The sequence below is a fragment of the Vibrio sp. M250220 genome (assembly GCF_036533795.1).
Classification (GTDB): Bacteria; Pseudomonadota; Gammaproteobacteria; order Enterobacterales; family Vibrionaceae; genus Vibrio.
This window is the reverse complement of the sequence record NZ_JATABI010000007.1, coordinates 1-115343: the sequence shown is the minus strand read 5'-3', so window position 1 is coordinate 115343 and position 115343 is coordinate 1. Positions and strand designations below refer to the sequence as shown.

Below are 115343 nucleotides of genomic sequence, written 5' to 3'. Positions count from 1 at the left end.
TTCTACCGTTTCGACTATTGAATTGGCTGAAGCCGTTCATGGAAGTCAAGACACCGATTTTGGTGTTATCTCTGAGCATGCCCTCATTGAAGCGGTTAAAAAGGCTCAAGCATGTGGTGAGAAGGTTGTGATGACCAATGGTTGTTTCGATATTCTTCATGCAGGTCACGTCTCTTACCTTAACCATGCAGCACAATTGGGTGATCGTCTTATTGTTGCGGTCAACACGGATGAGTCAGTAAAACGCCTAAAAGGCCCAGGTCGTCCTGTGAACCCAACGGATCGCCGTATGGCTGTACTTGCAGGTTTAGGTGCAGTGGACTGGGTTGTGCCATTTGGTGAAGATACTCCACAGCGCTTAATTTCAGAAGTGCTTCCAGATCTGCTGGTGAAAGGTGGTGATTACAAACCTGAAGATATTGCTGGTGGTAAGGAAGTAATTGCCAACGGCGGTGAGGTTAAAGTACTTAACTTTGAAGATGGATGTTCAACGACTGAAATCATTGATGCGATTAAAGGTGGTAGGGGCTAACCTTACTATCCATTGCTAACAAAATGCTCACCAGTCCGGTGAGCATTTTTTATAACAAAGAAAAATGGAGCCATTTGGCTCCATTTTACTAATTGATTCAGAGGTGAATTAGTCCTCTAGGTCACCACAGAAGCGGTAGCCTTCACCATGAATGGTTGCGATGATTTCAGGTGTACCTGAAACAGATTCGAAGTGCTTACGGATGCGACGAATGGTTACGTCAACAGTACGGTCGTGTGGCTTAAGCTCACGGCCAGTCATCTTCTTAAGCAGGTCAGCGCGAGTCTGGATCTTACCTGGGTTCTCACAGAAGTGCAGTAGTGCACGGAACTCTGAGCGAGGTAGTTTGTAACCATCACCACTTGGACTAACAAGTGAGCGGCTATTGATATCCAGAACCCAACCGTTGAAAACGTATTTATCTACGCTACGCTTCTCTTCACTAACGACGCTTGAATTCATCGAACGACTTAGTAGGTTACGAGCACGGATAGTCAATTCACGCGGGTTGAATGGCTTAGTGATGTAATCGTCAGCACCAATTTCTAGGCCAAGGATCTTATCAACTTCGTTGTCGCGGCCTGTTAAGAACATTAGCGCAACGTTAGCTTGCTCACGTAGCTCACGAGCTAGCAATAGACCATTTTTGCCTGGTAGGTTAATGTCCATAATGACCAAGTTAACTTGGTTATCAGACAGCACCTGGTGCATCTCTTCACCGTCACTGGCCTCAAAAACAGCGTATCCCTCTGCTTCAAAAATACTCTTAAGAGTGTTACGAGTTACTTGCTCATCTTCGACAATAAGAATGTGCGGGGTTTGCATTGGCGGTACCTAAACTTGTGAAAAATTTGTGCTAATAGAATAAACTCTAGGCAAAAACATAACATACAGGTAATGTGATGTTGATAATAAACCAAAGACTGTAAAAATACACTCTCTTTGATTGCCCGCCATCCGTGGTACTTCTTTTCTACCCTTAGAGGTCCTTTATCCTCTGAATCCTACTAGTCTTTGAGGCGGATTCTATAATGTTAACAGCATGCTAACAACGTAGAAGTGTTAATTCCAATCACTTTGTTGATTTATATCAAGAGTTAGAATGTAACAAATATTAATAGTGTCCAGTAAATGTAAAACTGTTGGTTTTATGATAATTGATGCAAAGCTATGGCAAGCCTATTGTGATCCCTATTTTCGTTTCGAAGGTAAGATCAAGTACGAAAATTTTGCCATCATAACAGCTTGGAATCCGAGTAGCGTTTGGCTCTCACCGGACGAGAATTATCGAAATAATCAGTACTTAGCAGCAGAAATAGGCCATACTTGTTGTATGTCGGTCAATGTTGGCAATGAGGATTTCTCGTTGTGCGAAGAGATAAGCTTTACCTTATCTCGTGCCTAGAACAAAAACAGACAACGGTGTTGCTTGGTGACTGGCGATCCCGTTGCAGATAAAGGATTTACTTTTTAGAAGTTCAAGGAGGAAAAATGAAAGATATTACCCCTGATATTTGTGATAAACATGCGGATAAAGTCACCTTGCTCGAGCTGCCATTGCATAGCTTCGGTCGCAAGGATGCATTCTTTGGCGAAATTGTCACTGTTCGTTGCTATCACGATAATTCCAAGGTTCGTGAAATGCTCAGTCAGGATGGTACAGGCAAAGTGCTGGTGGTCGATGGGCATGGCTCATGTCAAAGAGCTTTGCTTGGTGATCAATTAGCTATTCTTGCGATTGATAATAATTGGGAAGGTGTCATCGTTAATGGTGCTGTACGTGATGTTGCTGCAATGGCCGAAATGGATCTTGGGGTTAAAGCCTTGGGTGCTTGCCCGTTTAAGACAGAAAAACGCGATGTCGGTGAAATCAATGTCACTTTAACAATACACAACCAAATGATTCAGCCAGGTGATTACATCTACGCCGATTGGAATGGTGTTTTAATGTCTACTGAATTGTTAGATTGGACCTAGAAGCGAAATCCAAGACCAACTTCAATCCCTTTCTGCCACTCTTGATAGTCGAGAGTGGCATGAATATCTAGATTCTCAGTCAGCTTCATATGACTTGAAACTTCTGCTGCAATTGTCGATTCTTTACCATCATTCAGAGTGTCATCACTGTAGGAGTGAAGGGTACTTTTTACTGAGAATCTTGGTGTCAATTGGTAACTTACGCCACTCAAAAAACCGGTCTCGTTTGCTCGTTCGCTATTGTTTAAACGAGCACCTACGTACAGGTCGACCTTGCTGAAAATGTTATAAGAATAACCACCGTCTATTTTCCATGAATCAAAGTCATTGTTGTCATTTGTACTGGAAATAAAAAGCTTGTGTGGTGAAACGTTTTGTTGGGAAGGGAGTACGGGCAACTCAGCAGCAAATGACGAGCAGGCGCAAAGTAGCACTGATAGGCTAAATCTTGTTTTCATACGCCACTCCTTTGCTGTCGTCTGCATTCCACTGCAAAATTAATTAAAGCATAAAACTTCCGGACTAGATGCAACTTTTATATAGCAATTAGTTATTATGATATGTGCCTATGGTTTCATTGGTTGTTGGAATTATGAGAAAGTTGGTCACATTGTGTAAAGACTGCAGAGTCGGCGTGTGAACAAAAAATAGTAACTTTTCATTGACGTGAAGATGAAAAATAGGTTAAACGTATGGGTAAGCAAACACACATTGTTATAGAAAACTAATTTTATGCAGCACCAAAGCCTAGTAATGACCACTACCATTATTATTACCGACATCGCTATTGTTGGGGCAGGCTGCTAAGCGAAAGAAAATCATAAATAAGGCCTGTATCCCACAAGATACAGGCCTTTTTTTATGTCAATTTAAGACATTTGGAGGAAGGGATGCGAGTTTTAAAGTTTGGAGGATCATCATTAGCCGATGCTGATCGTTTTTTACGAGCGGCAGATATCATTGCTAATAATGCTCAACAAGAAGAAGTCGCAGTCGTGCTTTCAGCACCAGGCAAGACGACCAATAAATTAGTTTCTGTCATTGAAGGGGCGCTAAAAAATGGCGAAGCAGAATTGCAAATCGCCGAGCTTGAGGATTCTTTCCGCGACCTTTACCAAGACATCAAGCAAGTGCTGCCGAACATCAATGGCAGTGCTTACGACAATCAAGTTAAAACATCGCTATCTCAGCTGCGCCAATTCGTTCATGGCATAAACTTGCTGGGTATGTGCCCTGACAACGTCAACGCACGTATCATTAGTAAAGGTGAACGAGTTTCTATTCAGCTTATGAAAGCGGTATTAGAGGCGAAAGGCCAACCAGCCAGTCTGATCGACCCAGTGCAATACTTATTTGCTCGTGGTGATCATCTTGAAGCGATGGTTGATGTTGAAATCTCTACTCAAAACTTCCGTCAGAATCCTCTTCCACAAGGCCATGTAAACATCATGCCTGGCTTTACTGCTGGTAATGATGAAGGCGAGTTAGTGACGCTAGGACGTAATGGTTCGGACTACTCAGCAGCCGTTTTGGCCGCGTGTCTTCGTGCCGATTGTTGTGAAATCTGGACTGATGTTGATGGCGTTTATAACTGTGACCCTCGCTTAGTAGCGGATGCGCGTTTATTAAAATCTCTCAGCTACCAAGAGGCGATGGAGCTTTCGTATTTTGGTGCGTCTGTACTGCATCCTAAGACCATCGCGCCGATTGCCCAATTCCATATTCCTTGTCTGATCAAAAACAGTTTTAACCCACAAGGTGCGGGGACGCTCATTGGCCAAGACACGGGTGAAGATAACCTAGCGATCAAGGGTATTACCACACTCAGCGACCTGACTATGGTTAACGTGTCTGGCCCTGGTATGAAAGGCATGGTTGGCATGGCTAGCCGCGTATTTGGTGCGATGTCCTCAGCGGGAGTATCGATCGTTTTGATTACTCAGTCTTCTTCAGAGTACAGCATCAGTTTCTGTATAGAAGCTCAAGATCAGGCAATCGCAGAGCAAGCGCTTGGTGATGCTTTTGAGCTTGAACTGAAAGATGGTCTGTTGGAGCCTGTTGAGTTCCTTAATGATGTTGCGATCGTAACGTTAGTGGGTGATGGAATGCGCACTTCTCGTGGTGTTGCGTCTCAATTCTTCTCTTCGTTAGCCGAAGTTAACGTTAATATTGTTGCGATTGCTCAAGGCTCATCTGAGCGTGCTATCTCAGCAGTGATCCCAGAAGATAAGATTTCAGAAGCCATCAAAGCCTGTCATGAAAACCTATTCAATTCAAAACACTTCCTCGATGTGTTTGTGGTTGGTGTTGGTGGTGTGGGTGGCGAACTGGTGGATCAGATTGATCGTCAGCAAGCGAAACTGGCTGAAAAAGGCATCATCTTACGAGTTTGTGGTTTGGCAAACAGTAAAGGACTTCTGTTGGATAGCGAAGGGCTTCCACTTGAACACTGGCGTGATCGTATGAAAGATGCGTCAGAAGAGTTCAGTCTGGCACGCTTAATCTCGCTGGTGCAACGCAACCACATTATCAACCCAGTATTGGTTGACTGTACTTCTAGTGAATTAATCGCGAATCAATATGCTGACTTCTTAGCTGCTGGTTTCCACGTGGTTACGCCGAACAAAAAAGCGAACACCGCGAGTATGTCTTACTACCATCAATTGCGTGATGTTGCGCGTAGCTCACGCCGCAAATTGATGTACGAAACAACCGTTGGTGCGGGTCTACCTGTTATTGAAAACCTACAGAATCTTATCTCAGCGGGTGACGAACTGGAACGTTTCAGTGGCATCTTGTCTGGTTCACTATCATTTATATTCGGTAAGTTGGATGAAGGTATGACACTTAGCCAAGCGACGAATATTGCTAAAGAGAGTGGTTTTACAGAGCCAGATCCACGTGATGACCTGTCGGGTATGGACGTAGCACGTAAACTACTGATTCTTGCTCGTGAAGCCGGTATGAACTTAGAACTGGAAGATGTCATTGTTGATCAAGCTCTGCCACCAGGCTTTGATGACTCAGGCACTATAGAAGAGTTTATGCAGCGATTACCTCAAGCAGACGCTTATTTCCAACAACTTTCTGCGCAAGCAGCCGAAGAAGGAAAAGTGCTACGCTACGTGGGTGAAATCTCGGATGGTGAATGTCGAGTAAGCATTGCGGCGGTCAATGAAAACGACCCAATGTTTAAGATTAAAGATGGTGAAAATGCGTTGGCGTTTTACAGCCGTTACTACCAGCCAATTCCATTAGTATTACGAGGTTACGGTGCGGGTACTGAAGTGACAGCGGCAGGTGTGTTTGCTGATGTGATGCGTACATTAGGTTGGAAATTAGGAGTATAAAGAAATGAGTCGAGGTATGGATGTCGTTGTTTATGCTCCTGCGTCAATCGGTAATGTGAGCGTTGGTTTCGATGTTTTGGGGGCGGCCGTGTCCCCCATTGATGGCACGCTACTGGGTGACCGAGTTATGGTTAAATCAGGCGATGAGCCGTTTAGCCTAAAAACAGCAGGTAGCTTTGTCTCAAAACTACCTGAAAACCCGAAAGAGAATATTGTTTATGACTGCTGGCGTGTATTTACTCGCGAGCTAGACAAGAAAGGTCAAGATCTTTTGCCCCTAGAGATGACTCTAGAAAAGAATATGCCTATTGGCTCAGGATTAGGTTCAAGTGCTTGTTCCATTGTGGCTGCTTTGGATGCGCTCAACCGTTTCCATGGGGAACCTCTCAACGAAACTGAGTTGCTTGCATTAATGGGGGAAATGGAAGGACAGATATCTGGTGGTGTTCACTACGATAATGTCGCACCATGTTACCTTGGCGGCGTACAGTTGATGTTGGAAGAGTTAGGCATTATCAGTCAAGAAGTGCCATGTTTTGACAATTGGTATTGGGTAATGGCTTATCCGGGAATCAAGGTCTCGACTGCCGAAGCGCGTGCAATTCTGCCATCACAATATCGCCGTCAGGACATTATCGCCCACGGTCGTCATCTCGCAGGCTTTATACATGCTTGCCACTCTAATCAGCCTGAACTGGCAGCGAAAATGATCAAAGACGTGATCGCTGAACCGTATCGTGAGAAACTGTTACCTGGTTTTGCTGAAGCGCGTAAATACGCTGTAGCAGCCGGTGCTTTGGCGACGGGTATTTCGGGTAGTGGTCCAACGCTATTTAGTATTTGTAAAGATAAAGATGTCGCTGAGCGTGTGGCACGCTGGCTTGAACAAAACTACGTACAAAATGAAGAAGGATTCGTCCATGTTTGTCGTCTCAACAAGCAAGGTTCGAACGTAACAGGAAGTGAGCTATGAAGCTGTACAACATAAAAGAAAATGACGAACAAGTATCCTTTGGCCAAGCCGTGCGCCAAGGGTTAGGTCGTAACCAAGGCCTTTTTTTTCCATCAGAACTGCCTAAGTTTGACGATGTAGATGCGCTTTTAGCTGAAGACTTTGTTTCACGTAGTACTAAGATTCTCTCAGCACTTATTGGTGATGAGTTAGCAGAAGAAAAAGTAAATTCAATGGTTGATGCAGCGTTCCAATTTCCTGCACCAATCAAGCAAGTAAAAGAGGGTGTTTATGCCCTTGAACTGTTTCACGGTCCAACTCTAGCGTTTAAAGATTTCGGCGGCCGTTTTATGGCTCAGTCGTTAGCTGCTGTTTCTAATGGTGGTAAAATCACGATTCTGACAGCAACGTCTGGCGATACTGGTGCGGCAGTGGCACACGCTTTTTATGGGATGGAAGATATCAACGTTGTTATCCTTTACCCGAAAGGCAAAATCAGCCCTCTGCAAGAAAAGCTATTCTGTACGCTTGGCAACAATATCCACACGGTTGCTATCGATGGTGATTTTGATGCTTGCCAAGCGCTCGTTAAGCAAGCTTTCGATGACGCCGCTCTGCGTGAAGAGATTGGCTTAAATTCCGCTAACTCAATTAACATTAGCCGCCTAATGGCTCAGATCTGCTACTACTTTGAGGCCGCTTCTCAACTAAGCAAAGAGCAGCGTGAAAACCTCGTGGTATCGGTACCAAGTGGTAACTTTGGTAACCTGACAGCCGGTTTGTTAGCAAAAGCTCTAGGTTTGCCGATTAAGCGTTTCATTGCTGCGACTAACGCGAACGATACCGTGCCACGTTACTTAGAAACGGGTAAGTGGGATCCTAAACCAACGGTTGCAACCACTTCAAACGCGATGGATGTGAGTCAGCCAAACAACTGGCCGCGTATCGAAGAGCTATGCCAAGTGAAAGATTGGGGCTTAGAGACGTTAGGTAAAGGTGCGGTGAGTGATGAGCAAAGCGCGGCATCAGTAAAAGAGCTGTACCAACAAGGTTATCTGTGTGAACCGCACGGTGCGATCGCCTATCGAGTGCTGCAAGAGCAGCTTCAAGAAGGTGAGACAGGGTTATTCCTATGTACAGCACATCCAGCGAAGTTCAAGGAAGTGGTTGACGATATTTTAGGTACAGATATTGACCTGCCAGGCCCGCTAGCAAAACATGCAGTGATGGATTTGCTGTCTGAAGACCTCGCCAATGATTTCGATGCATTGAAAGAAGTCCTGCGTCGAGTGCAGAAATAAGTTAGCAAAGGTCGCTCAGGCGGCCTTTGTTTTATAGAGCGCTTCGCTTCGAGGATGGACTTCGTCCTGCGAGAATTTAGAACGGGCTGCGCCCTTCGAGAGGTCTCGCTTCTCGCTTCTCGCTTCTCGCTTCTCGCTTCTCGCTTCTCGCTTCTCGCTTCTCGCTTCTCGCTTCTCGCTTCTCGCTTCTCGTTTCTCTTATTTGTTCAAAGCAAATGTCGGTAACGAAAGGTGCCAGCGAATAGCGCCTAAGCGAATAATCAGTGTAGAAGCTACACCTGCGAGGAAAGCTGTATCGTTATCATAGTCAATCGCTAAGGCTGTGGTATGGAATACCCCACCAATCAAACACGCAGTCGCATAGACTTCACTTCGTAGTACCATTGGGACTTCACGCGCTAATACATCGCGAATGATGCCGCCGCCACAACCCGTTATTACACCCATGATGATAGCGACCAACGCTGAATCTTGATAATGCATCGCTTTGTCTACACCAATACCGACAAAGACGGCTAATCCAATCGCATCACACACTGGTAAAACCCACCACGCTAGGCGTTTAGGTCGTCGAACGATGAGCATAGTGATCAAACAGGTAATTAGGATAGTCCATAAGTAGTTGGTGTCAGTGATCCAGAATACCGGGGTTGCTCCAAGAGCCATATCACGAATCGTACCGCCACCGATAGCAGTGACACTGCCCAAAACGGTGACACCAAATGGATCCATCTTTAAGCGGCCTGCAAGTAGAACGCCTGAAATAGCAAAAATAGCTGTACCGAACAAGTCGATCAAATAAAGCAGCATGGAGTCCATGTTACTAAAATCTCTTACTAAAAAGTTGCGAATAAAAGTGAGACTGGATTGTACGAGATATCACCATTGACCGTTAGTGTTTTCGCCTAACGTTATCAAAATACTCGCAAACTTGTTTGACCGCTAAGAGTGTTCTCGGCGTCGGTCGGTTTAGCCAGTCTGAGTTTAAAGACCAGACATGTTTATTTTGAACAGCATCAAGTTGGTGTGCCCATTTGTGCCACATATTGCCATCGGCAATAGCATGTTCAGAAGAGAAGATGACATCTGGGTTACTGATGATAACTTGTTCCAGCCCAACTTGAGGATAAGGCGCGACACTGTCGGCGAAGACGTTGACGCCCCCGCAGAATGTAAATACTTCACTTGGCCATTTCTCTTGGGCGAGGGTGATGATGGGTTGGGCGCTTAATTGATAGAAGTAGCGAACAGGTGTTTCTGTGTGGTACTCGTTTTTAAGCTTTTCTAATTGTTGTCTAAAGTCGGCTGCGGCTCGTTTGCCTATATTGGGATCGTCTGAGTATTCACTTAACTGTTCGAGATTATTAGCGATATCGCTAAGAGACGAGGTTTGTGAGTAATAAATATTGATGCCAAACTGCTTTAGCTTCTCCAGCTCACCGTTTGGGTTACCTGCGGGCCAAGCGATGACTAGGTCTGGTTGAAGTGCAATGATTCGCTCGATTTTTATGCCCTGATAATTGGACACTTTTTCCAGCGTTTTTGCCTGTTCTGGATAGTCGCTACGCTCACTGACCGCAACAAGCTTGTCACCCAGTCCCGCAGCGAAAGCAATCTCTGTCGCATGTGGCGCTAAACTAATGATTCGCTCTACGGGGGCTGCGAAAAGGCTGGGAATAACCAGTGCAGCCAAACTGGCAACGATAAGGCGCATCTAAATACCTTGATAGAATAGGCCCATAAGCAGGCTTTGAATAATGATCCAAATGAACATGCGCCAAGCCAACATCTTCTGAACTTGAGCCACATGTATGGCAGATGGTGCAATACGACCGCCGAGCTTAGCGCGTACGGATTTTTTACCGTCGTAGATGGCAGGGCCACCCAAAGATAGCTCCAACTTACCGCCCACAGCGACGATCAGCCAAGCCGGTCCAGGAAGAGGCCAAGAACTTGCTTGCTGTTGAATGAGTTGGACAGAGGCTTTTGCTCGGTGACCGACGGCGATCATGAGCGCAAACAGGCGCAAAGGGATAAAATCGAGGACGGCGACAGCACGCACAGCAGTCAATCCAAACGGCGAGAACTTTTGTCTTGAAGGGGACCAAGCACGAGCCAGTTCTACCGACATTCGATAGCCAAAAGCCCCAATACCGCCAGCAATGGCATACCAAAACAGTACTCCAACGACATTACGCCCGTAAGACATAATCAAGGTTTCAGAGCCGGCTTTGCCAAGTCCGAGTAGCGATAAAGGATCGGTGGAGCGATTTATCAGCGGCTTAATTAGCATCTTTGCTTGCTCTTTGTCCTCGCGGGCGAGAGCGGCAACGAATTGAGCGGTAAATTTATCTGTATTGCGCCAATCAATGGCAAGAAGGAGAAAGGCCAGCTCAAAAAGTTGCGGCTGCCAAACCAATGGCTTTAACGCGATTACAACGGCTAGCATAGGCAGAATCATTAGTAGCCAAGCTAAGCTGCCTGAAATGATACTTTGCTGGTAGCTGTTGTTTACGTTGACTTTATCGGCTAATTGCTCGGCGAATTTATGCCACAAAATGGCTGGATGAGCTTCGCGGGGAAAGGGCAATATCAGATGGCATAATAAAGCGCCCCACAACACGAGGAGCGCGCCATTTGAGTAGAGTTGCTGAAACAGATCTTCCATGATGTCTCTTTAAGTTACTTTAGAAGTTCAACCATCTTGATAACCATTTCAGATGAGCTTTGAGCGGCTAGCGGAAGAAACTCATCAAAGCTCATACCTGCTTCTTTGTCAGCCACATCAGAGATTGCGCGCACTACAACGAAAGGAACTTTGAACTGGTGACAAGTTTGAGCGATCGCTGCGGCTTCCATTTCTACCGCGACAACCGATGGGAAGTGTTTGCGGATAAATGCCTGACGTTCCGCACTACATACAAAAGCGTCACCAGTACATATTAGGCCGCGAACTGCGTGCTTATCTTCCATTTGTGACAGCGCTTTCTCTGCTACATCCATCAATTTTTCATCTGCAATGAATGCCGCTGGTTGTTGTGCCATTTGCCCCATTTCGTAGCCAAATGCCGTCACATCGGCATCGTGGTGGCGAACTTCAGTTGAAATCACAACATCACCAACGTTGAGGCTAGAATCAAAACCACCCGCAGAGCCAGTGTTAATGATCACGTCAGGTTGGTACTCGTCCAGTAAAATTGTGGTGCCAACCGCTGCTGACACTTTGCCAATGCCGGATTGAAGTAAAACGACATCTACACCATTGATCTGCCCAGAGAAGTAAGTGCAACCTGCTTTGTTTACTTCTTGGCGGTTTTCAATTGCTTGTTTAAGGATCGAAACTTCTTGTTCCATTGCACCGATGATGCCGATTTTCATAATGAATCCTGTTAATTGACATGGGTCTAATTGAATGGAGCTAAGTGTAACAGAAAAGGGCTAGATGGGAACGGGCTTCGCCCTTCGAGAGTTTAGAGAGGGCGAGAACGCTTCGCTCCGAGAATCGAGACCGGACTTCGTCCTTCGAGAATTTAGGACGGGCTTTGCCCTGTTGGAGGTGGGGGCGGGCAGTAAGTTGATAAAACCTATAGTGTTAAAGGTGTTGACAGAACTACTCCTTAATAAGACATCATGTTCTCGATCAATTACCTATTGCTTAACCCATATACATCTCATATAATCCGCGCTTCGCGTAGCGGCTGAATCAGAGATTGGCTGCTACAAATTTAAACTTACTCTTATTAGGAGAGAATTATGTCTCTGAATGCAGAAACTAAAGCAGCAATCGTTGCAGAATACGCTCAAACTGAAGGCGATACAGGTTCACCAGAAGTTCAAGTAGCTCTACTTACAGCTTCTATCAACCACCTACAAGGTCACTTCAAAGCGCACAAAGGCGATCACCACAGCCGTCGTGGTCTTCTACGTATGGTTTCTCGCCGTCGTAAGCTTCTTGACTACTTGAAAGGCAAAAACCTTTCTCGTTACCAAGATCTAATCAAGCGTCTAGGCCTACGTCGCTAATCAGCGGCTGCATAGAACAGTTTGTCGAAAAAGGGGCTATACGCCCCTTTTTTGTGGCCTAAATTGTGCAAAACCTCTGCTAAGTAGTTTATACTACGTCCGGCTATAACCACCTTAGTGGTTTTATCTCCACAATACTTTTTGCATTACAGTCACCGATGTCGGCCAAAAGGTCGCGACTATTAAAAGGCTATTGCCCCGCAGTATTCTTTTACTAGTCGCGATTCGTAATGCCTTGAGTAATTTAATTAACTCAATCTAAGCACGTGCTTAGAGAAAGGAATAACAATGTTCGAAAAACCAGTTGTTAAAACGTTCCAGTACGGTAACCACACAGTTACTCTAGAAACTGGCGTTATCGCTCGTCAAGCTACAGCTGCCGTTATGGTAACTATGGATGATACAGCAGTATTTGTTTCTGTTGTTGGTAAAAAAGAGGCAGTTGAAGGTCAAGACTTCTTCCCTCTAACAGTTAACTACCAAGAGCGTACTTACGCTGCAGGTAAAATCCCTGGTGGTTTCTTCAAGCGTGAAGGTCGCCCATCTGAAGGTGAAACTCTGACTGCTCGTCTAATCGACCGTCCAATTCGCCCTCTATTCCCAGATGCGTTTAAAAACGAAGTTCAAGTAATCGCTACGGTTATGTCTGTAAACCCAGACGTTCAACCTGATATCGTAACTATGATTGGTACTTCAGCAGCGCTAGCTATCTCTGGTATCCCATTCAACGGTCCTATTGGTGCTGCACGTGTTGGTCACATTGACGGTCAACTAGTACTAAACCCAAGCAACACTGAGCTAGAAACATCTAAGCTTGACCTTGTTGTTGCGGGTACGGAATCTGCAGTTCTAATGGTTGAATCAGAAGCTGACAACCTAACTGAAGAAGAGATGCTTGCAGCAGTTGTTTACGGCCACGATCAACAGCAAGCTGTTATCAACGCAATCAACGAGTTCGCATCAGAAGTTGCTACTCCAGTTTGGGATTGGGTTGCTCCAGAAGAGAACACAACACTTGTAGCTAAGATTGCAGAACTTGCAGAAGCTAAGCTTGTTGAAGCGTACCAAATCACTGAGAAGATGGCTCGTTACGGTCGTATCCACGAGATCGCGGCAGAAGTTAATGAAGTGCTACTTGCTGAAGATCCAGAAGCAAACACCAAAGAAATCCACACTATCTTCCACGATCTAGAGAAGACAGTTGTACGTCGCAGCATCATTGCTGGTAACCCACGTATCGACGGTCGTGAGAAAGACATGGTTCGTGCTTTAGACGTTCGTACTGGCGTTCTTCCACGTACTCACGGTTCTTCACTATTCACTCGTGGTGAGACTCAGGCACTAGTAACTGCGACTCTAGGTACTCAGCGCGATGCTCAAATCATCGATGAGTTAACTGGTGAGCGTAAAGATCACTTCCTACTACACTACAACTTCCCTCCATACTGTGTTGGCGAAACGGGTTTTGTAGGTTCTCCTAAGCGTCGTGAGATTGGTCACGGTAAACTGGCTAAGCGTGGTATTGCAGCTGTAATGCCATCTATCGATGAGTTCCCATACACAGTACGTGTTGTATCGGAAATCACTGAATCTAACGGTTCATCTTCAATGGCTTCTGTATGTGGTACGTCTCTAGCTCTTATGGATGCTGGTGTACCAATCAAAGCCTCTGTTGCGGGTATCGCGATGGGTCTAGTGAAAGAAGGCGATGATTTCGTTGTTCTTTCTGACATCCTTGGTGACGAAGACCACCTAGGTGACATGGACTTTAAAGTAGCAGGTACTAACGAAGGTATCACTGCACTTCAGATGGATATCAAGATCGAAGGTATCACTAAAGAGATCATGCAAATTGCTCTTAACCAAGCGCAAGGTGCACGTAAGCACATCCTATCTGTAATGGATGAAGCGATTTCTGGTGCTCGTGAAGATATCTCTGAGTTCGCTCCGCGTATTCACACAATGAAGATCAGCGCAGAGAAGATCAAAGACGTTATCGGTAAAGGTGGTGCAGTTATCCGTGCTCTAACTGAAGAGACGGGTACAACTATCGAAATCGAAGATGACGGTACAATCAAGATTGCTGCAACTGAAGGCGCAGCAGCAAAAGAAGCGATTCGCCGTATCGAAGAGATCACTGCTGAAGTTGAAGTAGGCCGTATCTATACAGGTAAAGTTGCACGTCTAGCTGACTTTGGTGCGTTCGTTACGATTCTTCCTGGTAAAGATGGTCTTGTACACATTTCTCAAATCGCAGACAAGCGTGTAGAAAAAGTGTCTGACTACCTTGCTGAAGGTCAAGAAGTTCAAGTTAAAGTTCTTGAAATCGACCGTCAGGGCCGCGTTCGTCTAAGCATGAAAGAAGCGGTAGAACAGACTGAGGAAGTCGTTGCTGAAGAAAAACCTGCTACAGACGCATAATGCGAGCTTGATAGGCTAATTAGCTTATTACGCTAAAAGCATGTTATAAAGGGAGCATTACGCTCCCTTTTTTATTGCGGATTACTCTGAGTGCAAACTCAGTAACAGGAGTATCGATCTGTGAAATGGTTTCAAACCGCTACGCTTAGTCTCGCTATAGCTACGGCAGGCTGTGCATCGACCTCAAGCAACAACGCTCAGTGGCTATATCCACCAATGGCGGTTCCTTTGCAAGCCAGTGTGCAGCAAGAAGTTCAGATTGCGCGTTTATCTCAACTCTTACAAAGACCCGATCTTTCGAATGATGTTCGAGCCAAAATGCTTTATGAACGCGGTAACTACTATGGTAGTGTTGGTCTGAGAGATCTCGCTCGTTTAGATTACAATCAGTCACTTGCTTTTAATCCTGCCCAGCCAGATCTGTTTAATTTACTTGGCGTTTATTTTACCCAGGTGGGCGAGTTTGATGCTGCGTACGATGCTTTTGATTCTACCTTAGAGTTAGCTCCGGATAATTCTTATGCCGCACGCAACCGTGCCATTGCGCTTTACTATGGTGATCGGATTGACCTTGCTTTAGAAGATATGCAAAAGCATTATGATGAGGACCCTGGCGATCCATTTCGTGCTTTGTGGCGCTATATCATTAAGCAGGAAAAGCAACCGGATGTAGCTCGTGAAGAGCTACTCAAAGTCTATCAGACTCGTGATGAGCAATGGGGTTGGGTACTGGTTGCCATTACGCTTGGAGAAGTGTCTGAAGACCAGGCCTTTAAAGCCATTTTAGCCGGAACCCGAGACAATACTGTTTTGGCTCAGCGTCTAACAGAGGCTTACTTCTACTTGGGTAAGCGCTATCAAGCTGAAGGTGACTTTGCGAGCGCCATATCGTTATACAAACTGGCGATTTCGTTCAACGTCTTTGAGTATGTAGAACATCGTTATTCGTTCTTGGAACTTAGCCGAATCTACAATCAAGTTAAAGCTGAACATCTTGCCAAGAATAAAGCCAAAGCGCTTGAGATAGAATAAACATTGATGATGTGAGTTCGGATAGCCGCTGCTTTGCAGCGGCTTTTTATTGCCAGATGGAAAAATGAAGACTAAAATAGTTAGCCTTGCTAACTAAATGTGCAGACAATGACTCTAGAAAATAGCTTAATGGAACTGGAACGATTCTGTTCCAAAGCGTGGCGAGTTCATGCCAAAGAAGATGCGTTATCAAACTTGAGTTTTAATGAATACGATTATCTTCGAGTGATACAAGAACACGCTCAGGGGATTCGTATCACCGATTTAGCTCAAGAGATGAAAGTGAGTAAGCCTTCCGCCTCGAATATGGTGGCACGATTGCAGAATAAAGGCTTAGTTTCACGGATCTCATGTAATGAAGATGGACGCGCTAAGCGAGTGATTCTAACGGAGCAGGTCATTAAAGACCTTTCGCTTGAACAAGTGGTTTACCGCAGGATCGCGGAGTCTATTGGCAACAAACTGACTGAGGTTGAAAACAGCCATTTGATCAGCTTGTTAGAAAAAGCACTTAAATAATTAACTCGAAGTCAGAAAAAATTATCTATTTAGTTAGCTATGCTAACTAGTGGTGAGAAAATGCAAACATCCATTTATAAACAGTTTTGGAAATACACGATACCTACCGTGGCAGCAATGCTGGTCAACGGTCTATATCAAGTCGTTGATGGCGTCTTCATTGGTCGCTATGTTGGTGCTGATGGCTTAGCGGGCATTAACGTCGCTTGGCCTATGATTGGTTCGATTCTTGGGCTAGGTATGCTGGTTGGTGTCGGAACCGGAGCACTCGTTTCAATACAACAAGGAAAAAAAGACAACCAAGGTGCAAAACAGATCCTCGCGACGGGATTACTGCTACTTATCGCTTTGGTGCCTTTGGTCTCGGTTGTTCTTTATCTGTTCGCAGATGATTTTCTTCGTTGGCAGGGAGCTGAAGGCCGAGTATTTGAGCTGGGGTTACAATACTTACATATCTTGATTGGGGCCTGTATTTTTACTTTGGGCTCGATTGCGATGCCTTTTTTGCTGCGTAATGATGAAAGCCCAAATATTGCGACCATGCTTATGGTCATTGGTGCATTCGTTAACATCGCCTTAGATTACCTCTTAATTGCTGTGTTGGGCTGGGAGTTAACCGGTGCCGCGATAGCTACCGCTATTGCACAAGGTGTGGTCACCGTATCGGGTTTAGCTTACTTTTTTTCATCTCATGCGAGATTGCGTTTGAAGTGGGCTGATTTGCGTTTAAAGCTGGCTATCATCCCCAACATCTTTGCGATTGGCGCATCCAGTTTCTTTATGTATGCCTATGGTTCTATGATGGTTGCACTGCACAACGCACTATTTGCTCAATATGGCGATCAGTTGATGATTGGCGCTTACGCCATACTAGGTTATATCGTCACCGTCTACTATCTCACAGCAGAAGGTATTGCAAATGGTATGCAGCCTTTGGTCAGCTACAATCATGGGGCGAGAAACCAACAAAACATCCGCAAACTTCTAAAAGTTGCGATGTATTCAGCGGTGATAGTGGGTAGTGTATTTGTGGTATTACTCAATCTATTCCCAACTCAATTTGTCTCTGTCTTTAATAAGGATGACGCACAGTTGATGGAACATACGGTGATGGGAATTCGTCTGCACATGTTTTCTATGGCACTCGACGGCTTCTTAGTGGTTGCTGGTGCTTACTACCAAGCGATCAACAAGGGGAGTAAAGCGCTGTTTGTCACTGTTGGCAATATGTTGGTGCAGTTGCCTTTCTTGTATCTGATGCCTAAGTTGTTTGGTGTGCCGGGTATCTGGATTGCGTACCCATTGTCCAACATTGCACTCAGCTTGGTGGTGATGACGATGCTGTGGAAAGATATCAAGCGCATAACAGTGACATCGACCGAACAGGTCACCGCATAGAGAAAAGGGCTCATTTGAGCCCTTTAACATGTGTCATAAATTTAACTAGACGTTCTTCACTTCGAGACCGGCCAGTTGATGCCAGTAACCGTTGCACTGACGGTTATCGATTTGATCTGGGCTATGACCACTCTCGTTCGCGCGGAATTTTTCAACTTGCGAGAAGGTATCGAGGCCAAGTGGACTCAGGCGTACGACATCGACCAATCCTTGCATACTTGGCAGATCGTTGATCAGGTTATAGCAATAGCCTGATTGAGTCTGGATGCCGTTCAGGTTGAACACTTGCTGGCCTTCTTGGCTGCTTACTTGAATGCCTGTTGGGTATTTAATACAGCAGGTCTCACAATCGTCTTTGGCACGATTCTCTGCTCTTGCGGTAAAGCATCGAGCTGAGTAAGCCAAAGGTAGGTAGCCATGACTGAAGACTTCGACCTCGAACTTATCCTTAATACCAATCTCATCACATTGGGTTAATACTTTGCTCAGCCACTCACGAGACAGCTCGACAGGCATGCACCAACGGATCATGCCCTGTTTAAGAAATAGGTTCAGTGTGTGGGCATTGTAAGTATTGACCGCAGGGCCAACCACAAACGGTACCTTACGCTCAGAGGCTAGCTGGATTGCAGAAACGTCATTGGCTTCAATCGCGAAGTCACCATTATCGATATACTTCTTCATGATGTTGACTTCGCTCGGCGCTTCGAGAAGAGCCATGGTCGAAAGGACAACTTGTTTGCCAGCAGAATTAAGCTCTTTGGCAATATCAAACCAATGACTTGGTTTCATTTCACGTCGTTTAGAGCAAACACTTTCACCCAAATAAATGATATCTGCTGAACTGCTTTTAGCCTGATTATAAAAAGCTTCGACATCCTGCTTTGGCCAGAAATAGAGTAGTGGGCCAAGCGCGTATTTCATGTTTTTTTCCATATTGACCTCTACTGCCACTTGCGGTGGTATGCACCGAGTGTTGTTTGCTTACCTTCTGACACGTTTGCTAGAGTCGCATCCCAAGCCGCTTCGACTTGGTAGCCTTCAGGGTTTGCGAGATAGCGATCAATAGCGGCTCGCCAAGTACGTGTTACCTGCTCCACGTAGGCAGGGCTGCGTTGGCGTCCTTCGATTTTTACCGAGGCTACGTTCGCGGCAAACAGCTCAGGGAGCATAGAGAGGGTGTTCAAACTGGTTGGCTCTTCCAAAGCATGATAAGCCTTGGTTTGCTCTTCTAGAACGGCGGTGAAACGGCCTTTACATAAGGTCGGATAACCTGCATTTTCACCTTCGCTGTAACGGTCAATAAGAATGTTGTTGAGGCGAGACTCAAGCCCTTTCTCGGTTTCTTGCCAACGAACATATTTGGCAGGCGAGCATGCCCCCACTGTGTTTGGTGATTCTCCAGTCATGTATGAGGAGAGATAGCAGCGTCCTTCAGACATGATGCATAGGCTGCCAAACGCAAACACTTCAAGTTCGACATCGCTGGTGATATTACGTGATAGCTGTTTCACCTGATGAATCGAAAGAACACGAGGCAGAACAACGCGCTTGACGTTAAAGTTGTTCTTGTAGAAATCGATAGCCGCGACGTTTGTTGCCGAGGCCTGTACTGATAAGTGAAGTTCTAAGTCAGGATACTTTTGCGATGCGTAATCAAGTACCGCGATATCTGCCACAATCAGAGCATCTACGCCATTATCCGCTGCACGGTCGACCGCATCGGTCCAACGGCTAAATCCGTCTGGATGAGCGAAAGTGTTGAGAGCGACATGAATCTTCTTCTTATGGTCATGAACGTACTGAGCGGCTTTTTCCAGTTTCTTACCTGTAAAGTTTAAACCCGCAAAGTGACGGGCATTGGTATCATCTTTAAAACCGATGTAAACCGCATCAGCGCCACAATCAATTGCAGTTTTTAGTGCAGGCAAGTTACCTGCAGGGCATAGGAGTTCCATTGCTCTTACCAGACTGTCTCATAAAATTGTTGAGCATTTTATGAAGAATTATGAATGGCAAATTTGATATAAGGCAGGTTTGAGTGAGTTTCTAAGTGAAATAATTACTTAGGGTTAGTTTTTGTGGCGACGATTTTGTGCAAATAGCTCTTCAACCTCTTGTCTTGGCTGAGGGCGATGGAAGTGGAAGCCTTGAATTGAGTTACAGTTTAGATTAGACAGCAGAGTCGCTTGTTGCTGTGTCTCTACACCTTCGGCGACGACAGTCAAATTGAGTGATTTGCCTAGATTGATGATATTTTCTATGACTGTGATTTGTTTAGGCAGCGTATCAATATCAGAGATAAATGCTCGGTCAATTTTGAGTTCATCGATTGGAAATCTCGCTAAGTAGGAGAGCGATGAATAGCCCGTTCCGAAGTCATCGATTGATAGAGCAAAACCTAGTCGCTTAATCGCATTCAACATTTGAAGAGTGTGCTCACTATCACTCATCACCGCACTTTCTGTCAGCTCAAAAGTAATACAGCTTGGATCTAATTCTGTTGTGCGCAGCAACTTCTCCATGTAGTCGATTAACTTAGGGTTGCCAAATTGTTCAGGGGAGAGGTTGATCGCCACTCGACCCGGTAAAATACCTTGCAGCTTCCAGCGTTTGACTGTGGCAAAGACCTCGCGCATGACCACTCGGCCTAAATGCTCGATCAAGCCAGCTCGTTCCGCAACAGGAATAAATGCACCAGGGCTAATATAGCCTTCTACGGGATGTTTCCAACGAATCAGTGCTTCTGCGCCATTGATACTGAAGTCTCGCGCATTGACTTTAGGTTGATACCACACCTCAAGTCCATTTTGTTGCAGCGCTTTCTGTAATTCGATTTCCAGCCATAAGCGCATACGAGCTTCTTTGTTCATCTGATCATTAAATTTGATCAGTCGGTTACGACCACGATCCTTGGCCTCATACATTGCTGTGTCAGCGTTTTGTAGCAAGATACGAGCATCGTTGCCATCGCCAGGGTAGGCAACACTACCAATAGAGCACGCAAGTCGCTTGCTGAAGTGGTGTAGATCAAACGGTTGATTCACGAGAGAGATAATGCGTTCTGACAGCATTTCTGCCATGCGATTATTATCAGGTTCAGGCAGTATGATGCCGAACTCATCTCCTCCTAAATGCCCTAAAACCGCATGTGGAGGTAAAAGGCGCTTAAGACGAGAAGAGACTTCCTTGATCACTTTGTCCCCAATGTGGTGGCCAAGTGAGTCGTTGATATTTTTGAAGTTATCGATATCAAGATAGAGCATGATCAACGGTGTATCGTTGTGGATCAGTTGCTCTAAACGTTTGGTGAATCCGAAACGGTTATACAAGCCAGTGAGTGAGTCAACATGCGCATCTTCATGCTGTGTTGGAGAGAGCTTCTTAGGTGTCGAATCTGCATCTTGGATCAAAACCAGTTGAGAATCACTACCGAGAATCATTGTCGCGTCAGCCAACAGCTGGACTTTGCGTTCAAATCCACAGCGAGGACCAGTCAGACACGTTAATGGTGCTTCACCGAGCGAGTTGACTAATGAGCTAGAAAAAACCGTTTTTGTTTTTTCATCGACAAATAGCCGTGAAAGGTTTTCTCCGAGTAGATCTTGTACCGACTCAAAACCAAGTAATCTTAACGCAGCAGGATTTGCTGAAATGATGCAATCGTCTTCCACTAACATGATTCCCTCAGGAACGAGAGAGGTCAAAGTCGAAAACTTACCTTCTGACTCTTCCAAAGAGCGAATGAGGATCTGTTTTTCAGAGGTGTCGAGAGCATGAAAGATGATGTGCTCGATCTTACCATCGGTATTCAGTGGCGAGATATTGAAATGCAGGCTGGTCTCTAAGTCGAGATCACCCATCGTCATTTCAGCTTCGATCGATTCGCCTTTAAAAGCGCGATTATAATAAGGCTTGAGATGATTATAAAACTGTTGCCCCATGATCTGGCTGTCACTCATACCAACCAGTTCAGGAGGAGTAAGACCTGCGATATCACAATAGCGCCCGTTAACCACGGCATAATTATGCTGGTTATCTAAGATAGCGAAAAAAAACGGGCTGTTAGCCGTTATTTCTTTAAACCAGTGCTGTAATTGTTGCGATAGCATCAAGTTTTTCCAACTCTCCAACAGAGCTTGTGATTCACATCGGTTGTGAATATGAATGATGTAATAACTATAACTGTCATTGCCTGTAGTTTAAAGAGTTTCAGGCATCACGCAGATTCTTTGACAAATAACAGGAATCGTTAGTTAAACATACTTTATGATGAGCAATTCCAATCCACAAAGTAACGGATAATTCGCGTGATTAACAAGATTCGCACTCAACTAGTTCAAAACGCTGCATCAATTTTGCGATCTCCAGTACACTTATTGCCTCAATCTGTACAAAAAAAAGCCTTGCTTGAAGGGCTAAAAACGGTGTTTAAAGAGGCTCTTGAAGATGGGGATTTCGAATTCCTTGAAGATAAGTGGTTAAAAGTTGAAGTAAAAGATATGCAGCTGAGTTGGCTGATTAGCTATCAAGACGAACAGCTTGTCGTTGGTGATAAAAGTGTTAAGGAAGATGTGTTGTTTGGAGGGAATCTGAATGACTTAGTTTTGATTGCCGGACGCAAAGAAGATCCTGATACCCTGTTTTTCCAACGTCGCCTAACCATAGAAGGTGATACGGAATTGGGTTTGGAAGTCAAAAACTTGATGGACAGTGTCGATCTTGATTCATTGCCGAAAGCTGTTCAGACCTTGTTAAATCAGCTAGCCGAATTTGTGCGAAAAGGCTTACAATCGCCTTCAGCACACAAAGAGGTTGTAAATGCTTATTCGAACTGAAGCACCAGCAGATATTCTGGCGGTCGATAGACTTCTAAAAGGAGCCTTCGACACTGAAGCAGAAGCGAACTTAGTGATGACACTAAGAGAAAATGGTCGCCGTACATTGTCGCTTGTTGCTTGCAACGATGAAGGTGAAGTCGTGGGTTATGTACTGTTTAGTCCGGTCACATTAAACGGTGAAGACCTAAACTGGCAGGGATTAGCGCCACTAGCTGTTCGTCACGATTACCGAAACAAGGGAATTGCCGCTGATCTCGTTAAAGAAGGATTAGCTTCTTTACTGGAGTTTGACTACCCAGCTTGCGTGGTACTTGGTGATCCTGCTTATTATGCTCAATTTGGCTTTGAAGCAAGCGAAAAGCATAATATGCGTTGTCAGTGGGATGTCCCTCAAGGTGCATTTCAGGTGCTAGGTTTAGTGGAAGGAGAGCTAAATCAGCGCACAGGTTTGATCGAATACAGCAGAGAATTTTCAGAACTTTAGCTTTGTTCGCCGCAGAAAAGGATGAAAAATTATTGTTTTGTCCTTTTTTTGACCGCTTGGCGGCCAGTAGCTAATTTTTTGCAAAAATCTACTTGTCAGCAATAGCGTGTTTCGCTAGTATTGCTCGGCCTTCGATAAGGAGGTCGCTAGCCTTGTTCAAAAACCTATTGAAAAGTAATGTTTTCGAGCGGCGCTGGCTCAACAATTTGGAACATAGGTGGAAATAATGTTTACAGTTCTACTTGTGATTTACCTGTTGGCAGCGGTTGGTGTAATCGGCCTAGTGTTGATTCAACAAGGTAAAGGCGCAGATATGGGAGCCTCATTCGGTGCAGGCGCATCAAACACAGTGTTTGGCGCAAGCGGCTCAGGTAATTTCCTAACCCGAATGACTGCAATTTTTGCAACAGTATTTTTCGTCCTCAGCTTGGTGCTAGGCAATATGTCTACACACAAAACTGAATCTCAGTGGGTTGACCCAACACAAGGTCAAGTTATCCAGCAAGCTGACGATGCGAGTGAAATTCCTGCCCCTCAAGGTAGTGAAATTCCTCAATAAGCTATTTTCTAGCTGAGAAATAGAATTAGCTGCCGAGATGGTGAAATTGGTAGACACGCTAGCATGAGGTGCTAGTGCCTTAGGTGTGAGGGTTCGAGTCCCTCTCTCGGCACCATTGATTTACAAACTTGTAAAACACCTTGGAGAGCGTATAATGCTCGACAAGTCGGACGCGGGGTGGAGCAGCTTGGTAGCTCGTCGGGCTCATAACCCGAAGGTCGTCGGTTCAAATCCGGCCCCCGCAACCAATCCTGTTAGGATTTGGACAAGTTTGCGCAGTAGCGATACTGCGAGTTAAGCGACAATGATTTTGCTTAACGTATCAGGGTCCAGCAACAAAAAACCCCGACTTTTCGGGGTTTTTTGTTATCTAAATTTCTGAAGAGAAATTTAGAGCTTTGCTTGGAATTTAAATTGGGCTGTGAGCCCTTTTTTTGTTTCTGGAGTGGTTAAAATGACTGGTTTAGAAAGACAACTTACTGAAATGCTTGAAGCTCCTGTAGCTGCATCAGGTTATGAGTTAGTTGGATTAGAATTTATTCGCGCAGGTGAGCATTCAACGTTGCGTATTTTTATCGACCACGAAAACGGCATTACTGTCGAAGATTGTGCGGAAGTTAGCCGTCAAGTAAGTGCGGTTATGGACGTTGAAGATCCAATCACAGTGGCTTACAACCTTGAAGTGTCTTCACCAGGTTTAGAAAGACCACTTTTCAAAGCTGCACACTATGAACAATTTATTGGTCACGAGGTAAGCATCGTTTTGAAGATGGCTGTAGGCAACCGTCGCAAGTGGAAAGGTGTAATCCACTCAGTGGATGGTGAAACTATCTCTGTTACTGTTGATGGTAATGAAGAAGAGTTTGCACTAAGCAATATCTCAAAAGCTAACCTGATCCCTAAATTTTAATTAAAGTCTTAGAGGCTATTTAAAATGAGTAAAGAAATTTTAGCGGTAGTAGAAGCGGTATCGAATGAGAAAGCGGTACCTCGTGAGCGTATCTTTGAAGCCCTTGAAATTGCTCTAGCAACTTCTACTAAGAAAAAACACGAAATCGAAATTGACGTTCGTGTTCAAATTGACCGTAAAACGGGCGAGTTCGAAACTTTCCGTCGCTGGTTAGTAGTAGAAAACGTTGAACATCCAACGAAGGAAATCTCTCTAGAAGCTGCTCAGTACGATGATGCAGAAGTTCAACTAGGTGATTACGTTGAAGATGATATTGAGTCTGTAACATTTGACCGTATTACGACTCAAACTGCTAAACAAGTTATCGTACAAAAAGTACGTGAAGCAGAGCGTGCACAAATCGTTGAACAGTTCATCGACAATGAAGGTGAACTTGTTACTGGCGTAGTTAAGAAAGTAAACCGTGAAACGGTTGTTCTTGACTTAGGTAACAACGCGGAAGCGGTAATCCTACGTGATGACCAACTTCCTCGTGAAAACTTACGCCCAGGTGACCGTGTGCGTGGTCTACTATACAAAGTGGCTCCAGAAGCGCGTGGCTTCCAGCTATTTGTTACTCGCTCTAAGCCTGAAATGCTTGCTGAGCTATTCCGTGTTGAAGTTCCTGAAATTGCGGAAGAGATCATTGAGCTTAAAGGTGCAGCTCGCGATCCAGGTTCTCGTGCAAAAATCGCAGTGAAAACAAACGACAAACGTATTGACCCAGTGGGTGCGTGTGTTGGCATGCGTGGTGCACGTGTACAAGCCGTTTCTGGTGAGCTTGGTGGTGAGCGTATCGATATCGTTCTTTGGGACGATAACCCAGCGCAATTTGTAATTAACGCAATGGCGCCTGCAGATGTTGCTTCTATCATCGTAGATGAAGATGCGAATGCTATGGATATCGCAGTTGAAGCGGACAACCTAGCACAAGCTATCGGCCGTAACGGTCAGAACGTACGTCTTGCATCTCAACTGACTGGTTGGGAACTTAACGTAATGACAGTAGAAGATCTTCACAAGAAACATGCTGAAGAGTCTCAAGCTGCTATTGATAGTTTCATGAAGCACCTAGATATCGAAGAAGACTTTGCTCAACTGCTTGTTGAAGAAGGCTTCTCAACTCTAGAAGAAGTTGCTTACGTTCCAGTTAACGAACTACTTGAAGTTGATGGTCTAGATGAAGATCTAGTCGAAGAACTACGTAATCGTGCTAAGAATGCACTAACGACTCTTGCGCTAGCACAAGAAGAGTCTTTCGAAGGCGTTGAGCCAGCAAAAGACCTACTGGGCCTTGAAGGTCTTGAGCGTGAGATGGCATTTAAACTGGCAGCTAAAGGTGTATCAACACTAGAAGACCTAGCTGATCAGGGCATCGATGATCTTGAAGGTATTGAAGGCCTGACCGAAGAGCGTGCGGGTGAGCTAATTATGGCAGCTCGTAACATCTGTTGGTTCGGCGACGAAGCATAATTTTCAGCAAGGAGAAAGCGGCATGACACAAATTACTGTTAAGGCACTGAGTGAAGAAATTGGAACTCCAGTGGACCGCTTAATTGAACAACTTGCTGATGCTGGTATGAACAAAGCGAGTAGTGATCAGGTTTCTGATGAAGAAAAGCAGAAACTTTTGACTCACTTAAAGAAAGAGCACGGTGACACTACGGGTGAATCTGAGCCAACTCGTTTAACTCTACAGCGTAAAACTCGCAGCACACTTAGCGTAAATGCTGGTGGCGGCAAGAGTAAGGATGTTCAAGTAGAAGTACGCAAAAAGCGAACTTATGTTAAGCGCAGCATTATCGAAGACGACGCAAAACGTGAGGCTGAGGAAGCAGCAAAGCGTGAGGCTGAAGAGCTAGCAAAACGTGAAGCTGCAGAGAAAGCACAACGCGAGGCCGATGAGAAAGCGAAGCGAGAAGCGGATGCAAAACGTGACGCAGAAGAAAAGGCAAAGCGCGTACAAGCTGATAAGGCTAAGAAAGACATGAATGCAAAAAATGCGGACGCGAATGCGCAAGCGAAAAAAGAAGCTGACGAACTAAAACGTCGTCAGGAAGAAGAAGCCCAACGTAAAGCTGAACAAGAAGCTGCAAAGCTTGTTGAAGAAGCTCGTAAACTAGCTGAAGAAAATGAAGCTCGTTGGAATGAAGAAGAACAGAAGAAGAAAGAGCTTGAAAACTCTGACTACCACGTGACTACTTCTTCGTATGCACGTGAAGCAGAAGATGCTGCTGACCGCAAAGAAGAAGGCGCTCGTCGCAGGAAGAAAAAGAAATCTTCTCTAGATGAAGAGCCACCTCGTCCTAGCCGCAACCAGCGTGGTGGTAAAGGCCGTAAGCAAGGCAGACTTTCTAAGCCAGCTTCAATGCAGCAAGGCTTCGATAAGACCGCTACTGTTGCTAAAGCAGACGTTGTGATCGGCGAAACAATCGTTGTATCTGAACTTGCTAGCAAGATGTCGGTTAAAGGCACAGAAGTTATCAAGGTGATGATGAAGATGGGCGCTATGGCGACTATCAACCAAGTTATCGACCAAGAGACGGCTCAGCTAGTTGCTGAAGAAATGGGCCACAAAGTTATTCTGCGTAAAGAAAATGAGCTGGAAGAAGCGGTACTGTCAGATCGTGACAACAACGCTGAAGCCGTTCCTCGCGCACCTGTTGTGACTATCATGGGTCACGTTGACCATGGTAAAACGTCTACGCTTGACTACATTCGTCGCACACACGTTGCGTCTGGTGAAGCTGGTGGTATTACACAGCACATCGGTGCATACCACGTAGAAACAGACAACGGCATGATCACCTTCCTTGATACTCCTGGACACGCGGCGTTTACCGCTATGCGTGCTCGTGGTGCTCAAGCGACGGATATCGTTGTTCTTGTTGTTGCAGCGGACGATGGCGTTATGCCACAAACAGTTGAAGCGATTCAGCACGCGAAAGCGGCAGGCGTTCCACTGATTGTTGCGGTTAACAAGATCGATAAAGAAGACGCAAACCCAGACAACGTTAAGAATGAGCTAGCTCAGTACGACGTAATTCCTGAGGAGTGGGGTGGTGAGAACATGTTCGTTCACATCTCTGCGAAACAGGGTACTAACATTGACGGTCTTCTAGAAGCAATCCTTCTTCAGTCTGAAGTTCTTGAACTTAAAGCTGTGAAAGAAGGTATGGCGTCTGGTGTAGTTGTTGAATCTCGACTAGATAAAGGTCGTGGTCCAGTTGCTACAGTACTTGTTCAGTCAGGCACACTAAACAAAGGCGATATCGTTCTTTGTGGTCAAGAGTACGGCCGTGTTCGTGCGATGCGTGATGAGCTTGGTAAAGAAATCACAGAAGCGGGTCCTTCTATCCCTGTAGAGATCTTAGGTCTTTCAGGTGTGCCTTCTTCAGGTGACGAAGCGACTGTAGTACGTGATGAGCGTAAAGCGCGTGAAGTTGCTAACTACCGTGCTGGTAAGTTCCGTGAAGTGAAACTTGCACGTCAGCAGAAATCTAAACTAGAGAACATGTTCTCGAACATGACGGCTGGTGAAGTTGCTGAACTGAACGTAGTACTGAAGGCTGACGTACAAGGTTCTGTTGAAGCGATTGCAGACTCACTACTGAAACTATCGACTGACGAAGTGAAAGTAAACATCGTGGGTTCTGGTGTTGGTGGTATTACAGAAACTGACGCAGTTCTAGCTGAAGCTTCAAACGCAATCATCCTTGGCTTTAACGTTCGTGCTGACGCTTCTGCGCGTCGTGCGGTTGAAGCGGCAAGTGTTGACCTACGTTACTACTCAATCATTTACCAATTAATTGATGAAGTGAAACAAGCAATGGGCGGTATGCTTGCTCCAGAATTCAAGCAAGAGATCATTGGTCTTGCTGAAGTACGTGACGTGTTTAAGTCACCGAAACTGGGTGCAATCGCTGGTTGTATGGTTACTGAAGGTCTAATTAAGCGTAGCAACCCTATCCGTGTATTACGTGATAACGTTGTTATCTACGAAGGTGAGCTAGAATCACTACGTCGCTTTAAAGATGACGTTCAAGAAGTTAAGAATGGCTACGAGTGTGGTATCGGCGTTAAGAACTACAATGATGTTCGGGTTGGTGACCAGATCGAAGTATTCGAAATCGTAGAGATTAAACGTACTCTTGATTAATTGACTAAAATTACGAGCAAGATCTTCTTAAGATAAGCTGTAATTGGTTGTTGAATACGCCATGGGGGGCTGGTTACGACCATCCCCCCATTCTTTCTAATAAGAGAAAAGATATGTCAAAAGAATTTAGCCGCACGCAGCGAGTGTCACAACAGCTGCAAAAAGAGCTCGCTCTGATCCTTCAGCGCGAAGTTCGTGATTCACGCCTAGGCATGGTGACGATTTCTGATGTAGAAGTGTCACGTGATCTAGCGTATGCAAAAGTATTTGTTACCTTCCTTTGTGTTGGTGAGCAAACACCAGAGTCATGCCTTGAAGCATTACGTGAGCATGAAGTTCATATCCGCATGATGCTAGGCAAGCGTATCCGTCTGCGTTTAACGCCAGAAGTTCGTTTCTACTATGACAACACCTTGGTTGAAGGTATGCGTATGTCGAACCTTGTTTCTGAAGTCGTTAGTGAAGATAAGCGTAAGCAAAGAGACTCTGGTCGTGAAGAAGAACAGACTGGGGAAGACAGCTAATGGCTCGTCGTCGTAAAGGTCGTCCAATTAACGGTGTGATTCTGTTGGATAAACCAACGGGAATTTCATCGAACGATGCACTGCAGAAAGTAAAGCGAATCTATTTTGCTGAGAAAGCAGGTCATACGGGTGCACTGGATCCCCTAGCGACAGGTATGCTGCCGATCTGCCTCGGTGAAGCAACCAAGTTCTCGCAATTTTTGCTTGATTCCGACAAGCGCTACCGTGTGATTGCTAAGCTTGGTGAGAGAACCGATACCTCTGATTCTGATGGTGAAGTGGTAGAGACGCGTCCTATCAATGTTGATATGGATAAGTTGCTCGCTTGTATCGATAAGTTTCGCGGTGAATCTGATCAAGTGCCTTCGATGTTCTCTGCGCTCAAGTACCAAGGTAAGCCTTTGTATGAGTATGCGCGTCAAGGTATTGAAGTACCAAGAGAATCACGCAAGATCACGGTTTATGAAATCATCTTGCATCGCTTTGAAGGCGATGAAGTGGAAATGGAAGTACACTGTTCGAAAGGTACTTACATTCGCACAATCGTTGATGACCTAGGTGAAATGCTTGGTTGTGGTGCTCATGTCACTATGTTGCGTCGTACCGCGGTTGCAAATTACCCTTACGAGAAGATGGTGACGTTAGAGCAACTGAATGAGTTGCTTGAGCAAGCTCAACGTGAGGAGATTGCACCGAAAGATCTACTTGATCCACTGCTATTACCAATGGATACCGCAGTAGAAGATCTGCCGGAAGTTAACCTTAACGCAGAGCTTACCGATCTTGTTCAGCACGGTATGCCAGTCCAAGTGTTTGGTGCGCCAGAAGGTACCCCAATTCGCATGACATCTGGAGAAGAGAAACTCTTCATCGGTGTGGCTGAAGTCAACGCAGATGGCAAAGTCGCTCCGAAGCGACTGGTTGTCTTCCGAGATGAGACTCAGCAGTAATACCATTTAGAGAAAAGCCGAAGCACTTGCTTCGGCTTTATATTACACCACATTCTAAATGCTATTGGATGAGCCCTTTCTCACTCAGAAGGGTACGAAGTTGATCCGCGCGTTTACGGTTAACGCCAAAGTCGGAGTAACCCATTCTAGACTCAGAACGTACCAACAGCTGTTCACCTTCAATGCGTAATTCGAGGTCATCAACAAATCGCATGATCTTTGAGGTGCATTCAATACGAAGATAATCCTGCTCCTTCACGGCTGTTTTAGCTCCGGGTAATTGCAGCGCGGCAGCTTCGATGGCATCAATACTGGTGCTGCTCGCCAAAGTAAAGGGTGCAAGCTGATGCTTCTCTCGTGCATCTTGAGTCGAGACACAGTTAGGTTTGTCACCACAAGGGAGAGAAGTGCGATCTGTCATGGTTGTGACTCCTTGGCTACATGCAGTTAAGGTGAGTAGGGTCAGAGAAAGGAGAGCCCCTTTTTTCATCTTGGATTCCTTAGTATTGGAACTGGTCAGATAATTATATGTTTTAAATAAAAAAAGGATCCAAAAATAGGATCCTTTTTCGTGGTTATGAGAGGTTAAACTTCTAGGAAGTCGAGAATACCTTCAGCCGCTTTACGTCCTTCATCGATGGCTGTTACAACCAAGTCAGATCCACGAACCGCGTCACCACCAGCAAAGATTTTCTTATTGCTGGTTTGGAACATAAACTCTTGATCCGACGGCGCTTTAATACGCCCCCACTCATCGAGCTCGACGCCAAAAGGTGTTAGCCATGACATTTGATGAGGCTGGAAGCCAAACGCCATGATGACAGCGTCAGCAGCAAGCACGTGTTCACTGCCTTTTACGGGTTGAGGACGACGTCGTCCAGCATCATCGGGTTCACCCAGCGCGGTTTTAACGACTTTAACACCAGAGACTTTGCCACTGGCATCAACTTCGACACCGAGAGGCTGTAAGTTAAACATGAAGTCGACGCCTTCCTCTTTAGCGTTTTTCACTTCTCGACGCGAGCCAGGCATGTTTTCTTCATCACGACGATACGCACAGATAACGTTGGAGGCGCCTTGACGAATCGAAGTCCGAACACAGTCCATCGCGGTATCACCACCACCTAGGACAACGACCTTTTTTCCAGCCATATCGATAAATGCTTCTTCACTCGGTAACTCCATTACTTTATAAGTATTGGAGATAAGGAAAGGCAAGGCATCGTAGACGCCTTGAGCATCTTCATTCTCAAGTCCGGCACGCATATTCTTGTAGGTTCCTACACCTAGGAAGACGGCATCATATTCATCGACAAGCTGCTGCATCTCAATGTCTTTACCGACTTCTACACCCAAACGGAACTCAACGCCCATTTCAGTGAAGACTCGACGACGGTTTTCCATCACGCCTTTTTCAAGTTTAAACGATGGAATACCAAACGTGAGTAGGCCGCCAATTTCAGGGTAGCGGTCGAAGACAACCGGCTTCACACCGTTTCGGACCAAGATATCCGCAGCGGCAAGGCCAGCAGGACCTGCACCGATAATCGCGACTTTTTTATCTGTCCAAACCACTTTAGACATGTCCGGTTTCCAGCCCATTTCAAAGGCTTTGTCGGTGATGTACTTTTCGATATTACCGATAGTGACCGCACCAAAGTCTTCGTTTAGGGTACAAGAACCTTCACAAAGACGATCTTGCGGACAGACGCGTCCACAAACTTCTGGAAGACTGTTGGTCTGGTGAGAGAGTTCTACCGCTTCCAGAATTCGCCCCTCATTCGCTAACTTTAGCCACTGAGGAATGTAGTTGTGAACCGGACACTTCCATTCACAGTAAGGGTTACCACAGTCTAAACAGCGATCTGCCTGAGCGGTAGCTTGCTGATTAGTAAAGGGTTCATAAATTTCAACGAACTCGATCTTACGAATTTTAATTGGTTTTTTCGCAGGATCGACGCGCTGAACATCGATAAATTGGTATACGTTCTGACTCATGATTCAAACATCCTCCATGATTACTGCGCTTGAACGCGAAGTTCTGCGGCACTGCGACTTTGATGACCAAGCAGAGTACTTAAATCTGCTGCCTGCGGTTTAACCAAGTAGAACTTCGGAATCCATTCATCAAAGTTCGCTAGGATGTTTTCTGCGTGGACTGAGCCTGTTTCTTCTAGGTGCTCAGCGATCAAACCGCGCAGGTGTTCTTGGTGGATATAAAGATCCGATAGCGCAATCGCTTCGACAGATTCTTGGTTTACTCGTCCTTGGAACTCTTCGTTCTCATCAAGCACGTAAGCGAAACCGCCTGTCATACCCGCACCAAAGTTAACTCCGGTCGCACCAAGGATAGCGACAATACCACCCGTCATGTATTCACAAGCGTTGTCACCTGCACCTTCAATCACGGCAATCGTACCTGAGTTACGGACACCAAATCGCTCACCTGCCGTACCTGCTGCGAAAAGTTTTCCGCCAGTCGCGCCATACAAACAGGTATTACCAATAATCGTTGCTTCATTACACTGGAAGGCAGTGCCTTGGTGAGGCTTGATGCTAATTTTGCCTCCAGCCATACCTTTACCCACGTAGTCGTTCGCATCGCCTGTCAGGTAAAGTTCAACACCGCCAGCATTCCAGACACCAAATGACTGACCAGCAGTACCATCTAGGTGAAGCCTGATCGGGCTTGCTGCCATACCTTGATTGCCATAGCGTTTCGCGATTTCACCAGATAAACGAGCGCCAATAGAACGGTCAGTGTTAATTACTTTGTAGAACAAGTCTTTAGACTGACATGCCTCAATAGATTCAAGCGCATCCGAGACAATCTTTTGGTTCAATTCAGCTTTATCAAATGGAGCATTTGATTCCGTCCAGTAAAGAGGGTGGCCTTGTGGCGATATTGGTGATTCAAGAATACCCGAAAGATCTAGCTTGCTCTGTTTCGCTGTTAGCCCCTCAACGGCTTCTAAGAGATCGGTGCGACCGATTAAGTCAGTCAGTTTCTCAACCCCAAGTTGTGAAAGTAACTCACGCACTTCATCGGCGAGGCCGATAAAGTAGTTCATCACCATTTCCGGCAGGCCTTTGAAGTACTCTTTGCGTAAGGTGTCATCTTGAGTCGCAACGCCAGTCGCACAGTTATTTAAGTGGCAGATACGTAAGAACTTACAACCCATAGCAACCATAGGCGCCGTACCGAAACCGAAGCTTTCTGCACCAAGAATCGCAGCTTTAACGACATCAAGTCCAGTTTTCAAGCCACCATCGACTTGAAGACGAATCTTATGGCGTAGACCATTGGCGACTAAAGCTTGCTGAGTTTCTGCAAGACCCAGTTCCCAAGGGCTGCCAGCATATTTGACCGACGTTAATGGGCTAGCCGCAGTACCACCGTCATAACCTGAGATGGTAATTAAATCGGCGTATGCCTTGGCAACACCCGTCGCAATAGTGCCAACGCCCGGCTCAGAAACCAGTTTGACCGAAATCAGTGCTTCTGGGTTGACCTGTTTTAGGTCGAAAATCAGCTGAGCGAGATCCTCGATAGAGTAAATATCGTGGTGTGGTGGCGGAGAAATCAGTGTTACCCCTTGTACTGAGTAACGTAGTTTCGCGATCTCAGCGGTGACTTTATGTCCCGGTAACTGTCCACCTTCACCCGGTTTTGCTCCTTGCGCTACTTTGATTTGCAGTACATCTGCGTTGGTCAGATAGTGTGGTGTCACACCAAAACGACCAGAAGCAATCTGTTTAATGCGTGAGTTTCGCTCTGTACCAAAACGTCTTGGATCTTCACCACCTTCGCCTGAGTTTGAGTAACCGCCTAAACGGTTCATCGCGGTTGCTAGGGCTTCATGAGCTTCTGGGCTCAATGCACCGATAGACATCGCCGCCGAGTCAAAACGTTTGAAGAGTTCTGTACTCGGTTCAATTTTTTCTAATGGTAGCGGCGTTGACGATGTCTTCAGATGCATTAAGTCACGCAGCATAGCAACGGGACGTTCGTTTACCTGCTTAGCAAAGCTTCGGTAATCAGAAGTGTCACCAGATTTTACCGCTTGTTGTAGCGTACCTACGACATCTGGGTTGTAGGCGTGATATTCGCCGCCGTGAACGTATTTCAACAATCCACCATGTTCAATTGGCTTACGTTTCGTCCATGCTTTGCGAGATAGATTGTAAAGATCTTGCTCGAAGTCTTCGAAGTTCGCCCCTTGAATTCGGGTTGTGACTCCCTTGAAGCAGAGATCGACGACATCTTGGCTTAGACCTACTGCTTCAAATAGTTGAGAGCAACGATATGAGGCAACGGTTGATATGCCCATTTTCGACATGATCTTGTATAGACCTTTGTTGATGCCGCTCTGGTAGTTTTGCATCACCTGTCGATAGCTCTTGGCGATAGCGCCATCATCAATGACTTTCGCTAAGGTTTCATAAGCCAGATATGGATAAACCGCTGTTGCACCGAAACCAAGCAGTACTGCAAATTGGTGAGGGTCTCGCACAGTGCCTGTTTCGGCGATGATGTTGGCGTCACAGCGAAGGTTTGCATCGATCAATCGGCTTTGTACTGCCCCTACAGCCATGGCTGCTGGGATCGGCAATCGGCCTTTTTGTATTGCTTTATCTGAGAGAACCACGAGAACGGTTCCTTCGCGAACCGCTTGCTCTGCCTGATCACAAAGATCAAGAATCGCTTGCTCAAGGTCTTTGTCGTCGGGATTGTAGTTGATGTCTAGTACCGTACTACGGTAGTGCTCATCACTTAACTCAAGTAGTTGCTGCATGTCTGAGTAAAGCAGAACCGGTGAATCAAAGGTTACACGATGAGCGTGACCGTCGGTCTCGCAGAATACGTTCATCTCTTGGCCGACACTGGTCGCCAATGACATGACGTGTTTTTCACGAAGTGGATCGATCGGTGGATTGGTTACCTGAGCGAATTTCTGACGGAAATAATCAGTAATCAATCTCTCTTTAGACGACAATACTGCCATTGGCGTATCGTCACCCATTGAGCCGACTGCTTCTTGTCCCATATCGCCAAGAACACGCAATACCTGATCAACCTCTTCGTTGCTCATCGCAAACTGCTTTTGATAGGTCTTTAGTTCATCTTCATCGAAGCTACGTTCGCCCACTTGGTCTTCTGGCAACTTAGAGAATGGTGTCAGTTTATGGACATTATTTTCCATCCATTCACGGTATGGGTGGCGATCTTTGAGGTCATTATCGATCTCACTTGATTGCCAAAGCTTTCCACGGCGAGTATCAATAACTAAAAGCTCGCCTGGACCCACTCGTCCTTTTTCTGCGACTTCATCGGGAGCGTAGTCCCAGATACCAACCTCAGACGCTAACGTAATTAACTTATCTTTTGTTATGACATAACGAGCAGGACGTAAGCCATTACGGTCAAGGTTACATGCGGCGTAACGACCATCTGATAAGACGATACCAGCAGGGCCATCCCACGGTTCCATGTGTTTGGAGTTGAAATCATAGAAGGCACGTAAGTCAGGATCCATATCAGGGTGGTTTTGCCACGCTGGCGGAACGAGCATTCGCATCGCACGGAAGATATCCATACCCCCAGCTAAAAACAGATCGAGCATGTTGTCTAAGCTTGATGAGTCTGAACCTGTCTCGTTAACGAAGGGTGCAGCTGTTTGCAGGTCAGGTAGCAGTGGTGACGCGAATTTGTACGCTCGTGCTCGAGCCCATTGTCGGTTGCCTTGAATCGTATTGATTTCACCATTGTGAGCCAGATATCTGAATGGCTGAGCGAGTGGCCAACGAGGCTGAGTGTTCGTCGAGAAACGCTGGTGGAACAAACAGATAGCAGATTCCATACGCAGGTCTGCCAAGTCGAGATAAAACCTTGGTAGGTCGGCTGGCATGCATAGACCTTTGTACACTATAACTTGTGTCGACAGGCTACAGACGTAGAACTCACTATCATCAACAATGCGTTTTTCAATACGGCGGCGGGCGATATATAGGCGACGTTCAATATCGCGTTCACGCCAGCCAGCAGGCGCTGAAATAAAAACTTGCTGAATGTTTGGTAAAGAATCTGCGGCAATTGGTCCGAGTACTGTTGGGTTGGTTGGCACATCACGCCAGCCAGATACAGTCAGAGTTTCTTGGGCAAGTTCTTGATTGATAATGTCTTTTGCTTGCTGTGCTTTGGCTGGGTCTTGGTTAAAGAAAATCATGCCAACGGCATATTGTTTACCAAGCTTAAAGCCATTTTCTTCGGCAATAAGACGTAGATATGATTCGGGCTTTTGTAGTAATAGACCACATCCGTCACCCGTTTTTCCATCAGCCGCGATGCCGCCACGGTGGGTCATGCGATCAAGTGCTGAAATTGCGGTACGTACCAGTTTATGGCTTGGCTCACCTTCCATATGTGCAATTAAGCCAAATCCACAGTTGTCTTTCTCGAGACTAGGATCGTATAGAGCCATTGCAATTCTCCCTTTGCTTCTCTGTCATCCCGACAGAACTACCAACATTTAAAGGGTTGGTATTTATGACTAACTATTCATTTTAATTGTTATATATCGTATAGATATGCAGTAAATGTTCTTAAAACATTTAACAAAATTTGACGAATTCATTTTCATCGACTTCACAACGTATAGGTTATTATGAAAAAGGTCAAGTTCTTGGTGGAAAATCACGCTAATATACAATTTACCACGGAATACGCTGTAATTATCTATAGAATTCAGTTGGTTAGAATTTTGATTGTTACAACTTTGCAACATTTGAATGTCAGGGAAATAAAAAAGACCAGCACAATGTACTGGTCAAATGGGAAAGTTTGGAAGGAATGATTGGTTATTCTAAACCACCTAGAATCTAATAAAATTCTTCATCTAGGTGGCTCACTTTATGCGGAAAGCATTAGTGAGTCGGCTTTCGCTTCAAGATTTGAGTTACCCATTAGATAACTATCAATAGCGATTGCACACTCACGACCTTCATTGATACAGCGAACAACCAGAGATTGGCCTGTACGCATATCACCGGCAGCAAACACACCTTTTTGGTTCGTTGCAAAACCGTCGGTCGCCACGTTACCACGTTCATCTAGCTTAACATCTAGCTGCGCCAAAACACCGTTTGGCTCTGGATGTAAGAAGCCCATAGCCAAGAATGCCATGTCGCATGGGATGATACGCTCTGAGTTAGCAATTTCTTTAAACTCTGGGCGTTGACCCGGTTGTGCATCTTGCCACACGATGTCAGCAATACGCAGACCCGTCACTTCACCTTTATCGTTGCCAATAAATTCCTTGGTCAAAATGTTCCAATGACGTTGACAGCCCTCTTCGTGCGAAGTGGTTGTTTTCATGATCATTGGGTATTGTGGCCAAGGCATATTGACAGGGCGCTTTTCTGGTGGGATCGGCATGATCTCTACCTGAGTTACGCTCGCGGCTTTGTGACGGTTTGAGGTACCCACGCAGTCAGAACCGGTATCACCACCACCGATGACGACAACATGCTTGTCTTTAGCGTGAATCTCTTCACCTTTCAGATCCATGTCGTTAGCACGGCGGTTATTCTGAGCTAGGAACTCCATCGCGAAGTGAACGCCTTTTAGTTCACGGCCTGGTACTGGCAAATCACGAGGAACCGTTGAACCGCCAGTAAGCAGAACAACATCAAACTCCTGACGTAGTTGCTGAGCATTAACGTCAACACCGATATGTTGATTGACCTTGAACTCAACGCCTGCGTCGGCCATTAGGTTGATCTTGCGATCAATCACATCCATACCCAGCTTGAAGTCTGGGATACCAAAACGCAGTAGTCCACCAACTTTCTCATCACGCTCAAATACAGTAACAGAGTGACCTGCGCTGTTGAGCTGCTCAGCTGCGGCTAGACCTGCAGGGCCTGAACCGATGATGGCGATCGTTTTACCAGTGCGAGAACGAGGCGTTTTAGGTTTTGCGTACCCTTCACGGTACGCAGTTTCGACGATGGTTTTCTCAATGTTACAGATAGTGATTGGATCTTGGTTGATACCTAGTACACAAGCACTTTCACACGGGGCAGGACATACTCGACCTGTGAACTCTGGGAAGTTGTTGGTTGAACTTAGGATGTTCCATGCTTCTTCCCAGCTATCACGGTATACCGCATCGTTGAACTCAGGGATGATGTTACCAATCGGACAACCGTTGTGACAGAAAGGCACACCACAATCCATACAACGAGAAGCCTGAGTATTGATTTTGTCGCCAAACTCTTCGTTTAGAGCGAATTCTTTGTTGTTTTCAATACGAACTGATGGGTCGAGCTTCTTTGGAAGCTCACGACCATGTTCTAAAAATCCAGTAGGCTTACCCATTATACTGCCTCCACTTGTTCCGTTTGTGCTTGTTCAGCGGCTGCCTTACGCTTTTGAAGTACCGCTTTGTAGTCGCGCGGCATAACCTTAACCATGGTTTCTAGGCTTGCTTCAAAGTTGTCGAGGAAAGACTTCGCTACTTCACTTCCTGTGAATTGAACCTGCTTAGTGAGCATCTCTTTTAGTAGTTCACGATCTTCAGCTTCGATTGGATCTAGGTCGACAAGTTCAGGGTTCAGCTTAGTTTCAAAGTCACCAGACTTATCCCAAACATAAGCGACACCGCCACTCATACCCGCTGCAAAGTTACGACCTGTTGAACCTAGGATGACAGCAACACCGCCAGTCATGTATTCACAACCGTGGTCACCGATACCTTCAACAACGACTTTTGCACCTGAGTTACGAACACAGAAACGTTCACCAGCCATACCACGAATGTATGACTCACCTGAAGTTGCACCGTAGAAACATACGTTACCTACTACAATGTTGTCTTCAGCGACGATGGTTGACTTCGAGTCTGGGTAAAGAACCAGCGTACCGCCTGATAGACCTTTGCCCCAGTAGTCGTTCGCATCGCCTTCAACCTCGAATTTCACGCCTTTTGCTAGGAATGCACCAAATGATTGGCCAGCAGAACCGGTGAACTTAACGTTCATTGGTTTTGGTAAACCTTGGTCTTTGTACACTTTCGAAATTTCATTCGATAGCATGGTACCAGCAGAACGGTCAGTGTTAATGATCGGGAACTCAGCGTTAACGGCTTCGCCTTTCTCAAGCGCAGGGATTGCAGCTTGAATCAGTTTGCGGTCAAGAACCTGTTCTAAATTGTGGTTCTGTTCAGTCTGATTAAAGACACCATCGTTTTCACGGGCATGCTCAATGTGCAGTACTGGAGATAGATCAAGGTTCTTGTATTTCCAGTGACCAATATCTTCGCGAACTTTCAATTTCTGCGATTGACCAACCATCTCATCGATGGTGCGGAAACCGAGCTCTGCCATGATTTCACGTAGGCCTTCTGCCATGTATTGGAAGAAGGTTACGACGTCTTCAACACGACCATCAAAACGTTCACGTAGGGTCTTGTTCTGAGTTGCGATACCAACAGGACAGGTGTTTTTATGACACTTACGCATCATGATACAACCTTCAACAACCAGTGCCGCTGTCGCGATACCCCATTCTTCAGCACCAAGCAGTGTTGCTACCGCTAGGTCACGAGGTGTTTTCATCTGACCATCTGACTGAACTACGATACGGTTACGTAGGCCGTTTTTCAGTAGTGTCTGGTGTGTTTCTGCTAGACCCAGTTCCCAAGGCAGACCTGTATGGCGAATCGAAGACATTGGTGATGCACCTGTACCACCATCAAAACCAGCGATAAGAACCACATCCGCCTTCGCTTTCGCTACACCAGAGGCAATCGTACCTACACCGGCTTCTGATACCAGCTTGACGTTAACTCGGCCAGCACGGTTGGCGTTTTTCAAATCAAAGATTAGCTGAGCCAAATCCTCAATTGAGTAGATGTCGTGGTGAGGAGGTGGCGAGATTAGACCAACACCTGGTGTGGAGTGACGAGTCGCACCAATCCAGTCATCAACCTTATCACCTGGTAGCTGACCACCTTCACCCGGCTTAGCACCTTGAGCCATCTTGATTTGTAGCTCATCGGCGTTAGTTAGGTAGTAAGACGTCACACCGAAACGACCTGAAGCAACCTGTTTGATTGCTGAACGCTCCCAATCACCATTCTCTTTACGTTCGAAACGAGAAGGGTCTTCACCACCTTCACCTGAGTTCGATTTAGCACCAATGCGGTTCATCGCGACTGCGAGAGTAGAGTGTGCCTCGTAAGAGATCGAACCAAATGACATTGCTCCGGTAGCAAAACGTTTAAGGATGTTTTCAATCGGCTCCACTTCTTCGAGCGGGATAGAACCTGCTGGATTCTTAACGAAATCGAGCTGGCTACGTAGCGTTGCTGCGTTATCGCCTTGATCATCAACCGCTTTCGCATATTGCTTAAACTGAACATAGTCTTTGTTACGAGTTGATTGTTGAAGCAGTGAAATAGTTTCAGGGTTAAACAGGTGTTTTTCACCACGCTGTTTCCACTGATAAACACCACCAACATCCAGTACTTGAACAGGGATTTCACGTGTTGGGAAGCCAATACGATGACGTACAAGCACTTCTTTGGCGATGTCATCAATAGTAAGACCTTGGATACGCGAAACCGTACCAGTGAAGTACTTGTCGACAACAGACTTGCTGATACCCAGAGCTTCAAAAATTTGTGCACCGTGGTACGACTGCAAGGTTGAAATACCCATTTTCGAGAAGATCTTCAATAGACCGCCGTTGATAGATTTGCGGTAGTTCTCGAACAGTTCTCGAATGTTGGTTTCAGGATCCAGTTTTTTGATGCGTTGCAGTTCAACCATAGTCTCAATAACTAGGTATGGGTTGATTGCGTTTGCACCGTAGCCAATCAGAGTCGCAAAGTGGTGCGTCTCACGAGCATCACCTGTCTCGATAACTATGTCACACTTAGCACGGAGACCTTTACGGATCAGGTGATGGTGTACAGCGCCAACGGCGAGCATTGCTGGAATAGCTGCGTGGTTAGAGTTTACTGCGCGGTCTGTTAACAAGATGATTGAGTAACCATCGATCACGGCATCTTCTGCATATTGACAGATACGCTTCAGTGCACGTTCTAGCTTACCTTCATCTTCACTTGCTTGGAATACGATATCTAACGTCTTAGCCTGTAAGTGCTCGTTATCGATAGCACGCAGTTTTTCAAGCTCAGAGTTTGAAAGTACTGGCGATTCAAGCTCAACTTTTTGACAGTGCAGTGGTGACTCGGCAAGAAGGTTCTGATCCTTACCTAGGTAAGTATTCAGAGACATAACCATACGCTCACGAATCGGGTCGATAGGCGGGTTAGTTACCTGAGCAAATAACTGTTTAAAGTAGTTTGAGAGGTGTTGCGACTGGTGCGAAAGGATCGCAAGTGGCCAGTCGGCACCCATAGCCGAAAGTGGCTCTTTACCATCACGAGCCATAGGAACGATAATCTCGTTCACTTCTTCTGAGCTCACGCCAAATGCTTGCTGCTTGTGCAGAAGCTTTTCCGGTGACGGTTGGCTGAATTCGTTGCTCGCATCCGGCAGTTTCTTCAGGCTGAGCAGATTCTCTGCTACCCATTTCTCGTAAGGCTGTGCTGATGCAATGCCGTCTTTTACTTCTTCATCAGAAATAATACGCCCTTGCTCTAGGTCAGCAACGAAGATACGACCCGGTTGTAGGCGACCACGGAATTCGACGTTTTCTGGTGCAATATCCACAACACCAGACTCAGACGCCATGACTAAGAAATCATCTTTTGTCACTGTGTAGCGAGAAGGGCGAAGGCCGTTACGGTCAAGAGTTGCACCTACCTGAACACCGTCTGTGAAACAGACTGAAGCTGGGCCGTCCCATGGTTCCATGACGTTGGCGTGGTATTGGTAAAACGCACGACGAGTTGGATCCATGTTTTTGTTTTCTTGCCACGCTTCTGGAATCATCATCATCAATGCGTGTGGCAGGCTACGGCCCGAAAGAACCAGAAGTTCTAGCGCCATGTCGAAGTTAGATGAGTCGGAAGCACCTTCCTGACAGATAGGCAATAACATATCGATTTCAGCTTGAGTAAACAGGTCTGATTCGATGATCGCCTCGCGTGCTTTCATCCAGTTCAGGTTACCGCGAACGGTGTTGATTTCACCATTGTGAGCGATGTAACGGAAAGGTTGAGCTAAGCGCCATTTCGGGAAAGTGTTGGTTGAGAAACGAGAGTGAACCAGCGCAAGTGCTGTCACCATCGTTGGATTCTGTAGATCGAGGAAGTACTGTGGTACTTGCTCTGTTGTCAACTGACCTTTGTAGACAAGTGTTTTGTATGACATTGAGTTGATGTAGAAATCATCACCAATGTTAGAGACACTTTCTAGACAGACTCGAACTGTGTAGTTACGCAGTACGTACAACTTACGCTCTAGCTCTTCAGGCGTGATGCCAGGACCACCAGAGATGAATACGTGTTCGAATTGCGGTTCAGTGCTTAAAGGGTCAGCACCGATCATTGAGTTGTCTGTCGGCAAAACACGATAGCCGATAACATCGAGCTCTAGACGTTTAGCATTACGTTCTAGGATATCGCGACATTGCGCGCGTTTGTGTTCGTCTTTTGGGAAAAGCACCACACCAACGCCGTATTTCTCGAAAGAAGGGAGCTTGATACCAAGCTTAACGGCTTCTTCTAACAGAAATTCGTGTGGTTTTTGTAGCAAGATACCAGCGCCATCACCTGAGCAAGGATCACATCCTTGACCACCACGGTGCTCCATCCTTGCAAGCATATCAAGAGCTTGCGTAACTACTTCGTGCGATTTACGGTTTTTTAAGTGAGCAACAAAACCGATACCACAAGCGTCATGCTCCAATTCAGGAGTGTACAGACCTTGTGAAGTTTGCTCTCTATCTACCATGGATACATCCTTCCAGTTCAAATAGGCGCAATTGGGCTAGTCGAAACTAGTTCTACGTCCTGTCCTTTATTTTTATGATTCGAAGTCAGCCTAGCTGGCGACTTTGATTCCATTCCGTCTCTCGCTGAAAAATATGGCGAGAAAAACAATCCTTGGTGAAATCCAGTTTTTTTGTATCACAATCTAGTGATTTATATAGGTAGGAGTAGGAGTTCACCGATGTTTTGCCAAATTTTAATGTAATAAAAAACACAAAATGCAGCAAAATCTGTAAGTATCCTACAATTTACTCAGCACAAAATGCAATCAAAAGTCGTGCTTGTTGCCCAGATTTTTTGCGTTATAAATTGATATTATGTTTAACTTTTGCTTAACAATTGGCTTGAGGCACATTATTTCTGCATGTTTATTGACTTTGCATAACAACAACCCCGTTTGAAAACGTTACATTTATTCCCAAATTTCTTTCAATATTGTAATTAAATTACATAGATCTTAATGATATTTATTTCGTTTTAGACAAGGGTAAAAATGCAACTTCACGAGCTGGTCAACACTATTGGACAAGACTTACAGAGAAGGTACGGGGAAAAAGTTCATAAACTGACACTGCATGGTGGGTTCAGCTGCCCAAATCGAGACGGCACGATTGGCCGTGGTGGATGCACATTTTGCAATGTCGCTTCGTTCGCTGATGAAGCCGCGCAAATAAAAACTATCCATGAGCAGCTAATCGATCGAGCTGGAGAGATTGCTCGAGCCAAGCGCTACCTTGCCTATTTTCAGGCTTATACAAGTACTTATGCCGAAGTACAGGTTCTTAAAAACATGTACGAGCAAGCACTGAAAGCGGCTGACATTGTGGGATTGTGCGTAGGGACTCGTCCTGACTGTGTTCCTGATGCCGTCCTAGAACTGTTGGCAAATTACGTCGAACAAGGGTACGAAATCTGGCTGGAGCTCGGTTTACAAACGGCAAACAATCAGACGCTAAAACGCATCAACCGAGGCCATGATTTCGAATGTTATGCTGAGATTACTCGACGTGCACGCGCACTTGGCATCAAAGTTTGTACGCACCTGATTGTGGGCTTACCCAGAGAAACACGTGAAGACAATATCGCGACAATGAAGCAAGTATTGGCGGTTGGCACGGACGGCATTAAACTTCATGGTCTTCATATTGTCGAAGGCAGCACCATGGCCAAAGCATGGAAAGCGGGAAAGTTGTCAGCTCCAGAGCTCCAAGAATACGTGTCGATTGCCAGTGAGCTAATACGTATGACACCTCCCGAAGTGGTGTATCACCGTGTCTCTTCAGCAGCACGTAGACCTACGTTATTGGCACCTTTATGGTGTGAAAACCGTTGGTTAGCCATGACTCAAATCGGTCGTTCTCTACACCAGTTAGGGGCGCAAGGCTCTTTGATAAATCAACCATTTGAATACACAAGGCCGATATTAAAGGCTGATAATTAAGCAATAAGCTGATATCTTTTGTACCCTTATAAAGATTATTCATTGAGTCAGAGTTATAAATGGAGCAAGTATTAGTTTGGTTGTGGGACTCTACCCGCGGGCACGGTTTTGACTTTGTTATCATCCTACTTGCTATTTTTGTAGCAATCGCTATCTATGCGAAAAATCAGGCGCACTCTTAGTGGCTCAGCGTATTCATGAAGGTGTGGCTGAACTTGCTCTAGAGCATCAGAAATCTGAGGTATCCAATCAGATCACGACCAGTATTGGTCTTGTTTCGATTGTGCCTAAACCGATGACCAGCAGCGAAACGATTATCGCTTTGGCTGACAGTGCTTTGTACCAAGCAAAAGCCAACGGTCGCAATCAGACTTGTGTGCATCACACATCAGAGAATTAGCACTTTTTGTTGTAAGGATTCCTTTAGCTGTCGGTAGTGAAAACAGGTAATATTTAACGACTGTTACCGTGCGGAGTTCTCGATGAAGCCGATTAAAAATCTTGCGCAGTATTATGTCGATTTGTTAGTCAAACTGGGCATCCTGCGTTTTTCTATTCTTCTTGCTTTGGCCTTGGTGGCACTTGCTGTTGTTGTCCAAGTCGGAATTACTCTTGTTTTAAGTGGGCACGTCGATGACATCGACATCGTACGCTCAGTTTTCTTTGGCTTATTAATTACTCCTTGGGCGGTGTATTTTCTATCGGTGGTTGTCGATCAATTGGAAGAATCGCGCCAACGTCTCTCCAAGCTTGTCTCGAAATTGAAAGATATGCGTTCACGAGATCAGGAACTCAACCACAAGCTTCAACAAAACATTGCCAAGCTTAATCAAGAAATTGAAGAACGTATTAAAGCTGAAGAAGCGCGTGAAGAAGCGATGAAAGACCTTGAGAATGAGGTCTATCAGCGTGAGAAAACACAGGTAGAATTGGCGGAGAGAACCGCACTTCTACGTTCGTTTATTGATGCTTCTCCTGACCTTATTTACTACCGCAACGCAGAGGGCGTTTTCTCCGGTTGTAACCGAGCAATGGAAGAGCTGACGGGTAAGAAAGAGAGTCAACTGGTCGGTCTGACACCTTGGGATGTTTACAGCAAGGAAGTCGCTCAACAAATTGTTGATACAGACCAGAAGGTTTTCTCTGATAATCAAGCGCTAACTTATGAGCAGTGGCTTGAGTATCCTGATGGACGTAAAAACTATTTCGAATTACGTAAAGTCCCTTTCTACAGCAAAGAGGGGCGTCACTTAGGTCTGGTGGGTTTTGGCCGTGATATCACAGAGCGTAAGCGCCATGAAGAATCGCTAGAAAAAGCCAGTCGAGATAAAACAACATTTATATCGACGATCAGTCATGAGCTACGCACCCCCCTTAACGGTATCGTTGGTTTGAGTCGAATGCTGCTTGATACTCAGCTTACCGAAGAGCAGCGTAACCATATGCAGACCATTAATGTCAGTGCAATTACCTTGGGTAACATCTTCAACGACATTATTGATATGGACAAGTTCGACCGCCGCAAACTCGAACTTTATCCATCGACACTTAATTTTGAAGAATTTGTCGCAGAGATGGAGAGCATCTCTGCATTGATGGCGTCGCAGAAAGGGCTGCGCTTTGATCTGGAACGTCTGAGCGAACTGCCTAGTGCGATTGAAGTCGATGCGACTCGTCTCCGTCAGGTACTTTGGAACCTCATCAGCAATGCGATGAAGTTTACTAAAGAGGGAGGGGTGGTGATGACGGTCAGCTCTGAGATAGAAGACCAACACGCTCATATTACGATGGAGATAGAGGATAGCGGTATCGGTATCCCAGAAGCTGAGCTCGAAAAAATCTTTGCCATGTACTATCAGGTCAAGTCTGGGAAAGACAACCTCCATGCAGTCGGAACAGGTATCGGTCTTGCTGTGTCAAAGCAGCTAATCAATATGATGAACGGCGATATTACCGTCTCGAGTGAAGAGGGATTTGGCAGTACTTTCACCGTCACTATCAGTGTGCCATTGGCAGAAGTTGAAGAGTCTTTATCATCAGTGGCTGCACCATCGCAAGAACTCAATATCTTTATGGTTGAGGATATTGAGCTCAATATTACGGTTGCTCGCTCACTGCTAGAGAGTATGGGACATGAAGTTTCTGTTGCCATGACAGGTATGGAAGCGATGGAAATGTTTGATCCTGAAATTTACGACTTGGTGTTCCTAGACATCCAGCTACCAGATATGACCGGGTTTGATGTTGCAGAATACTTTAGACGCACATACTCGGATCTGCCGCCATTGGTAGCCTTGACAGCCAATGTCCTCAAGAACAAACAAGAGTACCTTGATAAAGGGATGGATGATGCGATCAGTAAACCTCTTTCAGTGACTGCGGTGCAAGAGGTTCTGGCTAAGTTTACTCAAGGAGAGGTGGAGCAAACCAAGTATCAAACCGTCGAGCCCGAAGTGATCGCCGAAGGTGGGGAGATCTATTCTCGTATACTTGACCTAGATATGCTTGAGTCCTATGTCAGTATTGTTGGGCCAGAGCCTGTACTTAGCAGCATAGAGATGTTTGAAGAGATGATGCCAGAGTACTTGCAAGTGTTGGACTCAAACATGGTCGCCAAGCATCAGGAAGGTATAGTTTCAGAGGCTCACAAAATTAAAGGGGCCGCAGGCTCTATTGGATTAAAGCATATTCAGAGCGTGGCGCAGAAAGCGCAGTCGCCAGATTTTCCAACTTGGTGGGAAAACATCGACGATTGGGTTGAAGAAATAAAGAATGAGTATGACAATGATATTCATATCTTGAAAGAATGGTTACAACACCACTCGGAACGACAAAGGTGAATCAAATGAAAAAGTTAGCAGCTCTCTCACTTGGTGTGGCGTTAATGGTGGGCTGTACTTCACAACCTGTAGGCTGGGAGCAAGGCAACCAGTTGGAATTCGCCGATACCACTGTAGTACTCAAAAGTAATCTTTGGATCAATAAGATGCCCACCATTGGCGAAGTGCAAGACAGTACTCTACATGGTGCGCTCTATTTAGAATCTGACAAACCGTTACCAGCGGAGCTAGATGTTGAAAGCGTGTCTATTCAGCAAGGTGATCAGAGCTGGATTATCGACGGGGACTTACTCGAACTTCGCACCCATAATCAGAACCAGTGGGAAGTTGTGTTTGTATGGCAAATTCCCCTCGATTTGGACCAACCAGTTGACGTGGCATTGCATATCAAACGCGAAGACAAAGTGGATTGGTTAGTCGAGAAAAACGTCAAGATAGATACCGTCTACTAACGCAGACAGATAGAAATAAAAAGGCTTGCTCCAATGGAGCAAGCCTTTTTTATCGAATGATTAGTGCGTTATTTGCTCGCCGTTTTGAGACCAGCATTAACATCGAGGATGTCTTGCTCACTCAGTGTACCAACGGCTTGACGTAGCTGAAGCACACTTAGAATGTAATCGTAACGAGCGTTAGATAGGCTCTTATTGGCATCGTATAGACGACGAGTAGAATCTAGAACGTCAACAATGGTACGTGTACCAACATCAAACCCCGCTTCTGTTGCTTCAAGGGCTGATTGTGCCGAGACAACGGTCTGCTCGTAAGCACGCAGCGCTCCAATTGATGCGCTGATATTGTTGTTGAATGCACGAACATCTTTCACAACACTGCGGTAAGCAGCTTCAAGATCTTGGCTTGCTGCAACATAGCTGTATTCAGCTTGTTTAGTTTGCGAGCTAATGTTGCCACCTGTGTATAGTGGAACATTCAGATTGACGCCAATGTTGAAGTTATTGGTTGTGCCGTTTGAGTTGATGCTGTCTGAAATATCGCCGTAGTTGTATCCACCATCAAGTGTTAGCGATGGTAGGTGTCCTGAACTGGCTAGCGAAATGTTGTCTTTGGCTACGTCTTGCGCGATACGTGCAGATAGCAAGCTTAAGTTTTTCTCTTGGGCTTCGTTTACTAGTGCATCAATTGCCGTAGAAGTCTTACTTGCTGAGAAACGCTTAGTATCAAGAACATCAAGATTCGAGTGCTCTTGACCGGTAATTTCACGCAGACCTTCGTAGCTGTTTACTAGGCTGTTTTGTGCCAATACTTCATCAGCGAGTACTGCGTCGTACTGAGCTTGAGCGTCATGTACGTCAGTGATTGCTGAAAGCCCAACCTCAAAACGTTGCTTCGTTTGCTCTAACTGACGGCCAACCGCTGCTTTCTCTGCCTGAACAAACTCTAGGTTGTCTTGTGCACGCAATACATCAAAGTACGCGGTCGAAACACGCAGAATCAAAGCTTGTTGTGCTGCGGCATAAGACGCATCTGCTTGGCGTGCCGATTTTTCAGACACATCCAGAGCAACCCAGCTAGAACGTTGGTAAAGTTCTTGCGAGAAGTTGATGCCAGCTGTTAGCGCATTCTTATCGTTGTCAATAGTACTACCCGTGTCCAAATCCGTGTCGCCACGTGTTAGGTTGTAACCAGCAGTCAAATTAATTTGTGGTAGAAGTGTTGCACGGCTAGAGGTCACGGCTTCAAAGGCAGCATCACGCTGGGCTGCGGCACTAAGTAGCGTTGGGTCATTCTCTTTTGCTTGATTGTAAATGTCTGCCAGAGTATCAGCGAAAGCATGAGTACTTAGGCTGCCTAGTGCTGCACTGATAACTAGTGGAAGCAGTTTCTTCATAGGTTCAATTCCTGCCAAAAAACGAAAAATATTAGTCATCAAGAGTTTAACTCAATTGATGTCAATTCACTCGAAAACTTTGCAAAGTTTTACACTTAACTATCCAGCTGTGTAATAAGTATAATTCATCAATTTAAATTAAACTGCAAAAATTGTATGAAAAGTTGAGCCACGTCCTTGGAAGTTACGCTTAGGTCTGAGTAAACTATAAGATTCACTCAGAGAGGTGCCAAATGCAACAGTCTGACCAGCAACATAAGCAGTTCACTCGACAAGATGTGGAAATAATCTCAAAAGAAACACTGTTTCAGGGATTTTTTAAAATGATTAAGTACCGCTTCAAACATAAGTTGTTTGAAGGAGGGTGGAGTGAAACTATCGAACGCGAAATGTTCGAGCGTGGACACGCAGCGGCTATGCTACCTTACGATCCGATTAGAGACGAGGTGGTATTGATTGAACAAATCCGCGTTGGCGCTCTTGAACATGACAGCCCTTGGCAGTTGGAAATCGTCGCAGGCATGATAGATCGTGAAGAAGACGCTGAAAGTGTTGTTCGACGTGAAGCGGTAGAAGAAGCCGGTATTGAAGTAGGTCAGTTAGAGAAAGTAACCTCGTATTACCCTTCATCAGGCGGTTGTTCCGAAAAACTTGATGTGTATGTCGGTCAAGTTGATGCGAGTACAGCGAATGGGATTCATGGTTTAGACTATGAAGGTGAGGATATTCGAGTTCATGTGGTATCCCGCCAGCAAGCCTACCAATGGGTTATTGATGGGAAATTTGAAAATGGTGCCTCCATTATTGCATTGCAATGGTTGGAGCTTAACCAGCAACGTTTGAAGAGACAATGGCGCACGTAGCACTAAAGAAACCGTATCATGTTGATTTATCTGACCTGATGCGCACATATGAGACAAATTACGCAAAACTAAACGCTTTGCTGCCTTATCAGCCGAGTGTCAGTGATGTACGCTGCTATCAAGCTGCTTATATGACGTATCAGATTCAAGTGGTCGAAGTCACAAAGTACACAACTTTGGTCGACATTTGTCAAAGTGATGACGTTCCAGTATTTCCATTGCCAACAATGTCTGTCAGGCTCTACCACGATGCTCGCGTAGCAGAAGTTTGTAGCTGTGAACATCTTAAACGTGTGAATGCTCGATACGACTACCCGAATGATAAGATGCTGCAACAAGATGAAAAGGTACAACTCAATCGTTTTCTCGGTGATTGGCTGTCATTTTGTTTGAAACAGGGTATCAGTCGCACTCCATTGAATATTTAGGTTTTAGTTTTGAAAGTAACGTCAAGTTCCTTAGATAGCGGCAGTATAAAGCTACTCCAGATTACTGATACTCATTTATTTGAGCCAGCGGATGGTAGTCTGCTCAGTGTTAAAACTCTCGATAGTTTTAGTGCAGTTATTGCCGCTATTGTGCAGGAGAAGCGATCGTTCGATGCGATTCTCTCAACGGGTGATATCTCTCAGGATCACTCTGCTGGCTCCTATCAAAGATTCGAGCAAGGCATTGCACCACTTGAGAAAACATGTTTCTGGTTACCGGGCAATCATGACTTTAAACCGGCCATGGGTTCGGTCTTACCTTCACCTCAGATTCAACAGGTTGAACATGTCTTGCTCGGTGAAAAGTGGCAAATGATATTGCTTGATTCTCAGGTTGTCGGTGTACCTCATGGTCGCTTGAGCGATCAACAACTGACACTGCTTGATGAAAAGCTCACCGAATATCCAGAGCGTTACACGCTTGTTTTAATGCACCATCATCCCCTGTTGGTTGGTAGCCGTTGGTTAGATCAGCATGCACTGAAAGATGCTGAAGATTTTTGGCAAGTGGTAGACAAACACAGCAGCGTTAAAGCGGTGTTATGTGGGCATGTGCATCAAGATATGAACGTTGTGTATAAAGGTGCGAGAGTGATGGCCACACCATCGACTTGTGTTCAGTTTAAACCTAATAGCGATGACTTTGCGTTGGATACGCTTTCCCCAGGCTGGCGTGAACTAGAGTTACATGCCGATGGCAGTGTGTCGACAGAAGTAAAACGCTTACCAGCTGGCAGTTTCCAGCCTGATTTCACTTCTGCTGGCTATTGAGGAAAGGAAATGAAACCGTCTTTACTACTTTATATTCATGGTTTTAACAGTTCACCATTGTCACTCAAAGCAAATCTAATGCGAGAGTACTGTGAACAGTATCGTCCAGATATTAAGGTAGTGATACCGCGTTTACCTTGTTTTCCTGAGCAAGCTGCACAGCATCTGTTGGATATTGTCAATCAATATAAAGATGATTATCAGATTGGCTTGGTCGGAAGTTCGCTTGGTGGTTATTTTTCGATGTGGCTCAATGCGCAGTTTGCCTTTAAAGCGGTAGTGGTTAACCCTGCGGTCAAGCCTTATGAGCTGCTTGCGGATTTTCTTGGTGAGCAAGAAAACCCGTACACTCAAGAGCGTTATGTTTTAGAGCATCACCATATTGTTGAACTCAAGCAACTCGACACTCCGGTTATTAAAACGCCGTCGGACTTTTGGTTGCTACAGCAAACCGAGGATGAAGTTCTCGATTATCGTCAAGCAGTGCAACATTTTTGTGGAGCTAAGCAGACTGTCGAGCAAGGTGGTGATCATAGCTTCGTCAACTTCGAGCGTTATCCGGCTAAGATCATCGAATTCTTGGCGCTTTAATCTGCCTGGTTAGTGTTGATGAACCTAACGTCTTTCGCTCTCAATGACATATTCATTGAGGGAAGAGTCATAATTTTACTTGTTACTTACTTATCTCTCTTGACATAATTGGGTCTGTTCCAGACTATGTCTCATCAGTACTTGTGTGGATTTGAAGTGTTTGGATTTTCGTCGTTAACCTTGTGGATACCCGACAAGGTTGCCATTTAAGCCGACACATTTAAATCGCCTGCCAAGTAAACCTTTTATTACCTAAGACGAAATTCCGTATTATGACTGAACAATATAATGCTGGGGCCATTGAGGTTCTTAATGGTTTGGAGCCAGTACGTCGCCGACCAGGGATGTATACGGATACAGCGCGCCCAAACCACTTGGGCCAAGAAGTCATCGACAACAGTGTCGATGAAGCGCTAGCCGGACACGCTTCAAAGGTTCAAGTAATTTTACATGCCGACCAATCACTTGAAGTGATCGATGATGGTCGTGGCATGCCTGTAGATATCCACCCTGAAGAAAAAGTTTCAGGGGTTGAACTGATACTATGTAAGCTGCACGCTGGTGGTAAGTTTTCCAATAAAAACTACCAATTTTCAGGTGGCTTACACGGTGTTGGTATCTCGGTAGTAAACGCGCTGTCTAAGCGTGTTGAAGTGACCGTTCGTCGTGATGGGCAAGTGTATGAAATTGCATTTGAACATGGCGAGAAAGTATCTGACTTAACGGTGACTGGCACTTGTGGTCGTCGCAACAAAGGTACCAGCGTTCACTTCTGGCCGGACACGAAGTATTTCGATTCAGCAAATTTTTCTGTTACACGCCTAGTCAATAACCTACGAGCAAAAGCGGTTCTTTGTCCTGGCTTAGAGATTACCTTTAGCGATAAGGTAAATGGCAAAGATTACAGTTGGTTATATGAAGATGGCCTGAAAGACTACCTAGCTGAAGGTGTCAAAGGGTACACGGTTCTACCAGAAGAACCTTATACCGGTGAGTTTTCTGCTGAAACAGAGGCTGCTAACTGGGCCGTGATCTGGCAACCAGAAGGTGGTGAGCTGATCACCGAAAGTTACGTTAACTTGATTCCAACGGCACAAGGCGGTACTCACGTTAACGGCCTACGCCAAGGCTTGCTCGATGCAATGCGTGAATTTTGCGAGTTCCGTAATCTGTTACCGCGTGGCGTGAAACTGACGGGGGATGACGTTTTCGATCGTTGTTCTTACGTGTTGTCGGTGAAAATGCAAGATCCGCAGTTTGCTGGTCAAACTAAAGAACGACTCTCTTCACGTCAGACGGCGGCATTCGTTTCTGGCGTCGTTAAAGACTCATTTAGCCTGTGGTTGAATGAAAAGCCTCAGTTAGCTGAGCAACTGGCGGAAGTCTGTATCGCCAACGCACATCGTCGTATGCGTGCGAGTAAAAAGGTTGTGCGTAAAAAAGTCGCTTCTGGCCCTGCTTTGCCAGGTAAGTTAACCGACTGTTCAGTTCAGGACTTAAACCGCACTGAAATCTTCTTTGTCGAAGGTGACTCGGCTGGTGGTTCTGCTAAACAGGCGCGTGATCGTGAGTTTCAAGCTGTGATGCCGCTACGAGGTAAGATCCTGAATACTTGGGAAGTCTCGCCTGATCAGGTTCTCGCGTCTCAGGAAGTTCATGACATCTCTGTGGCATTAGGTATCGATCCTGATACCGAGAACTTAGACGGTCTTCGCTACGGTAAAGTTTGTATCCTTGCCGATGCGGACTCGGATGGTCTTCATATCGCCACTTTGCTATGTGCATTGTTTACACGCCATTTCCGTTCGCTAGTTGAAGCGGGGCACATCTATGTCGCGATGCCTCCACTGTATCGTATCGACTGTGGAAAAGAGGTTTTCTATGCGCTTGATGATGATGAAAAAGAAGGCATTTTAGAGCGTTTGTCGAAGAAGAAAGCCAAAATCAACGTGCAGCGATTCAAAGGTCTGGGTGAAATGAATCCACTTCAGCTACGTGAAACGACCATGGATCCCAACACTCGTCGTTTGGTTCAGTTAACGATTGACGATAGTGAAGCAACGATGGAAATGATGGATATGCTGCTAGGTAAGAAGCGAGCGGATGACCGTCGCTCTTGGTTGCAAAGCAACGGCGATATGGCAGAGGTTTAACGAATGTCGACAGAAATTACATATGATGGCGTTGAACAGTTGCCAATGCGCAAGTTCACTGAAGACGCTTATCTAAATTACTCAATGTACGTAATCATGGATCGTGCTTTGCCATACATTGGTGATGGTTTAAAGCCGGTTCAGAGACGTATCATTTACGCAATGTCAGAGTTGGGTCTCTCAGCCTCTGCTAAGTACAAAAAGTCAGCTCGTACCGTTGGTGACGTGTTAGGTAAATATCACCCACATGGTGATTTAGCATGTTATGAAGCTATGGTTCTTATGGCTCAGCCATTCTCTTACCGCTACCCATTAGTGGATGGTCAAGGTAACTGGGGTGCGCCAGATGATCCTAAATCGTTCGCTGCGATGCGTTATACCGAAGCTAAACTATCTAAGTTTGCTGAGGTATTGCTAGGAGAACTAGGGCAGGGTACGGTTGAGTGGCAGCCTAACTTTGACGGCACAATGAAAGAGCCGCAAATGTTGCCAGCACGTTTGCCTCATATTCTACTCAATGGCGTAACAGGTATTGCTGTTGGTATGGCAACGGATATTCCACCTCACAACGTACGTGAAGTGGCGGATGCAACGATTCATTTGATCGATAATCCAAAGTCAGAACTTGCCGATATCATGAACTTTGTTAAAGGTCCTGACTATCCGACTGAAGCAGAGATCATTTCTCCAAAGGCAGATCTAGATAAGATTTATCGTACTGGACGAGGCAGCATTAAGATGCGTGCGGTCTGGCACAAAGAGGGCAATGAGATTGTCATTACCTCTCTTCCTCACCAAGTGTCAGGTGCCAAGCTTCTAGAGCAAATCGCTGGCCAGATGCGTGCGAAAAAACTGCCGATGGTTGATGATCTTCGTGATGAATCTGATCATGAAAACCCGACACGAATTGTTGTTGTACCGCGTTCCAACCGAGTGGATAGCGATCAGTTGATGAATCACTTGTTTGCATCGACGGATCTAGAAAAGAACTTCCGTGTTAACCTAAACATGATTGGTCTTGATAACCGTCCTCAGGTTAAAGGATTAGTTCAGATTCTCTCTGAGTGGATCGAGTTCCGCCGTACAACTGTTCGTCGCCGTCTACAGTATCGATTAGATAAAGTTCTTGCTCGACTACACATCTTAGAAGGTTTGTTGATTGCCTATCTAAACCTTGATGAAGTGATTGAGATTATCCGTACTGAAGATGATCCAAAAGCCGTGCTGATGGCACGTTTTGGCATCACTGATATTCAAGCCGATGCGATTCTAGATACCAAACTTCGTCACCTAGCCAAGCTAGAAGAAATGAAGATCCGTGGTGAACAAGAAGAGCTCGAAAAAGAGCGTGACAAGCTAGAGTTACTGCTAGGTTCTGAGCGTCGTCTTAACACGCTACTTAAGAAAGAGATTCAAGCTGACGCTGAAAAATACGGCGATGACCGTCGTTCACCTATGGTTGAACGCGCTGAAGCGAAAGCGTTGACTGAAAGAGATCTTGTGCCTAGTGAACCAATCACGGTTGTTCTTTCTGAAAAAGGCTGGATTCGTCACGCGAAAGGTCACGATGTTGATGCGGGTACACTGAACTACAAGTCTGGTGATAATTACCTTGCCCATGCGCGCGGTAAGAGTAACCAGCAAGCGGTATTCCTAGGCAGTGATGGACGTAGCTACTCACTAGAGTCACACTCGCTACCATCTGCACGAACTCAAGGTGAGCCAATTACAGGACGCTTGAACGTCAACGCAGGGACGAGTATTCGTCACGTTGTGATGGGTGAAGAAGATCAACTGTGGTTAGTTGGTTCGGATGCCGGATATGGCTTTGTGTGTAAAGGCAGTGACCTATTGTCGAAGAACCGCAGTGGTAAAGCATTAGTGAGCTTACCTCAAAACTCAGAGGTACTGTTACCAAAAGCGATTGGAGATCTGGATAGTGATGAGATCTTAGCCATCACGAACCAAGGGCGTATGCTGCTGTTCCCGATCAAAGATCTTCCTCAGCTTGGCAAAGGTAAAGGTAACAAGATCATCAACATACCGGCGGCAAAAGCCAAAGATCGTGAAGAGTTTGTTTCTCACTTGATTGCTCTACCACAACAGAGCACCGTTACGCTCTATGCAGGTAAACGCAAGCTCGGTCTTCGACCATCGGATCTTGAAAACTTCCGTGGTGAAAGAGGACGACGTGGTGGTTTACTACCTCGTGGGTTACAAAGAGTGACGCGGATTGAAATTGAAACCGCTGGCTCTAGCGACATAGAGCCTGATGTTCAAGAGTGATAAAAAAAACCATGCATTGCATGGTTTTTTTTCTTATCCAATTAGAATGACCATCAAGGTTATTCGCGGGTATCTTCTTTTATCGTCACTTTAAGTGTCTTCTCTTGTCCTTTATGCAGGATCAGCACATCAACGACAGTACCAGGACGAAGTTCGGTGACTATGTCCAAGACGCTCTGGCGGCCATTAATTTTTTGTCCGTCAATCTTGAGAATAATGTCTTGTTCTTCAAAACCAGCTTCCGCTGCTGGGCCGTTAGGATCAACCCCAAGAACCACAATTCCACCGAGATGTTCGCTACCTAACAGGCGAGAGGTCACCGAGTTAATATCTTGCCCGTCAATGCCGATATAGCCGCGAATAACGCGACCGTCAGCAATAATTTTCTGCATTATTTTATTGGCGAGTGCAAAAGGAATCGCAAAAGAGATACCGTAGGTTTCCAACTCCGTTGCCTGCTGGAATGAAGCAGTATTGATACCGACTAATTCACCTTGAGTATTGACCAAGGCCCCTCCAGAGTTACCCTCGTTGATCGCAGCATCTGTTTGAATAAAGGCTTGATGTCCGTCTGCACTAATTGAAGAACGACCTGTCGCTGAAATAATGCCGAATGTGGTTGTTTGGCCGAGGTTATATGGATTTCCAATAGCTAAAACAACATCACCGACTTTTGGCGAGTAGTCTGGATTCAAAGGAATGACGGGTAGGTTTTCGCCTTCGACACGAAGTACGGCAATGTCTGTACGTCTGTCTTTACCAACCAGCTGTGCCGCGGCTATCCGACCGTCTTGTAAAGCCACAATGATTTGGTCTGCTTGAGCAACAACATGATAGTTAGTAATGATGTAGCCTTTTTCACTAACAATGACTCCCGATCCAAGTCCCTGTGTGAGTAATTTCGAACGGTCTTCTTCGGTGTACTTACGGCTATAGATATTGACCACGGCAGGAGCCGCTTTACGGACGGCTTGATTGAATGAAATCTGTACCTGAGTGCTATCAATATTGCTGGTTTGTACCGTGGCAGGAACAAGGTTGGAACGCAAGGATGGAACCGCGAGCAATAGCAGGGCAGCGGTAGCGAGCCCCAAACCTACAGATCGCAATACGAATTGCAGCATGCTTTCCTCATCAATAGTCATAAAGTGTTTTAGTCGGTGAAGAATAGCATTAGATGAGAAAATAACAAAAGGACAGCGGGTTGAGCAGCTGTCCTTTCAAAGCGATATCGCGTTTTGAGTGAAATGTTATTTAACGAATAACAAGGTAAATGCTTCGTTCACCACGCTGAATGTTGAGTGCAAGAACACCTGACTGTTTCTCAACTATTTTTCTAAACTCCGCTAAGTTCTTCACTCTTTGACGGTTTACACCGATGATAATGTCATCCTTTTGCAGCTGATAAGCTTCGGCGTTGGAGCCTTTTTCGACGGTTGACACCTTAACACCCTGCACTTTATCACTGGCCATTGTGTTGGTGAGCTCTGCCCCTGCCAAACCTTCATGAAGTTTGTCGGCTGTGGTTTTAACATTGGTTTGCGCACCAAGGGTGACATCAAAAGACTTCTGCTTACCATCTCTGACGACACCTAGCGTTACCTTTTTACCAGCACCCAGTGTGGCGACTTTAGCTCGAAGTTCGCTAAATGAGTTAATTGCCTTATCATTTACCGAAACGATCACATCGCCAGCCTCAATGCCGGCTTTATCGGCTGCACTGTCTGGTACCACTTGGCTAACAAACGCACCTTTACTTGATTCATAGCCTAAGGCTTCTGCAAGTTCAGAGGTAATCTCACCGCCTTGAACACCAAGCATACCGCGCTTTACTTCACCAAATTCTAAGATTTGGTCAGTGAGGTTATTCATCATATTGGAAGGAATCGCAAAACCTATCCCGACGTTACCACCATTTGGTCCAAGAATTGCGGTGTTGATACCAATCAACTCACCCTTCAGGTTGACCAAAGCACCACCAGAGTTACCACTATTGATCGCTGCATCGGTTTGGATAAAGTTTTCGAAGTTCTCAATGTTTAGACCACTGCGACCCAGAGCAGAGACAATACCAGACGTCACGGTTTGACCAAGACCAAATGGATTACCAATCGCAACAGTGAAATCGCCGACTCGCAACTTGTCTGAATCTGCAATCTTGATTTCGGTAAGATTTTTCGCTTTTTCGAGCTTTAACAGGGCAACATCAGACATCTGGTCGCCACCGACCAACTCTGCGTCATATTCTCTGCCATCGTGAAGTTTGACACGAATTTTTTCTGCACCATTAATCACGTGGTAGTTAGTCACAACATGACCTTGCTTGGCATCGATAATCACACCAGAACCTAAACCACGGAATGGCCTTTCTTGCAGTTGTTCAGTTGGAAAATCAGGACCGAAGAAAAAGCGAAACTGTTCAGGAATTTGTTGGCGAGACACTTGAGTGCCTTCAACTGAGATACTGACTACCGCGGGAGTGACTTTCTCAAGCATCGGAGCGAGGCTTGGCAGTTGTTCACCATCAACCGTAAACGGTAAAGCAGCAGTCGCTTGCATTGGCGTGATGATTGAACTTAGGCTTAGAGAGAGAACGGTTAAGGCAAGCAAAGGTTTTTTCATCGGATACTCCTATATAGTTAAGCCCCAAAAATTCAAACGTTTATACGTTGAAGAAGAATTAAAGGGGCACTTATCGGAATTTAAGACTCAAAAAACGATGTAAAGTTCATCACAAAAGAAAGATTGGGTTATGACGCTTTAGCGGAGACCACGTCTTGTGAGTCTAGAATTTCTTTTTTCTGGTCTTGTAGTAATCCAGTTGAACCTGCTGCGTAGTCTTTTGGAGCTTCGCTAAGAGGTTGAACCGTAGAATCAGAATCGAAAACGTGAGAATCGACCTCTGATTGTTGACTAATCTTCTTGATAAACGGATTGTCTTGTTCAGGAAGATTAGGCAGTAACTGCGCAGAGGTTTTAGCCATGTGTTGATAAAGCTTAGTGTACTCTTTACCTAGTGAGTCGAGCATTTCAGCAGACTGTGCAAAATGATCAGCAAGATCTTGTTTTTGCTGCTCTAATTCAAATTTGGCCTTATCCAAATCTTTCTGAACGTTCTTCTGCTTCTTATATCCGGGCGTCGTAAGACGTGAAATGACAGCGCCTAAAAGCATCCCAACAAGCAAGCCTACAAGGGCGTAAATCCAAGGCATAATTGCTCCTTATCATTGTTATTTAACATGTTTTTTACTGGTTAGTTACACATGTTCAAATCACATGGTACTATGAGTGCTTAAGCCAATAAAGAAAAATGCATGTGCTCTACATAGCAGTTTAACAGTCTTCTTCATTAGGTATCGAAGCGATGACGCCACTAGAAATCTATAATAAAGATATAAAAGAACACGGTTTTCAGAAAGATGCTGCTCAGTTACAAGCGGTAACTGCCTTAGATAAGCTCTATCATGAATTCATTGAATACCTAGAAACCCCGATAGAAAAACCATCAGGGTGGAAAACTTGGTTCAGTAATAAACAGCCTAAGCTTCCAGAATCGCCTAAAGGTCTTTATTTCTGGGGTGGGGTTGGGCGTGGTAAAACCTATCTAGTTGATACCTTTTTCGATGCACTTCCAACCGAAAAAAAAATGCGAGTTCACTTTCACCGCTTTATGTACCGCGTACATGATGAGTTGAACGCACTTGGGGATGTCAATGATCCACTTGAGTTGGTTGCTGATAAATTCAAGGCAGAAACCGAGATCATCTGTTTTGATGAGTTTTTTGTTTCAGATATTACCGATGCCATGATTTTGGGGACTCTGTTTCAGGCACTGTTTAAGCGTGGTGTCATTCTGGTTGCGACATCAAACATTCCGCCACAAGACCTTTACCGAAACGGATTACAGAGAGCTCGATTTCTCCCTGCGATTGCACTGATTCAGGCCAATTGCGTAGTACTCAATGTGGATAGTGGTATTGATTATCGCTTGAGAACGCTAGAACAAGCAGAAATCTATCACTCCCCCCTCGATGAGCAAGCCAATAAGAACCTTTGTCACTACTATGAGCAACTGGTTGGCGAAGGTAAAAAGGGGGTTAGTGTCATAGACATAAACCACCGTCAGATTGAGGTGGTGCAAGCGTCGGAAGGTGTGCTTCACGCTACCTTTGCTCAGTTATGTAAATCTGCGCGTAGCCAGAATGACTATATAGAGCTATCGCGTATTTACCACACCGTGCTATTGGCTGATGTTCAGCAGATGAACGCGAGCATTGATGATGCAGCTCGCCGCTTTATCGCCTTAGTCGATGAGTTCTACGAGCGTAACGTTAAGCTTATCATCTCGGCTGAAGTAGAATTGGAGGCTCTTTATGCGGGTGGTTTACTTGAGTTTGAGTTCAAACGTTGTCAGTCGAGATTGATTGAAATGCAAAGCCATGATTATTTGGCGAAAGAGCATTTAGCTTAGCGAGCTTGTGGTTAAAGGGGTGAGCTTGAAAAAAATGAAATTTTTATCCAAAAAAAGGTGATTTTTTCAACTGACTTCTCTATAATCCTGCGACCCACCGTTACTGCAGACCTTGATTATCGAAGGTATTTCGACATAACGGGTCGAGAGTGCCAACCACTCGAAGGGGTGTTGACTGGACTCTTAGTCAGTGGGAGCAAGCTTGCTCCTTAAGTGTAAATTTAAATATTGAACGGGTTATTATTAGCATGAAAACTTTCGTTGCTAAACCAGAAACTGTAAAACGCGACTGGTACGTTGTAGACGCTGAAGGTAAAACTCTTGGTCGTCTAGCAAGTGAAATTGCATCTCGCCTACGTGGCAAACACAAAGCTGAATACACTCCACACGTTGACACTGGTGATTACATCATCGTTGTAAACGCGGAGAAAGTTACTGTAACTGGTAACAAGGCTAAAGGTAAGATTTACTACCGTCACTCTGAATTCCCAGGCGGCCTAAAATCAATCAGCTTCGAGAAGCTAATTGATCGTAAGCCAGAGATGGCTCTTGAGCTAGCGGTTAAAGGTATGCTACCACGTGGTCCTCTTGGCCGTGCTATGTACCGTAAGCTTAAAGTTTACGCTGGCGCTGAGCACAACCATGTTGCTCAACAACCACAAGTACTAGACATCTAATCGGGGATTTCGAAAATGGCAGAGAATCAATACTACGGCACTGGCCGTCGCAAAAGCTCAGCTGCGCGTGTTTTCATCAAACCAGGCAGCGGCAACATCGTAATCAACAAGCGTAGTCTTGATGAGTACTTCGGTCGTCCAACTTCTCGCATGGTTGTTAAACAACCTCTTGAGCTAGTTGAACTAACTGAGAAACTAGACCTATACGTTACTGTTAAAGGTGGCGGTATTTCTGGTCAAGCTGGTGCTATCCGTCACGGTATCACTCGCGCTCTAATGGAATACGATGAGTCTCTACGTCCTACTCTACGTGCAGCTGGTTACGTTACTCGTGACGCTCGTTGCGTTGAACGTAAGAAAGTTGGTCTACGTAAAGCACGTCGTCGTCCACAGTTCTCTAAGCGTTAATCTTTTTTCGAAAAGATTCGCTTCCAATGCTTGCATTGGATGTGGCACCAAAAAGCCTGGCATTATGTCAGGCTTTTTTGTTTTTCCGCTCCAAAAAAATCCTTTGTCACCCGTACTTACTGTTTGATTTGTCGTACTTACGCAGCTTTTGTGACGTCACTGGCGATTCGCCTCACAAATGTTACAAAAAGGTAGCTTTATCTTGTCAAAAAGTAGGGTTTTATTTATCATTTGCCATCAAATAAATACAACTAAATTCGTATTTTGTTAGCCATGCTCTTTAAGCGGAATAACAATAATCCACAAGGAGCAAATGGGAGAATGTTTGGATGAGCAATGCGCCTTTAAATAACGGTCGCAGACGTTTCTTAACTGCTACAACAGCTGTTGTTGGTGGTTTAGGAGCAGCTGCTGTCGCCGTTCCTTTTATTAAATCTTGGAACCCAAGTGAAAAAGCCAAAGCTGCGGGTGCCCCTGTTGAAGTTGATATCGGTAAACTTGAAGAAGGGCAGATGGTACGTGTCGAGTGGCGTGGTAAACCTGTATGGGTTGTACGTCGTGCACAAACCGTAGTCGATGGACTGAAAGCAATTGATGGTCAACTACGTGACCCTGCATCTGGAGAAGAACAGCAGCCAACTTATGCTCAAAACGCTTACCGCTCAATTAAGCCTGAGTATTTTGTCGCTGTTGGTATCTGTACGCACCTTGGTTGTTCTCCAACCTATTTACCTGACAGTTTTGCTGAACAAGTTCAGGGTGTTAAGTCTGGTTTCTTCTGTCCATGTCACGGCTCTAAGTTCGACATGGCTGGTCGTGTATTCCAAGGTGTACCAGCACCACTTAACCTAGTTGTTCCAAAACACATGTACCTAAGTGATACCAGAATCCTTATCGGTGTTGACGAAGAAGGGGAGGCATAATGCAAGCTCTACTTGATTGGGTAGAAAAACGCATACCCGCAATGAATGCGTACAAGAAGCACCTTTCTGAGTACCCGATGCCAAAGAACTTTAACTTTTGGTATCTATTTGGCTCGCTAGCGATGCTTGTATTGGTCAACCAAATCCTAACGGGTATTTGGTTAACAATGAACTACGTACCGTCTGGTGATGGCGCGTTTGCGTCAATCGAATACATCATGCGTGATGTTGAGTACGGTTGGTTGTTACGTTACATGCACTCAACGGGTGCTTCGGCATTCTTCGTTGTTGTTTACCTACACATGTTCCGTGGCTTAATCTACGGTTCTTACCAGAAGCCTCGTGAGCTACTATGGATCTTCGGTATGCTAATCTTCCTCGTGTTGATGGCAGAAGCATTTATGGGCTACCTACTACCATGGGGTCAGATGTCTTACTGGGGTGCACAGGTAATCATTTCTCTGTTTGGTGCCATTCCTGTTATCGGTGATGATCTAACACTTTGGATTCGTGGTGACTACGTAATCTCTGGTGCGACGCTTAACCGTTTCTTCGCTCTACACGTTATCGCACTACCAATCGTACTATTGCTGTTGATCGTTCTACACGTTCTAGCTCTGCACGAAGTGGGTTCAAACAACCCTGATGGTATTGAAACTAAGCTGCCAAAAGGCACGATGGGCGACGATTACCAGACACAGTTTAAGTTCCACGACTACTACACTAAGAAGTACGATATCATCGACTCTATTCCTTTCCACCCATACGGTACGGTTAAGGATATGGTCGGTGTAGCAGGATTCTTGTTCCTATTCTGTTACGTGTTGTTCTTCAACCCAGAAATGGGCGGTTACTTCCTTGAGCCACCTAACTTTGAAGCAGCGAACCCACTGAAAACACCTGAGCACATTGCTCCTGTATGGTACTTCACTCCGTTCTACGCGATTCTGCGTGCGGTTCCAGACAAGCTATTAGGTGTTATTGCAATGGGTGCGTCGATTGCGGTTCTATTTGTACTACCGTGGCTAGACCGTTGTCGCGTGCGTTCTTACCGCTACCGCAGTAAGTTCCATTTATTCAACATCATCCAGTTCACGATCAGCTTTATCGCGTTGGGTATTCTTGGTGCGCTTCCAGCAACACCAACGTACACGCTACTAGCTCAGATCTTCAGCTTAGCTTACTTCATGTTCTTCGTACTGCTGTACTTCTACAGTAAGAACGAAGCGACTAAGCCACTACCAGAAAGGGTGACATTCAAATGAAAAAATGGATTGTAATTTTATTTGCAATGCTGCCTTCATTGGCAATGGCAGCGGGTGCGAACGTACCACTAGATAAAGCAAACAACGATCTGAGTGACCAAGCTTCATTGCAAAACGGTGCAAAGCTGTTTATGAACTACTGTTTTGGCTGTCACTCAGCTCAATACCAACGTTACGAGCGAGTTGGTCGTGACATCGGTATTCCTCTAGATTTGCTAAAAGACAATTTAATCTTCGACTCAGAAGCAAAAGTGGGTGACTTGATGGAGAACGCAATTCCAGATAAGTCAGCGGCGAAATGGTTCGGTGCTCCACCGCCAGATCTAACACTTGTTGCTCGTGTTCGTGGTACAGATTGGCTATACACTTACCTACGTGCTTTCTACGAGGATCCAAGCCGTCCGTTTGGCGTGAACAACATTGTTTTCCCAAGCGTTGGTATGCCTCACGTTCTTGAAGAGCTACAAGGTATTCCTAAGCCAGTGTATGAAACGCACTTAGTTGATGGTAAAGAAGTGACGAAAGTTGTTGGTGTAGAAGCTGATGGCAGCGGTGAGCTTAACCGTGAAGAGTACGACAATGCAGTTCGCGATTTGGTGAACTTCCTTGAGTACTCAGGTGACCCAGTGAAGCTTGAGCGTCACGCTCTTGGCTGGTGGGTTATGGGCTTCTTAATCATCTTTACAATCGTTGTCGTATTGCTGAAGAAAGAGTATTGGCGTGATGTGCACTAATTGTGCTACGATACTGTGCTAATTCCCAAATTTTTAACTTAACAATGGAGGCTTAGCCTCCATTGTTTTTATTTTGTAAGTGTGCTGGAGGGCTCCATGGCTGTAGCTGCCAATAAACGTTCTGTGATGACTCTATTTTCAAGTGCATCTGATATGTATAGCCATCAGGTTCGTATTGTTCTAGCAGAGAAAGGTGTAAGTGTAGAAGTAGAGCTTGTTGATGAAGCAAATCTACCTGCTGAACTTATCGAACTTAATCCATATAAGACAGTACCAACACTTGTTGACCGTGAACTAGCGCTTTACGACTCAAAGATCATCATGGAATACTTAGATGAGCGTTTCCCTCATCCGCCATTGATGCCTGTATACCCAGTCGCTCGTGGTAACAGCCGTCTAATGATCTTCCGTATCGAGAAAAACTGGTACACGCTTGCTGAAAAGATTGTAAAAGGCACTGCTGATGAAGCAGAAGCTGCCCGCAACAAACTGCGCAACGACCTGCTAACTCTAGGCCCTGTTTTCGCTGAGTATGAATACTTCATGAGCGAAGAATTTAGCCTAATCGACTGCTACCTAGCACCATTGCTATGGCGTCTGCCTCAACTTGGTATTGATCTAGTTGGTCCAGGTTCGAAAGAGCTTAAAGTTTACATGAATCGTGTATTTGAGCGTGATTCATTCCTAGCTTCTCTAACGGAAGCTGAACGTGAAATGCGTCTAACTCGTTAATTGGCGAGAAGATGGATATTGTCAATATGACACCACGCCGACCATATATGCTTCGTGCGTTTTATGATTGGTTGGTGGATAACGATTTAACGCCGCATGTCGTAGTGGCAGCAGAACTGCCTGGTGTCCGAGTACCGATGGAGTTTGTTCAAGATGGACAAATCATCCTAAATATTGCTCCTAGAGCGGTGGGTAACTTGGAACTAGGAAACGAAGCGATCACCTTTAATGCTCGTTTTAGTGGTCGTCCTCATTCTGTTATCGTCCCTTTGTATGCTGTTCAAGCTATTTATGCCCGTGAAAATGGTGCAGGTACCATGTTTGAACCTGAAGAAGCTTACATGGGCGAATATGAAGAAGAAGGGATTTATGAGGAACAAGATGAAGAGAACTCTTTGTCTGTTGCTGACGAGAGTGCGGAACGAGAGTCCCTCAACTCTGATGATGAGCCTCCAAGACCGACCAAAGGGCGTCCAAGCCTAAGAGTAGTCAAATAAAAAAGCAGCGCTAATGCGCTGCTTTTTTTATCTCAATTTGTTGTGCTTAGCCCTGTTGGTGAAAGGCACGTACCACCTGTTTTACACCAGATATGTTGCGCGCTAACTCGGTTGCAATGTCAGCATGTTGTTGAGAAACATAACCGAGTAAGAATACTTCTTTGTCTTCGGTGATCACTTTAATTTTTACGCCGTTAAGCTCCGAGTTCGCCAGTAAAGCGGATTTCACTTTCGTCGTTATCCAACTATCGTGGCTAATCTCGCCCACAGACAACGGTGCTTTAACACGCAGTTGATTGTGAATGTTTTTAACGCCTTTGATTTTACGTGCTTGCGATTCAAACTCTTGCTTGAGTTGATCGCTGTTTGCCTGTCCCATCAAAACTACGGTGCCGTTGTATGAACTGGCAGTAATACGGGCATTGCCTCTGAATGGGGGCTTGTTACCAATACCCGCGACTTCAAACTCAATATTATTATCGTTCCAGATCTCTTGCGTTGTTCGAGGGTCAATAACGATTGCTGCTGTCGTTGCTGCGCCAGCAACAAATAGACCAGCGCATCCGGTGAGATTGAGTAGCAATAGAGATAACAGTAGAGGTTTAAACCAATTCATCATTTAGTCTTCGTGTGCAGGAAACAATACTTGGTCGATAAGATCGCATAAGCAGTGTAGCGTCACCATATGAACTTCGTGAATTCTTGCTGTTCTGTGAGATGGGATCCGAATCTCCACATCGTTCTCACCCAATAACCCTGCCATTTCACCGCCATCCTTGCCTGTTAAGGCGATGATAGTCATGTCTCTTGTCACCGCAGCTTCCATCGCCTTGATGATATTTTTGCTATTCCCGCTGGTGGAAATAGCCAGCAGAATGTCACCAGTCTGACCAAAGGCGCGAACTTGCTTAGAGAAAATCTCTTTGTAGTGATAGTCGTTTGCGACCGCGGTAAGAGTCGTGTTATCGGCGGTTAAGGCCATTGCAGGTAGGCTAGGGCGCTCAGTTTCAAAACGGTTTAAAAGACAAGAAACAAACTGTTGTGCGTTCGAGGATGAGCCACCGTTGCCACAACACAGGATCTTGTTGCCATTAAGAAGACTAGCAACCATAGCTTGTGCGGCATGTGTAATGGCATCAGGCAGTGCTTCTGCTGCGGCAATTTGAATTTGAATACTTTCAGTAAAACTGTCTTTAATGCTGTCTAGCATCGATTATCCTTGAGTTATTACGTTTTTGAGCCATTCGATTTGGTGGCCATGGTTATGAATCGCCACCAAGTCAAAGCGAAAATCTGTCGAGTAAACGGATAAGCCGCTCTTCATTAGCCATACATTTGCGGTTTTTATTAGCTTGCGTATTTTGCTAGGCGTGACAGTCTCCGCAGCATGTCCGAACGATTGGCTTTTACGATAGCGTACCTCAACGAAGACGATAGTTGTACCATCGCGCATAATGAGGTCTATCTCGCCAGCTTTGGCTAGGAAGTTTCGCTCAATTAATGAGAGGCCGCAACCAGTAAGATACTTTTGTGCTGCGGCTTCGTAGTGTTGTCCGTGCTCTCTTTTATTGGTTGGCACTATGCTCCGCCCAACTTATCTCGCGCTGTACGACGCAGTTCTCGTCGATACTTAGCAAGCCAGTATTTCCCTCGATAGAGTAGCCTTGAACGACTTTCATTTGAGGTAGATGTTCCATCAAACGGTAAGCATCCATACCTAGGGCTTGCAGGCGCTTCTCTGCGTTAGAATCTTTCGGCCACAATTTATCCATTTGAGCTTTCAAGCTTGCATCTGGTTGAATTAATAGTGGAATATCACTGTACATCACACCGGTTAGATCTTCGTACTGCTGACGGCCACTATTGCTGCGTGAGTTAGAATAGAGCTTCGGTGGGAGCGTATCTGGGTTAATCGCTACTTCAATAAATGGTTTGATTAATGTTAACTCAGCACTGCTTGCAACGATGTAGACCGCATCGACATCGCGGCGACTGCGTGGTTGGCTTTCCAGCGGGATACTAAGTAAAGATTCCATCTGAGCAATGTGTTGCTGGCTATCTTGCAAACCGAATACTTTATTGATGTCACGTTGCAGTTGGCGTTTATCACCAAAGAGGTTTACCGCCACCTTGTTATCACTGTATTTGCTCCACTCTTGCTTAAACGCATCCACGACACGTGAGCCTAAACGTCCATTAGGAGCAAGGATGAGCGGGTATTGGTAGCCTTGTTTAGCTAAATGTTTTGCTGCTTGAGCAACTTCTTGCTCAGGTGAAAGGGCGAGATAGCAAGTGTTGTTTCCCGCTTCAACATTATCAGGGATGTTAAGCGCAAGCATCGGTAAACTTGAAGTAAAGCTTGCTTGAGCTTGTTGCAGTTTCTCAATGTTCTCTTTAAGTAACGGGCCTACAACTGAATCAATTTGCTTTTCAACTAAGGTCGACTCTAATTCAGCTACGCTTGTTGCATTGGTATCGATCACGGTGAGCGTTGCGTTAGGATCTCGTTCCTTGTCATTCATCATCTCTAGGATGAAGCCGTCGCGAATTAGCTTAGCTTGTTGAGCAAACTTGCCACTAAGTGGTAGCAGTAGCGCTGTGTTGACGGGTTTAATGAGTTCAAGAGACAAAATTTCATTAATTGCCTGCGGAGTGTATAGCGATGCAGGGTGAGTTGGATTAGCCGCTAACCACTGTTCTAAGCTGCTTTTCAACTGCGGTAGGTTGCTCGCATAGTTCTTGGTGAAGCCAGTCACTTCAAGCCAGCCAGCGATAACAGGGTCAGTCTCTTGTTGCTTGAAGGTGTCAAGTTGAGTTCCGGTGTATTGGCCTAAATTGTTCCAGATACTTTGTGCCACAAAAGCTTGCTCACTTTCAGGTAAGTAACCGCTGCTTAACGATAGTTCACGAGTGGCATTGAAAAAATCACCTTGTTTTGTGAATAGGGAGGCGCGAAGTTGGTGGTAGCTTAGCCACTGCTCATCGGCAAGTTGCCACGATGGTCTGAAATTAAGTTGTGAGAGCGCTTCTTGGTGCTGATTTTGAGCAACAAGTAGTTCTGCACGAGCGAGTTGCCATTCGGCTTGCTGCATATCGGTTAAGGATTGACGAGCTAAACGCTTCATCAATAGCTCCGCTTGAGTTGCGTCTCCAGCATCGATAGAGGCTTTCAGTGCCATGATTAGCCAATCATTTTGTAGGCTTCCTTGGCTGCTATCAGCACGCATCAGATAGGTCTGGATTGGCTGATTTGGGTCGAGGGTAATATCGACACTTGTTGGCGCCTTTGGAGCAGAAGAACACGCTGCCAATGTGACAGCAAGTGCTACAGGAGTCAGTAAGCGTGTTACACTGAGACGCTTGTGGTTTTTCATGGCCATGAGCTCTTTGTTAATTCCGTATAAAATTGTGTCTATATTAATCGTTGAAGTGATGGTAAACAAATGACAGATAACAAAACCTTACTAACTGAGGTTCCTACCCTTTATATCGTACCTACACCCATTGGCAATCTGGGCGATATTACTCAGCGAGCGATTGAAGTGCTATCTAATGTCGATCTTATTGCCGCAGAAGATACACGTCATACAGGTAAGTTGCTTTCTCACTTCAATATTCAAACTAAAACTTATGCTCTCCATGATCATAATGAACAGCAAAAAGCGCAAGTCTTAGTCGACAAATTGTTAGCTGGGCACTCAATTGCACTCGTTTCTGATGCCGGCACCCCATTAATTAGTGATCCAGGATACCATCTTGTCACGCAATGTCGTCAGGCGGGCGTTAAAGTTGTCCCACTGCCAGGGGCTTGCGCAGTGATTACCGCGCTCAGCGCATCGGGATTACCTTCTGACAGATTCAGCTTTGAAGGGTTCTTACCTGCGAAAAGCAAGGGACGAAAAGATAAGTTCCTAGAAATCGCCAAAGTAGAACGTACATGTGTATTCTACGAATCCCCTCACCGCATCCTAGATTCACTTGCGGATATGCTAGACATTTTGGGGCCTGAGCGAGAAGTTGTTCTTGCCCGTGAACTGACCAAAACCTTTGAGACTATTCAAGGCATGCCACTGGGTGAATTGGTGGAATGGGTTAAAGCTGATGAGAATCAGCAGCGTGGTGAAATGGCGCTGTTGATTCATGGTTACCGTTCGAGTGAAGAAGAGACTTTACCAGAGGAAGCGACTCGCACACTGGCGATTTTGACCAAAGAGTTACCCCTTAAAAAAGCCGCCGCATTGGCCGCAGAAATATACAACCTGAAGAAAAATGCGCTGTATAAGTGGGGGTTGGAGAACTTGAGTTAAGAGTTGAGACATTGGAGTCGAGAATCAAGAAGAAGCCGCTTTAGCTCTAGCTTTCCATTGCTCGACTCTCGAAGGGCAGCGTTCTTGCCTCGCGAAGCAACGTATTCTGTCTGTTCCTTGACCACTTAACGCCTCGTTTGCATCATATTTGTGATCTCGCTAGACACTTAGTGGATTAGTCTATACAATCCGCCCTCGGAGCTGACTGGGTAGTCGCTGCTTTGTTGATGTCCTTCGGGAGACTGACGTTGAGGTCCCTTTGGGAGACTGACGTTGACGTCCTTCGGGAGACTGACAGAGGGGAGGAAAGTCCGGGCTTCATAGAGCAAGGTGCCAGGTAACGCCTGGGGGGCGCAAGCCTACGACAAGTGCAGCAGAGAGAAGACCGCCGATGGCCCTAGGGCACAGGTAAGGGTGAAAGGGTGCGGTAAGAGCGCACCGGACGACTAGTAATAGTTCGTAGCAGGGTAAACTCCACCTGAAGCAAGACCAAATAGGCCTCCACATTGCGTTGCTCGCGTAAGGAGGCGGGTAGGTTGCTCGAGCCAGTGAGCGATTGCTGGCCTAGACGAATGGCTACCGCCGCGCAAGCGGAACAGAACCCGGCTTATGTGTCGGCTCCACCTATTCGAGACCCATCGTAACTTTGTTGTTATGATGGGTTTTTTGCTTTTAATTGACCAAATTTATTTCCGAACCATTAAACTTGGCGCTAAATCACGAGTTCTCATGTGCTAATAGTGGCGATACGCCGCTAAATCAGTACACTGGAGAATCTGAATCCGTCAATGCGACAGCCACATGAGATAACTATGACCGAAGCATTTAAACACATATCCGTACTCCTGCATGAATCGATTGATGGCTTAGCAATAAAGCCTGACGGTATCTATATCGATGGTACATTCGGTCGTGGCGGTCATAGCCGTACGATATTGTCTAAGTTGGGCGAAAATGGTCGCCTTTACAGTATCGACCGTGACCCACAAGCTATCGCTGAAGCAAACAAAATTGACGATCCTCGCTTTACCATTATTCATGGTCCTTTCTCTGGTATGGCGGACTATGCCGAAGAGTATGGATTGGTTGGTAAAGTGGATGGTGTTCTGCTGGATCTGGGTGTTTCTTCTCCTCAACTTGATGACGCTGAGCGTGGTTTCAGCTTTATGAAAGATGGTCCGCTGGATATGCGAATGGATCCAACGTCTGGTATCCCGGTTTCACAATGGCTGCTGGAAGCTGACTTGGATGATATTACTTGGGTTATCCGCGAGTTTGGTGAAGATAAGCATGCGCGTCGCATTGCTAAAGCGATCGTTGCTTACCGTGAGAACGAAGAGAACGAGCCTCTGACGCGTACCAGTCAGCTAGCCAAATTGATTTCAGACGCAGCACCAAAAAGTTTTAAAGAGAAAAAGCATCCAGCCACACGTGCTTTCCAAGCCTTCCGTATTTACATCAACAGTGAGTTAGAAGAAATTGATACGGCGCTAAAAGGTGCAGCGAAGATTCTTGCGCCACAAGGTCGACTATCAGTGATTAGCTTCCACTCTCTGGAAGACCGCATGGTAAAACGCTTTATTCGTAAAGAGAGTAAAGGACCAGAAGTACCTCACGGTATTCCAATGACTGAAGAGCAGATCAAAGCTTTAGGCAGTGCGAACTTAAAAGCGGTTGGTAAGGCAATTAAACCGTCAAAACAAGAAGTTGAACACAATGCACGTTCACGCAGTTCAGTGCTACGTATTGCAGAAAAGCTATAACAAACCATGAGTAAGTCAACGCCCAATCTCGCTAAGCTGATTGCACTCGATCTTTTGAGTGTTGGTCGTGTACCGCTAATCTTCCTCTTGATGATTTTTGCTAGTGCGATGGGGGTGGTATTTACGACTCACCACACACGCCAAGCCATTACCGAAAAAGATCAGGCCTTAGTTGAACGTGAGAGGCTTGATAATGAATGGCGTAATTTGTTACTTGAAGAAACCGCATTAGCCGAGCACAGTCGCGTACAAGCCGTGGCAAAACAAGAGCTGGAAATGAAGCGTCCAGATTCCGATAAAGAAGTCATTATTAACCTCCCATGAGCAAGAAAGAAAAACACGCTGAGCCGAAAGCCGAGCCGCAGCCAACTCATCTTATCCGTTGGCGATTCTATGTAGTGCTATTTTTTGTTTTTTGTGCCTTTGCAGCACTTGCTGGTCGTATCGCTTATATCCAAATTATTGAACCTGATAACTTGATCAAGCAGGGGGATTTACGTTCGGTTCGAGCCAAAACGCTGCATTCAGCTCGCGGCATCATTTCTGATCGCAATGGTGAACCTTTAGCGGTGAGTGTGCCTGTTGAGGCGGTTTGGGCTGACCCGGTGGCCATTTTCAAAGCGGGTGGTCTAGACGATATAAACCGTTGGTATGCACTCGCTGACGTGTTAGGCGTTAAGCGTCAAAGCCTGATCGATAAGATTAATGACAACAAAGACCGTCGCTTTATCTATCTTCAGCGTCAGGTTAGTCCTGCAATGGCGCATTACATTCGCGAATTGAAACTTTCAGGCATCGGACTAAAGGCTGAGTCAAGACGTTACTATCCAGCAGGTGAGGTAAGTGCCCACTTAGTGGGGGTGACTGGGATTGATGGTCATGGTCTTGAAGGTGTTGAGCGCAGCTATGACAAATGGCTGACTGGTGAAGCCGGCAAACGAATTATTCGTAAAGACCGTTATGGACGCGTGGTAGAAAACATCTCTTTGGAAGAACGTGAAGAAGGTAAGCCGTTAGAGCTGACGATTGATCAACGTATTCAAGCGATCGCGTTCCGAGCCATTAAGCAGGCGGTTGCTGACTATCGTGCAACCTCGGGTTCTGCCGTTATCCTTGATGTGAAAACGGGAGCCGTCTTGGCGATGGTGAATGCTCCGTCTTACAACCCAAATAATCGTTCAGACCTTCAGTCTGCCAAAATGCGTAACCGAGTGATTACCGATGCGTTTGAACCTGGTTCAACGGTGAAACCTTTTGTTGTTTTGGCGGCTTTAGAGAACGGCGTTGCCGATGACAAAACGGTGATTGATACCGGTGACGGCATCATGCAAATTGGCGGAAGCCGTGTCCGTGATACCTCAAAAGTCGGTAAGGCTGACTTAACCATCATTCTTAAAAAGTCGAGTAATATCGGGGTGGCTAAACTGGCGTTAGAAATGCCACTCGAAGCCTTGTTAGGTATGTATAGTTCGGTGGGTTTTGGTGAAGTGTCAGGGCTCAACCTAGTTGGTGAAACACAGGGGATTTTCCCTAATCGTCGTCGCTGGTCAAAATTTGAAATCGCGACTTTATCATTCGGTTATGGTCTCACTATCACGCCTCTTCAATTAGCCCATGCTTATGCCACATTGGGTAATTTAGGTCAGTATCAGCCCATTCATATCATCGAGAACAATCAGCAAGATCTGTCAAAACAAGTTATCGATAGAGAAAATGCTCGAAAAGTACTGGCGATGCTAGAAACGGTCACACAGCCTGGCGGTACTGCGACGAAAGCAGCCGTACCTGGTTACCGAGTTGCCGCAAAAACAGGTACTTCACGTAAAGCGATAGCGGGCGGTTATGGTGATGAATATTTTGCCTATACCGCGGGCGTAGCGCCAGCCAGCGATCCAAGAGTCGCTTTGGTTGTGGTGGTCAATGAACCACAAGGTGATAACTACTACGGTGGTTCTGTAGCGAGCCCCGTCTTTGCTGAAATATTAAAAGGGACGTTACAGATATTGAATGTAGCGCCTGACGAAAACAAATTTAAACAAGATTAAGTGAGTTTGATATGTTCAAGGAACTGACCTTAGCCGCCTTACTTTCCCCATGGTTGGATATTTCTGCTGAAGATAGTGCCAGTATGGTCGTGCAACGACTAGAACTCGATAGCCGCAAAGTCACTCAAGGCACGACGTTTGTTGCGATTAAAGGTCATGCCGTTGATGGTCGACGTTTTATCCCTTCAGCAATAGAGCTGGGCGCAAACGCGGTGATTGCTGAGGCGTGTGAGTTGCATCCTCATGGTGAGGTAACGAATGTCTCTGGAGTGAGTGTTGTCTATATCAACCAACTCAATCAGCATCTATCCGCTCTCGCTAGCCAACTTTATCCGCTGGCCAAGAACAAGCTCATTGGCGTAACGGGAACGAATGGTAAAACCACGATTACCCAGATTATGGCGCAGTGGCTTGATCTTGTTGGCCAGAAAGCCGCCGTTATGGGTACTACGGGCAATGGTTTTCTCTCTGACCTGCAACCCGTAGCTAACACGACAGGCAATGCGATAGAAATTCAGCAAACTCTGTATCGATTAGAAGAGCAGGGGGCGCGATACTCCGCGTTGGAAGTTTCTTCACATGGCTTGGTTCAAGGGCGCGTTAAAACTCTACCGTTTGAAGTCGGCGTGTTTTCCAATCTTAGTCGTGATCACCTCGATTATCATGGCACGATGGAAGAGTATGCCGAGGCAAAGTTTTCGCTATTTAGCCAACATCAGTGCAAAGCGGCGGTGATTAACGTTGATGATGAAGTCGGGGCTTGTTGGATTCAACGCCTAGATTCGCCCATTGCGGTTTCTCTTCAGCCAACGGATTACCCAAATGCAGTATGGGCTCAAAGTGTAAGTTATAGCGAAGCAGGAATAACGTTATCCATTGATGGGATGTTTGGGCGTGGAGAATTTACGGTCGCACTTATCGGTGAGTTTAATGCAAGTAATGTCTTAGTGGCATTAACCGCACTACTCGCACTTGGTATCGACAAACAAGCGTTGTTTGATGTGGCTGGTTCCTTAAAACCTGTACTCGGTCGAATGGAGCTATTTACAGCAAATGGCAAAGCGAAAGTCGTGGTCGATTATGCCCACACCCCAGATGCATTAGAAAAAGCATTACAAGCGCTTCGTGTTCATTGCCATGGCAAGCTATGGGCAATCTTTGGTTGTGGTGGTGATCGTGATAAGGGTAAGCGTCCAATGATGGCTGCGATTGGTGAAAGTCTGGCTGACAAAGTGATATTGACCGATGATAACCCACGTAGTGAATCTCCGGCAGCAATCGTAGAGGACATGCTGGAAGGAATGCAGAATCCCCAACAAGCCATTGTTGAGCACAATCGATTTAATGCGCTCAAGCATGCCCTCGCTCATAGCAGTGAGTTGGACATTATCTTACTTGCTGGCAAAGGGCATGAAGATTATCAAGTGATGGCGGACAAAACTATCCAATATTCAGACCGAGAGTCTGCGCTACAACTTTTGGAGGTGTCGTTATGATTACCTTGATGTTAAGCCAAATCGCACAAGCATTAGACGCTGAGCTAATTGGTAATGACACGGCAATAGAATCTGTATCAACGGATACACGAGTGATTGAAACTGGTGCTCTTTTTGTTGCACTGGTTGGCGAACGTTTTGATGCCCATGACTTCGTTGCACAAGCGGTTGAGTCAGGTGCTGGTGCTCTGTTGGTCAGTAGAGTCGTGGACAGTGATGTCCCGCAACTGTTGGTCAAAGATACTAAACTGGCTTTGGGTCAGCTTGGTTCACTGGTTCATCATGCTTGTCAGACCCCTACTGTTGCGATCACGGGCAGTGCCGGTAAAACAACCGTCAAAGAGATGGTTGCGAGCATTATGGCGCAGCAAGGACGAGTTTTGTTTACCGCTGGGAATTTCAATAACGACATCGGTGTTCCACTAACATTGCTGCGTTCAACGCCTGAAGATGACTATGCCGTTATTGAGATGGGCGCGAACCACATCGGAGAAATTGCTTACACGACTAATCTGGTCAAAGCAGACGTTGCGTTAGTCAATAATGTTGCTGCGGCGCACTTAGAAGGTTTTGGCTCTCTTGATGGTGTAAAACAAGCGAAAGGTGAAATCTATCAGGGATTAAAACCTGGCTCGGTCGCGATTATCAATTTAGACAGTCATGGTGGAGATTATTGGCAAGGTGTTCTCGCTGACAAACAGGTAAAAAGTTTTTCAGTTGTTGATTCAGATGCCGACTACTTTGCCAAAGAGATCGGTCTCAATGCGTGTGGTGAAGCCAGCTTTACTCTGGTTTCACCGTTTGGCGAGATTGCAGTCAAACTTGGCATTGTTGGTCAACACAACGTTGCTAACGCATTGGCGGCGACAGCATTGGCGTTAGAACTGGGCGCCAATCTAGAAATGGTACAAACCGGCTTGGCTCATTTAAGCAAGGTTAAAGGTCGAGTTGAGGTGATTGAACTCAACGACAAGATCAAGCTTATTGACGATAGTTATAATGCCAGCGTACCCGCGATGAAAGCCGCGGCGGATCTGTTGGCGAGCTTCAAGGGAATTCGTTGGTTAATTTTGGGTAATATGGCTGAGTTAGGCGATGAAAGTCTTGCACTTCACCGTCAAGTCGGAGAACATGCAGCCCCATTCGAATTCGAACACGTGCTCACATATGGCGCTGATGCAAAAGCGATCAGCAATGAGTGTGATGGTCTTCATTTTGATAGCCATCAGAGCATGATTGATTATATTAAACAGCAGATAGTACAGCATCAAGAACCACAAACACTGCTAGTCAAAGGGGCAAATAGTGCTGGAATGAGTAAAGTCGCTACTGCTGTCAAGGAGATGTATACATGATTATTTGGCTCGCGGAGCTACTACAGCCATATTTTTCATTCTTCCGATTATTTGAGTACCTGTCGTTTCGTGCGATTGTGAGTGTACTTACCGCGTTAGGCATTTCATTGTGGATGGGACCAATCATGATCCGCCGTTTGCAGTTATTGCAGATCGGTCAGGTGGTTCGAAATGAAGGTCCTGAGTCTCACTTCAGTAAACGCGGTACGCCTACAATGGGTGGGATAATGATTCTGACGTCCATTGTAACGACGGTTCTGTTATGGACGGATCTCTCAAACCCTTATGTATGGTCAGTTCTGGCCGTTCTTATTGGTTACGGTGCAGTCGGGTTTGTTGATGACTACCGCAAGGTCGTACGTAAAAACACCGATGGTTTGATTGCTCGCTGGAAGTACTTTTGGCAGTCTGCTATTGCGCTGGTTGTCGCTTTCGCGCTATACGCTCATGGTAAAGACACCGCGGCCACTCAGCTAGTGGTACCGTTTTTCAAAGAGATCATGCCTCAACTTGGCTTGATGTACATTGTACTGACTTACTTCGTTATTGTCGGCACCAGTAATGCGGTGAACTTGACCGATGGCCTGGATGGCCTAGCGATTATGCCAACGGTATTAGTTTCAGCTGGTTTTGCGGCTATTGCTTGGGCGACGGGCAACGTCAACTTTGCTAATTACCTACATATTCCATACATTCCGCAAGCGTCGGAGCTAGTGGTCGTTTGTACCGCAATAGTGGGCGCAGGACTTGGTTTCCTATGGTTCAACACTTACCCAGCACAAGTGTTTATGGGTGATGTGGGCTCACTCGCCTTAGGTGGTGCGCTTGGTACCATTGCCGTGTTGGTTCGTCAGGAATTTGTTTTAGTGATTATGGGGGGGGTTTTTGTAATGGAAACGCTTTCTGTAATCTTACAGGTCGGTTCCTATAAGTTGCGTGGTCAACGTATTTTCCGTATGGCACCAATTCACCATCATTACGAGCTAAAAGGTTGGCCTGAACCACGAGTGATCGTTCGTTTCTGGATCATCTCTATTGTGCTTGTTCTTGTCGGTTTAGCGACGCTTAAAGTTCGATAAGGAAGTTCACACCATGACCACGGATCGTTGGCAAGGTATTGAGAAAGTCGTTGTTGTAGGGCTCGGTATCACCGGGCTCTCTGTCGTTAAGTACTTAACCTCATTACAGAAAACGCTAGATGTTCGCGTTATCGATACGCGTGAAAACCCACCGGGCAGTGAAGCCTTACCACAGGGGATTGCTCTACATAGTGGAAGTTGGAATCTGAACTGGTTACTTGAAGCTGATCTGGTTGTGACTAATCCCGGAATTGCTTTAGCGACGCCCGAAATTCAGCAGGTGCTCGCCAAGAGTATCCCTGTTGTTGGCGATATTGAGCTGTTTGCGTGGCAAGTCGATAAACCAGTGATCGCCATTACTGGCTCAAATGGTAAGAGTACCGTCACAGATTGGACGGGGCAGGTTGCTAAAGCGGCCGGTCTTACAGTCGGTGTTGGCGGCAACATTGGTGTGCCTGCGTTAGATCTTCTTGCGTTGGATGCGGACTTATATGTTCTAGAATTGTCCAGCTTCCAGTTAGAAACGACGCGCTCATTAGCGCCAAAAGCGGCGGCGTTTTTGAATCTATCTGAAGACCATATGGATCGTTACCAAGGTATGGAAGATTATCGCCAAGCGAAGTTGCGCATCTTTGAGCATGCTGAAGCTTGTGTGGTCAATGCTGACGATAAACAAACCTACCCAGACCATGATGGGCATAACCTGATCGAGTTTAGTCTGGTTGAGCCAACCCAGTTTGCCGTTACTGCGCAGCATGGTATCGAGTATATTTCAGTCAATGGCACGCTTATTTGTCCTACATCGGAACTCTCACTTGTTGGTCGTCATAATGTTGCCAACGCATTAGTGGTATTAGCCTTGTTAGCGCAAGTCGGCGTTGATATCGAAAAAGGCTTAGCTGCGTTGAAATCTTACCGCGGTTTGACACATCGCTGCCAAGTGGTTGCCGATAATCGTGGTGTTAAGTGGGTCAATGATTCGAAAGCGACGAATGTCGCCAGCACTATGGCAGCCTTGGCGGGTCTTGAGCTGGAAGGCACCCTGTATCTTTTAGTGGGTGGTATCGGTAAAGGTGCTGATTTCTCCCAGTTAGAACCGATACTCAAGCCTTTGAAGCTGCAATTATGCTGTTTTGGTGAGGACGGTGACCAGTTTATGCCGCTTCACCCAAGCGCTCAGCGTTTTGACGATATGGAAGAGATCATTCAGTGGTTAGCGCCCAATGTGATTGCCGGAGATATGGTATTACTTTCTCCAGCCTGTGCCAGCTTTGACCAGTTCAGTAATTTTATGGCTCGTGGAGATGCATTCACCGAGCTAGCGAAAGCTTACGCATAAATAACGTAGGGAACTATGCAAACTCGAAACGTTTTTGGCAGCATCAAACGTTGGGTGACTACATCGTCACCCGAAGCCCTGTATGACCGACAGTTAGTATGGATCTCTTTGGGGTTGATGCTGACTGGGCTGGTGATGGTGACCTCTGCTTCGTTTCCAATCAGTTCTCGGTTAACTGACCAACCTTTTCACTTTATGTTTCGCCACGCTATTTTTTTGGTGCTGGCCATCTCCACCTCGGCCGTTATCCTTCAAGTCCCGATCAAGCGTTGGTTAGAGTTCAGTACTTGGCTTTTGTTGCTTTCAATCGGACTACTCATCGTCGTGCTCGTTGCGGGTAAATCGGTGAACGGTGCTTCGCGATGGATTCCATTAGGCTTGTTTAACTTACAGCCAGCAGAAGTCGCCAAACTGTCGTTGTTCATCTTCATGTCTGGTTATTTAGTGCGAAAGAGTGAAGAAGTTCGGTCCAGCTTTTTCGGCGGTTTTATCAAGCCGATTATTGTCTTTGCAACGCTGGCGAGTTTACTGTTGCTCCAGCCTGACTTAGGGACCGTCATCGTGATGTTGGTTACTCTGTTTGGTATGTTGTTTATTGCTGGAGCCAAGCTGACTCAGTTTCTCGCTTTAATGGTCGTAGGCTTGGTTGCGGTTGCAACGCTTATCTATATCGAACCTTACCGGATGCGCCGTGTTACCTCTTTCATGGATCCGTGGGATGACCCATTTGGTAGTGGATATCAGTTAACTCAATCTTTGATGGCATTTGGCCGTGGCGAGTGGTTCGGCCAAGGGTTAGGCAACTCAATTCAAAAATTGGAATATCTACCAGAAGCGCATACTGACTTTGTCTTCGCCGTGCTAGCCGAAGAGTTAGGTTATGTGGGGGTTGTACTGGTATTGATGCTGATTTTTAGTTTGGTGTTAAAAGCGATTTATATTGGTCGTAAGGCATTTGAAAACAACCAACTCTTTGGTGGCTATTTAGCATTTGGTATCGGGATTTGGTTTGCTTTCCAAACTCTAGTCAACGTCGGTGCTGCTGCGGGTATGGTACCCACCAAAGGTTTGACGTTACCTCTGATCAGTTATGGTGGTTCGAGTTTGATCGTCATGGCTGTTGCCGTTTCCATTTTACTGCGTATCGATTATGAGTGCCGATTGGGTAGTGCAGAAAACAAGAACAAAAGTTAAATACAGATGAAAACGAATAAAAGATTAATGGTTATGGCTGGCGGGACAGGTGGCCATGTTTTCCCAGGACTTGCCGTTGCGAAAAAGCTTCAGTCGCAAGGTTGGGATATTCGCTGGTTGGGTACTGCTGATCGTATGGAAGCGGATTTGGTGCCGAAACACGGTATCGAGATCGATTTTATCAAAGTAAAAGGTCTACGCGGTCAAGGCATTGGCCGATTAATTGCCGCACCATTGCAGATTATCAATGCTGTGTTTCAGGCGAGAGCTCATATGAAGCGTTGGAAGCCAGATGCAGTTCTTGGTATGGGTGGCTACGTAAGTGGACCGGGCGGAATCGCTGCATGGTCACTTGGTATCCCTATTGTTTTGCATGAACAAAACGCTGTTGCGGGCCTGACAAATCAATGGCTATCTAAGATAGCTCGTCAGGTTTTTCAGGCTTTCCCAGGGGCTTTCCCAGCGGCTCCAGTTGTTGGTAACCCTGTGCGTGAAGATGTGGTGACCATTGAACCGCCAACTAGCCGGATGAGTCAGCGTGATGGTGATATCAGAATTTTGGTTATGGGAGGCAGCCAAGGTGCTCAGATCCTTAACCGAACGTTACCTGAAGTGATGGCTAAGCTTGGCAGTGGCTATCAGATTCGCCACCAGGCTGGTAAAAACAACCAGCAGGAAGTGGCGCAAGCATACGCCGAGCATCAAGTCGAGAGCGCGGAAGTGCTCGAGTTTATCGATGATGTAGCCGCGGCTTATCAATGGGCTGATCTACTTGTGTGTCGCTCAGGTGCGCTGACCGTATCTGAAGTATCCGCTGCGGGTGTCGGGGCTATCTTTATCCCGTTTATGCATAAAGATAGACAGCAGGCCTTGAATGCTGACCATTTGGTAGAGTGTGGTGCAGCAAAAATGATTGAGCAGGGTGAACTCACCGTAGAGAAACTTGCGAACGAAATTCAACAGCTAGATCGCGCGGCTTTGCTTGATATGGCAAAGAAAGCACGAGACGCTGCTAAGTTAGATGCAGATAGTGTGGTCTCTGAAGCCATTATTGCACTGACGAAATAACGAGAAAGAATCATGACAGTTAAACATACTCAAGATTTGGCTCAGATTAGAGCTATGGTGCCAGAGATGCGCCGCGTAAAATGCATTCACTTCATCGGTATTGGTGGTGCAGGTATGAGCGGTATTGCCGAAGTATTACTGAATGAAGGATATCAAATTTCTGGATCAGATATTGCGGCTAATGTGACGATAGAACGTCTGATTAAGAAAGGCGCGACAGTATTTATTGGTCATGCAAAAGAAAATGTTTCAGAGGCGAGTGTTGTCGTTGTTTCAACCGCCATCAATGAAGAAAACCCAGAGATAATAGCGGCGCGCGCAGCACGTATTCCGGTCGTTCGTCGTGCTGAAATGCTTGCTGAGTTAATGCGCTTCCGCCACGGCATTGCGGTTGCTGGTACACATGGTAAAACCACAACCACTGCACTTGTCACACAAATTTACTCAGAAGCTGGCTTAGATCCAACGTTCGTTAATGGCGGTCTTGTTAAGAGTGTCGGAACTAATGCTCGTCTCGGTTCGAGCCGTATCTTAATTGCAGAAGCGGATGAAAGTGATGCTTCATTCCTACACCTTCAGCCAATGGTCAGCATCGTCACCAATATCGAAGCTGATCATATGGATACCTATGGTGGTGATTTTGAGACTCTAAAGCAGACATTTATCGATTTTCTTCACAACCTTCCATTTTACGGTCAAGCGATCGTATGCATTGATGATCCTGTTGTACGAGAATTGGTTCCAATCATTAGCCGTCAGGTGATCACCTATGGTTTCTCTGAGGATGCGGATGTACGCATTACTCATTACCGACAAGAAGGGCAGCAAGGCAAATTCACCGTTGCTCGCCATGGCAAACCGGATTTAGATATTACTCTCAATATTCCTGGTAGGCACAACGCACTGAATGCGTCTGCGGCAATCGCGGTTGCTACTGAGGATGACATTAGTGATGAGGCCGTTCTAAAAGCCATGGCCGGAACTCAAGGTACAGGACGCAGATTTGAACACCTTGGTGAGTTCAATACTGGTAATGGTCAGGCCATGCTGGTCGATGATTATGGACATCATCCAACGGAAGTTGATGTGACCATTCAAGCTGCACGCAATGGTTGGCAGGATAAACGTCTCGTTATGATTTTTCAGCCTCACCGTTATAGCCGAACACGAGATCTTTACGATGATTTCGCCAATGTACTCGAACAAGTTGATGTTCTGATCATGTTGGATGTTTATTCTGCAGGTGAGAAACCTATCTCGGGAGCCGATGGACGCTCTTTATGTAGGACTATTCGTAGTCGCGGTAAGATTGATCCGATTTTTGTTCCAGATAGCAAGGCGTTACCTTCAGTTCTCGCTAATGTTTTACAAGATGGTGACTTAGTACTAACTCAAGGTGCGGGTGATGTTGGTAAGGTAGCGAAACAGCTCGAAGCTCTTGAGTTAAATGTCGACAAGATGTCTCAAGCTTGATTTAAACATTGAATTTTGACTAATTGCGTCACTTATTCCGTTTTAAGTGGCGATTTCTTAATATCAGTGTTTGATACTTTCTATGACGCCAGTATAATCCGAAGGTTAAAGTAAGTGCTTTTGCCTCTATATACGAATTGAGATAGGGAAAATAAGCGAGCTAATTGGCAAGGACTATGGACTTTGATTAAAAGTGCTTTTAATGAAGGCCGTCGTTTAACCTCTAAACCACTAGTTAAAGAACACGCTCTAGGTGGCGCATTCTTGCTGGTGGTATTGTTGTTAATAGGCTCTCTCCTTTACTCTACGATCTCTTGGATGTGGGATGACCAGCGTCTTCCGCTATCTAAGATCGTGCTCCAGGGTGAATTACATTACGTTTCAGCAGCTGATGTACAGCGAGCATTTGCTCAGCTTGATCATGTTGGAACGTTTATGTCGCAGGATATTAACGTGCTACAAAATATGGCCGAGTCTATCCCCTGGGTATCACATGCCTCAATTCGTAAACAATGGCCTGACACGGTTAAAGTCTTTCTTACTGAGTTTCATGCAGAGGCTATCTGGAATGGCAATGCACTACTCAATGAAGATGGGCAAGTTTTCGACGGTGACATAGCCAAATTGGATGAAGAGCGAGTAAAACTTTATGGACCGCAAAACAGTAGCGAAGAAGTGTTGCGAGTGTGGCGTGAGATCAGTCCAAAGTTTCAGTCACTTAACTTAACGATTACTTCCTTGGTGTTGAATGAACGCCGAGCTTGGCAGATTATCCTAGATAACGGAATTCGCCTCGAGCTAGGCAAAGAGTCACTACAGGAACGGATAGAGCGCTTTGTTTCGCTTTATCAGAATTTGGGTAGCGATGCTCAGCGAGTAAGCTACATCGACCTCAGGTATGATACGGGAGCCTCAATTGGATGGTTCCCAGAACAAGAGTTAGAGCAAGAGAATACAGATGACTAAGACCGCTGATGACAGCATTATTGTTGGTCTTGATATAGGCACTGCAACCGTATCGGCTCTCGTGGGTGAAGTATTGCCTGATGGTCAAATCAATATTATTGGCGCAGGCAGCAGTCCTTCCCGCGGGATGGATAAAGGTGGCGTGAATGACCTTGAATCGGTTGTAAAATCGGTTCAGCGAGCGGTCGATCAAGCAGAGCTGATGGCAGAATGCGATATCACGAATGTGTTTATCTCCCTTTCAGGGCGTCACATTGCTAGCCGAATTGAGAAAGGCATGGGAACCATTTCGGATGAAGAGGTCTCTCAAGAAGATATGGATCGTGCGATTCATACTGCCAAATCAATTAAGATTGGTGACGAACAGCGCATTCTGCACGTTATCCCTCAAGAATTTACGATTGACTATCAAGAAGGGATAAAAAATCCGCTAGGTTTATCAGGAGTGCGCATGGAAGTTAGCGTGCACCTGATCTCTTGTCACAATGATATGGCGAGAAATATCATAAAAGCAGTCGAGCGTTGTGGACTCAAAGTTGAGCATCTGGTTTATTCAGGGTTAGCAGCGAGTAATGCTGTGATCACTGAAGATGAACGAGAGCTTGGTGTTTGTGTTGTAGACATCGGTGCTGGTACGATGGATGTATCCATTTGGACTGGCGGCGCATTGCGTCATACCGAAGTGTTTTCATACGCTGGCAATGCAGTGACAAGTGATATCGCTTTTGCCTTCGGTACCCCAGTTAGTGATGCTGAAGAAATTAAAGTGAAATATGGCTGTGCTCTAAGTGAGTTAGTCAGTAAAGATGATACAGTTAACGTTCCAAGTGTAGGCGGACGCCCATCACGCAGTTTACAAAGACAGACTTTGTCTGAAGTGATTGAGCCTCGTTATACTGAGTTGATGGGACTGGTTAACCAAACTATCGATACCGTACAAGAAAAACTGCGCGAAGAAGGGATTAAACATCACCTAGCCGCAGGAGTGGTGCTCACAGGAGGAGCGTCACAGATTGAAGGTTTGGTAGAATGTGCGGAACGTGTATTCCGCAACCAAGTTAGAGTCGGCAAACCCTTAGAGGTGAGTGGCTTAACTGATTACGTTAAAGAGCCGTATCATTCTACGGCAGTTGGTTTACTTCATTACGCAAGAGATGCACGAGTAAATGATGATACTGAGTATAACGAGCCCTCTCGTGCCTCTGTAACGGGTTTATTTGGTCGTTTGCGTAATTGGATACAAAAAGAGTTTTAACCTGAGCAGCAGGAAAAACGGAGATAACACATGTTTGAACCGATGATGGAAATGTCTGACGATGCAGTAATTAAAGTCGTTGGGGTTGGTGGCGGTGGCGGTAACGCCGTTGAACACATGGTACGTGAATCCATCGAAGGTGTTGAGTTTATTAGTATTAATACTGATGCTCAGGCACTTCGTAAAACCAGCGTGAATAGCGTTATTCAGATTGGTGGTGATATCACAAAAGGACTTGGCGCAGGTGCAAACCCACAAGTTGGGCGTGACGCAGCTCTCGAAGATCGTGATCGAATTAAAGAAGAGCTGAGTGGTGCCGATATGGTATTTATCGCAGCTGGTATGGGTGGTGGTACTGGTACAGGTGCAGCCCCAGTAATTGCAGAAGTAGCAAGAGAGCTCAATATCTTGACTGTTGCTGTAGTGACTAAGCCATTTAGCTTTGAAGGCAAGAAACGCCTAGCGTTTGCTGAACAAGGTATTGAAGAGCTTTCTAAACATGTGGATTCATTAATCACGATTCCTAATGAAAAGCTTCTCAAAGTACTTGGTCGTGGTATCACACTACTTGAAGCCTTTGCGAGTGCTAACGATGTATTGAAGAATGCAGTACAGGGTATTGCAGAGCTGATTACTCGTCCTGGCATGATTAACGTCGACTTTGCTGACGTACGTACAGTTATGTCGGAAATGGGTCATGCGATGATGGGTAGCGGTGTTGCAAAAGGTGAAGACCGTGCAGAAGAAGCGGCTGAAATGGCGATTTCAAGCCCGCTGCTTGAAGATATCGATCTTGCTGGCGCACGTGGTGTACTTGTGAACATCACTGCGGGTCTAGATATGCGTCTAGACGAGTTTGAAACTGTAGGTAATACAGTAAAAGCTTTCGCATCAGATAACGCTACGGTTGTTATTGGTACTTCACTTGATCCTGATATGGCAGATGAAATTCGTGTAACAGTTGTTGCTACGGGTATTGGTAACGAGAAGAAACCTGACATCACGCTAGTTGCGGGCGGTAAGGCGAAAGTTGCGCCAGTTGCTCAGCCACAGACTCAACCACAAGCGGTGACATCTCAGCATGCAACCGTCAATAAAGTGGAAGAGAAAACGGCATCAACTTTGCAAGATAAGCCACAGGTAACTCCTCAGCCAACGACATCTGCGTCGTCTGGTTCGAGTGCAAGCCAAAGTGCAGCGCCGAAAGCGGACAAAGAAAGCGGCTACTTAGATATTCCAGCCTTCTTACGTCGTCAAGCTGACTAATACAATCGCAATTTGACACTGTTCAATTTTGTGGTAGCATGCACGGTCAATATCACCATTGACCGTGATTTGTAGCATTTTTACTGAGGCAAAGTAGATGATCAGACAACGTACTCTGAAAGAAATAGTGAAAACAACTGGTGTGGGTCTCCACTCTGGTCGTAAAGTCACACTTACTCTTCGCCCAGCAGCTGCAAATACAGGCATTATTTACCGCCGTACCGATGTAAATCCACCGGTTGATTTTCCTGCGGATCCAGAATCTGTGCGCGATACAATGCTATGTACAGCGCTGGTGAATGATCAAGGTGTACGTATCTCTACAGTAGAGCACTTAAATGCGGCTCTTGCTGGTATGGGCATTGACAACATCGTTGTTGAAGTCGATGCGCCAGAAATTCCAATTATGGATGGCAGTGCGAGCCCGTTCGTATTCTTGTTGCAACAGGCTGGTATTGAAGAGCAAAACGCGGCGAAACGCTTTATTCGCATTAAAAAGCCAGTACGCTTTGAAGATGGCGATAAGTGGGCTGAGTTTGTTCCTTTCAATGGCTTCCGCATGGATTTCGAAATCGAGTTTAATCACCCAGCGATTGATGCAGATGAGCAACACTTGTTGTTTGACTTCTCTTCTCAAGGCTTCGTGAAAGAAATCTCTCGTGCACGTACGTTTGGTTTCATGCGCGATATTGAATACCTTCAATCACAGAACCTAGTTCTAGGTGGTAGCTTCGATAACGCTATCGTGCTTGATGAGTACCGTATCTTGAATGAAGAAGGCCTTCGTTTCGAAAATGAGTTTGTGACGCATAAAGTTCTTGATGCAATTGGTGATCTTTACATGTGTGGTCATCCAATTATTGGTGAGTTCCGTGCGTTCAAATCAGGCCATGGTCTAAACAACCAGCTACTTCGTTCAGTACTTGCTGATCAAGAAGCGTGGGAGTGGGTGACTTTCGAAGAAGAATCAACGTCTCCGGTAGCATTTGCCGAGCCAAATGTAGTATTAGATTGAATTAAAAAAGCCAGACGAGAGTCTGGCTTTTTTATGCCTACAATAAAACTAATCTTTCCAAACGAGCCTTAACTTTAGGTGATGCACCACTGGCAATCATTTCTAAGTACTGAGCGGCTGTTTCAGAAATAGGGTCGCGAGGCTTAGATCTCTCTTTTTTCTCTTCACGGCTTCGATAAAGATCTGGGTTGATCTGCACCGTTACACCAATGAGGCGGGCAAAACCTTTTGTTCGTAATTGGTTAAGGATATGCAAACGCTCATAGTCGATCTTCATTTTGATCCCTGCACTGGCCACTTCGAGGAACAGTTGATTATCGCGAATGTTTGCCACCCGGCAATGATCTTCCGCGCCTCTGGGCAGAATTGCCTTTAATTCTTTGTTGATCGTCATGATCTCTTTTGCGTGCTGTTGGAGCTGCGAAAGTCGTGAATCGGCAATGATCTCGTCACCTAACGTCGGGCGATGGTCTCTCATAATGAGCCTCAAGTTCCATAGTCAGCCCTATTTTAGTCAAAGGATTGGTACGAAGATAGGGCAGATAACGAATAAACTTCCATCATATAACGTCAAAAAATAAAGAATGCTTCAAACAAATCACCTTGTTATTGGTTGTCGGAGGCAAAATTTCATAAACTATGCGCCACTTATAGTGATATAAGCCTTGAAATCTAGAGTTCTCATCTCAATATCTGAGTTACGTGATTTATCTCAGTATTCTTAGTAAAAAACTGTTAGAGACTGAAGGCATTGAAATAGATCGGGCCCGATCTAAATAAAGAGAGATTCATAGCAAATGATAACTAAGCTACTGACAAAGGTAATTGGCAGTCGCAATGACAGAACACTGCGACGCCTGAGAAAAATTGTAAAAGAGATTAATAACTACGAACCAACGTTTGAAGCTCTATCTGACGAAGAGTTAAAAGCTAAAACGGTTGAGTTCCGTCAGCGTTTAGAACAGGGTGAAACGTTAGATAAATTACTACCAGAAGCTTTTGCAACGGTACGTGAAGCATCTAAGCGTGTTTATGGCATGCGCCATTTCGACGTTCAGCTTATCGGTGGTATGGTACTGAACGCAGGCCAAATCGCAGAAATGCGTACAGGTGAAGGTAAAACATTAACAGCAACCTTGCCTGCCTACTTAAATGCCCTTCCTGGTAAAGGTGTCCACGTTGTTACGGTGAATGACTATCTAGCCAAACGTGATGCAGAAACAAACCGTCCTTTATTTGAATTCCTAGGTATGACTGTTGGTGTGAACGTGCCTAACATGGCGCCACCAGAGAAGAAGCAAGCTTATCTAGCCGATATTCTGTACGGCACAAACAACGAATTTGGTTTCGACTACTTACGCGATAATATGGCTTTCCGTGCCGAAGACCGCGTACAGCGTGAACGCTTCTTTGCTGTTGTCGATGAGGTGGACTCGATTCTGATTGATGAAGCGCGTACGCCGCTGATCATTTCAGGCCCTGCTGAAGATAGCTCAGAGCTCTACACTCGCATTAATACCCTGATCCCACATCTACAAAAACAAGATAAAGAAGATTCAGAAGAGTACCGCGGTGACGGTCACTACACTGTAGATGAGAAGTCTAAGCAAGTTCACTTGACTGAAACGGGTCAAGAATTTGTGGAAGAGCTAATGATTAAAAATGGACTGATGGAAGAGGGTGACACACTTTATTCACCAACCAATATCAGTCTACTACATCACGTGAATGCCGCTCTGCGCGCTCACGTATTGTTTGAGAAAAACGTCGATTACATCGTTACCGAAGATGGTGAAGTGGTTATTGTTGACGAACACACTGGCCGTACAATGCCGGGACGTCGTTGGTCAGAAGGGCTACACCAAGCGGTAGAAGCAAAAGAAGGCGTGAAGATCCAGAATGAAAACCAGACTCTGGCATCGATCACTTTCCAGAACTATTTCCGTCTATACGAAAAACTGTCAGGTATGACAGGTACCGCAGATACAGAAGCGTTCGAATTCCAGTCTATCTATGGTCTTGAAACGGTTGTTATTCCAACCAACAAGCCAATGATTCGTAACGATATGCCAGATGTGGTTTATCGTACCGAAGCTGAAAAATTCAACGCGATCATCGAAGACATTAAAGAACGTGTTGAGAAAGGTCAGCCATCTCTAGTGGGTACGGTTTCGATTGAAAAATCTGAGCTTCTTTCTAATGCATTGAAGAAAGCCAAAATCAAGCACAATGTTCTTAACGCCAAGTTCCACGAGCGAGAAGCTGAGATCGTTGCAGAAGCAGGTATTCCTGGCGCGGTCACTATCGCTACTAACATGGCTGGTCGTGGTACCGACATCGTGTTGGGTGGTAGCTGGCAAGCGAAAGTAGAGGCATTGCAAAATCCTTCACAAGAGCAGATTGATGCAATTAAAGCTGAATGGAAAGTGGTTCACGACCAAGTTCTGCAAGCGGGTGGTTTGCATATTATTGGTACAGAGCGTCATGAATCTCGCCGTATCGACAACCAGTTACGTGGTCGTTCTGGTCGTCAAGGTGATGCAGGTTCTTCTCGTTTCTACCTATCGATGGAAGACTCACTGCTGCGTATCTTTACCTCTGATCGTATGGCAAGCCTGATCCAAAGTGGTATGGATGAGGGCGAAGCGATTGAATCTAAGATGTTATCTCGTTCGATCGAGAAAGCTCAGCGTAAAGTAGAAGGTCGCAACTTCGATATTCGTAAGCAGTTGCTCGAATACGATGACGTGGCGAATGACCAGCGTAAGGTTGTTTACGAACTTCGCGATGAACTGATGAATGTTGAAGACATCAGCGAAATGATCGAACAAAACCGCGTTGATGTTCTGTCTGCAACGATTGATGAGTACATCCCACCACAATCTCTGGAAGATATGTGGGATATTGAAGGCCTTCAAGAGCGTCTTAAAAATGACTTTGACCTCAATGCCCCAATCAAACAGTGGCTTGAGGAAGACGACAAGCTATACGAAGAAGCATTGCGCGAGAAGATCCTAGATACCGCGGTAGCCGTTTACAAACAGAAAGAAGAAGTGGTCGGTGCGCAAGTACTCCGTAACTTTGAAAAATCTGTCATGCTACAAACGCTAGATACATTGTGGAAAGAACACCTAGCTGCGATGGATCACCTTCGTCAAGGTATTCACTTACGTGGTTATGCACAGAAGAACCCTAAGCAAGAATACAAACGTGAGTCATTTGAACTGTTTGAAGGTCTTCTTGATTCTCTAAAAGCTGACGTGATCACGATTCTTTCTAAGGTCCGCGTTCAACAGCAGGAAGAAGTAGAACGTATGGAAGCTCAGCGTCTTGCTCAAGCTGAAGAAGCGGCTCGACGTGCGCAAGCTCAACATGCGTCTGCTGATAATCAGTTGTCTGATAGTGATGAATCGCAAGGTGCTCACCAACCGGTCGTTCGTGATGAACGTAAAGTGGGACGTAACGAACCATGCCCATGTGGTAGTGGTAAAAAATACAAGCAGTGCCACGGACAAATAAACTAATGTCTTGGCTGAGGACAGCGTCGGCAGTGCCTATTTACTCACGTAAACTCCGCATTGCCTGGTTGTCCTTAACGCGTGCTGCTATGGAAAATTGATAATATAAAGAGTCGCGTTTGCGGCTCTTTTTGTATCTAATGTTTGTAATTAGAACAGTCTGCCCCGTTGCAGGGTATGGCAACCAAAGTAATTAGGAAGTCAGATGAAAAGAATCCATATTGTCGCAGGTATTATTTTTAACCTCGATAAATCACAGGTATTCATTACAAAACGTCCAGATGACAAGCATAAAGGGGGCTTCTGGGAGTTTCCTGGCGGTAAAGTTGAGCAGGGTGAAACCATTGAACAGGCCATGATTCGAGAGCTTGAAGAAGAAATTGGTATTACGACTACCGAGCAGCAACCTTTTGAACACTTGGAGTTTGATTATCCAGATAAGTCACTCAAATTTGATTTCATGACAGTGACTCAATTTGAAGGTGAACCCTACGGTAAAGAAGGGCAACAGGGTTTGTGGGTTGCGCTAGATGAACTTGTTAATTACACCTTTCCTGAAGCCAATGTGCCGATTCTAGAGCGAGTAGTAAAAGAGTTTTGCTAACTTGCACTCTATAGCCGACTAGCCATCGCCTATTAATACTGTTAGTTTTATCCAATTGGCTATAAGAACAACTATTCGAAGAATGGAGAAAATGCAATGGTACGTATTGCAATTGCAGGAGCAGCGGGTCGTATGGGCCGCAATCTAGTTAAAGCGACTTACTTAAACCAGCAAGCTCAAGTGGCAGCTGGCTCAGAGCGCCCTGAATCATCATTAGTGGGTGTGGATATCGGCGAATTATGCGGTGAAGGGAAGCTCGATGTTTTTCTGACTGATGACCTAGCAAAAGAGGTTGATAACTTTGATGTGATCATTGACTTTACCGCCCCCGCGAGCACGTTGGCGAATATTGAGCTTTGTAAGCAACACGGAAAGTGCATTGTGATCGGGACAACCGGATTTTCAGATCAAGAACGTGAAATGATTGATCAGCATGCTAAAGCGATCCCTGTTGTGATGGCGCCAAATTACTCGGTTGGCGTTAACCTAGTATTTAAACTTCTAGAGAAAGCCGCCAAAGTAATGGGTGATTACTGCGATATCGAAATTGTAGAAGCTCACCACAGACATAAAGTTGATGCTCCTTCAGGGACTGCTATTGGTATGGGCGAAGCGATTGCTGAAGCTATGGGCAATAAGCTCAATGACGTCGCCGTATACGCACGTGAGGGTATTACGGGTGAACGTACAAAAGATGAAATCGGCTTCGCAACCATTCGTGCAGGCGACATCATTGGCGAACATACCGCTATGTTTGCTGATATTGGTGAGCGTGTTGAGATTACACACAAGGCGACCGATAGAATGACGTTTGCCAACGGTGCTGTGAAAGCCGCGGTGTGGCTAAAAGAGAAGCCAGCCGGTTTTTATACAATGACAGATGTACTTGGACTCAATGAACTCTAATTTGAGGTGAATGGGTCAACACGATCAAATCATTAAAGCAATATTAAATAATTATGCGCTGGGTTATCCCGGCGCTTTTTGTATCTGCCTATAGTTATGGGTTGTCATACCCTTTATTAAAGTGCAGTGACTAGTTAAGTTTAGTTGTGTTTTTGGTGGTTATGGTCGCTTATTGGCATTAAATGCTTAAAAGTGAGAGTTAACTTTGGTGGTGCAACGTTTGCGTAAATCATGGCTAAAAAAATGTGATCTTAAATCTGTTATGGTTAGTGAGATTCACCGTATTTTCATGAACACGATTGCTAATCGCGAGTAAACTTGTTTTTTTGGGGGTCTAAAACCATTTTTTGTTTTAACTGCTTTAAATAGTAAATTTATTTTCATGTCTATGTTGACACGAACCGCAAGCGTCTTTAGAATACCGCCAATTTGTCTAAAATACCTATTTGCGCTTTTTTATTGCGCCAAGGAAGGCAAATTTGCAGTTAAATTTATTATTTTTGCATTTTTATTCTGGAGGTTGTCTTGAGTAAATCAGCACTGTTAGTCCTAGAAGATGGGACAGTGTTCCGCGGTGTTTCCATTGGAGCAGATGGTTTATCCGTTGGTGAAGTTGTTTTTAATACCTCGATGACGGGGTACCAAGAAATCCTCACTGATCCTTCCTATTCCCAACAGATCGTCACCCTTACTTATCCTCACATTGGCAATACCGGTACTAATACCGAAGACGAAGAATCTTCTTCAATCCACGCACAAGGCCTTGTGATTCGCGATCTTCCTCTTATCGCTTCTAACTTCCGTAACCAACAATCCCTTTCTGACTACCTTAAATCGCAAAATATCGTCGGCATTGCTGATATCGATACGCGTAAACTTACTCGTATTTTGCGTGAAAAAGGTGCACAGAACGGTTGTATCGTCGCTGGTAACAACTTAGACGAGGCTCTAGCTCTTGCTAAAGCGAAAGAATTCCCTGGCCTAAAAGGTATGGACCTTGCGAAAGAAGTTACAACAAAAGAAGCGTACCAATGGAAACAGGGCTCGTGGACGCTTGAGGGTGGACTTCCTGAAGCGCAAGACGATAGCGAGCTGCCATATCATGTTGTTGCCTACGACTTCGGTGCAAAACGCAACATCCTGCGTATGCTTGTTGACCGAGGCTGCCGCCTAACCGTTGTGCCTGCTGAAACTTCAGCGGAAGAAGTCTTAGCTCTGAATCCAGATGGCGTATTCTTATCGAACGGCCCTGGCGATCCAGAACCATGTACTTACGCAATTGAAGCGACAAAAGTATTCCTAGAAAAAGGTTTGCCAGTCTTTGGTATCTGTCTTGGCCACCAAATCCTAGCACTAGCTTCTGGTGCGAAGACTGTGAAGATGAAGTTCGGTCACCATGGTGCTAACCACCCAGTTAAAGACCTAGACCGCAATGTTGTGATGATTACTTCTCAGAACCACGGTTTTGCGGCGGATGAAGCAACGCTACCTGAGAACTTGCGTGCAACTCACGTGTCACTATTTGATGGCTCTCTTCAAGGTATCCACCGTACGGATAAGCCAGCATTTAGCTTTCAAGGTCACCCTGAAGCAAGCCCAGGTCCACATGACGCGGCTCCGCTATTTGACCACTTTATCGAACTAATCAAACAACACAGCGCTTAATTCGGAGTAGTAGAGAATGCCAAAACGTACTGACATAAAAAGTATTCTAATTCTAGGTGCAGGCCCGATTGTTATCGGTCAGGCATGTGAGTTTGACTACTCTGGTGCTCAAGCATGTAAAGCACTGCGTGAAGAGGGGTACCGAGTAATTCTTGTTAACTCGAACCCAGCAACCATCATGACTGACCCAGACATGGCGGATGCCACTTACATTGAACCAATTCAATGGGAAGTCGTGCGTAAGATCATCGAAAAAGAGCGTCCAGATGCGGTTCTCCCAACGATGGGTGGTCAGACAGCGCTTAACTGTGCACTAGACCTAGAGAAGCACGGCGTCCTTGCCGAATTCGGTGTAGAGATGATTGGTGCAACGGCTGACGCTATCGATAAAGCAGAAGACCGTTCTCGTTTCGATAAAGCGATGAAGTCTATCGGCCTTGAGTGTCCACGTGCTGATACGGCGAAAACAATGGAACAAGCTTACGCTGTTCTGGATATGGTTGGCTTCCCTTGTATTATTCGTCCTTCATTCACTATGGGTGGTACCGGTGGTGGTATCGCGTATAACAAAGAAGAGTTCGAAGAGATCTGTCGTCGTGGTCTTGACCTTTCTCCAACAAACGAACTGCTAATCGATGAATCTCTAATCGGTTGGAAAGAGTACGAGATGGAAGTGGTTCGTGATAAAGCGGACAACTGTATCATCGTATGTTCTATCGAGAACTTCGACCCAATGGGTATTCACACGGGTGACTCAATTACAGTTGCTCCAGCTCAAACGTTGACCGACAAAGAATACCAACTGATGCGTAACGCATCTCTAGCGGTACTGCGCGAAATTGGTGTTGAAACAGGTGGTTCTAACGTACAGTTTGGTATCAACCCGAAAGATGGCCGCATGGTTATCATCGAGATGAACCCTCGTGTATCTCGCTCTTCTGCTCTAGCTTCTAAAGCAACAGGTTTCCCAATCGCGAAGATTGCAGCGAAACTGGCTGTTGGTTTTACGCTTGATGAGCTACAAAATGACATCACGGGTGGTGCAACTCCAGCATCATTCGAACCAACTATCGACTATGTAGTAACAAAGATTCCTCGTTTTAACTTCGAGAAATTCGCAGGTGCTAACGATCGTCTAACAACTCAGATGAAGTCCGTTGGTGAGGTTATGGCGATCGGTCGTAACCAACAAGAATCTCTACAAAAAGCACTTCGTGGTCTAGAAGTTGGTGCAAATGGTTTTGACGAGATGGTTGACCTAGATGCGCCAGACGCACTAACAACTATTCGCCATGAGCTGAAAGAAGCCGGTGCCGAGCGTATTTGGTACATCGCTGATGCATTCCGTGCTGGTATGTCAGTCGATGGCGTATTCAACCTAACGCAAATTGACCGCTGGTTCCTTGTTCAAATTGAAGAACTTGTTAGCCTAGAAAACCAAGTTAAAGCGGGTGGCTTTGCTGGTCTAACTGAAGATGTTCTGCGTAAGATGAAGCGCAAAGGTTTCTCTGATGCTCGTCTATCTTCAATCCTAGGTGTATCGGAAAGCGAAATCCGTCGTCTGCGTGACCAGTATGATATTCATCCGGTATACAAACGTGTTGATACGTGTGCGGCTGAATTTTCATCTGATACGGCTTACATGTACTCATCTTACGATGACGAATGTGAAGCTCAACCGACAGATAGAGATAAGATCATGGTTCTTGGCGGAGGTCCAAACCGTATCGGCCAAGGTATTGAATTTGACTACTGTTGTGTTCACGCATCACTAGCTCTACGTGAAGATGGCTACGAAACTATCATGGTCAACTGTAACCCAGAGACCGTTTCTACCGATTACGATACGTCTGACCGTCTGTACTTCGAACCTGTAACACTGGAAGATGTACTTTCAATCGTGCGTGTTGAGAAGCCAAAAGGCGTTATCGTTCAGTACGGTGGTCAGACTCCACTTAAACTGGCTCGTGCGCTTGAAGCCGCGGGTGTACCAATCATTGGTACTAGCCCAGATGCAATCGACCGTGCCGAAGATCGTGAGCGTTTCCAAGCAGCAGTTGAGCGTTTAGGCCTGTTACAGCCAGAAAACGCGACCGTAACCACTATGGAACAAGCGGTTGAGAAGTCGAAAGAAATTGGCTTCCCACTTGTTGTACGTCCTTCCTATGTACTTGGTGGTCGTGCGATGGAAATCGTATACGATGAGCAAGACCTACGTCGTTACTTCAATGAAGCGGTTAGCGTATCGAACGAGTCGCCAGTTCTTCTTGACCGTTTCCTAGATGATGCAACGGAAGTTGATATCGATGCTATCTGTGACGGTGAGCGTGTGGTTATCGGCGGTATCATGGAGCATATCGAGCAAGCGGGCGTTCACTCAGGTGACTCGGCATGTTCACTTCCTGCTTACACGCTAAGCCAAGAAATCCAAGACAAGATGCGCGAGCAAGTTGAGAAGCTAGCCTTCGAACTTGGTGTACGTGGTCTAATGAACACTCAGTTCGCAGTGAAAGATAACGAAGTTTACCTAATTGAAGTCAACCCACGTGCTGCACGTACGGTTCCATTCGTATCGAAAGCAACAGGTGCACCACTAGCGAAAATTGCTGCACGTGTTATGGCGGGTCAATCTCTAGAGTCTCAGGGCTTCACTAAAGAGATCATCCCACCATACTACTCAGTGAAAGAAGTTGTACTACCATTCAACAAATTCCCAGGTGTTGACCCACTGTTAGGCCCTGAAATGCGCTCTACTGGTGAAGTGATGGGTGTCGGCGCAACGTTTGCTGAAGCTTATGCTAAAGCAGAACTTGGTTGTGGCGCGGTTTACCCAGAAGGTGGTCGTGCGCTACTGTCTGTTCGTGAAGGCGATAAACAGCGTGTAGTGGACCTTGCTTCTAAACTAACTAAGCTTGGTTACCAACTAGATGCAACGCATGGTACAGCGGTAATTCTAGGTGAAGCGGGTATTAACCCTCGTCTAGTGAACAAGGTACACGAAGGTCGTCCACACATTCTTGACCGTATCAAGAACAATGAGTACACCTATATCGTCAACACGGCTTCTGGTCGTCAAGCGATTGAGGATTCTAAAGTACTACGTCGTGGCGCACTGGCAGAGAAAGTAAACTACACAACGACGCTAAACGCAGCTTTTGCTGTGTGTATGGCACACACTGCAGACGCGAAAACGTCGGTAACTTCAGTTCAAGAGCTGCACGCAAGAGTCGCGGCGAACGAAGCGAAATAAAAATCAGTAGGCTCGCAACAGAGCTTATATGACAACCTCATTGCCCGCTCATTTGAGCGGGCTTTTTTATCTCGATATTGTTGAAAATATGGAATTGGTTGTAGTCGAATCTTTCTCTAAGTGAATTGTTAACTTGATGATATTTTGATTAACAGATAGCTGATAACCAATTGATTGAGAATGGAACTAACACTCGAAATACTGACGATTCTTTTCATCGCAGCGACCACTGCTGGCTTTATTGACGCAATGGCTGGAGGCGGTGGTTTAATTACGCTGCCTGCACTTCTTGCTGCTGGTGTTCCGCCTACGCAAGCGCTGGCAACCAACAAACTACAAAGTTCGTTTGGCAGCTTTTCCGCAAGCTGGTATTTCGTGCGTAATGGCTTAGTGAGCATTAAAGAAATGCGTTTGGCGATAGCATGTACGTTTATCGGTTCAGCCATTGGTGCTGAGGCGGTGCAATATATCGACGCAGGCGTCTTAACAAGCCTAATACCGATTTTGCTGGTTGCTATCTCACTCTACTTTCTTCTTACCCCAAAAACCAAGCAGTATTCAGGGCAGGCAAAGATCTCTGAAGCCATGTTCGCCTTTTCCGTTGGCGGAGGCGTGGGATTCTATGATGGATTTTTTGGTCCGGGAACTGGTTCTATCTTTACCGTTTGTTTTGTGGCTTTAGGTCACTTTTCGCTGGTGGATGCGACTGCTCGAACCAAGGTACTTAACTTCACATCTAATATCGCCGCATTACTATTTTTTGTTCTCGCTGGCTTGCCTGTTTGGGAGATCGGTTTAGTCATGGCAGTAGGAGGATTTATCGGAGCACAACTAGGCGCAAAGGTCGTGGTGACTAAAGGGCAAAAGTGGATCCGCCCTCTGGTGATTACCATGTCTATGCTAATGGCATTGAAGCTGCTTTGGGAACAGCATCAGCAATGGTTGTTATCAATGTTCTGATCCTTGGGTTTTGATAAGAAGACGTTCGACAACAAATATGAATCGGGCGGTATAGAGAGCTCAATTGTTCGAAATGAGAACAGTATTTGGGCTCAATTTTCATCGCCTTGATCACCGAGATTGGTACTAAAGCTGGCGCTATTCCTTGCATTGCTAGTTGAGCTGCGGCTGAATAGGAGTCCATCTGGCACGATCAGCTTTTTACCGAGCTTGCTTTCTAAATTGGCAATACGTTTACTGACGGCCGATTGGCTAATGTAGAGCAGACTGCCAGTGCGGCTCATGGTTTTCGCTTTGCTTAAAACGAGTAAGGTTTCGATACCTTCTAATAGCATCTTGTCAATTCTGTAGCGGAAGAATAGGGTTAATGTATCTTACACTCGTGTGGCTAAGATAGAGCAAACATAAAAAAGGCGCTCAATGAGCGCCTTTTCGAGTTGATAAACTGAGATTATAGAGACTCAGTAAAAGTACGTGCGATTACGTCACGTTGCTGTTCAACTGTTAGTGAGTTAAAACGAACTGCGTAGCCAGAAACGCGGATAGTCAATTGTGGGTACTTTTCTGGGTGAGCAACAGCATCTTCAAGAGTTTCACGCTTAAGAACGTTAACGTTTAGGTGTTGACCACCTTCGATGCGTGGTGCTGTTTCGATAGCAACTTCGCGGCTTTCGTACTCGCCAAGTTCGTTGATCGCAACAACTTGATCTGCTTCAAAGCCTGCGTTTGCTGCAACACAGCGTGCTTCGTTTTTCTCGCTGTCTAGTAGCCAGATTGAGTTAAGTAGATCGTCGTTTGCTGCTTTAGTGATTTGAATGCCTTGGATCATTACTATCTCCTAGTCCACTTAGTGGTTAATTGGTGTTAACTTTCGAATTTTGTTGAGCTACGTATTATATAGCCAATATCCACTATGATAGTATTGATTTATGTCAAATAATAACTAAAAACATTAAATAAATGAAGGTTATTTTATTGTTCTAAATCAATAAAATCTTTAAAAACAATGTATTTACAATAAATTTGAATGTATAAAAAATATTTAAATGATTATTTTGTTGTAAATTTACTACAAAATTAGCTGAAAAATTGAACCTAGTGCACTAAATACCTGTTAGTTGGTAGCCATTCTGAAAGTGTAAAGTGATTAAATGACAATGATAAAAATTAGCGACGGAAAGAAATTTATTGGTGCTCATGTCTCAGCCGCGGGTGGTGTTGATCAAGCTCCACTCAGAGCTCGTGAAATCGGGGCCAATGCCTTTGCTCTGTTTACGAAAAATCAGAGGCAGTGGGTGGCCAAGCCATTGGATCAGAAAACCATCTCGGCCTTTAAAGCAAACTGCAAAATGCTGGGTTTTTCTGCGCAGCAGATATTGCCACATGATTCATACCTGATTAATTTGGGCGCGCCTGAAGAGGACAAACTCGCTAAGTCTCGGGCTGCGTTTATTGATGAAATGGAGCGCTGTCATCAGCTTGGTCTAACACTGCTCAACTTCCACCCAGGGAGTCACTTAAAGAAAATTTCAGAAGAAGAGTGTTTATCTCGTATTGCCGAGTCTATTAATCTTGCTCACCAAGCGGTTCCAGACGTCGTTGCCGTTATCGAAAATACGGCGGGTCAAGGAACCAACTTGGGATGGCGATTTGAACATCTCGCAGAGATTATTGAGCAGGTGGAGGATAAATCACGTGTGGGGGTCTGTATTGATACCTGTCATACATTTGCGGCTGGTTATGATTTGAGCAGTTTTGCTGCTTGTGACGCAACGTTTGCTGAGTTCGATTCTATCGTTGGTATGCGCTATTTGAAGGCAATGCACATTAATGACTCAAAAATAGCGTTAGGCGGCAAAGTAGACCGCCATCACTCTTTAGGAGTTGGGGAGATTGGCTGGCACTGTTTTGAATATACAAGATTTGATGGCATACCTTTGATTCTAGAGACCATTGACCCCGATATTTGGTCGCAAGAAATCGCCAAATTAAGAGAGTTTCATCATCAGGCATTAAGTGAAAGTGAATAAAAGAAAATGTTGGCATTAATTTTTCATGGCTTGTTCTGTGTTCAATGCAATGGAGAGGTCATTATGCCTTATTCTTCTTTTTATACTGCTGCGCGTCCTGTTCGTTACCCTATGCCAAATCGTCACATTACGGGACAAGGTCACTACCGTACACCACAGAAGCAGTAATCTTATCTTTGTTCCTTCTACTTATTTTGCGACAATTGAAGCGCAAGTTTTAGGTAGAAGGAATAGAGGATGAAGTCTCAACTCACATGGCACGATGTTATCGGAGCTGAAAAACAGCAAGATTACTTTAAACAGACTTTAGCGTTTGTAGAAAGTGAAAGGGCATTGGGCAAAGTGGTTTATCCTCCAGCAAAAGATGTGTTCAACGCGTTTAAATCGACTGAATTTGGCGATGTGAAAGTGGTGATTTTGGGTCAAGATCCTTACCATGGCCCCAATCAAGCTCACGGATTATGTTTTTCTGTTCTTCCTGGTGTAAAAACACCGCCTTCACTTGTCAATATGTATAAAGAACTCGCACAAGATATCGAAGGGTTTGAAGTGCCAGCCCATGGCTATTTGCAAAGCTGGGCTGAGCAAGGTGTCTTATTATTGAATACTGTATTAACGGTAGAGCAAGGAAAGGCACACTCTCACGCTAAGTCAGGATGGGAAACGTTCACAGACAGAGTGATAGAAGCCGTTAATCAACATCAGAGTGGTGTTGTCTTCCTTCTCTGGGGAGCGCATGCGCAGAAAAAAGGTCGATTTATTGATCGCAATAAGCATTTTGTCTTAGCAGGTCCGCATCCCTCTCCGCTTTCTGCTCATCGAGGCTTTTTTGGCTGTCGCCATTTTTCACAAGCAAACCAGATATTGATTCAGCAAGGATTGACGCCGATTGAATGGCGCTTGCCGTTGCAAGTGGACTGAACGTCTCCTATTGTTCGATGTTTGTCTAAATTTTGGTCATGATCAAAGCGGGAAGAGCGGTCCTCTTATACACTTATTAAATATAGGTGTTAAGGAGAGTCGCTATGATGATTGAAAGGATACGTCGAGAGCATGGCTATATGGTTCGTTTACTTGCTCTGCTACGTCATAAGTTAACGCAGTTGAAAAGTGAGCGCCCGGTGAATTATCGTGTATTAAGAGAGTTAGTTGATTACCTCGCTAACCATTCAGAAAAAGTTCACCACCCTAAAGAAGACATTCTGTATCACTACTACACAGCGCATTATGGTCATCACCACCAAATTGATAATTTGGAGTTAGAGCACGAGACCTTGTCCAAGAAGACCCATGATTTTCTTGGTGTTGTCGATATGGTGTTGCAGGACGCCGTGATTCCACAAGATATGTTTATCGAGCAACTCGAGGGTTTTCTTGATTCACAGAAAGCGCATCTAGAAATAGAAGAGAAGTCGATATTCCCTTATCTGATCGATAAGTTTACGGTACAGGATTGGCAGGCTGTAGAACAGCAATGGAGTGTGTGTGAAGATGATCCTGTCTTTGGCACTACGATTGCTGAGCAGTACAAAGAGTTGGCCGAACGTGTTCATCAAACCGAACACGAATGCATTTAATATAAAAAGGTAAAAAAGAGGCGAAATCGCCTCTTTTTTATAATTCAACTTTCTCTAAATCATCAAAGCCGATATCCATATCCATTAACTCTCTTTGTAGTCGCTGGCGATCTTTTATCGCTTCGATTTCTCGCCATTTACGCTTAACCGGTTTTGAACGGCCAACTCGTCCTTTTGGAAAGTCCTGTTCAAAAATTTCTTCAAAGTTTAAGCCTTCCATAAGCTACCTCGTTATGATTTTTGTCCCTCTAAATGGGGTCATTTTTTAATACCATATCTAAATCAACCGTAACCTTGATTCGTTTCTCATTTGTTACGTTTCAATGAAGTTTTTGCTGATATTGTGCTAGCGAGTCACAAATTGACAGGGTGTGATTGGTTGTTTTTTGTTCGGTTGGGTGGCAAATTGGCGCTAATTTGCCATCGCTAGGTTGTTAACTCAATGCCTTGCGTGGTAAGGAATCTTAATGATGACATGCTCATCAAAATAATATGTTTCGGAATATGCTGGTTGTTGTAATTTTTTAGAGTAATTATTTTGCTTTTGTGGGGTAATTGCATTGTTATGTGTTAATTGTTGGTAACTATATGGTGAAAAATAACAAATAAATGCACCTATTTGCATATTGATTTTTGTTCTTCTTCGCTGCATTATCCGCCCGTCAAAAAATACGCTGATACGTAAAATGGAAGCATGAGGCGAGTTTTACAGGTCTAAACTGCATACAACAACTATATCACGCTAAGCAATATTGACACTTAGTGGGGCAGTTAGATGGATGGCTGGGAAGCGGAGATCAGCGAAATCTCAATATGAGGATGTTATGACAGACTTAATTAATTTAATGAATGACCTGCTTTGGGGTTCAATTCTTGTTTATCTTCTGGTCGGTGTGGGAATTTATTTTACAGTCCGCTTGGGCTTCATCCAGTTTCGCCACTTCGGTCACATGTTCTCGGTACTGAAAAACAGCCGTAAAGCTGATAAAGCAGGTATCTCATCTTTCCAAGCACTTTGTACGAGTTTAGCGGCGCGTGTTGGCACGGGTAACATGGCGGGGGTTGCCGTTGCTCTAACCGCTGGTGGCCCTGGCGCTATCTTCTGGATGTGGCTAATCGCAATGCTGGGTATGGCAACTTCGTTTGCAGAAAGTACCCTAGCTCAGCTATACAAAACCAAAGATGATGACGGTAACTACCGCGGTGGCCCAGCATACTACATGGAAAAAGGCCTAGGTATGCGCTGGATGGGAGTTCTCTTCTCGGTATTCTTGATCATTGCGTTTGGTTTGGTTTTCAACGCGGTACAAGCCAACTCTATTGCCAATGCAATGCATAATGCATTCGGTTGGGATGATACTTACGTTGGTATTGTGGTTGTCCTGCTATCTTCGATTGTTATTTTTGGTGGTATCAAGCGTATCGCTCGTGTCGCAGAACTGATTGTTCCAGTTATGGCATTGGCTTACCTACTTCTTGCTATGTTTGTCATGGTGATTAACATCGAAAAGCTTCCAGCGGTTCTGACGTTGATCTTTAAGAGCGCGTTTGGCTTACAGGAAGCGGCTGCAGGTGGTTTAGGCTATGCTATTGCTCAGGCGATGATTAACGGTGTTAAACGCGGTCTATTTTCAAATGAAGCTGGTATGGGTTCAGCACCTAACGCTGCAGCATCCGCGACACCATATCCGCCACACCCAGCCTCTCAAGGTTATGTACAGATGTTGGGCGTATTTATGGACACGATCGTTATCTGTTCAGCTACGGTTGCCATTATCCTGATGTCTGGTGAGTATGTTCCTCACGGTGAAATTACCGGTATCGAGCTAACTCAAACGGCGTTGAGTTCTCAGGTCGGTGACTGGGGTAGTATCTTTGTTGCGGTAGCGATTTTCTTCTTCGCCTTTACCTCTATTATTGCTAACTACTCTTACGCTGAAACTAACTTGATTTTCTTAGAGCACAACCATAAAGCAGGTCTTGGCATTTTCCGTATTATCGTGCTTGGTATGGTGATGTTTGGTGCAGTCGCCTCTCTACCTGTTGTGTGGTCGCTTGCTGATGTTTCAATGGGCTTGATGGCGATAGTCAACTTGATTGCTATTCTTCTGTTGTCTGGCATCGTGATCAAACTTGCTAAAGATTACAATCGTCAACTTGGTGAAGGCAAAGTTCCTACGTTTGATTCAAACGACTTCCCTGAGCTAAAGTCTCAACTTAAAGATGGTATCTGGGATCAGAGCAACAAAGACTAATTGTAAGCGTTCACCAAGGTAGCTTGACTTGTCATGATTAAAGGGAGCGAGACTTCGTTTAGACTTCTTTGGGGAATATAACTACACAAGCCGTATGTTTTTGTTTTCCAAAGCCTACAATTTGGTCTAAAGCACTTTTACCTATTGGAATATAGGCAGCTGATACCGCATCTTGCGTTTCTTCAATCAAAGGGTCGTGAAAGTAAAAAAAACTGTTCACTCATCCCGCTGAGTACAATCCAATGAGGTTCTTTGCAACCATTAAATCGGTAGGTGCTAATGAGCAATATTTGTCAGCCCCCTAAACGCATAGCTATTCAATTTTCCGCATCTACACTTAATAAGGCCACTTCTAAAGTTAGACTGGAGGTCAATTATGTGGACGAAGAAAGGTCACTTAACTGGGCAGAAAAAGCCCTTTAAGCTCGAAGATATCTGGCGAATACGCACCAGACTGGAAATCGAAGGCAATATCATGGAATTGGCTCTGCTCAATCTCGCTATCGACTGCAAATTGCGTTCATGTGATTTGTTCAGAATGAAAGTGAGGGACATCTCTTCTGGTGGGGTAATTCAAGAACGAGTACTTTACAGTCAGAGTAAAACTGGCAGATAAGTACAATTTGAGATTACTTCTCGTACTGCACAATCATTAGCTCAATGGCTAATGCACCGCCAACTGACGGCATCAGACTATATCTTCCCTAGTCCTAGGAGGCAGGGGAAATCGATGAGTTATAGTAAAGTAACTATGCCACTATCATTCGCCGCTGGGTAACCGAACTCGGCTACGATCCCTACCTTTATGGTACACACTCGATGCGCCGTACCAAGGCGACCTTAATTTATGCGAGAACTAAAAACATTCGCGCTGTGCAGTTATTGCTTGGCCATGTGAAGTTAGATAATACCATTCGCTATTTAGGTGTAGAAATAGAGGATGCTCTAAACATATCTGAGGGGATAGACTCATAGTGAGGTTAGGATGTGACTTATAGATAGGTCGTTTTTTATTTACCGTCATAAAGCTATTATTAATCAGTACTTTATGGTTTTTTTTGTGTTTTTTAACGCCGCATATCTTCTTTTGAATGTGCCGTATTTCTTTCTGTCATTATAAGGTTGCGTTATACTACCGACACGTATGAAAGCTAGGAGGTTCAAATGACAGCTGTTGAACGCGTTTATCAAAAGATAAAGCGCTCAAGACGTTATGTTTTTGAGCGCAAAGACTTTGATGGTTTTGCTAGCTACGACCAAATCGGTCGAGCGTTAAGGCAGTTAGTTAAGCAAGGTGAGTTAATCAAGCTTGGCTACGGTCTATACACAAAAGCAAGAATGAATAGTCTAACCGGCAGACCCATGCCCACAAACCCTGGCGGAAGCGATGCCCTGATGCGTGAAATTTTAAAGATGAAAGGTGTCGATTTTGAAATGGACAAACTGTCTTTACAAAGCCTATCTGGTAAAAGCACCCAAATCCCATCCTCCATTCAATACTCGTGGAACCATAAACAGTTTAATCGCAAGTTAGCTGTCGGTAACCGAGTCTTAAACTCACCGAGTTAATATGGAAAAACTAAAACAACAATTCCTTGAGGTTTCCGATGCGCTTGAGCTCGGAAACCCAGCCATTATTGAAAAAGATTACTGGGTCGTCGCCTTACTTAGCGAATTAGCGAAGGTATCGCCTGTGTATCATCAAATGGTTTTTTCTGGGGGGACTGCACTAGCCAAGTCAAACGTTAAAATCCTGAGAATGTCAGAAGATGTGGATATAAAGCTCATTCCCCATCAAGAATTTGGTGAGCTGAGTCGCGGCCAAAAGAAAGCCGCCCGTAAGACATGCATTCACGAGATTGAAATGGCGATCACTCAAACAGAGCGATTTACCGTTGAGTCGCGTCTCGTTCGTGATGAATATCGCTATGTCGAGTTTGAACTCAGATACCCGCAGCAGTTTAGCCAAGCGCCATGTCTTCGCCCCATCATTAAACTTGAGTTAATAGAGATGATCCCTCTACTGGATGTAGAACCACGGCCGATCCAATCATTGGTAGCGGAACTGTATCGACAGCCACAAGAAGTAAAAGCGTTTGATTGCGTCTCTATTCAAGCGACCTTGGTGGAGAAAGTGATTTCAATGTTGCGCTGTACCATGTCAGTAAAGCGCGATACGCAACGTAAGGACGATGTCACGCTTGTGCGGCACATCTATGATGTTTACTGCATTCTAAAGACCGAAGCACAATTAGAAAACTTCGATCTTACAGCAATGACAGCGTTATTTAACACGGTATTGAAGGAAGATATCGATCGCTTTGGTAATCAACACACTGAGTTTGTTGCTAACCCTAAACAAGAGCTACAGCTCGGGCTAAAAGAACTTGAAGATAACCCAGTTTTTCGCCAGCGCTTTCAGGACTTTGTTACCCCTATGGTGTTTAACACCGAGCCTCATGATTTTGATACCTGCTTTGCCTCGTTTAAACGCATTGCGCAGTCGTTAATTAAAACAATCTAACCGATTTGAGAACCACTCATGCCACACACTAAAATCAATCAAGATCCGCTATACCAAGAACAAGTCAACAAAGCCGTTTGGGCTGCCTGTGACACCTTCCGTGGCACTGTTGATCCATCCATTTACAAAGACTTCATCCTGACCATGCTGTTCTTGAAATACATCTCTGACGTACACCAAGATAAGTTTGATGAGCTTTCCAAGCAGTTTGATGGCAATGAGCAGATGATCGCTGCCATGATGTCAAAACAGTCTTTCAAAATCCCGACTGGTTCAACTTTCTGGGACTTATATGAAGCTCGTCATGAAGCTGGTAACGGCTCTCGTATCGACCAAGCGCTACACGCCATTGAAGAAGCCAACGGCACTAAGCTAAAAAACGTGTTCCAGGACATTAGCTTTAACACCGACAAGCTCGGTGATGAAAAGCAGAAAAACGATATCTTGCGCCACCTACTGGAAGACTTTGGTAAAGACACCCTAAACCTGCGCCCAAGCCGCGTGGGTTCGCTGGACGTAATTGGTAACGCCTACGAGTACCTCATCAAACACTTCGCTGCTGGTAGCGGTAAATCGGCGGGTGAGTTCTATACCCCACCAGAAGTGTCTGATCTACTCTCTATCATCCTAGAGCCACAACAAGGCGATAGCATTTGTGACCCAGCCTGTGGTTCAGGCTCACTTTTGATGAAGTGTGGTAAGCAAGTGCAAAAGAACTTTTCTGGTTCTAAGCAGTATGCCTTGTTTGGTCAAGAAGCGATTGGCTCAACGTGGTCACTGGCAAAGATGAACATGTTCCTGCATGGCGAAGATAACCACCGCATTGAATGGGGTGATACTATCCGTAACCCTAAACTACAAGACAAAGACGGCGGCCTGCTGCACTTTGATGTAGTAACAGCCAACCCTCCGTTCTCGTTAGATAAATGGGGCTTTGAAGATGCTGCTAACGATCACTTTGGTCGTTTCCGTCGTGGCATCCCGCCAAAGACCAAAGGTGACTATGCATTTATCTCGCACATGATTGAGACGCTAAAACCCCAAACGGGCCGTATGGGTGTGGTTGTGCCTCATGGCGTGCTATTCCGCGCCTCATCCGAAGGTCAAATCCGTAAACAATTGATTGATGAAAACCTATTAGATACCGTCATTGGCTTACCTGAAAAGCTATTCTTTGGTACGGGTATCCCTGCTGCGATCCTTATCTTTAAAAAGCACAAAGACGATAACAAGGTGCTGTTTATTGATGCGTCTCGCGAGTTCAAGTCTGGTAAGAACCAAAACCAGCTCACGCCTGAGAACATTCAGAAGATTGTCGATACCTACAAAGCCCGTGAAACTACCGATAAATACTCATACCTAGCGTCGCTAGAAGAAATTGCCGAGAACGACTACAACCTCAACATTCCTCGCTATGTGGATACCTTTGAGGAAGAAGAAGAGATCGACTTGGTTACGGTACGTACTGAACGTTTAGCGCTACAAAATGAGCTAGCTGACCTTGAAGCTGAAATGGTAGGTTACCTAGAGGAGTTGGGTTATGGGAAGTAATTTCTACGCATCCTCACCTGACTCATGGTCTATTGAAAAGTTTGGTAACTTAGCAAAAATAACGTGCGGTGTAGCTGCTACGCCAACATATGTAGATGAATCTATCGGTGTGCCATTTTTTTCCGCGAGCAATGTACAGAAAGGCAAGTTAAAGCTGGATAAAATCAAGCACATACCTGTCGACCTACATAATAAGCTTACAAAAAACACAAAGCCAGAGAAAGGCGATGTACTCATGACTAGAGTTGGTGCTGGTATTGGTGAAGCAGCAGTAGTTACAGTCGATTATGATTTCAGCGTCTATGTGAGTTTGACTCTGATTAAGTGCGGTGAACGACTGGATAGCAACTTTGTTCAGTCGGTACTCAATACTGACTACTACAGATATCTTGCTGTAAGAGAACAGTTTGCAGGTGGGGGCGTTCAAAACCTAAATGTACAAATGGTTAAAGACTATGTATTTCCTGTCCCCCCGCTCCCAGAACAACGCAAAATCGCCAAAATCCTCTCAACATGGGATAAAGCGATTAGCACCACAGAAAAGCTGATTGAAACCAGCAAGCAGCAGAAAAAAGCCCTGATGCAGCAGCTTTTGACGGGTAAGAAGCGTTTGGTCAATCCTGAAACGGGTAAGGCGTTTGAAGGTGAGTGGGAAGAGGTACACCTTCAAGATATATGTGAAGTAAACCCAAAGAAACCAAAAGAGCCTGAAAACGGCTTAGTTAGTTTTGTACCTATGGATTCTGTTTCTGAAGATGCAAAACTATTAAGAACAGACGAAAAACCATATTCGGAAGTATCTAAAGGCTTTACATCATTTAAAGATTTAGACATCTTAATTGCCAAAATAACACCTTGTTTTGAAAACGGTAAAGGTGCACTAGTTAATCATCTAGAAAATGGAATTGGCTTTGGTAGCACTGAGTTTCATGTATTACGTGCTAAACAAGGAAACGCCCCAGATTTTGTATACTACCTAACCACCACATCTGCTTTTAGGGTTAAGGGGGAAATGAACATGCAAGGTTCTGCGGGGCAAAAGCGTGTAACTACCGATTATCTAAAACTCTACAAAGTCGTAGTTCCGAAAGAGCTTAAAGAACAACAAAAAATCGCCTCTGTCCTTACTGCTGCCGATAAGGAAATTGAAGTGCTTGAAACTAAGCTTGCTCACTTTAAGCAAGAGAAAAAGGCGCTGATGCAACAACTTCTTACTGGAAAAAGAAGAGTGAAAGTGAATGAAGAAGTTGCGGCGTAAAGCGTCTCTTAACTCTCAACCAATGTGTGACGCAGTGCGTCACACTTTATTACCGTCATCAAAACTAGGTATTACACAATGTTAGTCTTTAACTGCACCAAAGCCGCTGCGGACTTTTTCACCGTAAAGCGCAATGGCAAAAAAGTCTCTCCTTTAGAAGCGCCGCCGACGGATTCTGTCTGTGGTGCTGAAGCCGTCAATGTATTGAACACCCCCACAGTACCAATCAGTGCTTGGTTGGTGCATGCGGTAAACGTTCAACGCAAAAAAGTGCTGATCGCCATGCATGTCGAAACCCGTTATGCCATGGTGTTTGTCGGCATTCAAAAAGGGGATTGGCTCGAGTTCACTAATCAGCTACTTGAAAGACTGTTTAACAACATGCAGTTTTTTGGTGAAGAGTTCGAGATGTGCGATGAAGAGAGCTTTGAAGAGATGTTTAATGAGTTCATCAAGCTTCATCCTAAGCCTTACTTTTGTCAACGCGGTGACCGCAGCGTGCAGAGTCATATTAATGATGTCGCTTGGCAATTTGAAAATCGAGTTTACCAAGTTGGTTCTCTCCCTGACGGCCACCAAGAGTGCGCCAGCTTTGATGAGTGGATCAACAGTTTGATTCGCTCAACCAAGCAAAAGAAAGACCATTTTCATCCTGACGAAGAGATGTTCCTTGATTGGATGCAGACCTACAGCGAATTGGGCGACAATGAGGACAAGCTGATCCACCAGTTATTTGGTTCTCTACGCCGACAAATGATGCACGCCGAAATGGTTAAGCGTGGGATTCCCGATGACGACTACTTTGATGGGATGAATGCCGAACTCAACCAAGCAATCCATGAGTATTTCCAAGAGATTGCTCCCGACACGCAGAGCGAAGACATTCCCAATAACGTCATCGACTTCAATCAAGCCAAAAAACGCAAACTACATTAAAAGTAAAAGCAACAATAAAAACAAAAACGACTGAATAATAAGGGACGACAATGTCAGGCAACTTACCTAATTTTCGTGAAGAGCAAAGCGCGAAGATCCCCGCGTTAACCTTACTCACCAATCTCGGCTATCAGTTCATTCCACCAAGTGAATGTGTGATTAAGCGTGGCAACCTCTCTACGGTTATTTTGCCTGATGTATTGCGTGATGTGCTTAAACACAAAACCTATGCATTTATGGGCATCGAACGCAAATTATCGGAGTCGGCTATCGACAAAATCGTCCATGAACTTGCCAACCCTGCGATGAATGAAGGGCTAAAAGCGGCGAATGAAAAGCTGTATAACGCCCTCACCTACGGCATTAGCGTGACCGAGTTTGTGGAGGGTAAAAAAGCCAACCCAACCATTGATATCATTGATTGGCAAAACCCAGAAAACAACCAGTTCCACTTTACCGAAGAGCTTGAGGTCGAAAATGCGCATGGCACGGGTAAGCGCATTCCCGATATTGTCTGCTTTGTTAATGGCCTGCCTTGGGTGGTGATTGAAGCCAAGCGTCCTGACTCCTCTCATGAGGGCAAGCCAACGGTTGCCGAGGGTATCTCGCAAAACATCCGCAACCAAAAAGTCGATGAGATCCCACACCTATTTGCCTACAGCCAATTACTCATGTCGGTGAACGGAAATGAAGGCTTATACGGCACCTGCGGCACACCAAGTAAGTTTTGGGCCAAATGGAAAGAAGAACAGATCACCGATGCCACCTTTGCACGCCTGAAAAACACACCACTGACACCAGAGCAGCTAGATAAACTCTTTGCTCACCGCCCAGCCAAAGTACGTGATGAATACCTATCGCTGATTGCTGGCGGTGATTTAATGGTGACAGACCAAGACCGTTTGTTAGTATCACTACTTCGTCATGACCGCCTACTGGAAATGACTCAGCTTTTCACCTTGTTCGATAAAAAAGCGGGCAAAATCGTAGCGCGTTATCAGCAGGTGTTTGGTATTAAAGCCCTGATTGAGCGTGTTACTTCTTTCGATGAGAAAGGCGCACGTAACGGCGGTGTTATTTGGCACACCACGGGCTCAGGTAAATCTTTTACCATGGTGTTCTTATCCAAGGCACTAATTTGGATTAAAGAACTCGCCAAATGCCGTGTGGTGGTGGTGACTGACCGTGTTGATTTGGAAGATCAGCTTGCGCGTACCTTTGCCTCTGGCGGTGCGCTGTCTGAAAAAGATCGTAAAACTGCCATGGCTACCACGGGTAGACGTCTTGCAGAACAAATTGGTAAAGGTAATGAGCGTATTATCTTCTCCATCATCAACAAGTTTGGCACCGCAATTGAACTACCAGAGTGTTATAACGACAGCCCAGATATGATAGTGCTGGTTGATGAAGGACATCGCAGCCAAAACGGTGAAAACAACATTCGTATGCAACAAGCGCTGCCAAAAGCCGCTTACATTGGCTTTACAGGGACACCGCTGCTGCAAGACGATAAGACCGAAAACAAGTTCGGTAAAATCATCCACTCATACACCATGCAACAAGCGGTGGAAGACAAAACGGTAACTCCTTTGCTGTATGAAGAGCGTGTACCCGAGTTAAGCACTAACGACAAAGCGCTCGATGCTTGGTTTGATCGAATCACCGATAAGCTGACCGAAAAACAGCGTACAGATTTGAAGAAGAAGTTTGCTCAAAAAGGTCAAATCTATCAAACCGAAGGTCGTATCGAGCTTATCGCTCATGATATTTCAGACCATTTCCAAAACTTTAAGCGCCAAGGTTTAAAAGGCCAGCTTGCCTGCGACTCAAAAGCCTCTGCTATCCAATATAAAAAGCTTCTCGACCAAATTGGTAAAGTGACCTCGGTAGTTGCCATGTCACCGCCAGATACCCGTGAGGGGCACGATACGGTCGATGGTGAAAGCAAAAACATGGTACAAAATTGGTGGAAGGATAACGTACTGGACTCAGACTTTGGACAAGATGAAAAAGCCTACACTAAGCATATCATTGAAGAGTTCGGTAAAGAGGATGGCCCTGACTTAATGATCGTGGTCGATAAACTTCTAACGGGCTTTGATGAACCAAAGAACACCGTACTTTACATCGATAAGCCGCTCAAGCAGCACAACCTTATACAAGCCATTGCTCGCGTGAATCGTCTACACCAGAAGAAAGAGTTTGGTTACCTCATCGACTACCGAGGCATCTTAAAAGAGTTAGATGCCACCATCGCTGATTACCAAGATTTGGCTGAGCGTACCCAAGGTGGCTTTGATATTGACGACCTTAAAGGCTTATACAGTCGCATGGACACGGAATATAAGAAGCTGCCAGCGCTATACAGTGAACTCTGGGCATTTTTTATTGATGTAAAAAACACCCAAGATCCGCAAGCAATGGCACGGGTATTTGCGCCGAACATAGAATATGTCGATGGTCAGCCTACCGATTTAAACCTAAAGAAACGCCAAGATTTTTATAGCACACTCACTGCGTTTGCTAATTGCTTAAAAGTCGCCCTGCAATCGGCCACCTACTTTGAAGACAAGAGTTTTGATGATAAACGTCAGATTTATAAAGACACGCTAAAAAGCATGACATCGCTGCGTAAAGTTGTCCGTGAGCAAGCAGAAGAGACCATTGATTACGACGAGTACGCTGAGAGTATTCGCACCATGTTAGACAAGCACATCGGCGGCGTTGAGATCCAAGATTCTAAAGGTGCTTATCTAGTTGGCAATATGGGTAAAGATATAAAACCAGAAGAACTCAGTGACGATGAGGCTCGCAACAAGAAAGATGCGATCACTGGTCGTGTCACTAAGATGATTGAGCAAGACCTTGCCGACGACCCCTACGCTCAAGAGTATTTCTCGAAGCTACTTAAGCAAGCGATTCAGCAAGCAAAAGAGATGTTTGATGCGCCTGTTAAGCAATATCTCCTATTTGCTGATTTCGAACAGCAAGTGATCGATCGCAAAGTCGAGGGAATGCCAACCGATCGTTTCGCAGAGCTAGATCCAAAAATTAAGCGTCATGTACAAGCTTACTTTGGACTGTTCTTAAAGCATGGCGCTGAAGGTCAAGGCCTTACTGAAGATCAATGCTTCAACTATGCAGTAGAGATTGACGAGAAAGTGCGTAAAGCGGTTGCAGAGTTTTCAATCAATCCATCAGAGATTGAAAACCAGATCACTCTAGAGGTACTTCCGTTGCTGTTTGCCGATTTAGGCGTCGATAAAGCACAAGTCATTGCCGAAGAAGTCGTACAAATCACTCGCTTAGGTTTAGCAGGTCACCATTAATGGCTTCAACAGTCTCTGACGAACGTCACAAAGAGGAATACAGCTTCATCTATGGAGATGAGGCTGTGAGCTATGAGGTGCTACGTAAGCCTATCAAACAAGGAAAAAAGCGAAGTATTACCATCAAGGTGCAACCCAACTGTGATGTCACGGTTAGTACCCCAGAAGATGCTGAGCTTGAGGACATTCACCAAGCGGTAATGAAGCGTGCCAAGTGGATTTATGATGCCCTGAAAGAGTTTCGAGGTCATTTGGAGTACGTGCAGCCCAAACACTACGTCAGCGGCGAGATGCAGTTCTATCTTGGTCGTCGGTATGTGCTGAAGGTAGTAGAAGATTCAGATGCCTTGCCAACGGTAAAAATGACTCGCGGTAAGCTACTTGTTACCTTGACGAGATTCAACGATGACAAAACTGCCATGGTTAAAGCTTTGGTGCGCAACTGGTACAAGGTTCGTGCTGAACGCATATTCCATGAGCGTCTATCTGAGTTGTTGCCACAAGCTACATGGGTAAAAGGCATTCCTAGTTTTCGTGTTCTACCAATGACAAAGCAATGGGGAAGCTGCTCAGCCAAAGGGAACCTGATGCTCAACCCTCACCTAATTAAAGCGCCTAAAGAGTGTATTGATTACGTGATTCTGCATGAGCTTTGTCACATCGCAGAGCACAACCACAGTGACAAGTTCTGGCGCTTGCTGACCAGCGTGATGCCTAATTGGAAAGAAGTCAAAGCCCGTTTAGATGGAATGACTGAGTTGTATTTGAATGAATAAGGATTGCTGAAATGAGATGTCCAACTTGTGAAAAGCATATTGGCTTGGACTGGCTAGAAGATGAATGCATCGAACCAAATGAAGCCTTTGATTGCCCACATTGCGATGAAACCCTGCGTTATGAAGTGGATGAAGGCACATACCTTGGTGCTCAGCATGTAACTATTAAGGATAGGTATACCAGCGTTGAATAATTGCTCTAAGTGATAAATGTCCAAATACGATTTATTGCCAATTAGGAAAAGCTGTTAATTAAGAAAAGCAGTCTCTCGACCTCCTGAAAAAGTGGCATTGGAAATGGTTCAAGAACGGCTCAAATCTTCTCTCGCTCGCATAGATAGAGAAAAAGTGATCTTACTTCGACATTTTTTGCCTAGTTTTTCTTTTTAAGTCAGAAAATGAGTAATTTTTCATTGTGCCATTGCTTGCTTATTGAGCGGTCGTTATTCTCGGTCTAACACAGAAGATATTATCTACGTCAGACCAGAGTAATACGCAATGAATCCATCATTTGAATTGTCAAAATCAGAGCAACTATTTCTTTTGGTGGAAGGTGCTTGCATTCCTGACCTAGAAAGGCAGCTTTATCAGCTACCTGGGGTAATGGAACAAGAACCGATTTTTTTGTATCCCCCTTATAATCAGCTATTGAGTGTTT

95 protein-coding genes, 2 tRNA genes, 1 other RNA gene, 4 pseudogenes and 1 other annotated feature (1 of these 103 running past the window's edge) are annotated in these 115343 nt (G+C 45.3%); of the genes and pseudogenes, 75 read left to right on the top strand and 27 right to left on the bottom strand.

Annotated features, from left to right (window positions below; translation table 11 throughout):
• On the top strand, window positions 1–532 hold the end of the coding sequence (hldE, locus tag QTN94_RS04970; protein ID WP_138971826.1) for a bifunctional D-glycero-beta-D-manno-heptose-7-phosphate kinase/D-glycero-beta-D-manno-heptose 1-phosphate adenylyltransferase HldE. 899 nt of this gene lie to the left of the window's left edge; only the last 532 of its 1431 coding nucleotides appear in the window; its start codon lies off the left edge, out of view; the stop codon is at window positions 530–532.
• Between the two features lie 108 nt (window positions 533–640).
• On the opposite strand, the gene arcA is transcribed toward hldE, so the two are convergent.
• Window positions 641–1357, bottom strand: coding sequence for a two-component system response regulator ArcA (gene arcA, locus QTN94_RS04965; protein ID WP_138971825.1), 717 nt, complete (start codon window positions 1355–1357; stop codon window positions 641–643).
• A gap of 325 nt (window positions 1358–1682) precedes the next feature.
• Between arcA and QTN94_RS04960 the strand changes: the two genes are divergently transcribed.
• Together QTN94_RS04960 and QTN94_RS04955 are read left to right on the top strand one after the other, a co-directional pair.
• Window positions 1683–1937, top strand: coding sequence for a DUF3293 domain-containing protein (locus QTN94_RS04960; RefSeq protein WP_331416185.1), 255 nt, complete (start codon window positions 1683–1685; stop codon window positions 1935–1937).
• A gap of 86 nt (window positions 1938–2023) precedes the next feature.
• Window positions 2024–2509 carry a putative 4-hydroxy-4-methyl-2-oxoglutarate aldolase gene (locus QTN94_RS04955; protein WP_331427094.1) on the top strand — a complete coding sequence of 162 codons (486 nt, stop codon included), beginning with the start codon at window positions 2024–2026 and terminating at the stop codon, window positions 2507–2509.
• Here QTN94_RS04955 and QTN94_RS04950 read toward each other — a convergent pair.
• A complete protein-coding gene (locus QTN94_RS04950) occupies window positions 2506–2967 on the bottom strand; it encodes a hypothetical protein (protein WP_331427093.1) in 462 nt (153 codons plus the stop codon). The two genes, QTN94_RS04955 and QTN94_RS04950, sit on opposite strands and share 4 nt — an antisense overlap.
• A gap of 284 nt (window positions 2968–3251) precedes the next feature.
• Window positions 3252–3371 (top strand) — a sequence feature (Thr leader region).
• Between the two features lie 28 nt (window positions 3372–3399).
• Between QTN94_RS04950 and thrA the strand changes: the two genes are divergently transcribed.
• Genes thrA through thrC form a run of 3 tightly spaced genes read left to right on the top strand, consistent with a single transcriptional unit; the run spans window position 3400 to window position 8112 of the window.
• On the top strand, window positions 3400–5859 hold the full coding sequence (gene thrA, locus QTN94_RS04945; RefSeq protein WP_331427092.1) for a bifunctional aspartate kinase/homoserine dehydrogenase I: 2460 nt from the start codon (window positions 3400–3402) through the stop codon (window positions 5857–5859).
• A gap of 16 nt (window positions 5860–5875) precedes the next feature.
• A complete protein-coding gene (gene thrB, locus QTN94_RS04940) occupies window positions 5876–6832 on the top strand; it encodes a homoserine kinase (protein ID WP_331427099.1) in 957 nt (318 codons plus the stop codon).
• On the top strand, window positions 6829–8112 hold the full coding sequence (thrC, locus tag QTN94_RS04935; protein ID WP_331416188.1) for a threonine synthase: 1284 nt from the start codon (window positions 6829–6831) through the stop codon (window positions 8110–8112). Before thrB ends, thrC begins: the two co-directional genes overlap by 4 nt.
• 198 nt (window positions 8113–8310) lie before the next feature.
• Here thrC and QTN94_RS04930 read toward each other — a convergent pair whose 3' ends face one another.
• The 4 genes from QTN94_RS04930 to mtnN form a co-directional block, all read right to left on the bottom strand.
• The gene (locus tag QTN94_RS04930; RefSeq protein ID WP_331427091.1) at window positions 8311–8931 is read right to left on the bottom strand and encodes a TRIC cation channel family protein; all 621 of its coding nucleotides are present in this window, start codon (window positions 8929–8931) and stop codon (window positions 8311–8313) included.
• A 73-nt stretch (window positions 8932–9004) separates the two neighbouring features.
• Window positions 9005–9826, bottom strand: coding sequence for a vitamin B12 ABC transporter substrate-binding protein BtuF (btuF, locus tag QTN94_RS04925; RefSeq protein ID WP_331427090.1), 822 nt, complete (start codon window positions 9824–9826; stop codon window positions 9005–9007).
• A complete protein-coding gene (locus QTN94_RS04920; RefSeq protein WP_331427088.1) occupies window positions 9827–10780 on the bottom strand; it encodes a cobalamin biosynthesis family protein in 954 nt (317 codons plus the stop codon).
• Between the two features lie 14 nt (window positions 10781–10794).
• Window positions 10795–11490, bottom strand: a complete 696-nt coding sequence (gene mtnN, locus QTN94_RS04915; RefSeq protein WP_331416190.1) for a 5'-methylthioadenosine/S-adenosylhomocysteine nucleosidase — start codon at window positions 11488–11490, stop codon at window positions 10795–10797.
• 375 nt (window positions 11491–11865) lie between these two features.
• Here mtnN and rpsO point away from each other — a divergent pair, with 375 nt between their 5' ends.
• The 5 genes from rpsO to QTN94_RS04890 all read left to right on the top strand — a co-directional run bounded on the left by rpsO (window position 11866) and on the right by QTN94_RS04890 (window position 17505).
• Complete coding sequence (rpsO, locus tag QTN94_RS04910; RefSeq protein WP_005472830.1) at window positions 11866–12135, top strand: 30S ribosomal protein S15; 270 nt, start codon at window positions 11866–11868, stop codon at window positions 12133–12135.
• Between the two features lie 288 nt (window positions 12136–12423).
• A complete protein-coding gene (gene pnp / locus QTN94_RS04905; RefSeq protein WP_331427087.1) occupies window positions 12424–14556 on the top strand; it encodes a polyribonucleotide nucleotidyltransferase in 2133 nt (710 codons plus the stop codon).
• Between the two features lie 120 nt (window positions 14557–14676).
• On the top strand, window positions 14677–15588 hold the full coding sequence (gene nlpI / locus QTN94_RS04900; RefSeq protein ID WP_331427085.1) for a lipoprotein NlpI: 912 nt from the start codon (window positions 14677–14679) through the stop codon (window positions 15586–15588).
• Window positions 15589–15696: 108 nt separating this feature from the next.
• Window positions 15697–16107: a MarR family winged helix-turn-helix transcriptional regulator gene (locus QTN94_RS04895; RefSeq protein WP_331416193.1), complete on the top strand. Its 411-nt coding sequence runs from the start codon at window positions 15697–15699 to the stop codon at window positions 16105–16107.
• A 60-nt stretch (window positions 16108–16167) separates the two neighbouring features.
• The gene (locus tag QTN94_RS04890; RefSeq protein ID WP_331427084.1) at window positions 16168–17505 is read left to right on the top strand and encodes an MATE family efflux transporter; all 1338 of its coding nucleotides are present in this window, start codon (window positions 16168–16170) and stop codon (window positions 17503–17505) included.
• A 45-nt stretch (window positions 17506–17550) separates the two neighbouring features.
• Here the strand turns inward: QTN94_RS04890 and QTN94_RS04885 are convergent, their stop codons facing one another.
• The 3 genes from QTN94_RS04885 to QTN94_RS04875 all read right to left on the bottom strand — a co-directional run bounded on the left by QTN94_RS04885 (window position 17551) and on the right by QTN94_RS04875 (window position 21617).
• Complete coding sequence (locus tag QTN94_RS04885; RefSeq protein WP_331427083.1) at window positions 17551–18429, bottom strand: U32 family peptidase; 879 nt, start codon at window positions 18427–18429, stop codon at window positions 17551–17553.
• Between the two features lie 20 nt (window positions 18430–18449).
• On the bottom strand, window positions 18450–19463 hold the full coding sequence (ubiU, locus tag QTN94_RS04880) for a ubiquinone anaerobic biosynthesis protein UbiU (RefSeq protein WP_331427081.1): 1014 nt from the start codon (window positions 19461–19463) through the stop codon (window positions 18450–18452).
• 114 nt (window positions 19464–19577) lie between these two features.
• Window positions 19578–21617 (bottom strand): sensor domain-containing protein, encoded by a 2040-nt coding sequence (locus QTN94_RS04875; protein WP_331427080.1) that lies wholly within the window; start codon window positions 21615–21617, stop codon window positions 19578–19580.
• A 198-nt stretch (window positions 21618–21815) separates the two neighbouring features.
• Between QTN94_RS04875 and ubiT the strand changes: the two genes are divergently transcribed.
• The 10 genes from ubiT (at window position 21816) to truB (ending at window position 29971) form a co-directional block, all read left to right on the top strand.
• Complete coding sequence (ubiT, locus tag QTN94_RS04870; protein WP_331427079.1) at window positions 21816–22343, top strand: ubiquinone anaerobic biosynthesis accessory factor UbiT; 528 nt, start codon at window positions 21816–21818, stop codon at window positions 22341–22343.
• Complete coding sequence (locus QTN94_RS04865) at window positions 22327–22830, top strand: GNAT family N-acetyltransferase (RefSeq protein WP_331427078.1); 504 nt, start codon at window positions 22327–22329, stop codon at window positions 22828–22830. Before ubiT ends, QTN94_RS04865 begins: the two co-directional genes overlap by 17 nt.
• Before the next feature lie 226 nt (window positions 22831–23056).
• Window positions 23057–23389 carry a preprotein translocase subunit SecG gene (gene secG / locus QTN94_RS04860; RefSeq protein WP_138972557.1) on the top strand — a complete coding sequence of 111 codons (333 nt, stop codon included), beginning with the start codon at window positions 23057–23059 and terminating at the stop codon, window positions 23387–23389.
• Between the two features lie 31 nt (window positions 23390–23420).
• Window positions 23421–23504, top strand: a tRNA-Leu gene (locus QTN94_RS04855).
• A gap of 56 nt (window positions 23505–23560) precedes the next feature.
• Window positions 23561–23637: transfer RNA gene (locus QTN94_RS04850), tRNA-Met, on the top strand.
• A gap of 206 nt (window positions 23638–23843) precedes the next feature.
• The gene (gene rimP / locus QTN94_RS04845; protein ID WP_269376563.1) at window positions 23844–24299 is read left to right on the top strand and encodes a ribosome maturation factor RimP; all 456 of its coding nucleotides are present in this window, start codon (window positions 23844–23846) and stop codon (window positions 24297–24299) included.
• 24 nt (window positions 24300–24323) lie between these two features.
• Entirely contained in the window at window positions 24324–25811 is a 1488-nt protein-coding gene (gene nusA / locus QTN94_RS04840; RefSeq protein ID WP_331427076.1) for a transcription termination factor NusA, read from the top strand.
• 22 nt (window positions 25812–25833) lie between these two features.
• Entirely contained in the window at window positions 25834–28497 is a 2664-nt protein-coding gene (infB, locus tag QTN94_RS04835) for a translation initiation factor IF-2 (RefSeq protein WP_331427075.1), read from the top strand.
• A 113-nt stretch (window positions 28498–28610) separates the two neighbouring features.
• Complete coding sequence (rbfA, locus tag QTN94_RS04830; protein ID WP_138972553.1) at window positions 28611–29021, top strand: 30S ribosome-binding factor RbfA; 411 nt, start codon at window positions 28611–28613, stop codon at window positions 29019–29021.
• A complete protein-coding gene (truB, locus tag QTN94_RS04825) occupies window positions 29021–29971 on the top strand; it encodes a tRNA pseudouridine(55) synthase TruB (RefSeq protein ID WP_331427073.1) in 951 nt (316 codons plus the stop codon). Before rbfA ends, truB begins: the two co-directional genes overlap by 1 nt.
• Window positions 29972–30032: 61 nt before the next feature.
• On the opposite strand, the gene QTN94_RS04820 is transcribed toward truB, so the two are convergent.
• From QTN94_RS04820 to gltB (QTN94_RS04800), 5 genes are all read right to left on the bottom strand, one after another.
• Complete coding sequence (locus QTN94_RS04820) at window positions 30033–30461, bottom strand: DUF1499 domain-containing protein (protein ID WP_331416202.1); 429 nt, start codon at window positions 30459–30461, stop codon at window positions 30033–30035.
• A 95-nt stretch (window positions 30462–30556) separates the two neighbouring features.
• A complete protein-coding gene (locus QTN94_RS04815) occupies window positions 30557–31969 on the bottom strand; it encodes an FAD-dependent oxidoreductase (protein ID WP_331427072.1) in 1413 nt (470 codons plus the stop codon).
• Between the two features lie 20 nt (window positions 31970–31989).
• Window positions 31990–36453: a glutamate synthase large subunit gene (gltB, locus tag QTN94_RS04810; RefSeq protein WP_331427071.1), complete on the bottom strand. Its 4464-nt coding sequence runs from the start codon at window positions 36451–36453 to the stop codon at window positions 31990–31992.
• A gap of 428 nt (window positions 36454–36881) precedes the next feature.
• Window positions 36882–38351 carry a glutamate synthase subunit beta gene (locus QTN94_RS04805; protein WP_331427069.1) on the bottom strand — a complete coding sequence of 490 codons (1470 nt, stop codon included), beginning with the start codon at window positions 38349–38351 and terminating at the stop codon, window positions 36882–36884.
• Window positions 38351–42898 carry a glutamate synthase large subunit gene (gene gltB / locus QTN94_RS04800; protein ID WP_331427068.1) on the bottom strand — a complete coding sequence of 1516 codons (4548 nt, stop codon included), beginning with the start codon at window positions 42896–42898 and terminating at the stop codon, window positions 38351–38353. The genes QTN94_RS04805 and gltB (QTN94_RS04800) overlap by 1 nt, the downstream gene beginning before the upstream one ends.
• A gap of 531 nt (window positions 42899–43429) precedes the next feature.
• On the opposite strand from gltB (QTN94_RS04800), the gene QTN94_RS04795 reads away from it, so the two are divergent.
• The 5 genes and pseudogenes from QTN94_RS04795 (at window position 43430) to QTN94_RS04775 (ending at window position 47669) form a co-directional block, all read left to right on the top strand.
• Complete coding sequence (locus tag QTN94_RS04795; RefSeq protein WP_331416207.1) at window positions 43430–44377, top strand: TIGR01212 family radical SAM protein; 948 nt, start codon at window positions 43430–43432, stop codon at window positions 44375–44377.
• A 59-nt stretch (window positions 44378–44436) separates the two neighbouring features.
• Window positions 44437–44559: a hypothetical protein gene (locus QTN94_RS04790; RefSeq protein WP_331427067.1), complete on the top strand. Its 123-nt coding sequence runs from the start codon at window positions 44437–44439 to the stop codon at window positions 44557–44559.
• Window positions 44547–44777: pseudogene (locus QTN94_RS04785) on the top strand (diguanylate cyclase); the annotation flags it as partial. The gene QTN94_RS04790 and the pseudogene QTN94_RS04785, both read left to right, overlap by 13 nt.
• Before the next feature lie 82 nt (window positions 44778–44859).
• The gene (gene arcB / locus QTN94_RS04780) at window positions 44860–47217 is read left to right on the top strand and encodes an aerobic respiration two-component sensor histidine kinase ArcB (protein WP_331416209.1); all 2358 of its coding nucleotides are present in this window, start codon (window positions 44860–44862) and stop codon (window positions 47215–47217) included.
• A 5-nt stretch (window positions 47218–47222) separates the two neighbouring features.
• Complete coding sequence (locus tag QTN94_RS04775; RefSeq protein ID WP_269376574.1) at window positions 47223–47669, top strand: hypothetical protein; 447 nt, start codon at window positions 47223–47225, stop codon at window positions 47667–47669.
• Between the two features lie 68 nt (window positions 47670–47737).
• Here QTN94_RS04775 and tolC read toward each other — a convergent pair whose 3' ends face one another.
• Window positions 47738–49066, bottom strand: coding sequence for an outer membrane channel protein TolC (tolC, locus tag QTN94_RS04770; protein ID WP_331416211.1), 1329 nt, complete (start codon window positions 49064–49066; stop codon window positions 47738–47740).
• 233 nt (window positions 49067–49299) lie between these two features.
• On the opposite strand from tolC, the gene nudF reads away from it, so the two are divergent.
• From nudF to parC, 6 genes are all read left to right on the top strand, one after another.
• Complete coding sequence (nudF, locus tag QTN94_RS04765; RefSeq protein WP_138972542.1) at window positions 49300–49929, top strand: ADP-ribose diphosphatase; 630 nt, start codon at window positions 49300–49302, stop codon at window positions 49927–49929.
• Window positions 49917–50357, top strand: coding sequence for a DUF1249 family protein (locus tag QTN94_RS04760; protein WP_331427064.1), 441 nt, complete (start codon window positions 49917–49919; stop codon window positions 50355–50357). Before nudF ends, QTN94_RS04760 begins: the two co-directional genes overlap by 13 nt.
• A gap of 9 nt (window positions 50358–50366) precedes the next feature.
• Entirely contained in the window at window positions 50367–51188 is an 822-nt protein-coding gene (gene cpdA / locus QTN94_RS04755) for a 3',5'-cyclic-AMP phosphodiesterase (RefSeq protein ID WP_331427063.1), read from the top strand.
• 9 nt (window positions 51189–51197) lie between these two features.
• Complete coding sequence (yqiA, locus tag QTN94_RS04750; RefSeq protein ID WP_331427062.1) at window positions 51198–51779, top strand: esterase YqiA; 582 nt, start codon at window positions 51198–51200, stop codon at window positions 51777–51779.
• Window positions 51780–52051: 272 nt separating this feature from the next.
• A complete protein-coding gene (gene parE / locus QTN94_RS04745) occupies window positions 52052–53932 on the top strand; it encodes a DNA topoisomerase IV subunit B (RefSeq protein WP_138972538.1) in 1881 nt (626 codons plus the stop codon).
• 3 nt (window positions 53933–53935) lie between these two features.
• On the top strand, window positions 53936–56218 hold the full coding sequence (gene parC, locus QTN94_RS04740; protein WP_331427061.1) for a DNA topoisomerase IV subunit A: 2283 nt from the start codon (window positions 53936–53938) through the stop codon (window positions 56216–56218).
• 59 nt (window positions 56219–56277) lie between these two features.
• On the opposite strand, the gene degS is transcribed toward parC, so the two are convergent.
• The 3 genes from degS to zapG all read right to left on the bottom strand — a co-directional run bounded on the left by degS (window position 56278) and on the right by zapG (window position 59430).
• Complete coding sequence (gene degS / locus QTN94_RS04735) at window positions 56278–57342, bottom strand: outer membrane-stress sensor serine endopeptidase DegS (RefSeq protein ID WP_331416214.1); 1065 nt, start codon at window positions 57340–57342, stop codon at window positions 56278–56280.
• A 130-nt stretch (window positions 57343–57472) separates the two neighbouring features.
• On the bottom strand, window positions 57473–58840 hold the full coding sequence (locus QTN94_RS04730; RefSeq protein ID WP_331427060.1) for a DegQ family serine endoprotease: 1368 nt from the start codon (window positions 58838–58840) through the stop codon (window positions 57473–57475).
• Window positions 58841–58968: 128 nt separating this feature from the next.
• Entirely contained in the window at window positions 58969–59430 is a 462-nt protein-coding gene (gene zapG / locus QTN94_RS04725) for a Z-ring associated protein ZapG (protein ID WP_331427059.1), read from the bottom strand.
• 152 nt (window positions 59431–59582) lie between these two features.
• On the opposite strand from zapG, the gene zapE reads away from it, so the two are divergent.
• From zapE to sspB, 8 genes are all read left to right on the top strand, one after another.
• Window positions 59583–60689, top strand: a complete 1107-nt coding sequence (gene zapE, locus QTN94_RS04720; RefSeq protein ID WP_331416216.1) for a cell division protein ZapE — start codon at window positions 59583–59585, stop codon at window positions 60687–60689.
• 248 nt (window positions 60690–60937) lie between these two features.
• Entirely contained in the window at window positions 60938–61366 is a 429-nt protein-coding gene (rplM, locus tag QTN94_RS04715) for a 50S ribosomal protein L13 (RefSeq protein WP_138972532.1), read from the top strand.
• Window positions 61367–61381: 15 nt separating this feature from the next.
• Window positions 61382–61774 (top strand): 30S ribosomal protein S9, encoded by a 393-nt coding sequence (gene rpsI / locus QTN94_RS04710; protein WP_005436094.1) that lies wholly within the window; start codon window positions 61382–61384, stop codon window positions 61772–61774.
• Window positions 61775–62103: 329 nt separating this feature from the next.
• Window positions 62104–62697: a ubiquinol-cytochrome c reductase iron-sulfur subunit gene (gene petA / locus QTN94_RS04705; protein ID WP_138972531.1), complete on the top strand. Its 594-nt coding sequence runs from the start codon at window positions 62104–62106 to the stop codon at window positions 62695–62697.
• Window positions 62697–63962, top strand: coding sequence for a cytochrome b (locus QTN94_RS04700; RefSeq protein WP_006877361.1), 1266 nt, complete (start codon window positions 62697–62699; stop codon window positions 63960–63962). The genes petA and QTN94_RS04700 overlap by 1 nt, the downstream gene beginning before the upstream one ends.
• Window positions 63959–64696, top strand: a complete 738-nt coding sequence (locus tag QTN94_RS04695) for a cytochrome c1 (RefSeq protein WP_331427057.1) — start codon at window positions 63959–63961, stop codon at window positions 64694–64696. Before QTN94_RS04700 ends, QTN94_RS04695 begins: the two co-directional genes overlap by 4 nt.
• A gap of 96 nt (window positions 64697–64792) precedes the next feature.
• Window positions 64793–65428 (top strand): stringent starvation protein SspA, encoded by a 636-nt coding sequence (gene sspA / locus QTN94_RS04690; protein WP_331416218.1) that lies wholly within the window; start codon window positions 64793–64795, stop codon window positions 65426–65428.
• A gap of 11 nt (window positions 65429–65439) precedes the next feature.
• Window positions 65440–65925, top strand: coding sequence for a ClpXP protease specificity-enhancing factor (gene sspB / locus QTN94_RS04685; RefSeq protein ID WP_138972528.1), 486 nt, complete (start codon window positions 65440–65442; stop codon window positions 65923–65925).
• A 46-nt stretch (window positions 65926–65971) separates the two neighbouring features.
• On the opposite strand, the gene QTN94_RS04680 is transcribed toward sspB, so the two are convergent.
• Genes QTN94_RS04680 through QTN94_RS04665 form a run of 4 tightly spaced genes read right to left on the bottom strand, consistent with a single transcriptional unit; the run spans window position 65972 to window position 69305 of the window.
• Window positions 65972–66541 (bottom strand): BON domain-containing protein, encoded by a 570-nt coding sequence (locus QTN94_RS04680; RefSeq protein WP_331416246.1) that lies wholly within the window; start codon window positions 66539–66541, stop codon window positions 65972–65974.
• Window positions 66542–66544: 3 nt separating this feature from the next.
• Window positions 66545–67135, bottom strand: coding sequence for a phosphoheptose isomerase (locus QTN94_RS04675; RefSeq protein WP_331416219.1), 591 nt, complete (start codon window positions 67133–67135; stop codon window positions 66545–66547).
• 3 nt (window positions 67136–67138) lie between these two features.
• Complete coding sequence (locus QTN94_RS04670; RefSeq protein ID WP_443088781.1) at window positions 67139–67504, bottom strand: YraN family protein; 366 nt, start codon at window positions 67502–67504, stop codon at window positions 67139–67141.
• Window positions 67491–69305, bottom strand: coding sequence for a penicillin-binding protein activator (locus tag QTN94_RS04665; protein WP_331427056.1), 1815 nt, complete (start codon window positions 69303–69305; stop codon window positions 67491–67493). The genes QTN94_RS04670 and QTN94_RS04665 overlap by 14 nt, the downstream gene beginning before the upstream one ends.
• Before the next feature lie 63 nt (window positions 69306–69368).
• Here QTN94_RS04665 and rsmI point away from each other — a divergent pair, with 63 nt between their 5' ends.
• The 16 genes from rsmI to lpxC all read left to right on the top strand — a co-directional run bounded on the left by rsmI (window position 69369) and on the right by lpxC (window position 87546).
• Window positions 69369–70232 (top strand): 16S rRNA (cytidine(1402)-2'-O)-methyltransferase, encoded by an 864-nt coding sequence (gene rsmI / locus QTN94_RS04660; protein WP_138972524.1) that lies wholly within the window; start codon window positions 69369–69371, stop codon window positions 70230–70232.
• 197 nt (window positions 70233–70429) lie between these two features.
• An RNA gene (rnpB, locus tag QTN94_RS04655) (RNase P RNA component class A) lies at window positions 70430–70858 on the top strand.
• Between the two features lie 186 nt (window positions 70859–71044).
• Window positions 71045–71995: a 16S rRNA (cytosine(1402)-N(4))-methyltransferase RsmH gene (gene rsmH, locus QTN94_RS04650; protein ID WP_138972523.1), complete on the top strand. Its 951-nt coding sequence runs from the start codon at window positions 71045–71047 to the stop codon at window positions 71993–71995.
• A 6-nt stretch (window positions 71996–72001) separates the two neighbouring features.
• Window positions 72002–72319 carry a cell division protein FtsL gene (gene ftsL / locus QTN94_RS04645; RefSeq protein WP_138972522.1) on the top strand — a complete coding sequence of 106 codons (318 nt, stop codon included), beginning with the start codon at window positions 72002–72004 and terminating at the stop codon, window positions 72317–72319.
• Window positions 72316–74040, top strand: a complete 1725-nt coding sequence (locus tag QTN94_RS04640; RefSeq protein ID WP_331427054.1) for a penicillin-binding transpeptidase domain-containing protein — start codon at window positions 72316–72318, stop codon at window positions 74038–74040. Before ftsL ends, QTN94_RS04640 begins: the two co-directional genes overlap by 4 nt.
• A gap of 11 nt (window positions 74041–74051) precedes the next feature.
• The gene (gene murE / locus QTN94_RS04635) at window positions 74052–75536 is read left to right on the top strand and encodes a UDP-N-acetylmuramoyl-L-alanyl-D-glutamate--2,6-diaminopimelate ligase (protein WP_331427053.1); all 1485 of its coding nucleotides are present in this window, start codon (window positions 74052–74054) and stop codon (window positions 75534–75536) included.
• Window positions 75533–76891 (top strand): UDP-N-acetylmuramoyl-tripeptide--D-alanyl-D-alanine ligase, encoded by a 1359-nt coding sequence (locus QTN94_RS04630; protein ID WP_331427051.1) that lies wholly within the window; start codon window positions 75533–75535, stop codon window positions 76889–76891. Before murE ends, QTN94_RS04630 begins: the two co-directional genes overlap by 4 nt.
• The gene (mraY, locus tag QTN94_RS04625; RefSeq protein ID WP_331416226.1) at window positions 76888–77970 is read left to right on the top strand and encodes a phospho-N-acetylmuramoyl-pentapeptide-transferase; all 1083 of its coding nucleotides are present in this window, start codon (window positions 76888–76890) and stop codon (window positions 77968–77970) included. Before QTN94_RS04630 ends, mraY begins: the two co-directional genes overlap by 4 nt.
• Before the next feature lie 13 nt (window positions 77971–77983).
• Entirely contained in the window at window positions 77984–79309 is a 1326-nt protein-coding gene (gene murD, locus QTN94_RS04620) for a UDP-N-acetylmuramoyl-L-alanine--D-glutamate ligase (protein ID WP_331427049.1), read from the top strand.
• A 15-nt stretch (window positions 79310–79324) separates the two neighbouring features.
• Window positions 79325–80503: a cell division protein FtsW gene (gene ftsW, locus QTN94_RS04615; RefSeq protein WP_331427048.1), complete on the top strand. Its 1179-nt coding sequence runs from the start codon at window positions 79325–79327 to the stop codon at window positions 80501–80503.
• Window positions 80504–80509: 6 nt separating this feature from the next.
• A complete protein-coding gene (murG, locus tag QTN94_RS04610; RefSeq protein ID WP_331416229.1) occupies window positions 80510–81571 on the top strand; it encodes an undecaprenyldiphospho-muramoylpentapeptide beta-N-acetylglucosaminyltransferase in 1062 nt (353 codons plus the stop codon).
• Between the two features lie 12 nt (window positions 81572–81583).
• Window positions 81584–83044, top strand: coding sequence for a UDP-N-acetylmuramate--L-alanine ligase (gene murC / locus QTN94_RS04605; protein ID WP_331416230.1), 1461 nt, complete (start codon window positions 81584–81586; stop codon window positions 83042–83044).
• A 183-nt stretch (window positions 83045–83227) separates the two neighbouring features.
• On the top strand, window positions 83228–84010 hold the full coding sequence (locus QTN94_RS04600) for a cell division protein FtsQ/DivIB (RefSeq protein WP_331416231.1): 783 nt from the start codon (window positions 83228–83230) through the stop codon (window positions 84008–84010).
• The gene (gene ftsA, locus QTN94_RS04595; RefSeq protein ID WP_138972512.1) at window positions 84003–85265 is read left to right on the top strand and encodes a cell division protein FtsA; all 1263 of its coding nucleotides are present in this window, start codon (window positions 84003–84005) and stop codon (window positions 85263–85265) included. Before QTN94_RS04600 ends, ftsA begins: the two co-directional genes overlap by 8 nt.
• A 30-nt stretch (window positions 85266–85295) precedes the next feature.
• Complete coding sequence (gene ftsZ / locus QTN94_RS04590) at window positions 85296–86531, top strand: cell division protein FtsZ (RefSeq protein WP_331416232.1); 1236 nt, start codon at window positions 85296–85298, stop codon at window positions 86529–86531.
• A gap of 97 nt (window positions 86532–86628) precedes the next feature.
• Complete coding sequence (gene lpxC / locus QTN94_RS04585; protein WP_331427046.1) at window positions 86629–87546, top strand: UDP-3-O-acyl-N-acetylglucosamine deacetylase; 918 nt, start codon at window positions 86629–86631, stop codon at window positions 87544–87546.
• Window positions 87547–87583: 37 nt separating this feature from the next.
• Here the strand turns inward: lpxC and QTN94_RS04580 are convergent, their stop codons facing one another.
• Window positions 87584–88024 carry a DUF721 domain-containing protein gene (locus tag QTN94_RS04580; RefSeq protein ID WP_331427045.1) on the bottom strand — a complete coding sequence of 147 codons (441 nt, stop codon included), beginning with the start codon at window positions 88022–88024 and terminating at the stop codon, window positions 87584–87586.
• Window positions 88025–88343: 319 nt separating this feature from the next.
• Here QTN94_RS04580 and secA point away from each other — a divergent pair, with 319 nt between their 5' ends.
• The 6 genes from secA (at window position 88344) to QTN94_RS04550 (ending at window position 98449) form a co-directional block, all read left to right on the top strand.
• Window positions 88344–91070 (top strand): preprotein translocase subunit SecA, encoded by a 2727-nt coding sequence (gene secA / locus QTN94_RS04575; protein ID WP_331416235.1) that lies wholly within the window; start codon window positions 88344–88346, stop codon window positions 91068–91070.
• Window positions 91071–91269: 199 nt separating this feature from the next.
• Window positions 91270–91668: an 8-oxo-dGTP diphosphatase MutT gene (mutT, locus tag QTN94_RS04570; protein ID WP_138972507.1), complete on the top strand. Its 399-nt coding sequence runs from the start codon at window positions 91270–91272 to the stop codon at window positions 91666–91668.
• Window positions 91669–91764: 96 nt separating this feature from the next.
• The gene (dapB, locus tag QTN94_RS04565; RefSeq protein WP_138972506.1) at window positions 91765–92574 is read left to right on the top strand and encodes a 4-hydroxy-tetrahydrodipicolinate reductase; all 810 of its coding nucleotides are present in this window, start codon (window positions 91765–91767) and stop codon (window positions 92572–92574) included.
• 525 nt (window positions 92575–93099) lie between these two features.
• Window positions 93100–94239: a glutamine-hydrolyzing carbamoyl-phosphate synthase small subunit gene (gene carA / locus QTN94_RS04560; protein ID WP_138972505.1), complete on the top strand. Its 1140-nt coding sequence runs from the start codon at window positions 93100–93102 to the stop codon at window positions 94237–94239.
• Window positions 94240–94255: 16 nt separating this feature from the next.
• Window positions 94256–97489 carry a carbamoyl-phosphate synthase large subunit gene (gene carB / locus QTN94_RS04555; protein ID WP_138972504.1) on the top strand — a complete coding sequence of 1078 codons (3234 nt, stop codon included), beginning with the start codon at window positions 94256–94258 and terminating at the stop codon, window positions 97487–97489.
• Between the two features lie 180 nt (window positions 97490–97669).
• Window positions 97670–98449, top strand: a complete 780-nt coding sequence (locus QTN94_RS04550; RefSeq protein ID WP_331427044.1) for a TSUP family transporter — start codon at window positions 97670–97672, stop codon at window positions 98447–98449.
• On the opposite strand, the pseudogene QTN94_RS04545 reads toward QTN94_RS04550, so the two are convergent.
• Both QTN94_RS04545 and grcA read right to left on the bottom strand, forming a co-directional pair.
• A pseudogene (locus QTN94_RS04545) lies at window positions 98385–98784 on the bottom strand (helix-turn-helix domain-containing protein). The gene QTN94_RS04550 and the pseudogene QTN94_RS04545 overlap by 65 nt on opposite strands.
• A 116-nt stretch (window positions 98785–98900) precedes the next feature.
• Window positions 98901–99278 carry an autonomous glycyl radical cofactor GrcA gene (gene grcA / locus QTN94_RS04540; RefSeq protein WP_138972501.1) on the bottom strand — a complete coding sequence of 126 codons (378 nt, stop codon included), beginning with the start codon at window positions 99276–99278 and terminating at the stop codon, window positions 98901–98903.
• A 328-nt stretch (window positions 99279–99606) separates the two neighbouring features.
• Here grcA and nfo point away from each other — a divergent pair, with 328 nt between their 5' ends.
• From nfo to QTN94_RS04525, 3 genes are all read left to right on the top strand, one after another.
• Window positions 99607–100479 (top strand): deoxyribonuclease IV, encoded by an 873-nt coding sequence (gene nfo / locus QTN94_RS04535; protein WP_443088782.1) that lies wholly within the window; start codon window positions 99607–99609, stop codon window positions 100477–100479.
• Between the two features lie 237 nt (window positions 100480–100716).
• The gene (gene ung, locus QTN94_RS04530; protein WP_138972499.1) at window positions 100717–101400 is read left to right on the top strand and encodes a uracil-DNA glycosylase; all 684 of its coding nucleotides are present in this window, start codon (window positions 100717–100719) and stop codon (window positions 101398–101400) included.
• A 104-nt stretch (window positions 101401–101504) separates the two neighbouring features.
• Window positions 101505–102056 (top strand): hemerythrin domain-containing protein, encoded by a 552-nt coding sequence (locus QTN94_RS04525; RefSeq protein ID WP_331427042.1) that lies wholly within the window; start codon window positions 101505–101507, stop codon window positions 102054–102056.
• A gap of 37 nt (window positions 102057–102093) precedes the next feature.
• Here QTN94_RS04525 and QTN94_RS04520 read toward each other — a convergent pair whose 3' ends face one another.
• Window positions 102094–102276: a DUF3545 family protein gene (locus QTN94_RS04520; RefSeq protein ID WP_331427040.1), complete on the bottom strand. Its 183-nt coding sequence runs from the start codon at window positions 102274–102276 to the stop codon at window positions 102094–102096.
• Between the two features lie 604 nt (window positions 102277–102880).
• Between QTN94_RS04520 and QTN94_RS04515 the strand changes: the two genes are divergently transcribed.
• Window positions 102881–104311 carry an alanine/glycine:cation symporter family protein gene (locus QTN94_RS04515; protein ID WP_138972496.1) on the top strand — a complete coding sequence of 477 codons (1431 nt, stop codon included), beginning with the start codon at window positions 102881–102883 and terminating at the stop codon, window positions 104309–104311.
• Between the two features lie 58 nt (window positions 104312–104369).
• Here the strand turns inward: QTN94_RS04515 and QTN94_RS04510 are convergent.
• Window positions 104370–104601: pseudogene (locus QTN94_RS04510) on the bottom strand (peptidase C39 family protein); the annotation flags it as partial.
• 86 nt (window positions 104602–104687) lie between these two features.
• Between QTN94_RS04510 and QTN94_RS04505 the strand changes: the two are divergent.
• The 9 genes and pseudogenes from QTN94_RS04505 to QTN94_RS04465 all read left to right on the top strand — a co-directional run bounded on the left by QTN94_RS04505 (window position 104688) and on the right by QTN94_RS04465 (window position 114879).
• A pseudogene (locus tag QTN94_RS04505) lies at window positions 104688–105286 on the top strand (tyrosine-type recombinase/integrase).
• A gap of 189 nt (window positions 105287–105475) precedes the next feature.
• Entirely contained in the window at window positions 105476–105880 is a 405-nt protein-coding gene (locus QTN94_RS04500; RefSeq protein ID WP_008218079.1) for a DUF6088 family protein, read from the top strand.
• A 1-nt stretch (window position 105881) separates the two neighbouring features.
• Complete coding sequence (locus QTN94_RS04495) at window positions 105882–106835, top strand: nucleotidyl transferase AbiEii/AbiGii toxin family protein (RefSeq protein WP_331427037.1); 954 nt, start codon at window positions 105882–105884, stop codon at window positions 106833–106835.
• Window positions 106836–106853: 18 nt separating this feature from the next.
• On the top strand, window positions 106854–108386 hold the full coding sequence (locus QTN94_RS04490; RefSeq protein WP_331427035.1) for a type I restriction-modification system subunit M: 1533 nt from the start codon (window positions 106854–106856) through the stop codon (window positions 108384–108386).
• The gene (locus tag QTN94_RS04485) at window positions 108376–109644 is read left to right on the top strand and encodes a restriction endonuclease subunit S (RefSeq protein ID WP_331427033.1); all 1269 of its coding nucleotides are present in this window, start codon (window positions 108376–108378) and stop codon (window positions 109642–109644) included. Before QTN94_RS04490 ends, QTN94_RS04485 begins: the two co-directional genes overlap by 11 nt.
• A gap of 78 nt (window positions 109645–109722) precedes the next feature.
• On the top strand, window positions 109723–110580 hold the full coding sequence (locus QTN94_RS04480; protein ID WP_331427031.1) for a DUF6933 domain-containing protein: 858 nt from the start codon (window positions 109723–109725) through the stop codon (window positions 110578–110580).
• 50 nt (window positions 110581–110630) lie between these two features.
• On the top strand, window positions 110631–113909 hold the full coding sequence (locus tag QTN94_RS04475; protein ID WP_331427029.1) for a type I restriction endonuclease subunit R: 3279 nt from the start codon (window positions 110631–110633) through the stop codon (window positions 113907–113909).
• Window positions 113909–114685 (top strand): M48 family metallopeptidase, encoded by a 777-nt coding sequence (locus QTN94_RS04470; protein ID WP_331427028.1) that lies wholly within the window; start codon window positions 113909–113911, stop codon window positions 114683–114685. The genes QTN94_RS04475 and QTN94_RS04470 overlap by 1 nt, the downstream gene beginning before the upstream one ends.
• An 11-nt stretch (window positions 114686–114696) precedes the next feature.
• A complete protein-coding gene (locus tag QTN94_RS04465) occupies window positions 114697–114879 on the top strand; it encodes a hypothetical protein (protein ID WP_331427026.1) in 183 nt (60 codons plus the stop codon).
• The last annotated feature ends 464 nt before the right edge of the window (window positions 114880–115343 follow it).

Excerpts from the sequence above, each read along its gene's own strand:
- QTN94_RS04775 (WP_269376574.1), top strand. The coding sequence starts at position 47,223 with ATGAAAAAGTTAGCAGCTCTCTCACTTGGTGTGGCGTTAATGGTGGGC.
- sspB (WP_138972528.1), top strand. The coding sequence starts at position 65,440 with ATGGATATTGTCAATATGACACCACGCCGACCATATATGCTTCGTGCG.
- rpsO (WP_005472830.1), top strand. The coding sequence starts at position 11,866 with ATGTCTCTGAATGCAGAAACTAAAGCAGCAATCGTTGCAGAATACGCT.
- thrA (WP_331427092.1), top strand. The coding sequence starts at position 3,400 with ATGCGAGTTTTAAAGTTTGGAGGATCATCATTAGCCGATGCTGATCGT.
- QTN94_RS04790 (WP_331427067.1), top strand. The coding sequence starts at position 44,437 with ATGGAGCAAGTATTAGTTTGGTTGTGGGACTCTACCCGCGGGCACGGT.
- QTN94_RS04630 (WP_331427051.1), top strand. The coding sequence starts at position 75,533 with ATGATTACCTTGATGTTAAGCCAAATCGCACAAGCATTAGACGCTGAG.
- dapB (WP_138972506.1), top strand. The coding sequence starts at position 91,765 with ATGGTACGTATTGCAATTGCAGGAGCAGCGGGTCGTATGGGCCGCAAT.
- QTN94_RS04675 (WP_331416219.1), bottom strand. The coding sequence starts at position 67,135 with ATGCTAGACAGCATTAAAGACAGTTTTACTGAAAGTATTCAAATTCAA.
- gltB (WP_331427068.1), bottom strand. The coding sequence starts at position 42,898 with ATGGTAGATAGAGAGCAAACTTCACAAGGTCTGTACACTCCTGAATTG.
- ubiU (WP_331427081.1), bottom strand. The coding sequence starts at position 19,463 with ATGGAACTCCTATGCCCTGCAGGTAACTTGCCTGCACTAAAAACTGCA.
- QTN94_RS04695 (WP_331427057.1), top strand. The coding sequence starts at position 63,959 with ATGAAAAAATGGATTGTAATTTTATTTGCAATGCTGCCTTCATTGGCA.
- QTN94_RS04885 (WP_331427083.1), bottom strand. The coding sequence starts at position 18,429 with ATGAAATACGCGCTTGGCCCACTACTCTATTTCTGGCCAAAGCAGGAT.
- ung (WP_138972499.1), top strand. The coding sequence starts at position 100,717 with ATGAAGTCTCAACTCACATGGCACGATGTTATCGGAGCTGAAAAACAG.
- murG (WP_331416229.1), top strand. The coding sequence starts at position 80,510 with ATGAAAACGAATAAAAGATTAATGGTTATGGCTGGCGGGACAGGTGGC.
- QTN94_RS04700 (WP_006877361.1), top strand. The coding sequence starts at position 62,697 with ATGCAAGCTCTACTTGATTGGGTAGAAAAACGCATACCCGCAATGAAT.
- btuF (WP_331427090.1), bottom strand. The coding sequence starts at position 9,826 with ATGCGCCTTATCGTTGCCAGTTTGGCTGCACTGGTTATTCCCAGCCTT.
- QTN94_RS04960 (WP_331416185.1), top strand. The coding sequence starts at position 1,683 with ATGATAATTGATGCAAAGCTATGGCAAGCCTATTGTGATCCCTATTTT.
- thrC (WP_331416188.1), top strand. The coding sequence starts at position 6,829 with ATGAAGCTGTACAACATAAAAGAAAATGACGAACAAGTATCCTTTGGC.
- QTN94_RS04920 (WP_331427088.1), bottom strand. The coding sequence starts at position 10,780 with ATGGAAGATCTGTTTCAGCAACTCTACTCAAATGGCGCGCTCCTCGTG.
- infB (WP_331427075.1), top strand. The coding sequence starts at position 25,834 with ATGACACAAATTACTGTTAAGGCACTGAGTGAAGAAATTGGAACTCCA.
- QTN94_RS04500 (WP_008218079.1), top strand. The coding sequence starts at position 105,476 with ATGACAGCTGTTGAACGCGTTTATCAAAAGATAAAGCGCTCAAGACGT.
- QTN94_RS04680 (WP_331416246.1), bottom strand. The coding sequence starts at position 66,541 with ATGAATTGGTTTAAACCTCTACTGTTATCTCTATTGCTACTCAATCTC.
- degS (WP_331416214.1), bottom strand. The coding sequence starts at position 57,342 with ATGCTGCAATTCGTATTGCGATCTGTAGGTTTGGGGCTCGCTACCGCT.
- nfo (WP_443088782.1), top strand. The coding sequence starts at position 99,607 with ATGATAAAAATTAGCGACGGAAAGAAATTTATTGGTGCTCATGTCTCA.
- pnp (WP_331427087.1), top strand. The coding sequence starts at position 12,424 with ATGTTCGAAAAACCAGTTGTTAAAACGTTCCAGTACGGTAACCACACA.
- QTN94_RS04950 (WP_331427093.1), bottom strand. The coding sequence starts at position 2,967 with ATGAAAACAAGATTTAGCCTATCAGTGCTACTTTGCGCCTGCTCGTCA.
- murC (WP_331416230.1), top strand. The coding sequence starts at position 81,584 with ATGACAGTTAAACATACTCAAGATTTGGCTCAGATTAGAGCTATGGTG.
- rbfA (WP_138972553.1), top strand. The coding sequence starts at position 28,611 with ATGTCAAAAGAATTTAGCCGCACGCAGCGAGTGTCACAACAGCTGCAA.
- QTN94_RS04760 (WP_331427064.1), top strand. The coding sequence starts at position 49,917 with ATGGCGCACGTAGCACTAAAGAAACCGTATCATGTTGATTTATCTGAC.
- QTN94_RS04865 (WP_331427078.1), top strand. The coding sequence starts at position 22,327 with ATGCTTATTCGAACTGAAGCACCAGCAGATATTCTGGCGGTCGATAGA.
- rimP (WP_269376563.1), top strand. The coding sequence starts at position 23,844 with ATGACTGGTTTAGAAAGACAACTTACTGAAATGCTTGAAGCTCCTGTA.
- mutT (WP_138972507.1), top strand. The coding sequence starts at position 91,270 with ATGAAAAGAATCCATATTGTCGCAGGTATTATTTTTAACCTCGATAAA.
- QTN94_RS04795 (WP_331416207.1), top strand. The coding sequence starts at position 43,430 with ATGCAACTTCACGAGCTGGTCAACACTATTGGACAAGACTTACAGAGA.
- nusA (WP_331427076.1), top strand. The coding sequence starts at position 24,324 with ATGAGTAAAGAAATTTTAGCGGTAGTAGAAGCGGTATCGAATGAGAAA.
- ftsW (WP_331427048.1), top strand. The coding sequence starts at position 79,325 with ATGCAAACTCGAAACGTTTTTGGCAGCATCAAACGTTGGGTGACTACA.
- parC (WP_331427061.1), top strand. The coding sequence starts at position 53,936 with ATGTCGACAGAAATTACATATGATGGCGTTGAACAGTTGCCAATGCGC.
- nudF (WP_138972542.1), top strand. The coding sequence starts at position 49,300 with ATGCAACAGTCTGACCAGCAACATAAGCAGTTCACTCGACAAGATGTG.
- rsmI (WP_138972524.1), top strand. The coding sequence starts at position 69,369 with ATGACAGATAACAAAACCTTACTAACTGAGGTTCCTACCCTTTATATC.
- QTN94_RS04955 (WP_331427094.1), top strand. The coding sequence starts at position 2,024 with ATGAAAGATATTACCCCTGATATTTGTGATAAACATGCGGATAAAGTC.
- secG (WP_138972557.1), top strand. The coding sequence starts at position 23,057 with ATGTTTACAGTTCTACTTGTGATTTACCTGTTGGCAGCGGTTGGTGTA.
- yqiA (WP_331427062.1), top strand. The coding sequence starts at position 51,198 with ATGAAACCGTCTTTACTACTTTATATTCATGGTTTTAACAGTTCACCA.
- QTN94_RS04550 (WP_331427044.1), top strand. The coding sequence starts at position 97,670 with ATGGAACTAACACTCGAAATACTGACGATTCTTTTCATCGCAGCGACC.
- QTN94_RS04485 (WP_331427033.1), top strand. The coding sequence starts at position 108,376 with ATGGGAAGTAATTTCTACGCATCCTCACCTGACTCATGGTCTATTGAA.
- QTN94_RS04515 (WP_138972496.1), top strand. The coding sequence starts at position 102,881 with ATGACAGACTTAATTAATTTAATGAATGACCTGCTTTGGGGTTCAATT.
- gltB (WP_331427071.1), bottom strand. The coding sequence starts at position 36,453 with ATGGCTCTATACGATCCTAGTCTCGAGAAAGACAACTGTGGATTTGGC.
- QTN94_RS04480 (WP_331427031.1), top strand. The coding sequence starts at position 109,723 with ATGTTAGTCTTTAACTGCACCAAAGCCGCTGCGGACTTTTTCACCGTA.
- tolC (WP_331416211.1), bottom strand. The coding sequence starts at position 49,066 with ATGAAGAAACTGCTTCCACTAGTTATCAGTGCAGCACTAGGCAGCCTA.
- zapE (WP_331416216.1), top strand. The coding sequence starts at position 59,583 with ATGACGCCACTAGAAATCTATAATAAAGATATAAAAGAACACGGTTTT.
- QTN94_RS04470 (WP_331427028.1), top strand. The coding sequence starts at position 113,909 with ATGGCTTCAACAGTCTCTGACGAACGTCACAAAGAGGAATACAGCTTC.
- QTN94_RS04525 (WP_331427042.1), top strand. The coding sequence starts at position 101,505 with ATGATGATTGAAAGGATACGTCGAGAGCATGGCTATATGGTTCGTTTA.
- murE (WP_331427053.1), top strand. The coding sequence starts at position 74,052 with ATGTTCAAGGAACTGACCTTAGCCGCCTTACTTTCCCCATGGTTGGAT.
- arcA (WP_138971825.1), bottom strand. The coding sequence starts at position 1,357 with ATGCAAACCCCGCACATTCTTATTGTCGAAGATGAGCAAGTAACTCGT.
- rpsI (WP_005436094.1), top strand. The coding sequence starts at position 61,382 with ATGGCAGAGAATCAATACTACGGCACTGGCCGTCGCAAAAGCTCAGCT.
- ftsZ (WP_331416232.1), top strand. The coding sequence starts at position 85,296 with ATGTTTGAACCGATGATGGAAATGTCTGACGATGCAGTAATTAAAGTC.
- QTN94_RS04580 (WP_331427045.1), bottom strand. The coding sequence starts at position 88,024 with ATGAGAGACCATCGCCCGACGTTAGGTGACGAGATCATTGCCGATTCA.
- mraY (WP_331416226.1), top strand. The coding sequence starts at position 76,888 with ATGATTATTTGGCTCGCGGAGCTACTACAGCCATATTTTTCATTCTTC.
- QTN94_RS04895 (WP_331416193.1), top strand. The coding sequence starts at position 15,697 with ATGACTCTAGAAAATAGCTTAATGGAACTGGAACGATTCTGTTCCAAA.
- sspA (WP_331416218.1), top strand. The coding sequence starts at position 64,793 with ATGGCTGTAGCTGCCAATAAACGTTCTGTGATGACTCTATTTTCAAGT.
- QTN94_RS04815 (WP_331427072.1), bottom strand. The coding sequence starts at position 31,969 with ATGAGTCAGAACGTATACCAATTTATCGATGTTCAGCGCGTCGATCCT.
- petA (WP_138972531.1), top strand. The coding sequence starts at position 62,104 with ATGAGCAATGCGCCTTTAAATAACGGTCGCAGACGTTTCTTAACTGCT.
- ftsL (WP_138972522.1), top strand. The coding sequence starts at position 72,002 with ATGAGTAAGTCAACGCCCAATCTCGCTAAGCTGATTGCACTCGATCTT.
- truB (WP_331427073.1), top strand. The coding sequence starts at position 29,021 with ATGGCTCGTCGTCGTAAAGGTCGTCCAATTAACGGTGTGATTCTGTTG.
- QTN94_RS04805 (WP_331427069.1), bottom strand. The coding sequence starts at position 38,351 with ATGGGTAAGCCTACTGGATTTTTAGAACATGGTCGTGAGCTTCCAAAG.
- QTN94_RS04465 (WP_331427026.1), top strand. The coding sequence starts at position 114,697 with ATGAGATGTCCAACTTGTGAAAAGCATATTGGCTTGGACTGGCTAGAA.
- murD (WP_331427049.1), top strand. The coding sequence starts at position 77,984 with ATGACCACGGATCGTTGGCAAGGTATTGAGAAAGTCGTTGTTGTAGGG.
- secA (WP_331416235.1), top strand. The coding sequence starts at position 88,344 with ATGATAACTAAGCTACTGACAAAGGTAATTGGCAGTCGCAATGACAGA.
- mtnN (WP_331416190.1), bottom strand. The coding sequence starts at position 11,490 with ATGAAAATCGGCATCATCGGTGCAATGGAACAAGAAGTTTCGATCCTT.
- QTN94_RS04495 (WP_331427037.1), top strand. The coding sequence starts at position 105,882 with ATGGAAAAACTAAAACAACAATTCCTTGAGGTTTCCGATGCGCTTGAG.
- parE (WP_138972538.1), top strand. The coding sequence starts at position 52,052 with ATGACTGAACAATATAATGCTGGGGCCATTGAGGTTCTTAATGGTTTG.
- QTN94_RS04640 (WP_331427054.1), top strand. The coding sequence starts at position 72,316 with ATGAGCAAGAAAGAAAAACACGCTGAGCCGAAAGCCGAGCCGCAGCCA.
- carB (WP_138972504.1), top strand. The coding sequence starts at position 94,256 with ATGCCAAAACGTACTGACATAAAAAGTATTCTAATTCTAGGTGCAGGC.
- lpxC (WP_331427046.1), top strand. The coding sequence starts at position 86,629 with ATGATCAGACAACGTACTCTGAAAGAAATAGTGAAAACAACTGGTGTG.
- rplM (WP_138972532.1), top strand. The coding sequence starts at position 60,938 with ATGAAAACTTTCGTTGCTAAACCAGAAACTGTAAAACGCGACTGGTAC.
- QTN94_RS04475 (WP_331427029.1), top strand. The coding sequence starts at position 110,631 with ATGTCAGGCAACTTACCTAATTTTCGTGAAGAGCAAAGCGCGAAGATC.
- QTN94_RS04490 (WP_331427035.1), top strand. The coding sequence starts at position 106,854 with ATGCCACACACTAAAATCAATCAAGATCCGCTATACCAAGAACAAGTC.
- QTN94_RS04875 (WP_331427080.1), bottom strand. The coding sequence starts at position 21,617 with ATGCTATCGCAACAATTACAGCACTGGTTTAAAGAAATAACGGCTAAC.
- QTN94_RS04730 (WP_331427060.1), bottom strand. The coding sequence starts at position 58,840 with ATGAAAAAACCTTTGCTTGCCTTAACCGTTCTCTCTCTAAGCCTAAGT.
- QTN94_RS04890 (WP_331427084.1), top strand. The coding sequence starts at position 16,168 with ATGCAAACATCCATTTATAAACAGTTTTGGAAATACACGATACCTACC.
- QTN94_RS04930 (WP_331427091.1), bottom strand. The coding sequence starts at position 8,931 with ATGGACTCCATGCTGCTTTATTTGATCGACTTGTTCGGTACAGCTATT.
- rsmH (WP_138972523.1), top strand. The coding sequence starts at position 71,045 with ATGACCGAAGCATTTAAACACATATCCGTACTCCTGCATGAATCGATT.
- ftsA (WP_138972512.1), top strand. The coding sequence starts at position 84,003 with ATGACTAAGACCGCTGATGACAGCATTATTGTTGGTCTTGATATAGGC.
- QTN94_RS04820 (WP_331416202.1), bottom strand. The coding sequence starts at position 30,461 with ATGAAAAAAGGGGCTCTCCTTTCTCTGACCCTACTCACCTTAACTGCA.
- arcB (WP_331416209.1), top strand. The coding sequence starts at position 44,860 with ATGAAGCCGATTAAAAATCTTGCGCAGTATTATGTCGATTTGTTAGTC.
- grcA (WP_138972501.1), bottom strand. The coding sequence starts at position 99,278 with ATGATCCAAGGCATTCAAATCACTAAAGCAGCAAACGACGATCTACTT.
- zapG (WP_331427059.1), bottom strand. The coding sequence starts at position 59,430 with ATGCCTTGGATTTACGCCCTTGTAGGCTTGCTTGTTGGGATGCTTTTA.
- QTN94_RS04520 (WP_331427040.1), bottom strand. The coding sequence starts at position 102,276 with ATGGAAGGCTTAAACTTTGAAGAAATTTTTGAACAGGACTTTCCAAAA.
- QTN94_RS04665 (WP_331427056.1), bottom strand. The coding sequence starts at position 69,305 with ATGGCCATGAAAAACCACAAGCGTCTCAGTGTAACACGCTTACTGACT.
- thrB (WP_331427099.1), top strand. The coding sequence starts at position 5,876 with ATGGATGTCGTTGTTTATGCTCCTGCGTCAATCGGTAATGTGAGCGTT.